Origin of the sequence: Sporocytophaga myxococcoides (assembly GCF_000775915.1) — a bacterium.
GTDB lineage: Bacteria > Bacteroidota > Bacteroidia > Cytophagales > Cytophagaceae > Sporocytophaga > Sporocytophaga myxococcoides_A.
In genome coordinates, this window is record NZ_BBLT01000008.1 from 1 (window position 1) to 115,343 (window position 115,343).

General features: G+C 35.7%; 87 protein-coding genes (1 of these 87 running past the window's edge). 41 read left to right on the forward strand and 46 right to left on the reverse strand.

Features of this window, described 5'->3' with window-relative positions; translation table 11 throughout:
- Positions 1–349: 349 nt before the first annotated feature.
- Both MYP_RS17500 and MYP_RS17505 read left to right on the forward strand, forming a co-directional pair.
- On the forward strand, positions 350–895 hold the full coding sequence (locus MYP_RS17500) for an REP-associated tyrosine transposase (RefSeq protein WP_045466307.1): 546 nt from the start codon (positions 350–352) through the stop codon (positions 893–895).
- Between the two features lie 142 nt (positions 896–1,037).
- Positions 1,038–1,325, forward strand: a complete 288-nt coding sequence (locus MYP_RS17505) for a hypothetical protein (protein WP_045466309.1) — start codon at positions 1,038–1,040, stop codon at positions 1,323–1,325.
- A 152-nt stretch (positions 1,326–1,477) separates the two neighbouring features.
- On the opposite strand, the gene MYP_RS17510 is transcribed toward MYP_RS17505, so the two are convergent.
- Positions 1,478–1,777, reverse strand: a complete 300-nt coding sequence (locus MYP_RS17510; protein ID WP_156140708.1) for a hypothetical protein — start codon at positions 1,775–1,777, stop codon at positions 1,478–1,480.
- 310 nt (positions 1,778–2,087) lie between these two features.
- Here MYP_RS17510 and MYP_RS17515 point away from each other — a divergent pair, with 310 nt between their 5' ends.
- Together MYP_RS17515 and MYP_RS17520 are read left to right on the forward strand one after the other, a co-directional pair.
- Positions 2,088–2,462, forward strand: a complete 375-nt coding sequence (locus tag MYP_RS17515; RefSeq protein WP_197060117.1) for a hypothetical protein — start codon at positions 2,088–2,090, stop codon at positions 2,460–2,462.
- Positions 2,463–2,922: 460 nt separating this feature from the next.
- Positions 2,923–4,500 carry a LamG-like jellyroll fold domain-containing protein gene (locus MYP_RS17520; protein WP_045466315.1) on the forward strand — a complete coding sequence of 526 codons (1,578 nt, stop codon included), beginning with the start codon at positions 2,923–2,925 and terminating at the stop codon, positions 4,498–4,500.
- Positions 4,501–5,057: 557 nt separating this feature from the next.
- Here MYP_RS17520 and MYP_RS25330 read toward each other — a convergent pair.
- A complete protein-coding gene (locus tag MYP_RS25330) occupies positions 5,058–5,630 on the reverse strand; it encodes a hypothetical protein (protein WP_052430313.1) in 573 nt (190 codons plus the stop codon).
- A gap of 404 nt (positions 5,631–6,034) precedes the next feature.
- Here MYP_RS25330 and MYP_RS17530 point away from each other — a divergent pair, with 404 nt between their 5' ends.
- Entirely contained in the window at positions 6,035–6,274 is a 240-nt protein-coding gene (locus tag MYP_RS17530) for a T9SS type A sorting domain-containing protein (protein ID WP_045466317.1), read from the forward strand.
- Positions 6,275–6,323: 49 nt separating this feature from the next.
- Here MYP_RS17530 and MYP_RS17535 read toward each other — a convergent pair whose 3' ends face one another.
- The 4 genes from MYP_RS17535 to MYP_RS17550 form a co-directional block, all read right to left on the reverse strand.
- Complete coding sequence (locus tag MYP_RS17535) at positions 6,324–6,929, reverse strand: short chain dehydrogenase (RefSeq protein ID WP_081990573.1); 606 nt, start codon at positions 6,927–6,929, stop codon at positions 6,324–6,326.
- Between the two features lie 13 nt (positions 6,930–6,942).
- Positions 6,943–7,857 carry an NAD(P)/FAD-dependent oxidoreductase gene (locus MYP_RS17540; RefSeq protein ID WP_045466320.1) on the reverse strand — a complete coding sequence of 305 codons (915 nt, stop codon included), beginning with the start codon at positions 7,855–7,857 and terminating at the stop codon, positions 6,943–6,945.
- 127 nt (positions 7,858–7,984) lie between these two features.
- Positions 7,985–8,185, reverse strand: a complete 201-nt coding sequence (locus MYP_RS17545) for a hypothetical protein (RefSeq protein WP_197060118.1) — start codon at positions 8,183–8,185, stop codon at positions 7,985–7,987.
- A gap of 98 nt (positions 8,186–8,283) precedes the next feature.
- Positions 8,284–9,147 carry an AraC family transcriptional regulator gene (locus MYP_RS17550; protein ID WP_045466325.1) on the reverse strand — a complete coding sequence of 288 codons (864 nt, stop codon included), beginning with the start codon at positions 9,145–9,147 and terminating at the stop codon, positions 8,284–8,286.
- A gap of 233 nt (positions 9,148–9,380) precedes the next feature.
- On the opposite strand from MYP_RS17550, the gene MYP_RS17555 reads away from it, so the two are divergent.
- Complete coding sequence (locus MYP_RS17555) at positions 9,381–10,415, forward strand: endonuclease/exonuclease/phosphatase family protein (RefSeq protein WP_045466327.1); 1,035 nt, start codon at positions 9,381–9,383, stop codon at positions 10,413–10,415.
- A 50-nt stretch (positions 10,416–10,465) separates the two neighbouring features.
- Here MYP_RS17555 and MYP_RS17560 read toward each other — a convergent pair whose 3' ends face one another.
- Positions 10,466–10,837 (reverse strand): hypothetical protein, encoded by a 372-nt coding sequence (locus MYP_RS17560; protein WP_045466330.1) that lies wholly within the window; start codon positions 10,835–10,837, stop codon positions 10,466–10,468.
- A 376-nt stretch (positions 10,838–11,213) separates the two neighbouring features.
- Here MYP_RS17560 and MYP_RS25335 point away from each other — a divergent pair, with 376 nt between their 5' ends.
- Positions 11,214–13,991, forward strand: a complete 2,778-nt coding sequence (locus tag MYP_RS25335; protein WP_197060119.1) for a glycoside hydrolase family 43 protein — start codon at positions 11,214–11,216, stop codon at positions 13,989–13,991.
- Between the two features lie 267 nt (positions 13,992–14,258).
- On the opposite strand, the gene MYP_RS17570 is transcribed toward MYP_RS25335, so the two are convergent.
- On the reverse strand, positions 14,259–16,727 hold the full coding sequence (locus MYP_RS17570; protein WP_045466333.1) for a TonB-dependent receptor plug domain-containing protein: 2,469 nt from the start codon (positions 16,725–16,727) through the stop codon (positions 14,259–14,261).
- 157 nt (positions 16,728–16,884) lie between these two features.
- On the opposite strand from MYP_RS17570, the gene MYP_RS17575 reads away from it, so the two are divergent.
- The 4 genes from MYP_RS17575 to MYP_RS17590 all read left to right on the forward strand — a co-directional run bounded on the left by MYP_RS17575 (position 16,885) and on the right by MYP_RS17590 (position 22,650).
- Positions 16,885–17,622 carry a LytR/AlgR family response regulator transcription factor gene (locus MYP_RS17575; protein WP_045466336.1) on the forward strand — a complete coding sequence of 246 codons (738 nt, stop codon included), beginning with the start codon at positions 16,885–16,887 and terminating at the stop codon, positions 17,620–17,622.
- Positions 17,622–19,934, forward strand: coding sequence for a tetratricopeptide repeat-containing sensor histidine kinase (locus tag MYP_RS25340; protein WP_052430315.1), 2,313 nt, complete (start codon positions 17,622–17,624; stop codon positions 19,932–19,934). The genes MYP_RS17575 and MYP_RS25340 overlap by 1 nt, the downstream gene beginning before the upstream one ends.
- A 383-nt stretch (positions 19,935–20,317) precedes the next feature.
- Positions 20,318–20,971, forward strand: coding sequence for a class I SAM-dependent methyltransferase (locus MYP_RS17585; RefSeq protein ID WP_045466339.1), 654 nt, complete (start codon positions 20,318–20,320; stop codon positions 20,969–20,971).
- A gap of 479 nt (positions 20,972–21,450) precedes the next feature.
- Positions 21,451–22,650, forward strand: coding sequence for a glycosyltransferase family 4 protein (locus tag MYP_RS17590; RefSeq protein WP_045466342.1), 1,200 nt, complete (start codon positions 21,451–21,453; stop codon positions 22,648–22,650).
- Between the two features lie 320 nt (positions 22,651–22,970).
- Here the strand turns inward: MYP_RS17590 and MYP_RS17595 are convergent, their stop codons facing one another.
- From MYP_RS17595 to MYP_RS17615, 5 genes are all read right to left on the reverse strand, one after another.
- Positions 22,971–24,320 (reverse strand): TolC family protein, encoded by a 1,350-nt coding sequence (locus tag MYP_RS17595; RefSeq protein WP_081990575.1) that lies wholly within the window; start codon positions 24,318–24,320, stop codon positions 22,971–22,973.
- 3 nt (positions 24,321–24,323) lie between these two features.
- The gene (locus MYP_RS17600; protein WP_045466348.1) at positions 24,324–24,998 is read right to left on the reverse strand and encodes a DUF4956 domain-containing protein; all 675 of its coding nucleotides are present in this window, start codon (positions 24,996–24,998) and stop codon (positions 24,324–24,326) included.
- A 3-nt stretch (positions 24,999–25,001) separates the two neighbouring features.
- Positions 25,002–25,784: a polyphosphate polymerase domain-containing protein gene (locus MYP_RS17605; protein ID WP_045466350.1), complete on the reverse strand. Its 783-nt coding sequence runs from the start codon at positions 25,782–25,784 to the stop codon at positions 25,002–25,004.
- A complete protein-coding gene (locus MYP_RS17610; protein ID WP_045466353.1) occupies positions 25,781–26,854 on the reverse strand; it encodes an HlyD family secretion protein in 1,074 nt (357 codons plus the stop codon). The genes MYP_RS17605 and MYP_RS17610 overlap by 4 nt, the downstream gene beginning before the upstream one ends.
- Before the next feature lie 260 nt (positions 26,855–27,114).
- A complete protein-coding gene (locus tag MYP_RS17615; RefSeq protein ID WP_045466356.1) occupies positions 27,115–28,071 on the reverse strand; it encodes a hypothetical protein in 957 nt (318 codons plus the stop codon).
- Positions 28,072–28,269: 198 nt separating this feature from the next.
- Here MYP_RS17615 and MYP_RS17620 point away from each other — a divergent pair, with 198 nt between their 5' ends.
- Both MYP_RS17620 and MYP_RS17625 read left to right on the forward strand, forming a co-directional pair.
- Positions 28,270–28,815, forward strand: coding sequence for a hypothetical protein (locus tag MYP_RS17620; RefSeq protein ID WP_045466359.1), 546 nt, complete (start codon positions 28,270–28,272; stop codon positions 28,813–28,815).
- A 28-nt stretch (positions 28,816–28,843) separates the two neighbouring features.
- Entirely contained in the window at positions 28,844–30,451 is a 1,608-nt protein-coding gene (locus MYP_RS17625; protein ID WP_045466362.1) for a lamin tail domain-containing protein, read from the forward strand.
- A 382-nt stretch (positions 30,452–30,833) separates the two neighbouring features.
- Here the strand turns inward: MYP_RS17625 and MYP_RS17630 are convergent, their stop codons facing one another.
- From MYP_RS17630 to rlmD, 3 genes are read right to left on the reverse strand one after another with little or no spacing between them, the layout of a single operon-like run.
- On the reverse strand, positions 30,834–31,979 hold the full coding sequence (locus MYP_RS17630) for an acyltransferase family protein (RefSeq protein WP_045466365.1): 1,146 nt from the start codon (positions 31,977–31,979) through the stop codon (positions 30,834–30,836).
- Positions 31,979–32,347, reverse strand: coding sequence for a hypothetical protein (locus MYP_RS17635; RefSeq protein ID WP_045466368.1), 369 nt, complete (start codon positions 32,345–32,347; stop codon positions 31,979–31,981). Before MYP_RS17635 ends, MYP_RS17630 begins: the two co-directional genes overlap by 1 nt.
- A gap of 5 nt (positions 32,348–32,352) precedes the next feature.
- On the reverse strand, positions 32,353–33,759 hold the full coding sequence (gene rlmD / locus MYP_RS17640; RefSeq protein WP_045466371.1) for a 23S rRNA (uracil(1939)-C(5))-methyltransferase RlmD: 1,407 nt from the start codon (positions 33,757–33,759) through the stop codon (positions 32,353–32,355).
- A gap of 185 nt (positions 33,760–33,944) precedes the next feature.
- Here rlmD and MYP_RS25345 point away from each other — a divergent pair, with 185 nt between their 5' ends.
- Positions 33,945–35,723 (forward strand): gliding motility-associated C-terminal domain-containing protein, encoded by a 1,779-nt coding sequence (locus MYP_RS25345; RefSeq protein WP_052430316.1) that lies wholly within the window; start codon positions 33,945–33,947, stop codon positions 35,721–35,723.
- An 8-nt stretch (positions 35,724–35,731) separates the two neighbouring features.
- Here MYP_RS25345 and MYP_RS25350 read toward each other — a convergent pair whose 3' ends face one another.
- A complete protein-coding gene (locus MYP_RS25350; protein WP_052430317.1) occupies positions 35,732–37,945 on the reverse strand; it encodes a response regulator in 2,214 nt (737 codons plus the stop codon).
- Between the two features lie 175 nt (positions 37,946–38,120).
- Between MYP_RS25350 and MYP_RS17655 the strand changes: the two genes are divergently transcribed.
- From MYP_RS17655 to MYP_RS17675, 5 genes are all read left to right on the forward strand, one after another.
- Positions 38,121–38,729: a TetR/AcrR family transcriptional regulator gene (locus tag MYP_RS17655; protein WP_197060120.1), complete on the forward strand. Its 609-nt coding sequence runs from the start codon at positions 38,121–38,123 to the stop codon at positions 38,727–38,729.
- A gap of 11 nt (positions 38,730–38,740) precedes the next feature.
- Entirely contained in the window at positions 38,741–40,111 is a 1,371-nt protein-coding gene (locus MYP_RS17660; RefSeq protein WP_045466376.1) for a TolC family protein, read from the forward strand.
- A gap of 37 nt (positions 40,112–40,148) precedes the next feature.
- The gene (locus MYP_RS17665) at positions 40,149–41,261 is read left to right on the forward strand and encodes an efflux RND transporter periplasmic adaptor subunit (RefSeq protein WP_045466826.1); all 1,113 of its coding nucleotides are present in this window, start codon (positions 40,149–40,151) and stop codon (positions 41,259–41,261) included.
- A gap of 115 nt (positions 41,262–41,376) precedes the next feature.
- Positions 41,377–44,799 carry an efflux RND transporter permease subunit gene (locus MYP_RS17670; RefSeq protein WP_045466830.1) on the forward strand — a complete coding sequence of 1,141 codons (3,423 nt, stop codon included), beginning with the start codon at positions 41,377–41,379 and terminating at the stop codon, positions 44,797–44,799.
- A 10-nt stretch (positions 44,800–44,809) separates the two neighbouring features.
- Positions 44,810–46,069, forward strand: a complete 1,260-nt coding sequence (locus MYP_RS17675) for a metallophosphoesterase (RefSeq protein WP_045466379.1) — start codon at positions 44,810–44,812, stop codon at positions 46,067–46,069.
- On the opposite strand, the gene MYP_RS17680 is transcribed toward MYP_RS17675, so the two are convergent.
- Positions 46,066–46,455 carry a hypothetical protein gene (locus tag MYP_RS17680; RefSeq protein ID WP_045466833.1) on the reverse strand — a complete coding sequence of 130 codons (390 nt, stop codon included), beginning with the start codon at positions 46,453–46,455 and terminating at the stop codon, positions 46,066–46,068. The two genes, MYP_RS17675 and MYP_RS17680, sit on opposite strands and share 4 nt — an antisense overlap.
- A 79-nt stretch (positions 46,456–46,534) precedes the next feature.
- Here MYP_RS17680 and MYP_RS17685 point away from each other — a divergent pair, with 79 nt between their 5' ends.
- Positions 46,535–46,984, forward strand: a complete 450-nt coding sequence (locus MYP_RS17685) for a pyridoxamine 5'-phosphate oxidase family protein (protein ID WP_045466382.1) — start codon at positions 46,535–46,537, stop codon at positions 46,982–46,984.
- 176 nt (positions 46,985–47,160) lie between these two features.
- Here the strand turns inward: MYP_RS17685 and MYP_RS25355 are convergent, their stop codons facing one another.
- Positions 47,161–49,101, reverse strand: a complete 1,941-nt coding sequence (locus MYP_RS25355) for a leucine-rich repeat domain-containing protein (protein WP_052430320.1) — start codon at positions 49,099–49,101, stop codon at positions 47,161–47,163.
- Positions 49,102–49,452: 351 nt separating this feature from the next.
- The gene (locus MYP_RS17700; RefSeq protein ID WP_045466385.1) at positions 49,453–50,511 is read right to left on the reverse strand and encodes a PA0069 family radical SAM protein; all 1,059 of its coding nucleotides are present in this window, start codon (positions 50,509–50,511) and stop codon (positions 49,453–49,455) included.
- Between the two features lie 408 nt (positions 50,512–50,919).
- Here MYP_RS17700 and MYP_RS17710 point away from each other — a divergent pair, with 408 nt between their 5' ends.
- Together MYP_RS17710 and MYP_RS17715 are read left to right on the forward strand one after the other, a co-directional pair.
- Positions 50,920–51,357: a hypothetical protein gene (locus MYP_RS17710; RefSeq protein WP_156140710.1), complete on the forward strand. Its 438-nt coding sequence runs from the start codon at positions 50,920–50,922 to the stop codon at positions 51,355–51,357.
- Positions 51,358–51,425: 68 nt separating this feature from the next.
- The gene (locus MYP_RS17715) at positions 51,426–51,722 is read left to right on the forward strand and encodes a hypothetical protein (protein WP_045466393.1); all 297 of its coding nucleotides are present in this window, start codon (positions 51,426–51,428) and stop codon (positions 51,720–51,722) included.
- A gap of 145 nt (positions 51,723–51,867) precedes the next feature.
- Here the strand turns inward: MYP_RS17715 and MYP_RS17720 are convergent, their stop codons facing one another.
- The 3 genes from MYP_RS17720 to MYP_RS17730 are packed head-to-tail and all read right to left on the reverse strand — an operon-like array spanning position 51,868 to position 55,379.
- Complete coding sequence (locus MYP_RS17720; protein ID WP_045466396.1) at positions 51,868–52,479, reverse strand: J domain-containing protein; 612 nt, start codon at positions 52,477–52,479, stop codon at positions 51,868–51,870.
- A gap of 48 nt (positions 52,480–52,527) precedes the next feature.
- Entirely contained in the window at positions 52,528–54,543 is a 2,016-nt protein-coding gene (locus MYP_RS17725; protein WP_045466399.1) for a ComEA family DNA-binding protein, read from the reverse strand.
- 26 nt (positions 54,544–54,569) lie between these two features.
- Positions 54,570–55,379 carry a hypothetical protein gene (locus MYP_RS17730; RefSeq protein WP_052430321.1) on the reverse strand — a complete coding sequence of 270 codons (810 nt, stop codon included), beginning with the start codon at positions 55,377–55,379 and terminating at the stop codon, positions 54,570–54,572.
- A gap of 357 nt (positions 55,380–55,736) precedes the next feature.
- On the opposite strand from MYP_RS17730, the gene MYP_RS17735 reads away from it, so the two are divergent.
- Together MYP_RS17735 and MYP_RS17740 are read left to right on the forward strand one after the other, a co-directional pair.
- Positions 55,737–57,752 (forward strand): toxin-antitoxin system YwqK family antitoxin, encoded by a 2,016-nt coding sequence (locus MYP_RS17735; protein ID WP_197060121.1) that lies wholly within the window; start codon positions 55,737–55,739, stop codon positions 57,750–57,752.
- Position 57,753: 1 nt separating this feature from the next.
- On the forward strand, positions 57,754–58,353 hold the full coding sequence (locus MYP_RS17740) for a toxin-antitoxin system YwqK family antitoxin (protein WP_045466844.1): 600 nt from the start codon (positions 57,754–57,756) through the stop codon (positions 58,351–58,353).
- A 586-nt stretch (positions 58,354–58,939) separates the two neighbouring features.
- Here the strand turns inward: MYP_RS17740 and MYP_RS17750 are convergent.
- A complete protein-coding gene (locus MYP_RS17750; RefSeq protein WP_156140712.1) occupies positions 58,940–59,584 on the reverse strand; it encodes a class I SAM-dependent methyltransferase in 645 nt (214 codons plus the stop codon).
- Positions 59,585–59,955: 371 nt separating this feature from the next.
- Between MYP_RS17750 and MYP_RS17755 the strand changes: the two genes are divergently transcribed.
- Positions 59,956–60,345: a GtrA family protein gene (locus MYP_RS17755; protein WP_045466408.1), complete on the forward strand. Its 390-nt coding sequence runs from the start codon at positions 59,956–59,958 to the stop codon at positions 60,343–60,345.
- An 88-nt stretch (positions 60,346–60,433) separates the two neighbouring features.
- On the opposite strand, the gene MYP_RS17760 is transcribed toward MYP_RS17755, so the two are convergent.
- The 5 genes from MYP_RS17760 to MYP_RS17780 all read right to left on the reverse strand — a co-directional run bounded on the left by MYP_RS17760 (position 60,434) and on the right by MYP_RS17780 (position 69,001).
- The gene (locus tag MYP_RS17760; RefSeq protein ID WP_156140713.1) at positions 60,434–62,227 is read right to left on the reverse strand and encodes a MutS-related protein; all 1,794 of its coding nucleotides are present in this window, start codon (positions 62,225–62,227) and stop codon (positions 60,434–60,436) included.
- Positions 62,228–62,255: 28 nt separating this feature from the next.
- A complete protein-coding gene (locus tag MYP_RS17765; RefSeq protein ID WP_197060122.1) occupies positions 62,256–62,735 on the reverse strand; it encodes an NUDIX hydrolase in 480 nt (159 codons plus the stop codon).
- Positions 62,736–62,877: 142 nt separating this feature from the next.
- Positions 62,878–64,215 carry a dihydrolipoamide acetyltransferase family protein gene (locus tag MYP_RS17770; RefSeq protein ID WP_045466417.1) on the reverse strand — a complete coding sequence of 446 codons (1,338 nt, stop codon included), beginning with the start codon at positions 64,213–64,215 and terminating at the stop codon, positions 62,878–62,880.
- A 99-nt stretch (positions 64,216–64,314) separates the two neighbouring features.
- Positions 64,315–65,574, reverse strand: coding sequence for a competence/damage-inducible protein A (locus MYP_RS17775; RefSeq protein ID WP_045466420.1), 1,260 nt, complete (start codon positions 65,572–65,574; stop codon positions 64,315–64,317).
- A gap of 67 nt (positions 65,575–65,641) precedes the next feature.
- Complete coding sequence (locus tag MYP_RS17780; RefSeq protein WP_081990581.1) at positions 65,642–69,001, reverse strand: S8 family serine peptidase; 3,360 nt, start codon at positions 68,999–69,001, stop codon at positions 65,642–65,644.
- Positions 69,002–69,330: 329 nt separating this feature from the next.
- On the opposite strand from MYP_RS17780, the gene MYP_RS17785 reads away from it, so the two are divergent.
- Positions 69,331–71,118, forward strand: coding sequence for a glycoside hydrolase family 15 protein (locus MYP_RS17785; RefSeq protein ID WP_045466421.1), 1,788 nt, complete (start codon positions 69,331–69,333; stop codon positions 71,116–71,118).
- Between the two features lie 104 nt (positions 71,119–71,222).
- Here MYP_RS17785 and MYP_RS17790 read toward each other — a convergent pair whose 3' ends face one another.
- Positions 71,223–73,457 (reverse strand): bifunctional alpha,alpha-trehalose-phosphate synthase (UDP-forming)/trehalose-phosphatase, encoded by a 2,235-nt coding sequence (locus tag MYP_RS17790; protein ID WP_045466423.1) that lies wholly within the window; start codon positions 73,455–73,457, stop codon positions 71,223–71,225.
- Positions 73,458–73,626: 169 nt separating this feature from the next.
- Here MYP_RS17790 and MYP_RS17795 point away from each other — a divergent pair, with 169 nt between their 5' ends.
- The 5 genes from MYP_RS17795 to MYP_RS17815 all read left to right on the forward strand — a co-directional run bounded on the left by MYP_RS17795 (position 73,627) and on the right by MYP_RS17815 (position 79,734).
- Positions 73,627–76,179, forward strand: coding sequence for a carbohydrate binding domain-containing protein (locus tag MYP_RS17795; RefSeq protein WP_045466425.1), 2,553 nt, complete (start codon positions 73,627–73,629; stop codon positions 76,177–76,179).
- Positions 76,180–76,197: 18 nt separating this feature from the next.
- On the forward strand, positions 76,198–76,638 hold the full coding sequence (locus tag MYP_RS17800; protein WP_045466428.1) for a hypothetical protein: 441 nt from the start codon (positions 76,198–76,200) through the stop codon (positions 76,636–76,638).
- A gap of 41 nt (positions 76,639–76,679) precedes the next feature.
- A complete protein-coding gene (locus MYP_RS17805) occupies positions 76,680–77,198 on the forward strand; it encodes a hypothetical protein (protein ID WP_045466431.1) in 519 nt (172 codons plus the stop codon).
- A 307-nt stretch (positions 77,199–77,505) separates the two neighbouring features.
- On the forward strand, positions 77,506–79,074 hold the full coding sequence (locus MYP_RS17810; RefSeq protein WP_045466433.1) for a bifunctional GNAT family N-acetyltransferase/carbon-nitrogen hydrolase family protein: 1,569 nt from the start codon (positions 77,506–77,508) through the stop codon (positions 79,072–79,074).
- 231 nt (positions 79,075–79,305) lie between these two features.
- Positions 79,306–79,734: a TerB family tellurite resistance protein gene (locus tag MYP_RS17815; protein ID WP_045466435.1), complete on the forward strand. Its 429-nt coding sequence runs from the start codon at positions 79,306–79,308 to the stop codon at positions 79,732–79,734.
- A 76-nt stretch (positions 79,735–79,810) separates the two neighbouring features.
- Here the strand turns inward: MYP_RS17815 and MYP_RS17820 are convergent, their stop codons facing one another.
- The 5 genes from MYP_RS17820 to MYP_RS17840 all read right to left on the reverse strand — a co-directional run bounded on the left by MYP_RS17820 (position 79,811) and on the right by MYP_RS17840 (position 84,537).
- Positions 79,811–80,533 carry a DUF4197 domain-containing protein gene (locus MYP_RS17820; RefSeq protein ID WP_045466437.1) on the reverse strand — a complete coding sequence of 241 codons (723 nt, stop codon included), beginning with the start codon at positions 80,531–80,533 and terminating at the stop codon, positions 79,811–79,813.
- A 124-nt stretch (positions 80,534–80,657) separates the two neighbouring features.
- Positions 80,658–81,218, reverse strand: coding sequence for a DUF4199 domain-containing protein (locus tag MYP_RS17825; protein ID WP_045466439.1), 561 nt, complete (start codon positions 81,216–81,218; stop codon positions 80,658–80,660).
- 25 nt (positions 81,219–81,243) lie between these two features.
- Entirely contained in the window at positions 81,244–82,566 is a 1,323-nt protein-coding gene (locus tag MYP_RS17830; RefSeq protein WP_045466441.1) for a peptidoglycan DD-metalloendopeptidase family protein, read from the reverse strand.
- Between the two features lie 314 nt (positions 82,567–82,880).
- Positions 82,881–84,083: a trans-sulfuration enzyme family protein gene (locus MYP_RS17835; protein WP_045466443.1), complete on the reverse strand. Its 1,203-nt coding sequence runs from the start codon at positions 84,081–84,083 to the stop codon at positions 82,881–82,883.
- Between the two features lie 40 nt (positions 84,084–84,123).
- A complete protein-coding gene (locus MYP_RS17840) occupies positions 84,124–84,537 on the reverse strand; it encodes an OsmC family protein (RefSeq protein WP_045466445.1) in 414 nt (137 codons plus the stop codon).
- A 267-nt stretch (positions 84,538–84,804) separates the two neighbouring features.
- On the opposite strand from MYP_RS17840, the gene MYP_RS17845 reads away from it, so the two are divergent.
- From MYP_RS17845 to MYP_RS17865, 5 genes are read left to right on the forward strand one after another with little or no spacing between them, the layout of a single operon-like run.
- Positions 84,805–86,943, forward strand: coding sequence for a nitrite reductase (locus MYP_RS17845; RefSeq protein ID WP_045466447.1), 2,139 nt, complete (start codon positions 84,805–84,807; stop codon positions 86,941–86,943).
- An 8-nt stretch (positions 86,944–86,951) separates the two neighbouring features.
- A complete protein-coding gene (gene cobA / locus MYP_RS17850) occupies positions 86,952–87,776 on the forward strand; it encodes a uroporphyrinogen-III C-methyltransferase (RefSeq protein ID WP_081990582.1) in 825 nt (274 codons plus the stop codon).
- A 21-nt stretch (positions 87,777–87,797) separates the two neighbouring features.
- On the forward strand, positions 87,798–88,421 hold the full coding sequence (locus MYP_RS17855; protein ID WP_045466858.1) for a precorrin-2 dehydrogenase/sirohydrochlorin ferrochelatase family protein: 624 nt from the start codon (positions 87,798–87,800) through the stop codon (positions 88,419–88,421).
- A gap of 13 nt (positions 88,422–88,434) precedes the next feature.
- Positions 88,435–88,749, forward strand: coding sequence for a rhodanese-like domain-containing protein (locus MYP_RS17860; RefSeq protein ID WP_045466450.1), 315 nt, complete (start codon positions 88,435–88,437; stop codon positions 88,747–88,749).
- Positions 88,750–88,755: 6 nt separating this feature from the next.
- Complete coding sequence (locus tag MYP_RS17865) at positions 88,756–89,214, forward strand: DinB family protein (RefSeq protein ID WP_045466453.1); 459 nt, start codon at positions 88,756–88,758, stop codon at positions 89,212–89,214.
- A gap of 71 nt (positions 89,215–89,285) precedes the next feature.
- Here MYP_RS17865 and MYP_RS17870 read toward each other — a convergent pair whose 3' ends face one another.
- Positions 89,286–90,746: a DUF5723 family protein gene (locus MYP_RS17870; protein ID WP_045466456.1), complete on the reverse strand. Its 1,461-nt coding sequence runs from the start codon at positions 90,744–90,746 to the stop codon at positions 89,286–89,288.
- A 68-nt stretch (positions 90,747–90,814) separates the two neighbouring features.
- Positions 90,815–91,510, reverse strand: a complete 696-nt coding sequence (locus MYP_RS17875) for a TVP38/TMEM64 family protein (protein WP_045466459.1) — start codon at positions 91,508–91,510, stop codon at positions 90,815–90,817.
- A 135-nt stretch (positions 91,511–91,645) separates the two neighbouring features.
- Between MYP_RS17875 and MYP_RS17880 the strand changes: the two genes are divergently transcribed.
- The 3 genes from MYP_RS17880 (at position 91,646) to MYP_RS17890 (ending at position 95,237) form a co-directional block, all read left to right on the forward strand.
- On the forward strand, positions 91,646–92,785 hold the full coding sequence (locus MYP_RS17880) for a cystathionine gamma-synthase (RefSeq protein ID WP_045466462.1): 1,140 nt from the start codon (positions 91,646–91,648) through the stop codon (positions 92,783–92,785).
- Between the two features lie 106 nt (positions 92,786–92,891).
- On the forward strand, positions 92,892–93,599 hold the full coding sequence (locus MYP_RS17885; RefSeq protein ID WP_045466464.1) for a Bax inhibitor-1/YccA family protein: 708 nt from the start codon (positions 92,892–92,894) through the stop codon (positions 93,597–93,599).
- A 105-nt stretch (positions 93,600–93,704) separates the two neighbouring features.
- The gene (locus MYP_RS17890; protein WP_045466467.1) at positions 93,705–95,237 is read left to right on the forward strand and encodes an ATP-binding cassette domain-containing protein; all 1,533 of its coding nucleotides are present in this window, start codon (positions 93,705–93,707) and stop codon (positions 95,235–95,237) included.
- Between the two features lie 150 nt (positions 95,238–95,387).
- On the opposite strand, the gene MYP_RS17895 is transcribed toward MYP_RS17890, so the two are convergent.
- A complete protein-coding gene (locus tag MYP_RS17895; RefSeq protein ID WP_045466470.1) occupies positions 95,388–96,929 on the reverse strand; it encodes a hypothetical protein in 1,542 nt (513 codons plus the stop codon).
- A gap of 169 nt (positions 96,930–97,098) precedes the next feature.
- Between MYP_RS17895 and MYP_RS25360 the strand changes: the two genes are divergently transcribed.
- Positions 97,099–97,548: a GNAT family N-acetyltransferase gene (locus MYP_RS25360; protein WP_052430325.1), complete on the forward strand. Its 450-nt coding sequence runs from the start codon at positions 97,099–97,101 to the stop codon at positions 97,546–97,548.
- An 83-nt stretch (positions 97,549–97,631) separates the two neighbouring features.
- Here MYP_RS25360 and MYP_RS17905 read toward each other — a convergent pair whose 3' ends face one another.
- Genes MYP_RS17905 through MYP_RS17915 form a run of 3 tightly spaced genes read right to left on the reverse strand, consistent with a single transcriptional unit; the run spans position 97,632 to position 108,950 of the window.
- Positions 97,632–101,780 carry a T9SS type A sorting domain-containing protein gene (locus MYP_RS17905; protein ID WP_045466473.1) on the reverse strand — a complete coding sequence of 1,383 codons (4,149 nt, stop codon included), beginning with the start codon at positions 101,778–101,780 and terminating at the stop codon, positions 97,632–97,634.
- 44 nt (positions 101,781–101,824) lie between these two features.
- Entirely contained in the window at positions 101,825–102,772 is a 948-nt protein-coding gene (locus MYP_RS17910; RefSeq protein WP_197060123.1) for a PorP/SprF family type IX secretion system membrane protein, read from the reverse strand.
- Between the two features lie 55 nt (positions 102,773–102,827).
- On the reverse strand, positions 102,828–108,950 hold the full coding sequence (locus MYP_RS17915) for a T9SS C-terminal target domain-containing protein (RefSeq protein WP_045466479.1): 6,123 nt from the start codon (positions 108,948–108,950) through the stop codon (positions 102,828–102,830).
- 326 nt (positions 108,951–109,276) lie between these two features.
- Here MYP_RS17915 and MYP_RS17920 point away from each other — a divergent pair, with 326 nt between their 5' ends.
- Complete coding sequence (locus tag MYP_RS17920) at positions 109,277–110,086, forward strand: DUF6252 family protein (RefSeq protein ID WP_156140715.1); 810 nt, start codon at positions 109,277–109,279, stop codon at positions 110,084–110,086.
- 356 nt (positions 110,087–110,442) lie between these two features.
- On the opposite strand, the gene MYP_RS17925 is transcribed toward MYP_RS17920, so the two are convergent.
- From MYP_RS17925 to MYP_RS26625, 5 genes are all read right to left on the reverse strand, one after another.
- Positions 110,443–111,246, reverse strand: a complete 804-nt coding sequence (locus MYP_RS17925; protein ID WP_045466485.1) for a hypothetical protein — start codon at positions 111,244–111,246, stop codon at positions 110,443–110,445.
- Entirely contained in the window at positions 111,243–111,971 is a 729-nt protein-coding gene (locus MYP_RS17930; protein ID WP_045466488.1) for a hypothetical protein, read from the reverse strand. The genes MYP_RS17925 and MYP_RS17930 overlap by 4 nt, the downstream gene beginning before the upstream one ends.
- Complete coding sequence (locus MYP_RS17935; RefSeq protein ID WP_045466491.1) at positions 111,968–113,398, reverse strand: M48 family metallopeptidase; 1,431 nt, start codon at positions 113,396–113,398, stop codon at positions 111,968–111,970. Before MYP_RS17935 ends, MYP_RS17930 begins: the two co-directional genes overlap by 4 nt.
- A gap of 149 nt (positions 113,399–113,547) precedes the next feature.
- Positions 113,548–114,966 carry an NADP-dependent phosphogluconate dehydrogenase gene (gene gndA / locus MYP_RS17940; protein ID WP_231570068.1) on the reverse strand — a complete coding sequence of 473 codons (1,419 nt, stop codon included), beginning with the start codon at positions 114,964–114,966 and terminating at the stop codon, positions 113,548–113,550.
- Positions 114,963–115,343 carry the 3' portion of a gluconokinase gene (locus MYP_RS26625; protein ID WP_231570069.1) on the reverse strand. The gene runs 87 nt beyond the window's last position, so the window shows 381 of its 468 coding nt (coding positions 88–468); the start codon falls outside the window, past its right edge; it ends in the stop codon at positions 114,963–114,965. The genes gndA and MYP_RS26625 overlap by 4 nt, the downstream gene beginning before the upstream one ends.

The window sequence follows — 115,343 nt, forward strand, 5'->3', positions numbered from 1 at the left end:
CTATTTTTTACAGCTATGGCAGGAGACAGATATTTTATTTCTGATCAGTATGTTCCATATTATATTACTTGTACAGTAATAAAATGGATAGATTTATTTACCAGAAGAGATTAACGGGATGTTATTGTTGATTCGCTAAATCATTATTGCAAAGAAAAGAGCATTACAATTTACGCATGGGTGATTATGAGCAATCACATGCATCTTGTTGCTCAAGCATCGATTTTTTGAGATTGGCGATACAATCGCCAATTTCGGAAGTCCTCGTTCGGAAACGAGGACTATTGGGATAGCGATTGTATCGCTATTTGTTATTACTTTTGTAATTCACCAACTATTTTTTACAGCTATGGCAGGAGACAGATATTTTATTTCTGATCAATATGTTCCATATTATATTACTTGTACAGTAATAAAATGGATAGATTTATTTACCAGAAGAGATTACCGGGATGTTATTGTTGATTCGCTAAATCATTGTTGCAATGAAAAGAACATTACTATTTACGCATGGGTGATTATGAGCAATCATATACATCTGGTTGCTCAAGCATCACCATCAGGTGATATGTCTTCATTTCTCAGAGATTTTAAGAAATATACATCAAAGAAGTTTATTGAAACGATGGATTTTATCAATGAAAGCAGATCTGAGTGGTTGAAAGATAAGTTTTCATTTGAAGCCAGGAGAACCAGAAGAGCCGAGAAATATAAGATATGGAAGGATGGCAGTCATCCAATTGATTTGACCAACATTGATATGATGGAAAAGATCAATTATATACATAACAATCCTGTCAGAGCTGGCTTGGTAGAATACCCTGAGCATTATTTGTATAGCAGTGCGAGGGATTATGCAGGAAGGAAGGGATTAGTAAGGGTGACTGTTATTTGAGAAAGGGCGATTCAATCGCCGATCTCGGAAATCCTCGTTCGGAAACGAGGACTATTGGCTAGCCTCAAAACATTGTGGAGAGTTAGTTGTTTTGAAGCTAGTATTTAATTCAATTGAGTTTCATCATTAAAGGAGATCTAATATGTACGCAGTAATTCGTCACTATAGTTTCAAATCGGAAGATTCAGATAAGATTAATCAAATGATTCAAGAAGGATTTGTTCCTCTTATAAAAAAAGCAAATGGATTTATAAGCTATAATTGGTTGGATACCGGTACAGGGGATGGCGCATCTTTAAGTGTTTTTCAGGATAAAGCAGGAGCTGATGAATCTATCCTTTTGGCAGCTGACTTTGTAAGGAAAAACATGTCAGAACTTTTAAGTCAGAAACCAGAAGTGATTGAAGGACCTATCAAGGCTTATGGTTAAGTATAAACTAGTGCAAATTTTTAATATATATTAAGCTTTATCAGTTTGTATTTAAAAATCTCCGGCCTACATACTTTATTGCATGCAGGCCAGAGACCACTCTCAATTAATTCAAATCTTCATTCGCATCGCCAGATGCATTCACATTCAAATTACACTGCTTTCCTCATCTCATTATCTACATGTGTTAAAAAATCATACAGCAGATAAAAGTTCTCTGATGTGGCTTTGAGATCAGAGTCGTAGACGTCGTTTTCAGCATAATAGATGTACATAAAAAAGACATAGATCACTGTTTGCATCAATTCCTGCGGAGGAACTAGCGAAAGTAGTTCGTCGAGCTGATCGATGATGTGCTGGTTGAGAACAGTGTCTTCTTTCAGGACAATTGTCTGTTGGTTTTCCTGATTTTTCCCCATAGTTGTTTTGGCTGTTTTAGTGCTTCGTTCCAAAAGCGGTTAAGTTTAGACAAAAAAATATTGCGTGGAAACATTAGCTACATCTCCTAGGTACCGGCGAAGGAAACCCGAATAAAATAGCTAAGTCCACGCAATAGCGGAACACTAGCTATTCTTTTATTCTTAAATTTTTCGCCGGTTTTAGGAGAAAGAATAGGCTAACGCAATATTTTTATATGGAAAAGTCTTTAGTCGTGTGTCTGGTCGATAGTTTTTGGGTTTAGTTGAAGTTGCAAAGATAGGAAAAAAGCGGAAAGCTGAAAGTTTAAGGCGGAAAGTTTCAAAGTTAATGATTTATATCTCAATGGATAAGTATAAGTGTGTAGTCGTTAATGGATACCTGATAAAAGAGGAGGATATTTCTTGGCAGAAAGCAGTAGATGGATCCTATTCCGAGAGAAATATCCGTACAAGTATTTATAACATATATAATGGAAATGCTATCTATAAAATGGAGTATAAAAATGGTACTCTGATTTCTACCACTACGTATGAATTCTATTCTGATTTAATAAACCAGTCAGGAAGTGGTTGGGGGTATACGTTTTGGCCTGAATCTAATGGTAGGTTGAGTAAAAATTTGCTTAAAAAGGAAATTATTGATAATGGAAGCTTAGAGTACTTCTATGAACTTGATCAGTATGGAAATGTAATAAAACAAAAAAAACTCAACAAATAGTAGTCTGGCTATTACCTATCTTGATGAGATTATATTTGGTTGTGACTGAAAGATCTGATATAGTTAAAAGGTAGAAAATAGTTAAAAGCTTAAATTATCCCCTGGATGGCTGCCTCCCACATATCATTTTTAACTCTAGATTAGAAAACCTAGATATTTAACCACATTCAAGCTTATTTAATCTCATGATTCCCGTTCTTTAAAGGAGATATATTGTTGATTAATTATTTCAAGGGCTAGATATCTGAAAGCAAAAACAGTTGAGTCTTCTCTCTGCTATCGCTTTATATTCATTTAGACAGGTATGAAATAATTTGAAATAAATTATTTGGGAACGATTTTATAAATAGGAGTCTATTATTAAAAAGCTTGGATTACCATTCTTTAAAAAAAGGTTTAGCACTTTTAACGCATTTTTTACATTAAAAAGTTATTTATTTAATTTTTTTGAAAAAAGTCTATGAAAAAAATTTTACTGTTTGTTTTAGTTTTATTCAATTTTTCATTAGTTAAATCTGAGAACAAGTTAGTTGCCTACTATTCATTTTCAGGTGACCTTACTGATGCGTCAGGAAATAGTAACAATGGAACATCTCACGGAGCTACATTAACCACAGACAGATGTGGTAATGAAAACGGTGCTTATCATTTTGATGGTTCATCCTATATTTCTCTGCCTACTAAAGATTTTATTAATTCAAATTATACCTATGCCATGTGGGTGTCTTTTGAAAAACTTAAATCAGTAACGTCATTTATTAGCATTGGAGCAAAAGGCGGAGATCAATCAATACAGGTAAATCCATCAGGTGCAGGATGGTCCGGCGGTGGTTATAATTCAGATGGAACATTAACAGGGGCCATTCCGGGTAAATATCCTTCTGTTAACAGATGGTACCATGTGATATTGACAAGAGATAATTCCAGTATGAAATTATACATCGATGGCCAACTGGAAGCAACTGCATCTACCAGTAACAAAGCTCCTAGTTATGCAAAAGCTCCATACTATGCAGTTTTGGGAGCCAGGGGCTTAGAGGAGATACAATTTTTAACAGGAAAATTAGATGAAGTGAGGATTTACAATTATGCACTAAGTATGGATGAAATTGATGAGCTATATAATTCCTATACATGTAATAAGTTAGTTGCCTTTTATCCATTTACAGGCGATATCATTGATGTATCAGGAAATGGTAACAATGGAACATCTCACGGAGCTACATTAACCACAGACAGATGTGGTAATGAAAACAGTGCCTATCATTTTGATGGTTCATCCTACATTTCTCTGCCTACTAAAGATTTTATTAATTCAAATTACACCTATGCCATGTGGGTGTCTTTTGATCATCTTAATTCGGTTGAGACAGTTATTAGCATTGGAGCAAATGGTGGAGATCAGTCAATTCAGGTAAATTCTTCAGTTGCAGGATGGGCTGGCGGTGGATATAATTCAGATGGAACAGTGACAGGGGCCATTCCGGGTAAATATCCATCAGTTGACAGTTGGTATCATGTGATATTGACAAGAGATAATTCCAGTATGAAATTATACGTCAATGGTCAACTGGAAGCAACGGCTTCTACCAGTAACAAAGCTCCTAGTTATGCGAAAGCACCATATTATGCCGTTTTAGGAGCCAGAGGCTTAGAGGAGATACAATTTTTAAAAGGAAAATTAGATGAAGTGAGGGTTTACAATTACGCATTAAGTACGGATGAAATAGGTGAGTTATATAATTCTTATTCATGTGGTACGTCAGCAATTGATGATCAAAGCGTAGGAGAGCATTTACTTGAAGTATTTCCTAATCCTGCAGATGGTAAATTTTTTGTGAAGTATGATAGAAACAGGTTAGCAGTATCGAAGATTACAATTAATAGTGCAATTGGAGAAACTATATCTACAATTGAAGATGCTGAGACTACACAGAATTTTGAAATTCAATTAAATGGACAGCCTTCAGGAATCTATTTTGTTTCTTTTAAGACACTTGATGGTGCGATTTTTACCAAACGTGTACTATTAAAATAGCGTTACCGTAGAGTTAAATTAATATTGAAATCAAACAGCGTAGGACTTTGTTTTACGCTGTTTTTTATTAGATTAGGGTTGTTTTGCCAATAATGTATTATTCGTGACCGCTAAGTGGGAATAGTAAAATATCTTCAGTTTTCAGAGATTTTAAGAAATATAACTCAAAGAGAATTTTTACAACTATTGAATTATGAATAAGCACGATTCCCGGGTGCGTGACTCACAATGGCAAATATAATAATGTTAGTTAACTCTACAATCAGCTAAGTTATCTCTAAAGATCTGCGAAGGATCTAGGTACAAAATGATTTGCAATTTCAAATTGATAACTTTCCAGATTTTCAAATTTTCATCCTTTTTGGAAGCTCAGATGCAAGCCCAAGCCTGTCCCCCGACAGTCAGAAGGATATTCCTATGCCCATATTACCAATAGTAGTATAATTTATCCACGGATCGAGTCCTTCTAACTGCCAAGTTGGGAAAGTAAAATTGCCCTTTTTATTTTCTGATCAAAGATATGAGATCAGGGGGAGGAAAGACTGTTAATATATTTATTATTTATGTCCACCACCGGGGTTACCACTTCCCATATTGTGTCCACCACCCGGATTACCACCACCCGGATTACCTCCACCAGGATGTCCGCCAGCACCAGGATTAAAACTTCCACTAGGATGGCTACCTCCCGGATTGTTTCCACCACCAGGTTGACCAGCTCCTGGATTATTACTTCCGCTAGGATGACTACTTCCCATATTGTTGTTGCCGCTAGGATGTTGACCCCCCATATTCATATTATTACCTTTGCCTGGATTACCGTTTTCCATATTCTTATGATCTCCAGGTTGATTACTTCCCATATTGTTACGGTTCGCATCATTGTCAAAATCATGATCATGGTGATGCTCATGTCCACCATAATAATTATAATAAGGATATGAATAATTGTAAGGATAGGAATAATCGTAAGGGTATGAGTAATTATAAGGATATGAATAATCATAATTGTAATTGTAGGGATACCCAGTTCCTCTATAATCTGAATCAGTATAATCGCCACGATGACATCCACTCAGAATAAAGATGGATGCCAATACAGTCGTAAATAGTATTGACAGCTTTTTCATAATTTATTTCCTTTTTATCAAAACAAAAGAAAGGAAGGAAAGAGTTTTTAAAGGTATGGATGCTGTAAAATAAAAGCATTAAAATAATAAGCTCTGAAATAACACACTTCTTATTGAACCTTTTTTTATTCCAATGACCAATATTCCTTGTTAAAAGAAGCATTATTATAATAATTGAATCAAAGATTATTTGCGTGGAATTTCAGATGGAGGAAAGGGGTAAAGGAGGCAGTTTAGTATGGGTAATTTAATTGCCCTTCTCGGAAATCCTTTAATCAACCGATGATTATTGCTTAAAATTTACATTTTCAGGTAACCGTATACTGTCAAAGGGAAACATGACAAATAGGAGTGAAGCATTAAAACCCGATACCTCCTATATAAAAATTTACTAAACCTGAAAAATGAAAAGAATTTTCCCAAATCCGGTAAACGACGTCTTATTCTTACAATTTAACAAATCGACAGATGCAATCTCAGAAATTAAAATCACGAATGCTCTGCAAAAGGATGTGTATGATAGAAAAGATATTGAATCTCAGACATCGTTAGATTTATCAGGACTATCAGCAGGAATTTATTTTGTGCATGTGACAACTGATAAAGGAATAGATTATTTTCAGAAAATATTAATTTTAAAGTGATAAATATAATAGTCCTTGTATGCAGGCAAGGACTATTGATATTTAATATTTAATAAGGTATAATGATCTGGCCAGTATTTGCACCGAAAACACTTTTTCTAAAACCAAATTCTAATTGTTTCATAGTGACGGGAATATCACCTGGGAAATAGGGGAAATATTGTGGAGATGATTCAATTACAGTTGGACTTACTGCGTTAATCCTAATTCCATTTCCTAATTCGATCGCTGCAGCTCTTACAAATCCTTCAACAGCGCAATTAGCTGCTGAAGCATTTGCAAAGTTTAATTGAGGGTCGTGAGAGAGCGCACCAGTAATTAATGTAAAGGAACCTTTTGGGTTTATATAGTGCTGGCCAATTAGAACCAGATTAATTTGTCCCATCATTTTACCTTCAACGCCTTGTCTGAATTCTTTATCTGTAAGAGTATTCCAAGGCCCTACATAGGTTGGACCTGCAGTAGAAATGAGGGCGTCAAATGCACCGACTTTTTTATACATATTTTCTATTGAGACTGTAGAGGTTATATCTACCTGAATATCTCCACTTTTGTTCGCAGCAATTATTATATCGTGCTCTTTTTTTAAAGCTGCGGTGAGGTGTTTTCCCATTGTGCCAGTCCCACCAACAATTATGATCTTCAATTTTTTCATTGTTCTTTTTGTTTTACTTATTATGCGTTTCAAAATTCTTTTTAATTATCGCCTTACTAACAGCTATGCCAGCTGTTGTTCCTGTTCCTATGGCGTTAGCAATAGTTCTCATACGAGAGGAATTATCACCGCAAGCATATACATCTTTTACAGTAGTTTCCTGCGAGCTATTAGTTACTAAATATCCTTCTCTGTTTATTTCACAACCTAAGCTTATTGGAATGGAGCAGTGTTGCTCAAATTGTGCTTTGATATAAATTGCTTTTATTTCAGCATATGAACCGTCGGTAAATGAAATACATGTTACTAGCCCTTGGCTGTGAACTAGCTTCGATATTTTACGTTCATCTATTTTTATCATGTGTTTGTAAAGCAATTCGGTTTGATCAGGAGATAATTTTGATGGTCCATTGGTGTACAAGGTGAGGTCCTTGGTCCAGTTTGAAATTAGCTCTGTCAGGTCAAAAGCATTCTCATCATTTCCTATGATACCTGTTGTTTCATTTTTAACTTCATAGCCATGACAATAAGGACAATGTAAAACAGAAAGGCCCCAGCATTCTTCAATTCCATTAATCTCAGGTAGAATGTCTTTTATGCCTGTAGCAAAGATTAATTTGTTGGATGTGATAATTTTTCCTTTATCAGTCTCAATATTGAAACCGGTACCAATCTTTAATGCATTGACTATTTTAACTTTCAGGAATTCAACAGTCTCATATTTTTCGACCTGCAGCCTTGCATTGGATGATATTACAAAGGGAGGGCGGCCATCCTGAGTTAAGAAATTATGTGAGTAAGGTGTTTGTTCGTTGCAGGGATTTCCACTGTCAATGATCAATACATTCTTTAAAGCTCTCCCAAGAGCCATTGCGGCAGCTAGTCCTGAATAACTCCCGCCAATTATTATTACATCATAGTGGTTCATTTTATTTAGTCATTTAGTTCTACGAGATTAATTGAAGAGGCGAGGGGCGTTAAAAAACGCACTAACCTTCTTTATAATTGCTCGATTGTAAACTAAAACTTTTGTATAGAATTGGTGTCTTAAGATATTACTTAGTACTATTTCCTTTTAATCGATGGATACCCTTGTCTAGCAAAGGCAGTCCAGCAAAGACCATCCATGGTACCAGTGTAGTCGTTAAGATCAGAGTTCTTATGTATAAGGGGAAAGCGGAAATCTGTTCACCAAGCAGTAATAGAAAAATGGTGATTGATGGATAAATGACAGCCCATATTTTTAGAGCCATCATTAATTTTATTTTTGTTTTCATACTGAATTAGTTTATGACTACAAAGGTATACTATGCAGTCGTCAGCATGATAGGACAAAAATAAAGATAGATAGTACTTATTTGAAATTCTGGCGAAAAGCGTCTGGTGTGTATCCTGTTTGCTTCTTGAAAAAACGAATGAAGTAGGAAACATCTTCATAACCTATATGATCAGCGATTTCCTTTATCTGATTAGTTGTTGCTAGCAGATATCTTTTAGCTTCAAGTATGATTTGCTCATTAATGAGGATAGAAACAGATTTACCGACAGATGATTTAGTTATAAAGTTTAATTGATATAAAGAAAGATTCAGAAGTTCAGCATATTGAGAAGCGTTCTTTTTGGAGCAAATGTTTTCTTCCAATAGGCTCATTAATTCTTCAAACTTGTCTTGTATGTATAAATTTTCCGTTTTAGAAGCCCTCTTCTCATTTGCACTTTGTCTTAAATATTCAATAAAGAACAATTCAAGATAAATTTTTATGGCATCATTATAATCCTCTTGCTTTTTATTAAACTCAATGAAGATGCTGGACAAAATAGATTCTAATTTATCGAAATTGTTTTTCTTAATTTTGCAATAATTTTTACCTATTGCTTTTTTAAAACGTTGATCAGCTAATTTATTTGATGGCTGATAAAAAACCGGATCAAACTCCATTATATATCCTCTACTCTTTGACTTCATTGATAGTGTATGCACTTGACCAGGTCTCAGTATGAATATATCATGATTATGAAGTTGATGTTTTGTAAAGTCAATTTCATGAGAGCCTTCAGCTTTTTCAAGCAGCAAAATAAGGAAGAAATCGTGCTTATGCAGGTCGTGAACAATATCCCTTCCATTCAGTACATCTGTTATTTTTCGGATGCTAAATTGGCCCACTGCATTCAATTCAGAGTATTTGGACGATAACCTTCGGATAGGAATTTGTTTCATAGGAGTACTCAAAAGTACAAAATTAAATTTACCCCTAAACAAAGTTTTTAAAACTAAGTCATATTTTTATCGAATAAAATACTCATTGGAAATAGGATTCTTGTATTGGATTGATAGAAAGTTCTGTATATTATTTATATATAACATAAGGATTTACATTGAAACCTACGACTATTGGTCAGATTTTTTAGGCTATTTAATTTATATTAACACAAAAAAATACTTAACATAACATGAAAGTATCTATTGCATCTTTTAATGTGGAAAATCTGATTACTGCAGAAAAAAGTATATATAGCAATACATGGCCACAATATACAGCTGAGCAGTATCCAAAAAAAGTTGGTTGGATCAGAAATCAGTTACTTAATATGAATGCTGATATTATAGGGTTTCAGGAGATATTTGAAGAACAGGCTTTAAGAGATTGTTTGAAAGGCACTCATATGGAGAACTGGAATCTGTACATTGCAAACCCTACCGGTAAATTACCTGTCAATGCAGTCCTCAGTAGGTTTCCAATTGTGAAAGCTCAGGTAATTGAAGATATACCGTTTAAGTTTGAATTTTTTGACGACCGGCCTGTAACTCCTTTGTTGGAAAGCTCATCGATTTACATACCTATCACTCATTTTTCCAGAGGTGTATTAAAAGCTGAAATCAAGGTAAATGATTTGGTTTCTTTAATCGTATTTGTCCTTCATCTGAAATCCAAAAGGCCTATTTATCGTGAGGGGCGTATAGAAGATGCGGCTAATTATGCTGAAAAGGCAATAGGAAGTATTCGATCGCTGATTAGAAGGGGAATTGAAGCAGCGGGTGTAAGGCAGCTTGTATCAGATCAGATTGGACTGGATAATAACAAACCTTTGATCGTTCTCGGTGATTTAAATGATAGTGATACATCGGTAACCAATCAGGCAATTATAGGGGAGCCTCCTTTTAGAAACCTGAAGCCTGAAGAAAAAATAAAGTTATGGCAACAAGTTCTTCAAAATGTAATAGATGTGCAGGCAAGGAAAAGTATAGATAATTTTCATTATACTTATATCCATAATGGCCATAACGAAAGCCTTGATAATATATTTGTAAGTAATCATTTTGCAGATCTAAATTCCGCCAAAATAGGAAGGATTATCGATGTAAGAGCATATAACGATCATGTAATTGATACCACGGTTTCAATGGATAAAAAACCTTTTTATGTCTCTGATCACGGACAAATAGTAGTAAATATCCTTCTGTTCGACCGTATGAATTGGGATTGAAATTTACTAGTAAAAAAAATAAGCGGTAAATTGCTTACCGCTTACCGCTTTTAACGTATGTTGGAATCATTTTTAAAGACAGTAGTTAATTCATTGCGAAAGTTGGAAATGATTTCTTTTTCTTCAGTACTTATTCCCTGAAACGCAAAAGCTACCAATTCCAGAACATCTGCAAATTTTCCATATTCGGAAAACGGACCGTGATGTTTAAAAATATCAATAGCTTTAGAATAGGCTTCTTTTACAGTCTTTGACTTTTTGTCTTCATAGTTAAAAGACCAAATAATATCAGAAGCCCACTTATTATCTTTAAGGACATCTTCAAGCGCAACTCTTTCCTCATTTTGAATAGCACCGTCTGCTTTTGCCACTGCATAAATGAGCTCGCCAAAAGCTTCGTAAAGTTTATCGATTTCTGCCATTTTAGATTTTAAAAATATTATAGATAGAACAATAGTTAAATATACTATAATTGTCAGAATGATAAAAAGTTAAACTATTCCTAGTGATAAAAACCATTTTCTCCAAACCCTAAAATTAAATTATCCTGTTTTTAACAGGATCCTGATTTAACAATCCTTTTATAGCATTGTTCATTTCAGGAAATCTTTGTTTGCAATCCTAAGGTTTCTCAAAGAAATAGACTACGGAAGTACCAAAATATTTTTCTTCGTTAATTTCCTTATAACTCTTAATTTTTTTTTTTTTATTTAATGTTGTTACCTATAAGTACCTGAAATTGTATTACCTGTTAGTATAATTGACAAAAAGATGGTAAAAACATTCATTTATTTTATTATGGCAGTATGTTTTTCTTTGGCGAAGTTTGCCAATGCCGCTACAGTTCCTGTTCATGACCCTTCCGTGGTGATTGTATATAAAGATGCTAATGGTAATTCTTATCCTTCTAACTACGCAACGGGAAGTCGCACGAAGTATTACTATATTTTTGGAACCCAGGTTGGAGCAGCTTATTCGAGAGATATGATCAATTGGACAGCTTTTACGCCTTCTTTTTCTATCAATGGTACAACTACGAATAATTATTATCAGATCGTGAAGAGTGAAGCAGACTATGCCGAGCATACAACCTTGGATAAGGTTAAAGAAAATCTCTGGGCACCTGATGTTATTTATAATAAAGCCTTGGGTAAATGGACTATGTATTTCTCCTTGTCCGGGAACGAATTTAAATCCTCCATTATCTTATTTACTTCAAGTAAAATTGAGGGGCCTTATGAAAAAGTCGGTTCTGTCGTACATGGTGGATTTACCAATAGTACTACCAGCATCGGAAGGACGGACTATGCGAAGATGACAGGAACATCAACAGTTGATGATCGCTATCTTGATAATTCCGGAAAATGGGATAATACCTATGCAGTAAGTTGTATAGATCCTTCTGTATTATATGATGAAACTGGAAAGTTATGGCTGGTATATGGTTCCTGGTCAGGTGGGATTTTCCTTTTAAAACTCAATGAACAAACAGGACTTCGTGATTATTCCTATAATTATGGATTGGGAAACAGTCCTGTTTGGAATGGCAATCGCCTTCGCTTTGACCCCTACATGGGCGTGCATATTGCCGGAGGGTATTATGTTTCAGGAGAAGGTCCTTATATCCGTTATTTGAAGGATGCAAATGGTATCGGTTATTATTATATGTTCATATCTATGGGATTCTACTCTCCTGAAGGAGGTTATACCATGAGAGTTTTCCGATCGAGTACAATTGATGGACAATATACAGATGTGACCGGTGATAATGCTGTTTTTGACAGATATATTTTTAATTATGGAAATAATACGCAGTATGGAATGCCGATCATGCAGAATTATAAGTATAACTGGTGGAATATGGCTAGTGTATCTCAAGGACATAATTCTGTGTTAAGTGATGAGGATGGATCTGCTTATATAGTGTACCATACAAAATTTGATAATGGGACAATCTGGCACAATGTAGAAGTGCATCAGATTTTTTTTAATGAAAATGGATGGCCTTTAGCTGCTCCCTTTGAATATAGAGTTGGATTTGGCCTTACAAAATCGAAGCACAGCAAAGAAGAAATTACAGGCAGATATAGTGTGATCACTCATAATTCTGTGGATTATGCAAAACTCAAGAGCAACCTTGAAGAAGAAATGTATGTCAATGCCGATGGCACATTGACCGGTGCATATTCAGGCACGTGGACTTATAATTTTGCTTTTGGGAAGCATTATATTACCCTGACTACTAATGCAGGTACTTTTAAAGGAGTAGTATGCGAGCAACTTATGGATGGCTTGTCTGCCAGAACAGTTGCATTTACTGCTATGAACTCCAATAATGAAAGGTGTTTATGGGGTTATAAAAGAACTAATACAGCTACTATAGCTACAACTAATTATAGAGGGGAGTCTCTTATAGTCGGAGACAGGCAATATTCCCTGACCTGGGATGATTATAACAGATTTAACAAACAGTCAGTAAGTGGAGATTTTGAAATAGAGTATTTGTTTGATAATTATACCCAGGCTTCTGAAAACTGGCATAACTGGGCTATTGCAATAAAGACCAGTTCAGAGACCTGGCATTTAAGAGCTGATGCATGGTCTGTAGGAACGTTTACGGGTGCTACAGTCAATCATACATACACATGGGAGTGGTCACATTTTAAAGATGTTTATAAAAATAAGAAGGTAAGGCTGAAAGTCTCCAGGATTGGGACGAGCATCAATATATTTTCTTATGTAGATTCTGTACTGGTTTATTCATGTACTTCGGCTAACGCTCCTATGAACGAAGTAGATGTATACCTGGGAGGGGAAACTTGTTATTTGGATGTTAAAAAGATTTCTGTTGCTCAGTTGGGAGCCCGTGAAGTGGTTGGAACAACCAATGAAGATGGTACTTATACTGTCCCATTTAATTCAGTAAAAGGAAATACTACCAGCGTTTCAGGTGACTTTGAGCTGGTTTATATATTTAATAATTACCATAATCCTGTAAGCATCGACTATTGGGATAATTATATCCTTCGTGCTATTTCCGGTAGTAGCACCATGCTCATCCGTGCAGATGCTTATGCTATGGATGTCTTTGGAAGTTTAGCCTACAGTTATGACTGGAACTGGAATAATTTTGTCTCCATCATGACAGGTGGTCATGTAGAGTTACGAATCTCCAGAAGTGGTTCTACTATTCTTTATAAGGCTATTATTACATCAAGAGATGGAGACGTATATAATTATCAGGTAATCCAGACCGGAGCTCCTAGGACACCTATGTCATTTGGGTTTACAGGAGAAGAAAGCATGCAGGATTTTTTTGTAGTAGAAAAAATATCTTCAGAGGGTTCTGATATTGTCACAGGAAAGACAAAATCACAGAATATACTAAGCGCTACTAATGTTTACTCTTTTGAAAAAGTCCTTTATGTCAATGCTGCAGACTCAGGAGAATTGGAGATTTATAATGTAGAAGGAAAATCATTCGGGAGAATTAAATATAACAAAGGACTAAATCAGATCTATAGTTTGAGTGAAGGGTTTTATCTGATAGGAGGGATCAAGATTATAATATTTTAATTTGAAGAGGAGACACCTTTTGGGTTTATCATTGTAGTTTAATCCTAATTTCTAAAAATGAAACTTCAGAATTACTGTGGAAGAGTTCTTCCTTAATATGTCTTTGGAGGAGACAAAAAAAACTTGGTAATCTTCTTCGTCTTTATTTTGATAATCATCAATAACTAATTGATTAACTGATAATGAATTGTTCTTCATTAAAGTTACTTCTTGATTATTGTAGAATTGACTTTTACTGATGTTAAGTTTTAATGTCTTTTAAGTTTCTTAGAAAAAGAAAGTAACTTTTAGAGCGTAGGATTTGAAGTCATAACTGTAAAGGTCTGTCTGTATTTTTGGATCGGACATTTGCTGCCACCTGATAGAATGAATGTTGTTGGAAGATGCTTGAGGGGAAAGAATGTCGTAAATGAACAGTTGAAACATTGAATTTTTTAAAGCTAATTTAAACGCTATGTTCCATTTAACAATCATCCTTCTGTCAATATCAAGATAGGGGTAGGTACTGTTGTATTGGTAGTATTTGGAGTAATCCTTTAATACTCTGCTATCTTCTGGATTATAATGAATAATATCACTTCTGCCTCTGAGCCCCCAAAACAGCCTCCAGTCAGAATGAACAGAGAACCATCTGTTAAAGGAGAAGTCCACATATGCTTTGGATATATTGGATGCAAGGTTAAGGAAGTTTTTCCCATCTATTGATATTCCGTCTGATACAGGATTGATGGTAAATTGGGTTGTGGAATCCTTGCCTTGCTTGTTTTTTAATACAACTGGATAATAATAAGTTTGACCATCAATGATTTTGGTGTTGTATTCATTGTCTTTAAATACCAGTTTATCCATCTGCTTTCCTTCTTTAAGAACATCAGTATTCACTAGTCTGCTTATGACATGGTTAAGTCCTATTGAGAGTTTTCCGATATTATATTGTAATTCTATTTCACCGTTTGCAAAATGGTATCTTCCAATATTGATCACTCGGAAAGAAGCCTGGTTCCAGGCAAACAGATCTTTGATGGTATTGTAAGATACCGAAGCATGGATTCTTAAATTCTTTTTTTCATAAATACTTGATAGTTCCCATGAATAAGCTTTCTCTGGTTTCAGAGCTCTGAGTTCTCTGGTGCTTACAGGTTCGATAGGAGTAGAGTTTTCATTAGGCTTTACAGTAGGTACTTCGTAGTGTGGCTCCTGGTAAGGCTCTCCCTGGTCATTGAATATATTTCTGTTGGGTTCATAATTGTCGGCACTACCATTGTTTCCGGAAGATTGATAAGTTAGTCTGATATTGCTGTTCTGGTTAATCGTATAAACCATTCCCAATCTTGAATTAATAAATCCTCCTATGTTTACAGTGCGAGTATGAAGGTCGTATCGGATACCCATGTCCAGCATTATTCTAGGATCTGGGAAAAATACAGCTTCCGAGAAAATTGCCTGATTGAAATACATTACATTCGCAATAATTGGATGGTTTGCTTTCTCCTGCTGAGAATTTTTGCCCGCAAGGTCTTTTCCGAAAACGAATAATCTACTGTCTATACCTGTCGCTATCTGAAAAGATTTCCTGTTTATAATGTAAGTGCCGGTCAGATTAAATCTTCTTTCTCCGAATGCTTCAATTTCTTTTATTTCTTCATGAGCTACGCTGTTATATGCAGGAAGCTTTTGAACTGTGATTTTGCTGGAGACCAGATCCACGCCGCAGTTTAGCTTAATAGGATTTTTATTAAGCTTAAAATCTTTATTAATCTGAATAGTTATATTGCTCAGTTTATATTGTCTTCTGTTATTACCATTACCTTCTGTTTGTCCCCAAAAGCCAAGCGGGCTTACAAGTTTGCCGTCTACCATTCTGGGGGAAGCAGTGGAGTCTGGAACTCCGGCTATCTCAGGCCAAGGGTCAAGGACAAACATTCCTGCAGCATTGGTCACCTGATGAGTGACGCGAGCATACGCTCTCCAGTTTTTAATCTGATAGTCGGAGGAAAATATGAAGTTGCCTGGGGTGTCCCAGCTGCTGCCTGTTGCCGGTATTCCAGTGGTCGGGTGGTCAGCTCTCGTCTGGGGAGAAGGCCAGGACGGTCTTCCAAAAATATGTGGTGTTTCCATACCACTTCCCTGTGACCATTTAATTCCACCATAAAGTTGTATGGCACCACCGTTATTAAGTTTTTCTGAAACAGAAAAATTATCTGTTGTACCTCCGGTTTTGAGGCTCCAGGTTTCGATACCAGCTTCCAGTGATCTTTTATCCTGGATATATCTTTTGGTTACAAGGTTGATAACTCCACCAATAGAACCAGATCCATAAACAAGTCCGGAAGGTCCCCTAAGAACTTCAACTTTTTCAAGGTCGGATAGAAAACCAAGGTTAAGTTCTGAAAATGCTCCATCCCTTGATTCAGTATTCATCTTATGGCCATTTACCAGAAAGATAAATTTAGTATTTCTATCCGCCGCTACTCCACGCATTCCCCAGATGATGCCATTCCATTTGTTGTACATGTATTGAAAACCAGGGACATATATTTCCAGTAATTCAGATAAATGTCTTGCTCCTGAATTTTGAATCTGATCTGCTGTGATAACGGATATACTAACCGGAGAATGTTTGATATCAAGGTCTAGGAATGAACCTATTGATACTGTCGAGTCTATGAGTTCTTCAATTGAAATTACCTTTTTCTCAAAGCTTATATCCTGGGCCACCAGTGCGTAGCCGGCCAATAGAAACAAACTTAGAATAATACATTTTAATCGCATGGCTGTGACTATGCTGTTGGGAAATACAATATGAAGACGGTAATATAAAGATGTAAAAAAAATGTTATCTTGGTTATGTTTCTTACTTCTTTCTTACAAATTATAAATATAAGAGAATAATATGAATAAGTCAGCTATAATAATAGATGATGAACTTACCAGTGTCGAAGCATTAAGGGGATTGTTGAATAGGTATTGTCCTGATATTAATGTAGTTGATTTTGCCCATGGGGTAGTTTCCGGGCTTCAGGCCATTGAAAAAAATAATCCTGACCTTGTTTTTTTAGATGTGGAGATGAAGGATGGAGTTGGATTCGATATACTTCAGCAACTGCCGGTTGAGCCAAGGTTTCAGGTTATTTTTGTGACTGCATTTGATCATTATGCTATAAAAGCTTTCCGTTTTTGCGCATTGGATTACCTTTTAAAGCCTGTTGATCCAGATTTGTTGGTTCAGGCTGTAGATAAGGCAGTTAAGGTTTCTAATGAAGCAATGGCCAACAAAATTAAAATTCTTCAAAAGAACAAAAATGGAAATGAGAAAATTGTACTTCCTTCCAAAGATGAATTTTTTGTTGCAGAAGTAAATGAAATAATCCGATGTGAAGCAAATGGGAATTATACAATTTTTTATCTGAAGAACCACCAGCCGCAGCTGGTATCTAAAACACTTAAAGAATTTGACGAACTGTTATCAGGTTCTAAGTTTCTCAGGATCCATAAATCTCATCTGATTAACCTTGAATTTGTTGAAAGATATCTTCCGAAAGATAGTCAGGTAATTATGAAAGATGGAGCGAGAGTTGAAGTATCAAGACGACGCAAAGATGTATTTTTAAAATACTTATTTAATAACTGATGAGGTCTGTTTTCTTAAAATGTTATTGGGTATTTTGCTTTGCTATTGCTTGCAATGTGAGCTTTGCTCAAAACGTATTTGAAAAGCAATTACTTTTAGACGCTCAAAAAGATTTGCAGGAAAGGAAATTTGCTCTGGCCCTGGATAAAGCACGAATAGTATATGATAATGCTGTAGCCAAAGAAGATACCTTATTAAAAGGAGAAAGCAGCTTTGTTATCGGGAAAGTATTTCAAAAAAACGGTAGCTATCTCGTAGCTTTAGAATACCTTTTTACTTCTCTGAAAATTTTTGATAAAAATTCTCGCAGGAAATCAGAAGTGTTAAAAGCACTGGGAGATCTATATTATGATTGGGGTGGATATAAAAAAGGTCTTGAATATTACAAATTGGCAGACAGTACTTCTATTGATCCTGAGTTTAGAAAATATATAAAAGAAGCTGAAGGGGATATTTATGCGCACCTTAATCAGGCAGATCAGGCTTTAGTCGAATATGACCAAGCAATTACATTAAGTTCTTTCAAAGATATTATTTTTCTTCAAAAGATCTACAAGAAAAAAAGCGACATTTTTTTTAAGCGCCATGATTATGATAATGCGCTTTTAATGGAGTTTAAACAATTTGATCTTGTTACTAACGGCACTGATCAGCATAACAAGGCTACCATTCTTAATAATATCGGCTATCTTTTTAATTTCAAATCTGATTATGAAAAAGCTTTGGTTTATTTCAAACAATCCAAAAATACAAGTATTGAAACAGGAGATACAGATTCTCTTTATATAACATTAATAAATATTGGAGCTATCTATAATATTAAAAAGAACCTTGATTCTTCATTAATGGCATTGAATGAAGCATTGAAGCTTGTAAGTCTGGATAAAAATAAAGAAAAGGAAGCAACAGTAAGAAACTATCTCGCAGCAACACTGTTGGAGTTTAAAAAATATAGCGAGGCATCAGAAAATAATCGCATAGCCATTGATCTGATTAAAAGTAGTAACAATTTATCTCTTCTAGCTCAATGTTATTACATGAGGTCCAAAATCATGGAGCAGAAGGGTAAGACAAAAGAACAGAAGTATTATTATGATCAGTATAAAAAGCTCAATGATAGTTTAAATCTTATTTCAACTCTTTTTCAGCACAGGCAGGCTGAAGTGGATTCTCTGATAAGTACGAAAGAGTCAAAGATTCAACAGTTATTGCTCAATAAGGAAATTGACAATCTTGTTTTAAAACAATATAAGTTATTGTCTGAACAAAGAGAAAAGGATATTGTGCTGCTTGCTCAACAAAATAGTCTTCAGAAAATGGCACTTAAAAATGAGATGCTAAATAAAGAAAGAGTTAGCAGAATGTGGCTGCTGACACAGAAGGAATTGGAGAATGAAAGGAAAGCACATGAGATTTCGGAGCTTCAGAAGAGTAGGTCAGAACAGGATTTGCTAACGCAGAAGACCGCAGCTAAACTCAATAAACTTGCTAAAGAAAATTTGCAGAATGAACTGGATATAGAAAAGCAAAGAACTGAATTGAACAAGTCAGCTCAGGAACGTTTATGGATCATAGTCGGATTTTCGGGTGGACTAGCTCTGATTGTGCTTGCTTTCGGATACTACAGCCAGAGAAAGAATGCTAGGGAAAGTAAGCTGAAGTTTGCCAATCTCGAAATACAGCAACGCCTGCTACGTTCCCAGATGAATCCACATTTTCTGTTCAATTCTCTTAATTCTATTCAGGGATTTATCAATTCAAATGATAGTGATAAGGCCAACAGGTTTCTTGCCTGTTATGCCAGACTGATGAGAAGTATTCTTGAGAATACTTCAAAAGAAATGGTTAGTCTGCATAGTGAACTAGAAGCATTGAAGAGCTATATAGAACTTGAGCAGATGCGTTTGGGAAATTCATTTACATATCAGATAGAAGTGAAAGATATAGAGTCTGATATGGTAGGAATCCCTCCTATGTTGATTCAACCTTATGTTGAAAACTCTATAATGCATGGTTTGCGCCATAAGGCCAATGGGGGGGAATTAAAAATTTCAATTTTCCCATCTGAAGGTTCTCTGAATTGTTATATCTACGACAATGGTATTGGCAGAGAGGCTTCAAGAATAATAAATGAAAGCAGAAGTAAGGATTATAAATCCGTTGCAATGAATCTTACCCGTGACCGGCTGGAACTTCTCAATGCAAAAGATAATTCAAATATGGAGGTAGGAATAAAAGATGAGTTTAATTCCGATGGAAATCCTTCAGGTACTACTGTAATGCTCAAACTTCAACTTCTTGAGTATGTATAAATTTATTTTTTATGATAGTTTTTTGAGTCGTTTATATAGATGTTTAAACACCTTTGTTTGACTAAATAGGGCGTTGGTCGATGTTTTTGGCCGATAAAACGACCACTTGTAAACCTAAACGTACCGGTTATCATTAAAAACTTACCGTTCAATAGTTATCTCTCCTTGAACTGAAATTTCTGTCGATATTTGATAAACATCCTCCCTGATGTATTCGGACATATCTTTTCTGAATGCCCAAGCATTCAAAAAATCAAAAGTGTGAAATGAATTAAAGGTTTAACTCAGGTTAAGGATGATAAAAAAAGAATCCATTAAGTACTAGTGAAGCCTCAAGGCTTAGTACTTGATATTTTAACAGATCTTGATTAAAAATAAAATTCATGGATGCTTTCAGCCGAATAAAAAATACAATAGAGATACCGAAAGAGGACGAAGTTACATCAGTGGCAGATAGCCAAGGTGAGGTATTGTACAGACTAGTTAAGGAAAATGGTCTTAAGAGAACGCTTGAAGTCGGTTTTGCTTATGGAAAGTCAGGATCTTATATCATGTCGGCTTCACAAAGTCAGCATGTAGCTATTGATCCTTATCAGGAAAGATTCCAGAATATTGGTGTCAGGAATATAGAAAAACTTGGTTTGGGGCATAATCTTGAATTGCATCGTAACTTCTCTCATATCGTAATGCCTCAATTGTTGAATGAAAAAAGATCTTTTGATTTAATATTTATTGACGGAGATCACAGGTTTGATGGCATATTCGTTGACTTTTTTTATGCTGATCGTCTGCTGGATATGGGAGGCTTCATAGTTTTTCATGATACCTGGATGAGAAGTACCTGTATGGTGGAAAGCTTTGTGAAAAAGAACAGAACAGATTTTAAATACATAAGGGTTGAAGATGAAAATCTTGGTGTATTTCAAAGAGTAGGATGGGATAACAGAGACTGGATTCATTTTAAAGAATTTTATACTATGAAGTCATATACTAAGTTTCAAGTAATGGCTGATCTTATTGGTCAAAAGGATGTATAACCTTTTTTATTTTCTAATTATTGATTCAATACCTTTTGTTGCAGGATTGTTAATGATGAATAAATCTTTTCTTATTAAACAAAATACAATGGCAATGTTTACGGAAACGGGGCTTGAAGCTGTCATTAAAAATAATTCGAATAAAATAGAGAAGTAATCTCAGCATGTTCCAGTGCTAGATGTAATTCTCAAGGCAAGTTTTAGTTTAGTGTGAGGAAATGTTTGAGCTATCAGGGTGGAAGCACCTGAAATACCGCATCATATTTTGAGTATCTGCTCTGATACAGCTCATTCATAAGATTTTTAAAACGTTGATACCGCAAGTATAAAACTGTTCTTTTTATAATCAGATTGAATTTAATGTCCTTCTAGGATATTATTCCAAATAAGATTAGGTGAAGTTTGCTTAGAGTGTGTTTTGAATATATTCTAAGCAAAGTAAAGGAGCATAATTTTTAAATCCCTTATCAATAATATTTATGAAAATTTTATTTATAACCTTTGAATTTGGAGAACATGTTTTGGGAGGAGTAGGGAGAGTGGTTAACGGACTTACTTCCGAACTCAGGAAGACTTTGAATTTGGATGTGTTTCATCTCGGGTATAGTCCCAAATATTTATCGGTTTCTGCAAAGCATTATAGATGTAATGCCAACAGCGCTGCTAAACCTATTGCTAGTTATCCTGCCCAATATGTATCAAACTGTATTAAGCTAATAAAGGCTGAAAAGTATGATCTTATACACATCTTTAACTCTCATTGGATCATTGATAAGATTATATCTCGTGTAGTTCAGGAAGTACCAGAGCAGAAAATCGTCTACAGTATTCACGGTATTGCTAAATTTGAAAAGGGGATAAGAGTAAATCCGGTCTCTTCAATTAATTGTGAAGAAATGCTGCTGGAGAAGGCGCAAACGATTCATGTTCTGAATAGTTCATCTTATGTTAATCTTAATGCAGCTTATGGAAATATATTTTATGACAAGACAGTAAGCTTTATACCTAATGGAATCAGTGCTGGTGATTATGAGAAGGAAGATGCTGCCTTTAAAAAGAAAATAAAAGCTAAGGTAAGAGGTGCTGACCTTGTTGTGCTGTGCATTTCAAGATGGGTTCAGGGAAAAGGTATAGAATATTTTCTTGATGCAGCAAAGATATTGATGAAGAAGGGCCTTAATGTTAAGTTTATTCTTGCAGGAAGAAGAACCGTTAGCTGGGAATTGAAATGGGATAGCTACCTGAAAAAAATAGATGATAAAGCTAAAAAGTTAGGCGGCAATATAATAGTATTGGATTGGGTGAATGATGTTCAAAGAAATACATTGTTTAAAATTTGCAATGGTTTTGTAATGCCCAGTGAGTTGGAGTATTTGCCATATTCTGCTCTTGAACCTGTTGCTGCAGGTGTTCCTCTCATTTCCTCTGATCTTCCCTGTATAACCGAAATGTTCAGAGAACAGAAAAATTGCTTGTTTTTTCAATCCAGAAACAGTGATGATCTTGCACATAGAATCGAAGAATTAATAGAATGCAAAGAGTCTGTGAGGATTCACGCGAAAAAAGCTGCAGAAAAGCTTTTAAAGGAATATGACTGGAGCCTTATTGGAGAGCAGTATTTAAGTATGTACAATAGGGCAGTGGAGGAATCTAAAGTGGAATTACTTCAGGTTATCTGATTGTTATACTTAAATTAATTTAAAAGAAAGAATGCAGGACAATAAAAATAATTCTACATTCTTTGTAAGAACAATTCAGTCTATGATGATCTTTTCTATATATTCTTTATCTCCTCTTTTAATTTTAATCAATAAGTCCTTCTTTATTGATTAAATTCCATTATAATTTTTTCGTAATGAGAAGAACAATATTCAACCAATGAGGCGTGGTTTATTTTTTATAATGAACGAGTTATGCATATCTTTTATGCATTTGTTCCGACAAGAATGATATGAAAGATACTTTAATGTTATAGACAAGTCAATGATTAAAATTGCATCTATCGCTGACAATATCCTTTTCCTTCGTAAAACTCTAATGTTTTTCTTTTGAGATAAAAATCATATTCGGCAATCAGTTGTTCAAGTTGCGAGGTGACAAGCATATTGGCTGCATAATAGTATTCAATATAATTGATAATCCCTGATGAAAAAGATCTTGAAGCATAATTATACTGAGCCTGAAATGCCTTTGATTTTTTATCCAAGGCCTTAAAGTTATTGTGAGCTGTTACAAGATCAAGGTAGGCTCCCTGAATTCTTTGTTCTACTTCCAGGTTAACTTTATCTAACTCTTTTTTCTGTATATCAATATCTATTTTGGATAAAGCCAATGCATTAACCTTTAAAAATTTACTGAAAATAGGTACGGCCAGATTGAATGAAACATATTCAGTGAGGTTTTGCTTGAATTGTTTCTTTTGCTCAAGCTGTACAAGATTAGAGCTACGTGTTATAACTCCCCCGGATACAGAGAAGGTAAATAAACGAAGTGAATTGGTCGCCTGGCTTCTATATTGAAGGGCATTAAGCCGGTACTGTGCGCTTTTTATTTCGGGAAGAAAGATACAAGCTTTTTCTTTAATCTGGTCATAAGAGTCAATCTGCAAGGAATCAGGTATTGAATTTTTATCTTCATTTGCCAGGTAAAGATTCCCATTAGTATAGGCCATAAGCTGCTTTAAAGCAAGCTGACTACGTTCCATATTGCTGTTGGCAATGGTTATAGCTGCCTCTCTTTGTGCCAGTTCAGATTCTATTTCCTGAAGATTGATTTTTGATAACACCCCTTTATCAACCATTCCTTTTACCATTTCATGTTGAATCCGGGATTGATCTCTCTGGGTAGTGGTTATTTTTATTTGTTCCTGAGTAAACAGGACCTGGTAATATGCCGAAATTATAGCCAGAGTAATGTCATTACTTACTTTCTTATTATCAGAGAGGGTAGCGTTTAATAAGTCTCTGTTTTGCTTTAAGGTATAATAATTATAACCTCCGTTAAAAAGTGTTAGTTCTCCTTCAACAGATCCTGTATATATCTCACTACTTTGCGTTGTAAGTAAGTTGGTAGCAGGGTCAACAAATAGTCCCCAGTTGTATATATTTCTGCCTTTTCCTACTATTTCAGGAAGGTAGTTGTTTTTGGCAGATTTTAAATTAACTGCAGCTTTGTCACTTTGCAGCAAAGTTTGTTGTATGGTAAAATTATGCTTTAATGCATATTCAATACATTGATCGAGTGTCCATGTCTGGTTTTCGTTTTGAGCAATCGAAGGAAACATGGATATGAAATATAAAAGACATGTAGAGATAGATAATTGAATCCTGGTCTTTTTGCTCCTGTTCATCTGCTATTCCTCGTCAAAAAATAAGTTGGCATGTTTAACTTCTTCTACAGCCTTAATTTCTTTTATGAAATTTTGTCCGCTGTTTTCATCTTTTAACTTAATGTAATAGGAAACCTCAAGCATGTCTGAACGTTCTTCTCCCAATCCTTTTACATTCACTACTTTATATTTACGGCAGTACTTTTTAATTATTCCATTCAACTCTTTACCATCACTTTCCTGACCAACAGTTATAAGTTGTAGTAAATAATCTTTTTTTCTTGGAGCTGATAAGTTGAACTTTACAATCAGGACATAGATAGACCCTATTACTATCGTTCCTATAATAGCTACGGAAACAAAGTCTACTCCGCATGCAAGGCCAATTGCCAGAGAGAAAAATATAAACATGATGTCCATAGTATCCTTAATGGCTGTTCTGAAGCGAATAATAGACATAGCGCCAACAAGTCCAAAAGCTGCTGCTAGGTTATTTCCAATTACCATAATTACAATAGTTGTAATCATGGTAAGTAATATAATGGAGTTGACAAATGTGGAGGAATAACTGTAGCCTCTGTATGTTATCCTGTAAAATATGGAAATTATAACACCACAGAGGAGAGCTACTAATAATCTACCTATTACATCTTTTATTGTTAAAGCATAGAAAAAAATATCCTGTAATTCTTCATTCATAATTTATAATCTGTAAAATGGATTTCTTGATAATGATATTGGGGAGAACCTCATTGTGCCATAAGTAGTATGATGTATGTCCAAACCTGAAGAATATTTTGATATTGCTTCAAGCTGCAGACTGAATTCTTCTACTATAGATCTGGCCCATAGAGGCATAATGTTGTAGTACTTTATTTCAAGCACAAAGTAGCCGGGAGTGATTAACTTCAGTCTGTCTTCTGAATACAATTCATCAATAGTTGGATAAATGGATGTTCGTACATTTTTATCAAATGTAATTCTGACCTCATCGTTAAACTTGCCATGAAAAGCCTCTCTGTCATATACTACTAGGTTTACAGGTTTTAACGATTTGGAATAATAGTAAAATAGAAACTTATCCGCATCTTTTAAGGCTTTAGGGAGTTTAGGGCCATTAATGTAATCTTTTGTATTACCGGTGGTCAGAAGGGATTTAAGATCGCTGTATTTTAAGGTTGCTCTGTGCTTTCCAATTCTGTTGCTAAGCTTTCTTTTTATTTCAAGAAAAACAATGCTGTTTTCATTTTGATTATCATATCCTCTTATCCTGAATTTATTTCTAAATTCAAGCCCTTCTTTTTTTTCATAATAATATTCCATGAAAGGAGTATCATAGTAAATACTTCTAACAGTATACTGGCTAAGCCCGGATTCTCCAACTTTGGTATGAACATCCGGAAAAACAAATGGCATTAACCTTGTTCTTAATTCATCTAACCGGTCATTTGGCACAAAGTATTTCCTTTCGTAACGGAGTTTCATCTGTAGAATAAGCTTTGAAATAATAGTTTGGAATATTCGATGATAGTATGTTGGCCACAATGTAAGTTGGTCTGAGCAAATATTCCAGGGTACACCCCAGGACATTTTTTGTCGATTTTCGCAGTAACATAAATTGCTTGTTTGCCGCCTATAATTTGGATGGCATTGTCTATATGGCAAACAGTAGCTTCCATTTCACAGTCAGAATTGAATAGTTTGAGTACACATTTTTGGCCATTGGCAAGATTTTTAAATTCTTTAATTCTGACCGGAGTAACTATGATATAGGATGCTGTATCTACAATATTTGCAAGGACTTCCACTGATGACAGGCCCCCTTTTTTTCTTTGTATCAATCCTGCAAAAGGAGCTTTAATCTGTAAGGCTTCTTTTCTGGATTCAAGGCTTGCAATCTGTTTTGTAAGATTTTCAATCTTTTCAATGATGAATTTTATCTGTTCAGGTTTTTCTCCTGTGGATAGCGTTTTTAACTGAGCTTCAGCGAGTGTCAGATTGATTTTACTCAATTCGTATTCATTCTTTGCAATATCATACTGTTGAGGAGAGATTAGTGAATCTTTAAAGAGGTCCGCTTGTCTTGATATAAGCTTATCCTGAATGGAAAATCTTTCTTTTGCTAAAGTTAAGTTTGTTTCAGCTTCTTTAATAGTCTGAATTTTCTGCCCAGTAGAATATACTTTTAATAAAGCTTTTTCTACTTCTCTTTCTCCTTTTAGCTGATTGATCTGACGCATTAATTCAGTTGAATTCAGAATTCCGATGGTTTCTCCTCTTTCAACAAATTGCTTATTGTTAATTTCAGGATTTATATAAAAATCAAATACATCCCCTCTTTGAAATTCCTTACCTGCATAAGAACTGATAACACCCAGCTGATTATTTTTAATTGTTTCAGTGATTCTTCCGTCGTACGTTCGGCCCAGTACCCATTCATATGTTGGAAATACTTTTCCCGTTGCATAAACGATGTATGTGAATTTAAACGGACAATAAATAACTCCTAAGACAATTGCTAAAGCAATTCCAAAATATAAAAACTTCTTCTTCATTGACGGTACTAGTATTTACCAATACAATGGCTGAATCTCCATTATATTTAAATTTGATGTAAAGACTTTATTTCGCAGAATAACGCTGCTTCATGACCTTTTTTTGTCATTTTTTTAAAATTCATAATAGGTTATTATGGCATGATGGGGAAAGTCGTTTATTTTAAAAGGTTTCCAAAGCTCTTCTTGTAGGTATCAAGATATTAAAGATTCATAATAAAAACTGCCCATGAGTTTTTGATTTAGAATGAACTGTCTATTTATTGAATTTTACTAATGTCCAATAAATATATATTAGCAGATACTCCATTATTTTTCTCGTTTGAAATAAAGACATTTTTGTCGTTATAAAACGTTGCCCCCTCTACTTGTCCGATCTCATCTAATTTTCCGAGTGGTATTTTGGTTTTGGTTCCAGTGAAGAAATCAGTGTCTGTAAAATCTTTTAATAACCAGCAGAAGACTTGCTCTGTTTCTTTATTGTGACCTGTCAGGATTACTTTTGTTCCGTCTGAATTAATGTCAGCATCCGTTATTTTCCCTTGTACATCAAATATCCCTTTTAAACGTGCTGCATGTGTCCCTGGAATCGAAGGTATTTCGTATAGGCTTGTCTTTGTATTGGTATTGTTTTTAGTGAAGAGATAGATGTAACCGTTTCTGTAAAGTATGGCTTCAGCGTCAAAATCTGTGGAAGTGTTATTTCTAAAGTCTTTCTGTTCAGGGTAATAAAATTTAATTTCTTCTGCGGTAGATGTATTCTCAATGTTAACAGGTGAAGGAAAAGGAACCTTGTAAATAACAAGATCTTTTCTGTTGCCTTTATTATTTCCTATGTCTCCGATATAAAAATCTGTATTACTTGATGTAATTGCCTCAAAGTTGACGCTTTTGATGCCTGAAATTTTGATTGTTTCTTTAGGCTCACCTGTGACAAGATTTATACTATATATCATGTCTTCTCCTGGAGGATCAATGATAGTCCATAATTTTTTATCGACATACTTAAGGCCGGACAATTCCTCAAATTCCTTTTTTAGTTTCCTTACTGTTGAAATGTTCCCTGATGCTGATGAATAAGAACAGGTGCCATCATCTATTTTTGCTTCTGGGTCAAAGCTTGTAGAATGTGGGTCTGTACATCCTTTCTTAGAATTACAATTGGTGAGGAGTAAGAATATAACTAAAGTATAAAGAGAAATATTGAGGTAATTCATAATAATTTTTTTATCTCTATAAATAGCGAAATAATAAAAATGTAATAAATCTCAGGTGATTTATAATTATTTTTTAAATATAGCTTATTTTTTTAAATTGAAGCTTCATTTTTATAACAATTATTTGTCATAGGCTTAACTTTATAATAATAATTGAAACGAATAGTTTTATAAAAAATTTAATTCCCATATATAAATATGGCTTGTCGTTTTACTAATCTTCTGAAAAATAATCTTTTGATTTTGATTCTTTCTATTTCATTAATAGGCAGTGCTTTTGGACAGAAAGATTCCGTTGCAAATAGCAATAAATTTCCCGGAGGATACATTAAATTGGGCTTTAATTACCACCTTCAGTTACAGCATCTTGATGTGGCTCCTATAATTTTTTATAGAGTGAGTAAAAGAGTTGATGCGGGTGTTGGTCTGAATTATCTTTATTATTTGAAAAGTGACAATTCGGAAAGCAACAGTGCATATGGAACAAATATCTTTACAAGGGTTTATTTTCTGAAAAATTTTTTCCTCCACTTGGAGTATCTCTATAGTAATGTACCATATAGAAATGATCTTAACTTTGAATATCGCAGAGTTTATGTAACAAACTTCTTTTCAGGGGTAGGCTATAGGCAACCATTAACATCCAAGGTTGATAGTTATCTGTTTGCTTTGGTAGACCTTACTCATCGCGATGAATCCACATACAAAAATTTAGTAGTAGTAAAATTAGGTATATCATTTTAATGAATAATTGCCTTTAATACGTATTGATATGAAGAAGATAATTATACTTAAAGTTTTTTGTTTATTGTTTGCAATTAATGCTTTTGCTCAATCTGATCTTGTAATTACTGAAATCCTGTATAATCAACCTGGTAATGATACGCTGGAGTTTATTGAGCTATACAATAAAGGTAGCCAACCATTAAATCTGGCAGGATATAAAGTAACAAGTGGTTTTGATTATGTTTTTCCAGCCTATGTTCTACAACCTGGCAGTTATGTTGTTGTAGCGAGGTATGCAGATTTTTTTGAACAAACGTTTGGCTTGGTTCCTCTCCAGTGGGACAATGGTACATTGAGTAACAGTGGTGAAAAGATCGTTATTAAAACTCCTTCGGGAGCAATTGCAGATTCTGTAGAGTATGATAACAAGAAGCCATGGGATAATAAGGCTGATGGAGAGGGGTCTTCATTGGTTTTATGTGATGTCAATTCTGATAATGCGTTCGGATATAATTGGGATGCCTCTAATGATATAGGAGGGATCTTTGAAGACGGCTCTATCATTTATGCTTCACCAGGAGAAGGGAACTCTGTATGTAATGTATCACCGGATACCTATCCTCCTCTTATTAAAAGAGTTTATGCGCCTCAGAATAACATTGTTAAAGTTATTTTTAATGAATCCTTAGATATTTCTTCTGCACAGACTGTTTCCAATTATTCCGGGCTGAATGTCACATCCGCAACGCTCTCTGCTTCCAAAGATACAGTAACTCTTACTCTATCTGTAGCGCTTGAAATTGCAAGTGTAAATTCAATTACTATCACTGATGTTGCAGATGTATTAGGAAATAAATTTATTTCTCAATCCTTTAGTTTTATATTTAATAATACAAAAGCGCCTCTTGTTATAACTGAAATAATGTACAATAACCCCGGTACAGACACTCTTGAGTTTATAGAACTTTATAATAATGGTCCTGAAGCTGTAAATATTGGCGGTTATTATTTTTCAGATGGAATTGATTTCGTATTCCCTTCAATTGTTGTTGGATCAAAACAGTATATCGTGGTATGTGCAAATCAAACGTACTTCAATTCCTTTTTTGATTTAACTAATACTTATCAATGGACTTCAGGTAGTCTTAATAATAGTGGTGAAAGTATTACATTAAGAAATACAGCGGATGTTGTTATAGATCATGTCTTATATTCATTTAACGCTCCTTGGCCTGCAGAAGCAGATGGGAATGGTCCATCTTTAAAATTCTGTGATCCGGAGTTAGACAATAACTATGGGGCTAACTGGTCTTATTCTGACGTTTATGTGAAAGATTATCTCGGGCTTCCTATATATGCAACACCTGGGACAGATGATGAAGCTTGTGTTTTATCTTTGTTCGGGCAAAAGACATCTATACAGAAAATTAAAGTTTATCCGAATCCCTCAGCAGGAATTTTCAGGCTTGATCTGGAATCTGGCAGAAATTCCGTTGAAGTGTTGAATAGCTTTGGCCAGGTGGTTTATTCAAAGGAAACTAATTCTGTTAATGAAGAAATAAATTTATCTGATCAGAAGAAAGGTATATACTTTATCCGTTTGATAAACTTGGATATGGACGTATCTTCTTCTGCAAAGATTGTTATAGAATAGAATTCTTAGTACTTATATCTTGTTAAAAACTAAAAATCGGATGGAGATTCCTCTATCCGATTTTTTATTTAACATTTATTATTTAGTTCAACTATTCAAGCCAATAAACCTCATCTCTAAGTCATCTCCAGAAGGAGAAGGGAACAGTCAACCAAAAAATGAATTAATGGTGATATAACTAATAACATACGCATTAGAGGGACTTAGGCTTAGGGTATTTTCGTCAGCGGGACTTAAATAGCTAATCCTATTTATATATCAGGTAATGGTTATCAAGATGAAATTGTATTGTTTGATTTTTTTTATACTATCATAATACTAATTGCATCCATATTATAGATGTATTTTTTCTTTAGGGAGAAGAGGTACTAAATTTTCCTCATTATAAACTTGGTTGAGATTTTTTTATATACAATTTATCTCTCAGGTTCGTCATTGGCTTTTCAAAAAAGTGATATAAAAGAAGAGAAAGTATGATTGTATAAAGCCAATACAATGCTACATCTATATAATTTATGTAGGATGCTAATCCGAACTTTATCAACCATTCATTAGAATAGGGAATAATTCTGAATCTAACAAGTGATAAATTAACCATATAAAGCGAGTAAGAGATAATACTAATGTACGTGAGGAGTCTGAATATTATTCCTTTGCCCGTTTTTAGTTCTGATAAAAAGGGTAATAATGCAAGTGTGGCTATTGACCCTATTGTAAAAGAAATAATATTAGAATACCAACCATATGAAATGATGTAATTCGTAATGAATAGAAAGTATATCCTGTCTCCGAGAAGTAAAAGAATCCCTGATATCAGGAATGCTACTTTATGTTTAACCCATAAAGAGTGGTAATAGTTACTGATAAATGCTCCAAGGACACCGAAAACTATATTGTCAAGTCTTGTAAAAACTACTTTCCTGAACTCCACATCCCAGTCTTTGAATATTTGAATGTCAAGATAACTTTCTTTGTATATTCTTACCAGAACCGCTCCTATAATGAAAAATCCTATTGATACAAGCAGACTTAATTTATGTCTTGAGGGAAAGGTTTTATTTAAAAGATATAATGTAACAGGGAATAAGATGTAAAACCATTCTTCAACAGCAAGGCTCCAGGATTCAAGAAAGAAGCGTTGTTGAGGGTAGAAGAGGTTTTGACAAAAGAAAAAGAAGGAAGTGTATGTTCCTTCGAATACCGGAATAAGTATGTTGATTCCGACTAAAATAATTAATATAAAATAATAATTGGGTAAAGTTCTGAACCATCTTCTAATCCAGAAGGCATACAGGGCTTTCATTGAAAGACCTGTATGTAAAGTTTTGATAAGGATTTGACCTATCAGAAATCCGCTTAATACGAAAAACAATTTTACACCATCAAGATGAGGTGCTTTTATTGAAAAAGCCTCATATAGGAAATCGTTACCATGTTCTTCCAGTACAAATATTATGGCTATTGCTCTGAGTATATCAAGTCCGTATACCCTTGATGCGACACTCACATTTGTAAGGGAAGTCTGCATCAGTCTTCAGGATAAGGAATAAATACAAAATTTGTAAACTCCTCATCTACTACAAACAAGCAACAATATTCATCAGGGTTTTTATATGCAGCTTCAAACTCAGGGACCATATCTTCAGAGACCAGAGACCTCTGAACAAACTCATCAAGAAATGAAATATAGTAATTCCATTCCAGAGCCAGTTCTTTTCTTCCTATAAGCAATTTTCCAATAGCTATATCAGTCTTTGAAATAGGGAAGATCGGGTATTTGGAAATGTTTCTGACTCTTACCTGATAAGAAGCTTCTTTTATAGTATCTGCAACGAGTACAAAGTCTCTGGAAATTGTACCCAAATATCTACCGCTTAGTTCCGGATCGTTATTCATGATGATCAGTTAATTTTTTCCAACAATGCCACATTCTCCACATGGTGCGTCTGTGGAAACATATCTACCGGTCTTACTTTTTTCACTGCATATTTTTCATTCAATAATGCAAGATCCCTTGCTTGAGTTGCAGGGTTGCAGCTTACATAAACAATTCTTTGCGGAGCGAGCTCAAGCATTTTTTGTATTACATGTTCATGCATACCAGCCCTTGGCGGATCTGTAATGATAACATCCGGGGCGCCTTCTTTTTCAAGAAAAGAAGTAGTAAGGATATCTTTCACATCGCCTGCATAAAATGAAGTATTGTAAATATTATTGATGGAAGAATTTATTTTTGCATCTTCTATTGCCATTGGAACATATTCTATACCTGTTACCTTTTTCGCCTTGCCTGCCACAAAATTGGCTATAGTTCCGGTTCCTGTATACAGATCATAGACATTTTCATTTCCAGTTAATCCCGCAAAATCTCTTGTTACTTTGTACAGCTCATAAGCCTGTATTGAATTTGTCTGATAAAAAGATTTCGGACTTACCCTGAAATTAAGATTTTCCATTTGTTCGGTGATGTAAGGCTTACCATGGAACAAGTGGATATCAAGATCATTGAAAGTATCGTTGGATTTTTGATTTACCACATATTGCAGACTGGTTATCTCGGGGAATTTCAATTTTAGATGTTCCAGAAGTGATTCTACCTTATCCGTAAAATCTCTTACCTGAAGGATGACCATTAATTCTCCCAGACTTGAATTTCTGATAATCAGATTTCTGAGTATCCCGAAGTGTTCTCTTAAATTATAAAAAGGAATCTGATGTTCTACTGCAAATTTCCTTACTTCAAGTCTGATAGCATTTGAAGGGTCCTGTTGAAGATGGCACTTCTTTATGTCCAGGACTTTATCAAATCTTTCAGGCACATGAAAGCCAAGTCCGTTCATATCGTTAAGAGTGTCCTCTGAGCCGATTTCCTCATTGGTGAGCCACCTTTTATCAGAAAAAGAAAACTCAAGTTTGTTTCTGTAGTTATAAATTGATTTAGCCTGAATAATAGGCAGATATTCTTCAATATTTAATTTACCTATTCTTTCAAGATTATCTTTGACTTGTTTCTCTTTGTAAAGAGCTTGATTTTCATAGGTTATATGCTGCCATTTACAACCTCCGCAAGTACCAAAATGCTCGCAGACAGGTGTTGTTCTGGAAGAAGAAAATTCGTAAATATGTTCAGCCTTAGCGAAGGCAAATCTTTTTTTTGTTTTATAAATTCTTAGATCCGCTACATCGCCAGGAGCCAGAAACTCAGTGAAAATCACTTTTTCATTTACTCTTGCCACGCATTTTCCTTCGGCTGCCATTTCGCCAATTGTTACTTTTTCAAAGCGAAATTGTTTATCTTTTTTACTCATGGTATCCAAAATTAAACAATAATGAATTATCCTTTGTCTTTAGACGAGAAATATTAATTTTGAGTATGAAAAAGATCTTCTTTCTATTTTTTATTCTCTTCCTAAGTTCCCAACTATTTGCCAGCCACATTGTAGGAGGCGAATTTCAATTGCGTCATTATCGAGGTTACAATTATACGCTCAGTATGAGGCTTTATTTCGATAAACTTAATGCTGCGCCCGGGTTAATAGATGCAGACATTACAATAAAAACAAATATTTTCAGAAAGTCAGACAATGTACAGGTTGGTACACAGGAACTGGTTAGGGGTATTGACTATGAGAGGGTTAAGTATGCAACCGAAGAATGTGATTTTTTGGAGAGAGGGGTTCAAGAGACTTTAAACCTTAAATATAAAGCCAATATCTTTCTTGATCCTGCTATTTATGATGATCCAGGAGGGTATTATATTGTTTGGGAAAGATGTTGCAGAAATGGGGAAATTAAAAATATTGTGGACCCTGATAAAGCAGGTCAGGTTTTTTACCTTGAATTTCCACCGGTTAGAAGAGGCGGGAGGCCATTTGTAAATTCCTCTCCTGTTTTTGATGATATGGTAGCGGATTATTTTTGCAGAAACCAGATGAATACTTTTAATTTTGGAGGATATGATCTTGATGGGGATTCATTAGTATATACTCTGGTAACCCCGTTAAACGGCCATGCAAGTATTTATGGCGAAGTATCGCCAGATCCAAAACCTGCTCCCTATGATCCTATTATCTGGATGTCGGGATATAGTGCTTCCAATATGATTAAAGGAAACCCTGCATTAAAGGTAGATCAACGCACAGGGGTATTGTCTGTAAATCCGAGTGAAGCCAACAACAGACTGTTTGTTGTTTCCATGATTGTCGATGAATATAGAAACAATAGAAAGATAGGGCAGGTGAGACGGGATTACCAGTTCCTTGTGAAAAATTGCCCTGTAAATCTTGGCCCTAAGGTAGACATAGAGAAGCCTAAAGGGCCTGATACTGAGTTTAGAGGAGATACTTTTGTAGTGAAGCTAAATGAAATAAAAGCTTTTGAGCTTTTGTTGTCCGATTCAAGTACAACTGTTTTAAATCGTCCAGCTAATATTCATATTTCCAAAATAAGTACCAATCTACCTCCTTCAATTTTTACACCTCCTGGACCTCAGCAGTTAAGGCCTGGTGTAAATGATACTGTGAGGGCTCCGTTTGTTTTTAATCCCTGTGATAAATTGCTGATAGAGGAGGAGAAATTATTTGATCTTGATATTGTAGTAAGCGATGATGGATGCCCCCATCCACGAACAGATACACTTAAAATAAAGGTTTTAATTATACCTCCCCCTGAAAACCCTGCACCTATATTACAGTTTGATCCTGGAGGAAAGACAATAGACGTTTTCCCTGGCTCTTCAAATAGGATAAATGTAATTGGGCTTGATTCTGCTGATTTTATGTATTTATCAGCTACAGGAGTTGATTTTAATCTGGAAGATAAGGGAATGTTTTTTACCAATATAAATGGGAAGGATTCTATTGCCAATCCGCTTTTATGGATGCCAGACTGCGATGAGCTCAATCCAGGTGTATTTAATGTCGTCTTTAAGTTAAAGGATAGTAGTTGCGTCTATTCACATCAGGTTTATGATACATTAACATTAAGAGTAAAGGATAGTGAAACTCAGGTAGATAAGGTTGATCCTAAAAACCTGATCACGCCAAATGGAGATAATAGGAATGATACTTACACAATACCAGATTTATACGGTGGTAACTGCGAATATCACTTTAAGGGCATAGAAATATATAACAGGTGGGGAAGCAGGGTATTCAAATCTGAAGACCCTGGTTTTTCATGGGATCCTGCGGGGTACCCCGATGGAATTTATTATTATGTCGTTGATCTTAATAAAAAGAAAATCAAAGGCTGGCTTGAAGTAATGCGATGAAAGCTTTATCAGGGAAGCCTCTCCAGTTCCTGTTGAAGCTCCTTAAAAGATGATTGGCATACTGTATCTATGATACTCAGATGAGAAGAAACTTCAGATAGATTCTGTTGTTGCTTTACTGAAGTTTCAATAAACTCAACATTTTTGTTCAATTCATTAATGCCCATCATCTTAATGGTGGGCTTCATTTTGTGCATTACTTTTCTGAAGTTCTCCCAGTCCTGATTGTCATGAAAAGTCCTTAATTCACTTAAGAAATCAGGTGTTTGCTTAAGGAAGATCTCGATCATTTGTTTGATGAAGCTTGCATTATTATCAGATGCATTGATCAGATAAGTCAGGTCAGTGTGTTTTTGATTTGTAATCACTGGTTGAAGAGTTTTAATTGGAGTTGTGTCCTTAGTTATATTACCTGCATTTTCAGCTATTTTGGAGAAGAGACTGTCAGGGCTAAAAGGTTTTAATATATAATCGTTGATTCCATATACTTTTATCTTTTCCTGGACCTCAGACAACGCCATAGCTGTTAAAGCTATAATTGGGGTACTGCTTTTCGGCTCAGAAAATTCTTTTCTGATTATTTCACTTACTTTGTAGCCATCCATTCCCGGCATTTGTATGTCCATTAGGATAAGATCATATTCCTTGTTTTTCAACAGCTCCAGGGCTTGAGGGCCATCCTCTGCAATGTCTGCTTGTATGTTCTGTTTTTCAAGAAATTTAAGGACTACAAGCTGATTCATTTTATTATCTTCTACCACAAGAAGTCGGAGATTATCCAATCCTTGAAATTTATTTATGGAAGATTCCGGTGGCACCCTTATTTTAGTTTTCTGGGATCTGATGAATTTCAGATTAAAAATAAACTTTGAACCTTCATTAATTTTACTTTCAACACCTATGTTCCCACCTTGAAGTTCGATTAGCTTTTTTGTTATAGTAAGGCCTAATCCAGTACCTCCATATTTCCTTGATATGTCGAGATTTGCCTGAGTAAAGCTTTCAAAGATTAAAGAGAGTTTTTCCTCTGGTATTCCAATTCCTGTGTCTTTAATTGTAAATAATATCTGTATCTCCTTTGGGGAAGATTCTATTAAATCTGCTACTATATCTATGGTTCCTACTTCAGTAAATTTTACAGAATTTGAAATAAGGTTTAATAAAATTTGATTTAGTCGGAAAGGATCTCCTTTCAGGTAAAGGGGAATGTCGTTGCTTACATTTAATGTGATCAATACATTCTTTTCAGCCGCCTTGAAAGCAAATGTTTTCCTCAGGTCTTCTAATAAGTTACGAAGAGAAAAATCGGTCTGCTCAAAGAATATTTTTCCTGACTCTATTTTTGAAAGATCAAGGATGTCATTAACTATGGCTAGCAGATTATCCGAAGATGCCTTAAGAGCGTTTAGGTAATCTCGTTGTTCAGGATAGTGTTGACTTTGCAACAATAGATTAGTCATGCCAACCACTGTATTCATAGGAGTTCTAATCTCATGACTAATAACGGAAATAAACTGTTCTTTAGCCTTAGACGAAGCTTCCGCATGTTCCTTTTCTTTTTTTAAAATTTCAGACGTCTGTTTTTGTTGGGTAATATCAATACTATAACATAATAGTACCTTGCCAACATCAGGAAATGCTGCAGGAACTTTGCCTGTCAGGAATGATTTTGACTGTCCATTAATGATCATGGATTTTTCAGTCATCCTCGATTGGCCTGATCTCCATATTTCTTTTTCTTCCGCCTGAACCTTTGTTGCAGTTTCTTTATCCAAATAATCAATAGCAGTGAGTCCAAGAAAGCTTTTGTTTAATCCTGAATCTGACCTTTGAAAATATGGATTGATATAGATAATTTCTCCTGAGGGATTTTTCAGATAAATGTTAAGAGGTAGATTGTCTATGATTTCCTGAAGATTGATTCTTTCTTTTGAAGTCGTGCTCTTTGTCATTTCTTGGGGTAAAAGGCTGAATTGTCCTATCACCCTGTTTTCATTGTTCTTTTGGAAGGTAATAAGGTACTTTGAATATCCCCAAAGTTGAATGTCTTTGGAGGTATTCTCTTTCAGGCATAAGTCAAATAGCTGATGAAGAGGTTTTTTGATAATGCCTTCTTTGAAAAATAAAGCTAAGGAATCATCTCCGGCTTTATTCTTTTCAATGATTTTCCCATTTAGATCCAAAATAAAAATTGGTTCCTTAATACTATTCAAATCAAACATTTCAGTAGTATCTCCGCCCGTTAAAATATTCCTTTTTAATCAATTTTGACCAATTTAATATTCCTTTTGTATTCAAAATCAATTATAAAATAATTTTTTTAAAAAAAATAAACCACGGAAACTTTGGGTCTTTAAAAAGTTTCCATAGTTTTGTGGAGAAATAATGCCCATTGAAATGAAAGAACGAATAGTAAAAGGCGCAGAAGAGTTTTTTCTGAGTTACGGTGTGAAAATCATCACAATGGATGAGATTGCTAGGAACCTTGGAATTTCCAAAAAAACCATTTATCAATATTATAAAGATAAGAATGAGCTTGTTTGTGAGGTAATGAATAATCATCTGAAGGAAAGGGAGCAAAGCTATCTTCAGATTGCTGATTTAGCAGCCGATCCTATAGATGAGCTTATAAAATTATCAGAATATATAAGAGATTCATTTCGGAATATAAATTCAATTATACTTTTTGAGGTCGAAAGATATTTCCCAAAAGCTTATAAAAACTGGGTGGATCATAAGGAAAAATGCCTTAAGGGATATATTGTAGATATATTGAATAAAGGCAAGATTCAGGGACTTTTCAGACAGGATATCAATGTGGAAATGATAGCAAGGCTTAGGATAGAGGAGATTCAACTTGGATTTAACATTGCTGTTTTTCCTCCACTACAATTCCCGATTCAGGAACTGCAGATGCAGTTTATAGATTATTTCCTTCACGGAATCTGCACATTAAAAGGACATAAATTAATTAACCAATACAAAAAAATCCAGGAAGAAGATTGAAATACATTTATATGAAAACAAGGTATATTTTTCTACTTACTTTGCTCTGCAGCGTAACAAGAGTATTTGCGCAAACAGACAGCAGTTATACACTCAAACAATGTATAGATTATGCATTGGAACATCAGGCTACATATCTGAACACTACTCTGGATGCAGAGATAGCAAAGGCAAGGGTTGGAGAAATCCAGGCAATTGGTTTACCTCAAATCAACGGTACTGTATCGATGATTGAGAATTCGAAACTGCGTAATATGTTTTTTGCTAAATCGAATCCTTTTGCTTCATCCTTTGGAACAGCCGGCGGTGAGGTGAGTGGAGATGTTTTGGTTGCAAAAAACCTTTTCCAGTTGCCCAGCTCGGGAGATGCAGGTGCAACTATTAGTCAGCTGTTGTTTGACGGTTCTTATTTTGTTGGTTTAAAAGCAGCAAAAGCATATCAGAGCCTGGCTCAAAAGACCATCCAACAATCTAAAATCCAGACAGTGGATAATGTGACGAAGGCTTATTATCTGGTGTTGATTACTCAGGAAAGGATCAACAGACTGAATAGCAGCATTGCCACACTGGATTCAACTGTTCGTCAATCCAGGCAAATGTATGAAAATGGATTTATTGAGAAGATAGATCTGGATCGACTTGAAGTAAGTCTTAATAATTTACTTTCCGATAAATCGAAGTTTGATTCTGGTTTAGACATCAGTAAAATGCTTTTAAAGTTCCAAATGGGAATGCCTATTGAGGAGCCTATTCGTGCAGCAGATACACTTGCTTTAAATAGTTCCGAAAGTTTACTGCTAAAGGGAACTAAAGCTAATTACAATGAAAGAATCGAATATGCTTTATTGGAAAATCAGAAAATTTTGCAGAATCTGGATCTAAAAAATGTAAAAGCGGGTTACTATCCAAGTATTTCTGCTTTTGCTACAGGTGGCTATACCAGGCAAGATGTCAAGTTTGTAAATCTTTTTCAGTACAAATGGTATTCGTATGCTCTTTTAGGTGTAAATATGAATGTCCCTATTTTTGATGGCTTTGGAAGGCATTATAGGGGGCAACAAAAGAAGCTGGAATTGAGAAAGACAGAAAATGCTATACTTGCATTGAAAAATACAATAGATATGCAGGTTAGGCAGAGTGAAATTACTGTAAACAATGCGATCAGGACCCTTGAAGTGCAACAGAAAAATATGGATTTAGCAACTAATGTTGCTAGGGTAGTTAAAATCAAGTATGCTGAGGGGGTAGGAACAAACATTGAAGTTACAAATGCTGAGGATGCTCTCAGAGATGCGCAGACCAATTACTACAATGCATTATATGATTTGTTAGTAGCACAACTTGATTATAAAAAAGCTTTAGGAACATTAGCAACTGAATAATATGAAAAGACATATAAACACAAACATAACCAAAAGTATGAAAGCAGGATTTTTTTACATAAGCTTGGCAGTTGCAATGTTTGCCTGCAAGTCGGCAAACAATCTTGAGAAAAAAGAAGCTGAACTGGCTAATTATAAAAAACAATATGAGGAGTTGGAAACAAAGATAGCTTCTTTGGAAAAAGAAATTTCTCTAGCTGGTGGGAAAAAGAAAGTAGTGACTAAACCTGTTTATGTTTCAATAGATACTCTGGAACCAGGCATTTTCAGACACTATGTTGAGGTACAGGGCAAAGTTGATACAGATAAAAATATCACACTCGTTTCCAAAGCAAGCGGAACTATTGAAAAAATCTATGTACAGAAAGGCCAGTATGTAAAAGCTGGAACTCTTCTGGCTTCTATTGATGATGCTATAGTTCAAAAAGGAATTGAAGAAGTAAATACTCAGCTTGCTTTTGCTACCAATGTTTATGAAAAACAAAAGAGACTTTGGGATCAAAAGATAGGTTCTGAAATTCAGTATTTATCTGCTAAAAACAATAAGGAGTCCCTGGAGAAAAGAAAAGAATCTTTAATCGAACAACATCAATTGACTAAAATTAAATCTCCTATTGATGGAGTTGTCGATGAGATTTTCCCTAACCAGGGTGAAGTTACAGCTCCTGGGGCACCTGCTTTCAGAGTTATTAATTCAAGTGCATTCAAGATTTTAGCTGAAATACCTGAATCTTATGTATCTAAAATAAGAAAGGGTGATGAAGCAATTCTTACGTTCCCGGATGTGGAAGAAACTGCAAAAACTAAAGTAACTGTAGTAAGTGACGTTGTCAATGCAATAAACAGAAGTTTCCAGGTTGAACTGGATGCTAAAGGTGTTAAAAATCTTAAGGCTAATCTTATCGCTAATGTAAAGATTAAAGATTATGAGAAAACTGATGTGATCATTATTCCTATAAATGTGATTCAGCATTCAGATCAGGGTGACTATGTATTCATTGCAGACAAAGGTGTTGCTGTGAAAAAAATGATTACTACAGGTAAAACATACCGCAGCAGCGCTGAGGTTTTATCAGGCTTGAACAAAGGTGATAAACTTATTACTGTTGGTTATCAGGATATCGTAGATGGTCAGCCTGTAACATTTTAATAATATTAAATAAGATTATAAAGGAAAAGTTTTCTTTCCCTTTATAATCTCAAATCATTTTTAATAAGTCAGCTCAAAGCATTGCTTGAAGCGCTCAGTTAAAACAGACAAAAAGATGAAAGAATTTAAAGTCAGTAGCTGGTCGATAGACAATAAAACCAGTATATATGTATTGACCATCATCATCACCATTGCAGGTATTTTTACTTATCTCGCTTTGCCTAAGGAACAATTCCCTGAAATTGTTTTTCCCCAGATGTATGTCAGCACTCCTTATCCTGGAGCATCTCCAAAGGATATAGAAAATCTTATCACCAAACCTATCGAAAAAGAGGTAAAGGCTATTGCCGGTGTGAAAAAGGTTACAAGTAACTCCATTCAGGATTATTCAAGTGTTATAGTTGAATTTAAAACCGACGTTGATGTTACTAATGCGTTGCAAAAGGTGAAAGACGCTGTAGATAAGGCAAAAACAGAATTGCCTTCTGACAGACAGTTTGAACCTGAAGTAATTGAAATAGATGTTTCTCAGGTACCTATCATGAACGTTAACGTTTCTGGTGATATCGAACTTGACAAGCTGAAAAAGTATGCTGATGACCTTGAAGACAGAATCGAATCTATTAAAGGTATCAGAAGAGTGGATATTATCGGAGCGCTGGAAAGAGAAATTCAGATAAATGTTGATAAGATGAAAATGGAAGCTGCGAATGTTTCCATGAATGATATCAGAATGGCTGTGGCTTCTGAAAACGTTAACCTTTCAGGAGGGCTCTTGAAAATGGATGGTATGAAACGTACCATTACAATTAAAGGTGAATATGAAGACCCCAAAGATCTTAAAGATTTGGTGATAAGATCTTCATCGGGAGCTGTCATTTATCTTAAAGATGTGGCTGAGGTAGTAGATGGTTACGAAGAAAAAGAAAGCTATGCACGTCTGGATGGAAAAAATGTAATTACGCTTAATGTAATTAAGATGGGTGGGGAGAACCTAATAGAGGTTTCTGATCAGATTAACGATCTTATCAAAGAACTGAAGGAAAGTAAATATCCTAAATCAGTTAACATCACAGTTACTGGTGAACAGGCTGATCAGACAAGGGTAACACTACACGATCTTATTAATACCATTATCATCGGATTTATACTGGTAACAGTGATTCTGATGTTTTTCATGGGAACAACCAATGCTATTTTCGTGGCTATGTCTGTTCCTTTGTCAATGTTTATTGCCTTTATGGTAATGGATGGCGCAGGGTTTACTCTGAATATGATTGTGCTTTTTGGTTTTCTTCTTGCGCTTGGCATTGTTGTGGATGACGCTATTGTGGTTATCGAAAATACACACAGGGTATTTGATAATGGTAAAGTGCCTATTAAACAGGCAGCCAAACAAGCCGCAGGTGAGGTTTTCCTTCCTGTGTTTTCAGGTACAATGACCACATTGGCTCCATTCGTTCCATTGCTTTTCTGGCCTGGAGTTATCGGAGAATTTATGTATTACCTTCCGATCACTTTGATAGTAACCCTTCTGGCGTCTCTGCTTGTAGCTTATATCATCAACCCAGTGTTTGCAGTAGACTTTATGAAGCCGCATGAAGAAGCAAATGTTCATGGGCAAATTACTAAAGGGTTTAAGATAACTTCTGTCATTTTTATTGCACTAGCATCAATATTCTACCTTTCTGGTTTATTCGGAATAGGGAATTTGGTCGTTACATTCTACCTGTTATTCCTGCTGAATAAATTTGTTCTGACAAAAGTTATTAAAAACTTCCAGGAAAAAACATGGCCTGGGGTCCAGAATAAATATGAAAGACTATTAAGATGGGCATTAAATAAAAAGAACCCACAGTGGCTTCTACTTGGAACAATAGGAATGTTTTTCTTCTCAATAGTTGTGTTTTCTATAAGAACTCCTAAAGTAGTGTTCTTCCCAGAAAGTGAGCCTAATTTTATTTTCTCTTATATCTCTCTACCTGTGGGTACAGATCAGGCATACACTGATTCAATTACTAAGGTAGTTGAAAAAAGAGTGTTTAATGTAATAGGGGAAAATAATCCGATAGTAAAGTCAGTTATCTCCAACGTAGCTGTTGGTGCCGGAGATCCAAATCAGCCAGATCTTAGCGTTTCTCCACACAAAGGAAAGGTGACGGTGGCTTTCGTAAATTTTGCGGACAGAAATGGAGAATCGTCTCTGACTTATCTAGATAAAATAAGGGAAGCAGTAAAAGGTATTCCTGGTGCTGAAATTACAGTGGAGCAGGAGCAGGGCGGACCTCCGACCGGCAAGCCTATTAACATTGAAATGAGTGGTGATAATTATGAACTACTTATTTCGGAGTCTGAAAAGCTTATCAAGTATCTTGAAAATTCAGGGATCGAAGGGATAGAGAAGCTTAAATCTGATGTTCAGAAAAACAAACCAGAGATTGTTATTGAGGTAGACAGACAAAAAGCAAATGCTGAAGGTCTTTCTACAGGACAAATTGGTATGGAAATCAGAAATGCTGTGTTTGGAAGCGAAATTTCTAAATTCAGGGATTTCGAAGATGATTATCCGATTCAGTTGAGATACAACTACGCTCAGAGAAATGATATCGAAGGTTTGATGAACTCAAAAATAACCTACAGGGATATGAATATGGGTGGTATAGTACGTCAGGTTCCCTTATCTTCTGTAGCTAAAATAAGATTCACTGATACCTATGGTGGTATCAATAGGAAAAATGAAAAGAGACTTGTAACTGTGTATTCAAACATCCTTACAGGTTATAACGGTAATGAAGTGGTTGGTAAGATTACCAAATCTATCAAGGATTTTCCAAGAGCTGAAGGTATATCTATAGATATGACAGGTGAGCAGGAAGATCAGAAAGAAACCGGTGCATTCCTCGGATTTGCAGGTCTGGCAGCGATAGGTCTGATATTTCTCATATTGGTAACTCAGTTCAACTCAATATCTAAACCGGTTATCATTCTAAGTGAAATACTATTCTCTACAATCGGTGTATTCTTAGGGTTCTCCATATTTAAAATGGACATGTCTGTTGTAATGACCGGAGTAGGTATAGTGGCATTGGGTGGTATAGTAGTAAGAAATGGTATTCTTCTTGTTGAGTTTACCCACTATCTGGAAGAACAGGGTTATACTACTAAAGAAGCAGCTATCCTGGCTGGTAAAACAAGGATGACTCCTGTATTGCTTACGGCAACTGCCACCATGTTGGGATTGATTCCTCTTGCTGTAGGTCTTAATATTGACTTTGTTACTTTATTTACGGAGTTTAACCCCCATATTTTCTTTGGAGGTGACAGTGTAGCGTTCTGGGGACCACTTTCATGGACTATGATCTTCGGATTGATCTTTGCTACTTTCCTGACTCTGATTTTGGTGCCGGTGATGTATCTTCTTGTAGACAATTTAAAAGTCAGAATAGGATATACGAAAAAACACACTGATCACATTTATACAGGGGAAATAATTGATATCTCAGAAACTGAAGAGAACAAAGCATTATTAGATAAATAGTAACACACACATGCGTAACCGGAATCTTAGTTTTTTGTCCATTGTTTTAATAATCTTTCTGGTTATAGATGTATATGTATTTCAGGGTGTAAGAGTGTTGGTTCACTCTTACACTCCTTTAATCAGAAAGCTGATCTATGCACTTTACTGGGGTTTCACACTGTTTACTCTGGCGGGCTTAATGTATTTTGCTGCCAGTCCGGAAAAGTGGACTAGGCTGATGAAGGTTGTCTATTTCGGAAGTGTAGTAACTGTTTATTTTACAAAATTCATTTATTTTATTTTTCTGGTGCTTGATGATATTATTCGTCTTTTTAAATGGGTATTTCAGAAAGTATCTTTACTGGTTAATCATCAGCCTCTTGCTTCAGGCGCTGAAATCAATAGGTCCGAATTTTTATTAAAGGCAGGACTTGCAGTGGCTGCAGTACCTTTTTTCGGAATGGTTTATGGCATTGTATTCGGAGCACATGATTATAGAGTCAGGAAGGTTAAGGTTAAGTTAAAGAATCTTCCTTCTTCATTTGATGGACTTCGAATTGCTCACATCTCCGACATTCACGCTGGGAGCTTTTATAATAAGTCTGCCGTTAAAAGAGGGGTTAAATTGTTAAATGATCAAAAACCGGATTTGGTATTCTTTACCGGAGATCTTGTTAATGACAGAGCTACGGAAGTTGAAAGCTATATTGAAGTATTTAAGGAAATCAAAGCACCGATGGGAGTGTTTTCTGTGCTGGGCAATCATGATTATGGTGACTATGTCCCTTGGAAAAGCAGAGAGGAGAGGACTGAAAATCTTAATAGTATAATGAATGCTCACCAAAGAATGGGGTGGGACCTGTTGATGGATGAGCATAGAGTTTTGAAGAAAGGAAATGATGAGATCGCTCTTCTAGGCGTACAAAACTGGGGCAAAGGAGAGAACTGGCCCAAATATGGTAAACTGAATAAAGCCTATTCAGGAACAGAAAAGTATCCTGTAAAGCTTTTGCTTTCACATGATCCCAGTCATTGGAATGCCCAGGTAAGACCTGGATATCCCGATATTGATATTACTTTTAGCGGACATACACATGGTTTTCAGTTTGGCATTGAAGCAGCCGGCATAAAATGGAGTCCTGTTAAGTACAAATACAAACAATGGGCCGGTCTGTATGAAGAAGATAATCAATATATCTATGTAAACAGAGGATTCGGTTTTATTGGTTTTCCAGGAAGAATAGGAATGCCTCCGGAGATTACCCTTATAGAACTTTCCAAAGCTTAGAGATTCTCTGAAGTCTTTAAGAAATAAGCCATTTCTGCAAGCTGCATCATTACTTCTGTCTGATAGGATAAAAGCTGTTGGTCTTTTTTTTCAGGTTCGTTATTCGGAACCTCTGCGATCAGCGCTTCCTGGTAATGGTTAATTTTTTCCATACACCAATCCATAAAATCATCTGCTGAATGCATATTGGGGAACCTTTTTTTATCATGGAAAACATAATCGTATTCCCCCTTTTCAAAAACAGAAAACAAAGGTCCGGCAAGAAGATCACTTATTGGCTCTAACCTATGCCAAAGCTGATAGTATCTTTCCGTTTTCAAGTCTGGCCTGTGAAAAGCATCCCAGAATATTTCCCTGAAATGGTCCAGTACCTCTGACTTGTTCATCGCTTCATCCTTCATACAATAATAAACAAACAAACTTTTTTAGTTGTTACAAATATAATGGACCTGTAAAAGATTTGATATGGTGACCTGTAAAAAATATACTGAATTGCATGATATGATCAAGGATATCAAAATTGCAATGCTAACAACTGTTGAAAGTAACGGATGTCTTAGAAGTGTTCCTATGACCACCATGCAAACGGAGTGTGAAGGATTGGTTTGGTTCTTTACAAACTTTGACTCTCAAAAGGTTGAAGATATTCGGATTAATAGTTGTATCAACGTTACATATTCGGATATTCAGAAAAATGTCTTTGTTTCTGTAACAGGTAAAGCTGAAGTTGTCAAGGATCCGCTCAAAATGCAGGAGCTTTGGAAGCCTGTGTTAACAGCTTATTTTCCTGGAGGTTTAGAAGATCCGGATTTAGGTCTTTTAAAGGTTTCTATTGATGAAGCTGAATATTGGGACTCCAGAACAGGAAAAATGATTCAGGTTTGGGAAATGAGTAAAGATGCAGTTAAATCATAAATAGAAGATTAAAGAAATTTTGAATGAAGTTGGTTTATCTCATTCAAAATTTCTTTATCTGTTAAAGAAAAACATAAATGCTGAAGTGTAAAAGTTCTTAGTGTAGAGAGACTATCTATATTATAAAGTAGTTTCTTTGGTTTTTACAAAAAGGTGTTCTGCAATACTTTTGGAACTTAATCTTTAACAAATTTGAACATCTCCATGTCTATTACACAGAGATAAACTCCCTGAATAAGATTCTCAACATTTAAAACATCCCCTTCTCTTAGGTACTGTTTTATTACAATTGATCCAATACTATTATAAACTTCTAGATGGCCAGATTCATGAATATGAATATAACCAGGTTTATGATATGAAATTTTTCCTGGTGAAATAGGGGAGCCATTTAATATTCCTGTAACGATACAATCGGGTCTGTTGGGAGATGCGTTTATATATATCCCTGAAATATAAGGAATAGTTATAAAACAATTATTGTATGCAATAACAGATTGAATTTTCGAAGGTAGTTCTGGTAATGCTGTTAATCGATTTGAAGTACACTCCAAAGTTTGTATAGTCGGTGGTAGGGCAGGTAATTTGGTCAGTTCATTGTTATTGCAATAAAGATGAGTAAGCTTTGATGGAAGTTCCGGGAGACTTTGCAAAAGGTTGTTTTTGAGGTTAAGAATTTTAAGAAGTGGTGGCAAGGCAGGAAGTGTTACCAGTCTGTTGTTGCTACATCCAAAATCTGTAAGTCCATCTGGCAATGCAGGAAGATTTTCAATACTATTGTTGATACAACCTAGGGCAGTCAGCTTTGGTGGAAGAGAGGGAAGACTGGTTAGTTTGTTTTGCGAGCAATAAAATTGCAATAGATTTTCAGGAATTGCAGGCAAGCTTTCAAATTCATTATTACTAATGTCCAGTGATGCAAGATGGGGTGGTAGTTTTTTAGGTAAAGCTTTTAGCTTATTGGCCGTACAGTTTAGTCTGTATAAGTTTTCAAAATACTGAATTCCATCAAGATCCTGTATATTTTTAGACGATGCCTCAAGGAGTGTAACTTCTGTAATTTTACTGCATGTTGTATCCATTTTTTGGCTGGTATTGAAACATGATGGGTATTTAGATATAAGGAATGTCCTGAAGTTGGGATCAGGGATTGTAACATATTTAGCTAAAAATGCTTCGCAGTTTTCATTGTTTGGGGTGACTACAAATCTGGTTAAAAATTCGGGTCTGGGATTTTCTGGAATTGTTTCAAAACAATTGTGGTCAGCTTGCAGACTCGTAAGATTTGCAGGAAGCTTAGGTAGACCTGTAAGATGGTTGAAGGATATACTTAATATCTGAAGTCCATCTGGCAATGTAGGAAGAGTTCCCAGATTATTACTGTCACAGTATAGCTGATATAAATTGGAAGGAAGTGAAGGTAGGTTCTTTATTTGATTTTTGCTGCAAGACAATACCCCAAGGTTTTTTGTCAACGAAGGAAGTTCAGTCAGGTTATTTGAGTTACAAACTAAATATGTAAGGGATTCAGGCAAGGAATTTATTGATCTAATTTTGTTTTCTGAACAATACAGCCATTCAAGCCCCTTATAAAAATAAGGTAATTGTTCTAGCAGATTGTTATCGCATGAAAGTCTGACAAGAGTTGAAGGTGGTGATGGCAAAGTAGTAAGAAGGTTATTGTCGCAATAGAGCGATACCAGCGTGTATGGAAGATTTGGAAGACTTGAAAGTTTGTTAGAAGAACATGTGATGCTGTAGAGTCCTCCCGGCAAAGAAGGTAGCGAAATAAGCTGATTACTTGGACAGAACAATATACTTAAACCTTTTGGTAAAGGTGGTAGAGAGGAAAGTTTATTTCCTCCGCAATCGAGAAATGAAAGGTTTTTAAAATACTGAAGGCCAGAAAGATCTGAAATGTTTTTTTGAGACAGATACAAGGATGTTTCATTTACAATCTCTGTACAGGTTGTGTCGAGCAATTCATTTTTATCGAAACAGGAGGGATATTTGTTTTTTAAATGTTCTCTAAAATTAACATCCGGTATAGAAACATATTGACCAAAAGTGGTGACAGAAATTAATAAAAGTAGTAGTAGTATGTATTTTTTCTTCATTTTTGTTTTTTTTCAAATTAAAAAGAAAATATCAATTTTAGGCATTCTAATAATTGAAATTTAGATGGTTGTGTTTTTTGTACAACTATGCATACTGTGTAGTCTCAATCGCTCCTCCAATCGATCCTTGATTTCTTTAATTTTGATATCGAAAAAAAAGGTTTCCATTTAGGTATTAAAATAAAAAAAGCCGCTATCTTGGATAGATAGGGAGGCTTTTAAAATTTACAATGGTATTTTGAGCCATTAAATAACAGGAAATAAGTTTGTTTTAATATAAAAGTGCGACAACTCATTCAGGAAAATTCATTTTTGATTCCAATGGAGCAATTTGAGAGCCTCAATAGGAATTTAAAATAAACTTAACTGCCCCTTTTCAGGTCTTTTAAATACTGCAAGATTTAAAGGTTTCATCTTCCGACCCCCTAGATATTTTTGTGCAGACACATGAAAAAGGTCTGCAATCGCTTCGGCAATTGGTCCTTCTCCTTTCATTCTTGTGCCAAATCTGCTGTCATTCAGTGTTCCCCCATGACATTCCTTAATCTGATTTAAGACTTTTTCAGCGCGCTCAGGATAAGCCTGATGAATCCAATTTTCAAATATTTCTCCGATAGAACCATTAAGTCTGACCATTGTGTAAGCAGCAGAACTGGCGCCTCTTGCTGCAGCTTCCTTAATAATTTCAGGTATCTCCGCACTATTCAGAGAAGGGATAATAGGCGCCACCATTACATTTACAGGTATTCCGTTAGACGCCAGCGCTTCAACTGCTTTAAGCCTGTTGTGCGACGTGGCAGTTCTTGGTTCCAGTTGTTGCCTTAAAGATTCATCAAGTGATGTAATAGATATATTTACATGCACAAGATTATCGTCATTCAACTCTTTTAGCAGGTCTAGATCTCTGAGAATAAGACTGTTTTTGGTAATGATGCTCACAGGATGTTTATACTTAAGAAAAACCTCCAGTAATCTGCGCGTAATACCGGTTTTCCTTTCCACTGGCTGATAACAGTCTGTATTGCCTGCTAGCATGATAGGTTCAGGGGTATAATCCTTATGATCAAAAAACTTTTCAAGAAGTGTAGGAGCATTCATCTTCATGATGATCTTCCTTTCAAAATCAAGCCCTGCGCTCATACCATAATACTGATGGGTATTCCTGGCATAACAGTAAGTACAGCCATGCTCACACCCCTGATAAGGGTTCATGGAGTACATTCCTCTCAGGTCAGGGCTATCTATTTTATTTACTATTTTTTTTGGATGCTCCTTTAGAAAAGTAGTGGCTTTATTACTTAATAAAGGTTCATCCAATCCTTCAATATGTTCGGTAACGTAGGTATCTTTTAAATATGGATTTTTGGAGTTAATCTGAGCTCCTCTTCCCTTAATTGAATTTTCTGCCATAATTATTAGTAAAGATACTAAAATTATTAGCATTTATTCTTCAGGATATAATTTTTTGCTAAAATATTTCCGAATTCAGTGTTCTTATAGCTGATATCCTTTCTTTCCGCTCAAAAATTGGCGTTTAAATCTGTTTAATTTAGAGCTTTTTGGTTAAAAATTGGAGTTATGACCTGCTCTACTTTGGAGCATTAAGTTTAAAAATTAGAGTTTTGATATGAAATCTAGAAGCTTTATACTCAAAATCAGCTTTTTTCCCTGTTCACCTAGTTTGTTAGATTTGAAAAACCATTATGGCCTGAAAAACCAGCAACATCAGAAAAGTCAAAGGAAGGGTATATTGTATTTGAAAGATTAACCGCTGAAAAGATTCCAGAAAGCTCGTACTCCAATAATCTTTTTAGGGCATTGTCTGATTCTCTTGAATTGAATGCTGAATTTTTACCAAAGTTTTTTGAGCACATAAAATATGCAGGCTATAGAGGAGACCTGTATAATTTGGCGTCGACCTTGATAGATAACAGCAAAATTAGTCCGTCTTACTTTAAGTCTTATGAAAAGGTCATAATAGAATACTTTAAATCTGATTTGGCAAGTAATATTGACGATAATACAAATGAATATCTGTTTGAAGAAAACTTGATATCAGCATCTGAATTGATGAAGAACTTTCCTGAAAATAGCTCTTATGTAAGTTTATTAAAAGAGTTGTCAAAACAGAAAAGTTCTTATGTGGCGTTAGAAGCTGTGAGAATACTTTTAAGCATTGCAATTAAAGTTGATCCTTCAGTGATTGATAAGCTTGCATCTGATAAGTATTATAGAATCAGGCTTTACATATTCTGAAAGAGAAAGATCAGCTAAGCCTATTTCCTGCAAAATACCTAAAGCAAAGTTATTTTGCCGAAAGTGACATGGCAGCTGTTCTTTCGGATGATATGATTACTGATAATCTTGTACTTGTAAATAGTAAAGTGAAAAAGATAGAAGGAGTTGAAGGAAGATATTATTTATATAAGTATTCTGGTCTGACTGAAGAAGGAAAAGAAGAGTGGTATGTTGGGGTTAGCGGCCCGCACCCGGTGGATAAGACACAGGTTGTAATAGGAGGAGAGAGGACAAATTATTATTACCAAACATTTAAAAGCAAGTCTTTGTCGGAGCATTATAAAGCTTTATTGGAAGAAAATCATTACGATTTATATGACTAATAAAGGGGCGAAAGCCCTTTTTTTGTTTTTAGAACCTTGTTCCTAATCTACTGATAATTTAAAATGCGCCTCTTACGGATTGAGAGACGCCATGCATATCGTCTCTACTAAGGAATTTCACAACTTAAGCTTTCTACTTTAAACTCTAAAAATATCTCTTCGCCTCCTTATACCAATCTCCGGTACATTTAATGAAATAAACTCCGGCACAAATAAAAGGAGATAAAACGAATAGAAGAATGAAGTGAAGCTTAAATATCAGAAAAGTACAAAGGCCGATTACAAATAGCCCAATGAAGAAACAGAGTGCTGTAGCGAGGTAAATAAACAGAAGTGTGGGGTAATAAATAGCGGAATTACGGAATCTTTCTCGGTTTTTCAGAAATTCTTCATATTTCAGTTTTGCTTCTTTCTCAGTACGTTCCTTTTTTATTTTTGCCCATTGGCGGTATACTTCCAATGGGTCACTGTACTGAAAAGCATAAGTATGCCCATATGCATAGCTTTGTTGATAATTGGTATGTTGGTGATAATGAGTATGCTGATTAGTGTTTGTTCTTTGGTCGTAAATGAACCTTTTGTGTTGATCGGCAAGCGTTTCATATGCTTTATTCAGCAGTTGAAACTTTGTATGTGCATCGGGAGATTTGTTTATATCCGGGTGCCAGATTTTAGCTTTTTTTCTGTACGCCTTTCTTATGTCTTCCTGGCTTGCGCTTTGCGGAATTTCAAGAATTTCATAAAATGAAACGGCCATAAACTACCCTTTGGTTTTATTACGAATTTAATAAACTTTAGCAATTTTTCATCTCCAGGTATAACGTAACTGAATTTTTATTTCAGATTTGATGTTACCTTCTGTTTCTTCCGATCCGATGCCGGTCATGTCCATAAAAGGATAAATGTAATAACCATACTTAATCCAATAGCCAAAATGTTTTAATAACCTTCCATGCAAAACAAGGTATGCTCTGGAACCCTTACCGTAATAGGCTGGAAGTGCATATCCCGTTAATACATCTTTCTCAAAAACATATGTACGGTTATCATAGTTCTCTGCGTCCAATAAGGCATACCTCAGGCAAAGTTTTATACCCCTGATATGAAAGTTTATATCCTGAATAAGAAAATAACCATTAGTATTCAAATTGTTTTTTCGGGACTTTGTCTGAATGATTTTTGTTGTAAGAGTAATGACTTCGTTAGCCTTATAATCAAGCCCTATTGTGCGTGTCTCAGCAATGATTGGTTCAGTAGCATAAGTAATATTGGTTCTTGAACCATTTTGCTCTTGAATTGCTTTGCGTATTTGAATATAAGCAAGAGTTGTCTTTGATGGTTGATAGATGAAGCGTATGTTAAAGTCATTACCACGGCTAGGTTCATAAGTCCTGTATTTTAACCAAGGAAAAGTGTAGGTGTCAAAGTATGCAGTCAGGTTATACTTTTTGTGAGGGGAAATTTTGACCCCCCAATAAAATCCCGTTTCATTTTTGTTAGTGGTGTTTTCTCCAAATGCTCTGCCATAAAAGGAATAAAAGTCTTTGTCATATTTTCTCAATAGAAATAAAAAGTCAACCTTTTTGTGCAGACTTGTAAGTATTCCTCCTATCAATGCTTTTCCACCTCCCTGAGAGACAGCAGCTTCTGAGAATAAAGAAAAGTTGTAAAATCTGTAAGATGCATCTAAACTATAGCAAGTATTGTCCTGACCTTTAAAATCAAAGCTGTTATAGATGTTGGCTTTTCTTTCGAACGATTTGCTGAAATGAGAATTGATGAAGTTTAAACCGATATTCAGGTTTTGTATTTTATTTTGAAATGTTACAGTAAAACCTGCATCTCTTTGGCTAATAGCAGCTTTCTTGTCAATCTCATTTGCAGTTCTGTGGTATCCTGTTGAATATACTGTAGAAAAATATTCACTTGATAATGAGTCTGACACTTCAGTTGCAACAGAAGCATCTTTTTTCACTGAAGAATAAAATCCTGTAATCGTTATCCTTTTATAAACAAAACTCCCTGCGGTTCCTCTGAAAAATCCGCTCTCTGTCACGGATGTATTGGCCAGTATACCATTTCCCGCTCTTTTAATTCCTGATATGGCTTCTGCATTTTTACCAAGATAATATCCTGACCCGAATACAAGTCCTTGTCCTGCCTGCAGCTTGTAATCACCAACGATCAATGATTTCAGTTTTCCTTTGTTATATAAACCAATATGGAAAGAGGCAAAGTCGAAAAGGTAGTAGTTTTTATCCGGATCCCATTTGTATATTTCACCAGGATCTTTTTCTGCAATCAATCCAATGCTGAAATCTTTGGTTTTAGATGACTTTATCCTGATGTAGGTTTTGTATGGCTGTCCCAGATACTTTGTACTTTCTGATGCACTGGATGAGTATCCTTTTTTATTGTCAGGGCTTCTTTCGTATTTGATTATCAAATCTCCAGGATTGTTGAAAATTCTTGCAAATAAACCATTCCATGAATTGTCAGAAGAGACAACGGTGATAAAAGATAGTAGTTTTTTGATAGTTAAAGGATCCAGTTCCTCAATGACCTGCAATTCATAGATAGATTCATATCGGCCTGATATGGTTCTGTGTTTTAAAATTCCTTCAATCTGTTGCTCAGAGAGAAAATTTATTTTTTGTAAGTCTTCCCGTTCTGCTTTATTAAGATCTATAGGCTCCTGAAAAAGATCTAAAATATTGTTGAGTATGGCTTCTTGTTCATCTTCACTGGTAGCAGGAGTAAGCTCATTCAGCATTATATCCTGGATTTCATCCTGAGCAAAGGTGATAATGGGTATACTCATTAAAATGATTATGACTACAGATCGTATCATCGGAAAAAATAATTTAGATTCAGATGATGTGTAGATCCTGCTTTACTCATGGTTCCTGCGGCATAAGCTATTTCAAAATTGTATTTTCGGATTCCTGCTCCGAAAAACACTCTTGAAGGGAATGTATTAATACCTGTCCATATTCTGAATCCCTTCACTGGAGTATATTCCAGCCCTGCTTTCCAATTTATGGAATATCTGATCTCTTTTTCTGTTTCCGCTGAAAGCACGATTTTGGAAGAGGGCTTCCAAAGGATACCAAGCTTCATTATGGTGGGTAATCTTTCTTCAAGATCCTTCCTTACTTTCGCCTGGCTCATATTGTATATATATGCTCCAAAAGACAGCTCCTTGCTAAGCTCGGCCTGACCACCGAAGGAAATGAGAACTTTGTGGATATTCTTTTCTTCTGTTATCTGTAATTGAAATAAGTCCGCTTTTAATCCTAGACTTACATTCCTGATTTTATGAGCAAGACCTAGTCCAAGGAAACTTTCGTTATAATTTTCATCTCCATATCTTGAAATGTTTATTCCGGTCCAAAGTTGCCTGTATGGAATGGCAACGGCAGCATTGTACTTGTTCAGGGATTTTATTCCAAAATAACTGGCATAATATATTCCACAAGCAGGGGCTTGTAAACCGGCTAGTCCGGATATGTTGTTAACAACAGACCATAAATCTGTTCCTGTAACAGAAGTATTTCCCATGCCAACCGACCTTGAGCCTGCTGGAAATGGATATCCGGTTCCTGCAGCTTTATAACTTATAAAACCACAGAGAACTAATAAAATCAGGCGTCTCATTGGCTATAACCTGATTAGCTGACATTTAATGTTTAGTGGAATCCGAAAATTCCGAAAATAATACTGATGAAATAACATAGCTAAAAAGTTGGTTGAAGGTTTGAATTTAAAAGAAGTTTCTGAAAATTAAAATCCTTGAAAATGAGAATTATAGTTTTTTGAAAAAAGGAAGATATCCTTGGGAGCAATGAATTCGTTTACATATAAATTATTGGATTATTTACCGGATATATTTAATTTAAAAACCGGTTTTATTGTTACTCATATTTCTTACCCATGATTATTAAAGGAAAAGCATTTTCATTCATTTTCATTTTAGCCTTCTCGGTTTTTATTTCACAAAGTATTAAAGCCCAGATGACTAAAGAATTTTATGATGAAGAGAAAACAAAAATTAAAGGAGAAGGACTGCTGGAGAATGGGCAAAGACAGGGGATCTGGAAGTTTTATGATGAAAACGGTTTTCTGGAAGCTGAAATGGGGTATAGTCAGGGGCGAGAAGATGGTGCTGTAAAAAACTTTTATCCCGGTGGGAATCTTGCTCTTGAAGCGACTTACAGGACCGGAAAAGAACATGGTCCATGGAAAGAATATTATAATAATGGAAAATTAAAAGTTGACGGAAAATTTACTGATGGCAAACAGGACGGGGCATGGAAGGAGTATTATTCAAATGGTCAGCTCTCTGTGGATGGCGCTTATATCTTGGATAAAAAAGAAGGAACATGGAAGGAGTTTTATCCGGATGGTTTGATTAAAATTGACGGAGCTTTAAAGGATGGTAAAAGAACAGGCCCATGGAAAGAGTATTATGAAAACGGAAAGCCTTATTATGAATCCGTCTATAAGGATGATCTTGAAAATGCGATGACTAAAAAATATTATCCTTCCGGGATATTGCAAAGAGAAGGCGCCTTTATAGATGGCAAAGAGGAAGGGGAGTGGAAGGCTTATCATGAAAATGGTAAACTAGCCTCCAGGAGTTTTTATAAAGATGGAAAAGCTACAGGTACCTGGGAGGAATTTTTTGAAAGTGGACAAAAGAAATCTACCGGAACATATAAAGATGATTTGCAGGATGGAAATTGGAAGTACTACTATGATGGAGGTCAATTGAAAGTTCATGAGGTTTGGACAATGGGAAAATTAACGGATGTTCCTGGATATTATAATGAAAAGGGAATTGGGCTAAGTGCAGGTACATTTAAAGGCGGCAATGGGACGAGATTGTTTTATTATGCTTCAGGAAAACTCCTTGCTGAAATACCATACAAAAATGGACTTCAGGATGGAATTGCCAAATCTTACTATGAAGACGGAACCTTGAAAATGCAACTCACCTTCAAAGCAGGCCAAGAAGATGGTAAAATGACGGAGTACTATGAAAACGGAAAACTTTCAGCAGAGACTACCTGGAAAGACGGTAAAGAGGAGGGCCTTTATAAAGAGTTTGATGAAGATGGACTTCCTGTAGCATTGGGTTATTATAAGGCAGGATTGGAAGACAGTCTCTGGACTGAATTCCATGAAAATGGAAATATTCTTTCCCAAGGCTATTATATTAACGGGGAAAAAGAAGGTGACTGGATGGAGTTTTATGATACCGATACACTTGCAGCAGTAGGTGGATATGTGAATGGTAAACAGGAAGGCATATGGAAGGAATATTATAGCAATGGTAAAATTGCCAGTGAAGGGTCCTTTGAAGATGGCGTGAAATCAGGATTGTGGACGAGTTTTTTTGAATCAGGTAAAAAATCCATGGAAGGTTATTTTCTTAACGGATTGGAAGACGGATTATGGAAAACCTTTTATGAAAATGGTATCATTGAATCTCAGGGTGAATATTCGGCTGGACTTGAAACAGGACCGTGGAAAGAGTATTATGAGAATGGTAAACTGCAGTCTGAAGGCAACTATGTAGGAGGGCAGGAAGACGGAACCTGGAAAACCTATTGGAGTAATGGTCAGCTTAATGAAGAAAGTCAGTGGGCCAAAGGTAAGCTGGTGAACTCTGGTGATGTTTATTTCAGAGATGGTAAAGTCATTTTTAAAAGTGGTGTGAAAGGTGGTAATGGATATTCCAAAAGCTATCATGAAAACGGAAAGCTGTCTGCAGAAGGTGCCTTTAAAAATGGCTTACCGGAAGGCAAATGGAAATACTATCATACCAACGGAGTCTTAAAAGGAGAAGGAGAAATGAAGGCCGGACTTCGCTCCGGTACATGGAAGTTTTTTACGGATATCAGCAAACTCGAAGCAGAAGGAGCTTACAAATCAGATGAGCTTTCAGGGGTCTGGAGGTACTATGAACAGGGAAAGTTAAAAGATATTAGAAACTATGATGTGGAGGGAGAAGATGAAGATCTTTAAAATGATAGCAATACTACTTCTTGCAAGTGGGTTGTCGTATGCTCAGGAAGTTGTGGTGGAAAAGTATGATAACGGAAAGGTTAAAGCTGAAGGCACAGCAAAAGACGGAAAGAAAGTCGGTTCCTGGAAATTTTATTATAAGGACGGCACAATCATGGCTGAGGAGATCTATAACAATGGTGTGCTTGACGGTAAAGTAAAACGTTATGATTTTAAAGGAAGGCTGAACACACTGGAAAACTGGAAGGAGGGTCTGGAAGAAGATACAGCATACGAATATTATCCGTCAGGTAAGTTGTTCAGAAAAGGTCCTTATAAAGAGGGGTTGCAGGAAGGAGAGTGGTTAACCTATTATGAGAATGGAAAAGTAAAAGATAAGGGGATGTATTCCTTTGGTACCGCTACAGGCATCTGGTATTTTTATGATAAAGCAGGTAAGTTACTGCATGAAGCCTCCTACGATAAAGGCATAAAAGAAGGTCCTGCAAAGTTTTATAAAAATGGAAAAATTGAATCTTCTGGAAACTATGTCAATGGCGAAATGAAAGGAGAGTGGAAGATTTATAAAAATGGAAAGCCGGATATGATATATGAGTATTGAGCTTGTCCGGTTGTAGGTCTAACTGGGTTGTAAAGGTATGGTATCAAGCGCAGGAAAAAGAAGGGGAGTTTAATGGGAATTATGCTTTTAACTATATAACCTATTATTCAAGGATAGGGAAATTTTTAACTATTTATCCATTAGCACCAAAATATACTTATAATTCACCTTATACTTTTTTTGTAGATTGTGTAATCGATGTAGGAGGAGCAATGTTTTAATTACTTGTAAGTTTTGCCTAAATCATAATTCAAAATTAAAGCAAGATTAGGAGCCTGCAATACCTATAGTGATTGTAGATAATTTGACTGACTTTTAGATAGCTTAAATCAACTTGACCCAAACAAAATCTATGTTAGGGACTGTGTTATTGCACAATATGTAATAGCAATAGAATCAAGCTAGCTGTTTTTTCTGATACTAAAACCCGTACCATTTCCTGTTAGTAATATATTGAGCGGCTATATTTTGCATAATATGAAATTACGTATTTGTGAACATATTTTAGGTGTGTTACAAATATGGCAATTAGTAATAAAGCCAACTTTTTGTAATAGCAACTTTATCTTTTTTTTAGCAAAAAATATTATTTTTTCCTGGCTAACACAAATTCAGCAAAACCAAGTAAATCCCAAAATACACTACCCATTACATATCCGTATTTTATTTTATTATGAAATAACTTTATGGGTAGAAGAAGCATGTTTTGAAAATCGCGTCTTGTTCCTCCTTTAATAGGTGTGCAGGAAGCAGACATTAATGTGTTGTACAATTCAACTTTTGTGTAAATTCTGCAATGTGTATTGTCATCAAAAAAGTTAAGGGTTCCCCTCTTGCTTGGCAATGTAGTACTTTTTATACCGGGGTACTCAATATATATAAGTCCTCCAGGTTTAAGTTTAGGTACTAATGCTTTTATAACTTCCGTACCATTTGGCAAATGCTCTATTACATGCGCCATCATTATGGCATCATAATAATTATCAGGGATATTATGAAAATTTAGCAGGGTAAGATCCATCTCATAAAACTGATCCATTAATTTAAGATCAGTTTCACTGTTATTGTAATCCTTTTCTCTATCTACTCCATGATAGACACATTTAGGGAACCATTTTTTTGTATTTGCAGCAGAATGATTTCCTGCTCCAATATCTAAAAGTATAAACGACTGGTTCGTTGAAAAATATTTGTCTAAAAATCTAAACTTAGACGGTAGACCTAATCTCATGATATTTTTTTTAATGAAAAATTTATACAAAATTCTGTTTTTTCTAAGAAAAAAAACAATTTGTAAAAATATCAAAAAAAACTAACTCGTAAAATTAATATTCAACAACATTTCGAATGTCTCTCAAAACTTGTAAGTGTAATTGATTGAAAAATATATTTGAAGAGTTTTTAGTAAGCTAAACAATAAAAGAAAGAACCTTTAGTTATTACATAATATTAAACGTTAGTGAGTTGACTTTTAGTGGTTTGATGTTTTTTGCAGGTTTGATTACCTCTTTTTTATAATATTTCAGATTTTCTTCAGGTTTTAATGTTAAATTTGAGCTTTTAAAGGACTGTTACATTTGAACAATGTGCGAATCTTAATTTATGATAAGTACAAAGCTTAAGGATCAATTTATTCGGTTTGCAGTAGTAGGAGGTATTTGTACTGCAGTAAACTATGTTATTTTTATAGCGTTGATCAATTTTACTGAAATTCATTATTTGGTAGCCTCTACAATAGGATTTTTAACCGGACTTGTAACAGGTTTTTATATCAATAAAAACTGGACCTTCTCAAGGGATGATGAAGCGAATAAAAGTTATTTTATGAAATATTTGCTTTTATACTCGTTTTCATTGGCAGTGAATCTGTTTATTCTTGATTTTTTAGTGGAAAACTATCACGTCTCTGAAATTTTTGCTCAGGTTGTAGCTACTGGTACAACAGTTTTATCCAATTTTTTTGGGTCTAAAATGTTGGTTTTTAAAGCTTAGTTGGTTGAGAGAATCATTGCCGGACAGGTAGTCACAGAAATGATATTCAACTCAAGTATTCTTTTTGAAGGAGATATAATATTTCTCTTTATCTGATAATTCCCATCTTCTTCATAAGAAATGTAGCATTTTTATTGGTTGCTTTCCCTTGTCGCATTTTGTAATCAAAAGTTACATCATTGTTTTCGATTAAACTTTCAAAGCAGAAATTACAGATCTTATCCGGATATTTTAATTCAGTATCTCCCAGAGCTAGATCATGAGTTGCAATGATAGAAGCGCAATTCAGATCTTTTAATTCTTCAACCATCGCAATAGATCCTGTAAGCTTATCATCAGAATTTGTGCCCTTAAGCATTTCATCAATAAGAATCAATAACGGAGCACCCTTACGTGCTAAGTCAATGATAAGCTTAAGTCTTTTTAATTCAGCATGGAAGTAGGAAGTCTGCTCTTTTAAAGAATCTGAAGTTCGCATACTTGAATATATATCAAGTGTTGATGTTTCTCCGTGAATTGCGCAAACAGGACAACCGACCTGGGCTAGTAAAGCATTTAAACCTACAGCTCTTAAGAAAGTACTTTTGCCAGCCATATTCGCACCTGTCACTATCATTAGATTTTGTGAAGATCCCAGTTCAAAATCATTGGTAATTCTTTTAGATTCAGGAATAAGCGGATGTCCTAGCGATTTGAAATAAATTCTTGGTTTGCCTTCTGAAATGATTGGGAATATAAATTTCGTATTGTTAAAGGCAAAGCCTGCCAGACTGTTCAGGATATCAAGATACTCGCAGGTATTCAACCATTGACTTACTTGTTCATGGTGTTCTTTTTTCCATTTTTCCAATGCATGGATACAATGAAAATCGTAGAGGAAAAATGAATTCATTACAGGACCGAATAAACCATTGAGCCTGTAATCAAACATACCTGAAAGTTTTTTTAGACTGGTGAAAGCAATGTGTGCTTCTTCTGCTTTGGTTTTAAAAGATTTTAAAGTTGCATTGTCGAAATCTTCTTTGCGGATAAGTTCCAAGACTTTCTGGTATCCTGAAAGGTAATTATGCTTTTTACCTATAATCTGATGGTATGCATTGACCTTTTTAATAGTTATCCCATATATTGCCCAATGAAATGCAACAATGAGCATTATATAGGTCCAGAGACCGTCCACAAATATGGAGGAGATTATTAAAGCCAGACAGATGAAAGGGGTCGTTAAAGATGTTATTCTTATAAAACCTGTTATAATGTCTGATTTCAAATGAAGCCAATTCAACAATGCTTTTTGTGAACTTTCTTCATTGGTTATTTCACTGCCATGTGCATAAAAGTATTGCCTGAATTCAACTTTATCTTTTAAAACGCTAATTGCTTCCTGTCTTTCCAGAATAGATTGCTTGTTGCTGAGTGGTTCTAATAAAATTGAAGCAAGTCGGAATGAAGACTCAGGAAGGCAAGTCCTGTTTATGGATTGGAAAAAGGAAGCATCACCAAATAAATCAAGATCGTAGGAGTAGGGGTGGGAAGGATTAATATATTCATTTCCATTTTTGAAAAAGGAATGGTCTCCTTTAAGCCCATTCAACTCCCCTTGATTCAGGTCTATTAAGGTGGTATAGAATTTCTTTTTTATTTTCAGGTTAAGACTCTTTATTACAAACGCAATAAAAACAAAGAGTAAAGCCGCAGAGCCAAATACATTGAATGTATTTGCATCCTGGATCATAAAATAAAGACAAGCCAGAAATGCAATAGCCGAAAGTAATCGGAAGGTTCCGGTCAGACTTTGATCTTTTTCAATTTTGTTTTTTATTTCAATAAATGCCTTAAGCTGTTTTTCATAAACATCTTTAGGTATGGTATTCACTGGATTCACCTTTTGCGTATTTGATTCTGTTGAATGTTTATAAGAATCTTGTATAATCAAAGTTTTGCATAAATGCTTCTATCTTTTCTTTTGTAAGATAATCTTTAAGATGAATGAATTCCCTTGACATGGTTGGTGGGATATTATTCAGATCGAACCATTTAAGCTCTTCAAATTCATCAACTATTCCGATTTTATCTTCCAGAATTCCGCTATAGTGTTGGATCTGTATAAAGAAAATGTAATTATCTGAACTGCCTGTTGAATATTGTATATAAGGAGGATTAGTGGCTAGTTCCTGATATTTGCTTATAGTATCAGTTATTTGTTTTGTAGGAATTAATTCTTCCGATAATTCTCTTGCTGCTGCCTGAAATAGGGTTTCACCTTCTTCCACACCACCTCCTGGAATCCACCAGTATTCTTCGCCTTCTTTGCTTATTCTTCTTCCAAGCAATGCATATGGGGTGTCTTTTTCCGGGCAGGTGAAGAATAATAGTTTGGCTTTTTGTTTCATAAACATTGTTTACTTATTAAGCAATTTAAAGAAGGATAAATATAAAAATTTACATCGAAGAATTCATTTAATTGGATACCTAAAAAAATAATGCAGACCCATAGGAGTCTGCATTATTTGAATATCAATCAGATGTGTTGCTTTATGCAAAAGCTCTTCTGTTTATGTCAAACTGTTCAAGATAGTCTGCTACTCTTCTTACAAACATCCCTCCGAGGGAACCGTCAATTACTCTGTGATCGTAGGAGTGAGAGAGGAACATCATATGTCTGATACCTAATGTATCACCCTGAGGTGTTTCAATAACAGCAGGTTTTTTAATAACCGCACCAAGTGCAAGTATACCCGCCTGTGGCTGCATAATAATTGGTGTTCCCATCATATTTCCGAAAGAGCCTACATTTGATACTGTATAAGTTCCGCCTGAAAGATCGTCTGGAGTAAGTTTATTTGCTCTTGCTCTTTTTGCTAGGTCGTTTACTTTTTTGGTCAACCCAATGATATTAAGCTGATCAGCATTTTTGATTACAGGAACAATCAGGTTTCCACTAGGAAGGGCTACAGCCATGCCTATGTTAATGTCTTTCTTCACAATAATTTTATCACCGTCGACAGATACATTAACCATAGGATAATCTTTTAAAGCTTTGACTACAGCTTCAATAAAGATTGGAGTGAATGTAAGAGCAGTATTTTCTTTTTCCATAAATTCCTGCTTCACTCTGTTTCTCCAGTATACGATGTTGGTGACATCGGCTTCTACAAATGAGGTAACGTGAGGAGCAATTCTTTTAGACTCAACCATTCTGTCTGCTATCATTTTCCTCATGCGGTCCATTTCGATAATTTCAAAATTGCCGGATAATGATTGAGCGGGTTTTAACTGGTCCAGAGGAGCAGATTCTTTTTTCTGTTCATTCTTGTGAGCTTCTTGAAATTGTTGTTTCTCAGAGGACGCTACCGTAGAGGTTTTCCTAGTCTGGATATAATCAAGAATATCATTTTTAGTAACGCGCTCATCTTTGCCTGTACCTTTGATGGCTTCCAGTTCTGCCATGGTTACATTTTCCTGACGGGCAATGTTCATGACTAGTGGAGAGTAAAATCTCAAAGATTCTCCGTTGGAGATATGCGATTTAGCTGGTGTCTCATTTTTGACAACAGATGTTTGTGTCGTTAAATTTGATGTAGTCTCCTTGGGTGTTGCTTGCACAGCAGGGGCCGTGCTTTGGTCATCTCCTTCAGTAGCAATAATTGCAATTGGTTTTCCAACAGGAATTACTTCTCCATTTTGGGCAAGTATTTCTTTCAAAACTCCGGAAGCAGTTGCCGGAACTTCTGTATCTACCTTATCCGTTGCTACTTCAAGAACAGATTCATCCTGCTCGATTTTATCTCCCACATTTTTTAACCAACGGAGTATTGTCCCCTCCATGATGCTTTCGCCCATTTTGGGCATCACCATTTCTACTAATGCCATAAAAGCTGTTTACTATTAGCCTGTTAAGTTAAAATGACCTTCAGTTTTTTAGAATCAAACTTTCAAATCCGTTCAAAGTTAATATTTTTGAAGGTTTTCTCAATTCTTTTCCCGCAAAGTTTCCCTGATCAGGTTGAAAACGGCGTAGGTAGTCATTTTTATATTATTTTCTCTAATATTCCCCAATTGAAGTTTCTTGGTTTTGGTTTTATTTTTTATCCTTACCGCTATCCATATGGTTCCTACCGGCTTTTCTGCTGATCCTCCTCCGGGACCAGCTATTCCAGTGGTAGCCACGGCAATATCTGTTTTTAGTAGTTTTTGTACTCCATTAACCATCTCTATTACTGTAGCTTCGCTCACAGCGCCATATTCTGCAAGTGTTTCTTTTTTTACTCCCAGTACATTTATTTTAACTTCATTGTCATAAGAAACTATACCGCCTTTGAAATATTCTGAACTACCAGGTGCGGAGGTAATTGTTGCAGATACCATTCCTCCTGTACAACTTTCAGCGGATCCGATAGTCAGTTTATGTTTTATTAGTAATTTGCCCAATGCTTGCTCCTGATTGTCTTCTCCATATCCATATATATAGTCTTCAATGATTTCGCGAAGTCTTTCTTGTTCTTTCTCCAGAAAATTATCTGTTTCGGTTTCTTTTTCCTTATCTGTAATTGCTGTCAACCTGAGTCTTACTCCATCCAGAGAAGGCAGATAAGCAAGTTTAATGAAAGAAGGGAGACTCTCTTCCCATGATTTGATTTTATCAGCGAGAAAGGATTCTCCAATGCCAGAGGTGCGGATCATTTTGTGAATGATAACAGGAGGGTTGAAAAAAGCTCTGATTTTGGGTATCAGTTGTTCTGTGATCATAGCTTTCATCTCATATGGTACTCCTGGCATTGAAATAAGAACTTTTCCGTTTCTTTCAAACCACATTCCAGGGGCTGTACCATAATAGTTCCTGATAATAGTGCAGCTTGCAGGAAGATATGCCTGTTGTCTGTTTATTTCGGTAAGTTCCCTGCCTCGCCTTTCAAAAAATGCAGTAAGATCTTTTAGCGCTTCTTCATGAAGAATGAGCCTAGTGTTGAAGTATTGAGTTAAAACAGGTTTGGTGAGATCATCTGAGGTTGGTCCAAGTCCTCCTGTAATAATAATCAGGTCTGCCCGAAGCTCTGCTTCCTGAATGGCTTTGACCATCTCACTTCCTTCATCACCTACAGATGTTTTTCTAATTACCTTTATTCCTATGGAAGTAAGCTGCTCACTAATCCATTGAGAATTGGTGTCGGTAATTTGTCCATAGAGTATTTCATCACCTATGGTAAGTATTTCTGCCTGAATAGTTTTCATAATAAAAAAAACAAAAGCCTACCACTCTATTGGTGGGAGGCTAAATATCTTGAAATTGTCTCAGAATTTATAGCTTATTAAATTTTTTTGTCAAGATCATATTTCCTGAAACAATTTTTAAAAAGTAAACACCTGAAGTAAGGTTTCTTGTATTAACTTCTTTATTGCTAAACTGTGTATCCAGATATTCTGTATATACTTCTTCACCCAGTACATTTACTATTGAAATCGTGCAAGCACTGCTAAGTTGACTTAAATTTAACGTTAAATAATTCTCAACAGGATTAGGATAAATATTTACAAGTCCGTCATTTAAAGCATTTATAGATGTTGCTACTCTCACGGTTATTGTTTTAATAAGGGTATCATTGCATCCGTAACTATTTTCTGCAATCAGTTTTACATCAAAATTTCCAGGCGTATCGTAAGTATATGAAGCCAGTGATGCAGTGGAATTATTACCATTACCGAAATCCCATAGTCTGTTTACCGAATTTAAACTCTGATCTACAAAATAAACTCTGGAATTGATGTCTATTACAGTATCAGGTATTACAGAAAAGTCAGCCTGACTGCTTTCATGGAAGTTCAATGCTACTCTGGCAAGGTTGCTTTCAAATAGTGAATCAATACTGCTTATGAAAATAGTATCAGTCTTGGTAAGATTTTCAATATGAAATTCTTTACCAGTAAACAACAAATTGGGAGGTCCTGGAGATTTATAAAAATTAAAGGTGTTACCATTGGTAGGGCTTATTGTTATATCAGTCTGTTGACCTTTGCAAAACGAATAGTTGCTTTGTACAACAGGTAAAGGGCTCTTCTTAATTTCATAATATTTAGCTCTTGCTGCTCGTGAACTCATTTTAAGATCATATAAATCTTTGGCTGCAACATATGCAAATGCGATTGTTCTTGTTTCATTTGCTTTCATATTGTAAAGCGAAACACCTACTACCTGGGAAACATCATAGCCTGCTCCGCTCGCTCCAGCTTGTTTCCGACCTATACCTTTGGATAAAGTTGAAAACTTTTCCTGTGTGCTAAAACCATTAATATTGTCATTCGGATTAATTGTTCCCGCAACATTACCATTATCTATTGAAAAACAAATCGGATTGTCTTCTGTAAGTATTGATATACCACCATATAGGCCGTTCAGAAATGTATTGTAGCAATAGCCGATATTATCAGTATAGTCATAGTCTGCTCTATTGTAGTTATATTCATTAATATCCCAGTCTGTGAATAAACCTGTGTAAAGCGTATCTATGGTTTTATCCGAAGCATTCTGAATTTTATATTCAACTATTACATAGTTATCATCCGGATTATTTTTCCAGGCATAAGTTCTCTGTTTTACTTTTACTTTAGTGCCTGTGGACCTCATATCCTGGAATTCAGCATAAGTTTCTTCATTAGAATGTATAGGTTTAACAAAATTAATTGGTCTTGTCACTTCAAAGTCTTGATCAACATTATATGGTTCTGAACGTACACAATCAGAAACTGTATTTTTATCAGTTGCAATCATTAAACCCGTTTCATAAATCATTGAAGAGTTTTTATAAACCATACCTTTTCCCCTGGTATTATCCTTGTCACTATAGCAATGTCGGCCATTTCCAGCAACTGTAAAACTTATCTGATTTGTATCAATAACTCTGTAATCTGGGTTGATGAGTAAGGTAATATATTGGTAATCTATATAGTTAGTTGTAGGGTCTTGAAAGTCAAGGCGAAATTTAATCATAGCATTGTTGGGTGCATTTTCATCAATAGTAATAGAAAAAACATCATCAGTTTTCTCTATCATCTCAAGGGTATTTAAAGCCCCTATGCTTATTTTATTATCCTGGACATGAATATAAGGAGCATCGCATGATAAGGACACATCTAAATTAGCAGAAGATGGTTGAAGGTAATTAATGAATTTGAAGGAAAGAGTCGCTGTATCTCCACTATAGGTATAAGTTCCGAATTGACCTTTATATTTGTATCCGGCAATTCTTATTGCAGGTGAAACAGAATCGGTTAGGGCTCTGTACATATTTAATCTTCCTTTTCCCATCTTTCCTTTATATTCAAGGTTTTCGGGGAAGGTATCCATCACATCTGCTGTTACTCTTAAAAGTTCTGCTGCCTGAATGGCTGTCAGTTGGGGGTACTTGGATCTTACAATTGCAGCAGCCCCCGCAACCATTGGAGTTGAATAGGAGCTCCCTAAATCTCTTGTGTATGCATTGTCTCCATTGTTGGAAGCTATGGTTATATTTATCCCCTGAGCACATATATCTACATAGGTGCTGTAAGTTAATCTTCTTATTTCAATTAGTTTACCTGCAGAGGGGGAATATGCAGTATCACAAGCCGCTACACTCATCACATTGTCATAAGATGCCGGGTAGTAATCCTGTTCTTTATTAGTATTACCAGCAGCTGCAACGATCAAAACATCTTTTTCCAAGGCTGCATAATTGATAATGTCTTGATTGGTTTGAGAAAATGCACCACTACCTCCCCATGAGAGATTTGCTACCTTACAACCATGTCTGGCAGCATATACAAGGCCTTCGTATCCATAGGCTATAGCGCCTCCTGCATTTGTAGGAGATGCTTTTATAGGCATAAACTTACATTTAAACCCTGTCCCTATTCCTCCCTTTCCATTATCTCCAGTTGCAGAGGAAATAGAAGCTACAGATGTTCCATGAGGTGAACCGCTTGCTGTAGGATTATTATCATTATCTCCCAGATCCCATCCGGCAAAATTATCAATATAACCGTCATTGTCATTGTCGACTCCGTCGATAGGATCATTCCAGTTATATTTTATATTGTCCTTAAGGTCTTCATGAGTGGGCCTTACCCCTGTATCAATTATGCCTATCACAGTATTGGTATCACCCTTGTGTATATCCCATGCTTCATACGCTTTTATCCGGGAAAGATAAAAAAGACTTGTGTCGTTTTGATTAATATAAGGCTGAGCTTTTGGATCGTTGGGTAGATAGAGCATTTCTTCCACAAATACTGGTTCTGCATATTCAACATATCCCGTGCGCATGAGCAGGTCAATCATATCTTCTATGCTATAATCTGCAGAATAATGTATTCTATGAAGTCTTTCGATTCCGGAACTGAATTTTCGTTTGTGGTCAGGCTGTATATCAAGGTCGGAAAACAATGCTTTTACTTCTCGTATTCCGGCTTGTTTTAATATTTTTTTTAGTTCAGGTTCCAGATTAAGTTTCCCGGTTCTTATCGAATCATATATTCCAGGTTTTAGTTTAACATTAATTGTATTACGAAGAATTTTACGACCCTTTTTATCAGTGCTTATGCCCGGGATTTCTAATTGATTTTGGGCAGTTGTCTTCAAAAAGGATAAACAGAGGAGAATAAAAAGTAGACAATTCTTATACATAGGAGGTGATTTTATTTTCTATTAACGAGCGGGGAAAACCGCAGGTATAAATTTGATTTGAATTCCTGATATAATTAGTGTATCTAAAATACAATTTTAAATTTAAATAATTAAATTTTAGTTTATTGACAGGGTATTTTCAGTATATTGATCCTTCTACTGTGCCGAAAGTAAATAAATTTAATTTATATAATGGTTTTGTGTTTTTATTGTTTTGATTGTCAGTGGGTTTATTGTGTTTCTGGTGAGGAGGGATTAAATTGATTCAAACCATAAGCCAATTTTCAGGTTAGACAGATAAGATTTTTTATCAGAGTTAAAAAGAATATATGGGGAAAAGGCATACCTACGAAATGGGCATTATAGGCAATTGTGCGTTTATGGCTCATATTGATAAAACTGCAAATATTGTCTGGATGTGCTGGCCGCAGTTTGACAGTAGTTTTATTTTTGGAGGACTTTTGGATAAAGATAAAGGAGGCAGATTTTCTATTCTCCCACATGAAGAAAATTTTGTATCCAGTCAAAAGTATATTGAAAACACAAACGTCCTTGTGACGGATTTTGAGTGTTCTGAAGGCAGGTTTAGGGTCACAGATTTCGCTCCGAGATTTTATCAGTATGAAAGAAATTTTAAACCTTTAATGCTGGTGCGTAAAATTGAACCTTTGTCAGGTTCTCCAAGGGTAAAGGTTTCCTGCAAGCCAGTTGGTGAATATGGAGAGCTGGTTCCTGAAGCATACCAGGGAAGCAGTCATATAAGATTTATAGGGCTGTCTCAGCAAATCAGGTTAACGACAAATATAGCTCTTAATTTTATTGCTGATGAAAGTTCGTTTGTATTGAATGAAGCTAAATATTTAATTCTTACTTATGGGATACCTCTTGAAGCTCCTTTGGAGGAAACAGCAGAAGATTTTTTGTGGAAGACAGTAAAATACTGGCAAAACTGGGTGAAGAGTACAAGCATTGGAATTTTTTATCAGGAGCAAATTATCAGGTCTGCTTTATGTCTGAAAATTCACCAGTTTGAAGATACTGGCGCTATTATAGCTGCAGGGACGACCAGTTTACCCGAATATCCCGGAACTACCCGTAACTGGGACTACCGCTATTGCTGGTTGAGAGATACTTATTATATCCTAAATGCTTTCCACAACGTTGGTCACTTTGAAGAACTGGAAAGATATTTTCACTATATTGAAAATATCACAATCAATGAAACTGACCGATATCAGCCTCTATATTCAATTACAGGTAGAAAAGCATTGATTGAGAGGGAATTGCCTTTGCATGGATATGGAGAAAATAATAAACCTGTAAGGGTAGGAAATGATGCTTATACCCATATTCAGAATGATGTATACGGCCAGGTGCTCGTAGCTTTGCTGCCACTCTATGTAGATACCAGATTCTCAGAAGGAGGAAGGTATTATTCCCAACGACTTATCAACCATACGTTGAGAAAAATAGAAGACACCATGTATGAACCCGATGCCGGCCTTTGGGAGTTCCGGCATATTGCTCAGCAGCACTGTTATACATTTTTATTTCATTGGGCTGGAGCTTGTTCTGCTCTTAAAATCGGAAAATATTTCAAGAACGAAGAGATCATAAGAAAGGCAACAATTCTTAAAGAGCTTGCCATAAAGCAGATAGAAGCTTGTTACGATCCTGAAAGGGAAGTTTATACTCAGGCTGTAGGTGGCAAAAACCTTGATGCTTCCTGTTTACAGTTAATAACCATGAGATATTTGGATCCCAATTCCGACAGAGCAAGAAAGCATTTAATAGCGCTGGAAGAAGGTCTTAAAACAGATGAAGGATTATTCTTCAGATATAAACATGAAGATGATTTCGGAATGCCGGAATCTACCTTTTTAATCTGTGCATATTGGTATGTGGAAGCACTGGCAATGGTGGGGCGAACGGAGGATGCTATAAGAGAGTTTGAAAAGTTATTGAGATTTCAAAATCACTTGGGCTTACTTAGTGAAGATGTGGAAGCCAGCACAGGAAGTCAGTGGGGGAACTTCCCTCAGGCTTATAGCCATGTAGGCCAATTGAATGCTGCATTTAAGATTGCTAAGAAACTAGATTTGCCGACGTTTCTGTGAGTTAAAAGTAAAAAGTTGAAAGTGAAAAGTTAATGAAGAGGCGTAAGCCTCTTTACTTTTACCTTTACTTTTACTTTCAACTTTTAGCTTTTAACTTTCAACTTTTAACTTTCAGCTTTATTACTTAAAACTTTACGCCTTATCTGGTGCCCTTCCTGAGCAAGTGTAATAAGCAAACTCCTCATTTCAGAGCAATACTCAGGGCCACACTCATGAAGATTGAACCTCGCCGAAGTTGGTGTATTTCCTATTTTTAATGTATAAGCAGAATCAGGCATAGAATTGAATGTGTCCTCATCTGTCCAGTCATCTCCGGCGGCAAGAATAAAGTTGAAAGATTCATTGAGCCATCTTGAGGCTGCCTTACCTTTATTAATGCCGGCATTTTTAACTTCAACCACTTTGTTGCCTTCAAGCACTTTAATATTCATGTTTGTTGTAATGAATTGCAAGTGGCTAACCAATTCTCTTGATCTTAATTCTCCTAAAGCAGGATCTGCTTTTCTGTAATGCCATACAAGAGAATAACCTTTCGTCTCAATAAAGGAGCCGGGAGTTCTGGCTACAAACATTTCTAATATTGGAGAAATTTCAGCCTTCCATTCATCGGTAAGATAATCAATCATACTCCAGTAAGGGCGACCTTCTCTGAGCCATACTCCATGTTCAGCAATAAGATCTATGCTTAGTTTCCCAAACCAATCATCCAAAGTGTCTCTGTCTCTTCCACTTATGATTACAATTTTGTTTTTGGGATCAGAAGAAAGATCTTCAAGTATTCCATACAATTCTTTATCCGGTCTGGCTTGTTTAGGATTTTGTTTAAACGGAACAAGCGTACCATCATAGTCAAGAAAAAGAATTCTTTTCTCGGCCTTTTTATAATCCTCAATCAATTCAAGTTTAGATTGATTGCTTAATTGTTTTACAGACATTTCGTATTGTTTTTCTTTTACCACATCCAGACTTCTCATAAAGAGCTGTACCCAATTATGAATGTCATATCTTTTTACAACTGACTGCAGCTCATCCATTCTTCTTATTTGTTCCTCCTCAGGCATTATCAGTGCCTTATATATGGCATCAGCCATTTCAGGAAGATTATTCGGATTAATAATCAAAGCATCGGAAAGCTCCTTTGCTGCACCGGCCATTTCACTTAATATCAGAACCCCCGTCTGATCAATTTTGCTTGCTATAAATTCTTTGCAAACAAGGTTCATTCCATCTCTGAGTGGTGTAACCAGTGCAATGTCAGATAATCTGTACATAGCAGATAAGGACGTAAATGGAAATGACCTGTAGAAATACCTTATCGGGGTCCAGTCTATTTTACCGTGTTTACCATTGATTCTTCCGACAAGTTCATCTATTTCTACCTTAAGTTGTTTATAGAGGTCAACCTGATCACGACTTGGTACCACTATCATGAGCAATGTTACCTGGCCTTTATAGTCAGGATAATTTTCCAGAAAGAGATCAAAGGCCAGAAGTCTGTCAGGTATTCCCTTGGAATAGTCGAGTCTGTCAATGGAAACTATAGTTTTAGTGTTTCCTAGAAACTCACCATAAGAAGCAATTTCCTTAATGGTATTTTCTGATCTGGCAGCCATATCAAATTTACTATAGTCAATGCCCATTGGAAATGAATCAACCATACAGATTCTTTCCTCTACTCTTAATTCCCCCATCTTATTATCAAGTCCTACAAGCCTGTTTACAGAGCTGAGGAAATGTCGGACATCATCGTATGTATGAAACCCAATAAGATCAGATCCTAACATGCCTTCAAGAAGTTCTTTCCTCCAAGGTAGGTTTCTGAAAATCTCAAATGAAGGAAATGGTATATGCTGAAAAAAGCCAATACTAGCATTGGGCAATTTTTCTCTTATCATATTGGGCAAAAGCAAAAGCTGATAATCATGAATCCAGATAATATCATCATTATGAGCATACTTTAATGTCTCTTCACAAAATATCTGGTTCACAAATTTGTATGTTTCCCAATAACCTTCGTCAAATGAAGTATAAGAGGGAAAATAATGAAACAATGGCCACAAGGTTGTATTGCTGAAACCTTCATAAAACTTTTCAATCTCTTCCTTGGTTAGAAAGACCGGGGCCATGTTTTCATTTTTCAGATTTGATGTTATTTCTTCTTTTTCGTTTTCATTGGTAACATACAATCCTGGCCAGCCTAACCAAACATTATCTCCAGATTTATAAATTGATCCAAGTCCCGTAGCAAGTCCCCCTGCACTTGGAGTATATGACAATCCATCTTCCTTTTTCTGGATACTTACCGGAAGCCGGTTGGATATTATTATGGTCTTTCCCATCGCTCTTAAAAAATTAATTCCTCTGTTTATTATTCTTTAATTGATCCCATCACTCTCCTCTGTATATTATTAACCTTTATCTACTCACTTAGTTAAGTATTGCATTTTCTTAAAAATTGAATTCCTGTTTTTTAAGATTTATTGTTTATTTTTAGCAAAATCTAAGTCGATGAAAAGGTCTGTTTGTATCTTCATATGCCATGTTTTTATAGGTATATCGGTAGTCTTTAGTCAGGAAACTTCAGAAAATCTGCTTACCAACAGCAGTTTTGAGAATCAGACAAAAGGCTGGAATATGTGGGGAGGAGAAATTATTAATGAAGGAAGATTCGGCAATTATTCTTTAAAAGTGCATTTAGATAGTCCCAGATGGAGTGGAGCTGACCAGACTATATTGATTTCTGAAGGAGCTGCAACTGCAGATATTTCTGGCTGGATGAAGACAGAAAATGTGGTAAGAGGAAAAGAATCCTGGGAAATGGCAAGGATTTCGGTAGAATTTCTTGATGAAAATGGTGCTATGACAGGAGGATATCCGCCAGTAACAGGTCAGGCAGAGGGCACTACCAAGTGGACTCGTTATCAGCAAAGTTATAATATTCCTTCAGGGGCAAAAAAGGTCAAAGTTCAGGCGGTTCTGGGGAATTGCACTGGTACTGCTTATTTTGATGATATTCAGATTAGTCTTAAAGGAAGATCAGGTGAAGCACTTCAAAAAGAAAATCTTAGTGGCCCCACAGATGAAGGAGAATGGTATGAACTAATGCCGGCAACATCCAAAGCAGGCCATTATGCTGACTGGTCCTCTTTATTGGATGCACCGGCCGGAAAACATGGATTTATTAAAGTTCAAAATGGAAAACTTGCCTTCTCAGATGGAACTGCTGCCCGTTTCTGGGGAGTAAACCTTGTAGCCGGTTCCTGTTTTCCTGAGAGAGAAGTAGCAGATTCTCTTGCTATGAGACTATCCAAAATGGGATGTAACCTGGTCAGGCTTCATCATATGGATGCCCCTTGGTCAGTTCCCAATATTTTTGGTAATGTTGGAAACAGCAAGCAATTATCTAAGGAAAGTCTAAATAAGTTAGATTATCTTATTTATGTACTGAAAAAGAAAGGTATTTATATCTTCCTGGATCTTCTTGTTCATAGGGATTTTACAGAAGAGGATGGTGTTGTCAATAAACTTCCTGATTTAGGCGGAAAACAAGTCGCCTATTTCGATCCTAAAGTTATAGAACTTCAGAAAGAATATATCAGACAGCTTTTAAGTCATAAGAATGCATATACAAAGGTTTTGTACAGTGAAGAACCGGCAATCATTGCTTCTGAATTTATTAATGAATCATCTGTCTTCGTTCATTTCGGAGGTGATATCCTGACTCCACATTATAGAAAAGAACTTCAAGGGCAGTTTCTTTCAAAAGGAAATCAGGGGAAGCTTTCTGTTTTTGAGCTAGATTACAGCACAAACATTTCTCCGGTTCTTAAAGAAAAGGAAAAAGGAAATACAGTGGCCAGTATGCGTTTTCTATCCTCCGTTGAAAAAGATTATTACAATGAAATGTACCGGTTGATGAGGTCTATGGGAGTAAAGTACTTACTAGCTGGAAGTAATTTCCCTACACCAATTCTGGCTTATTCAAAGGATAATCAGGGGATGGATCTGATCATAACCAATGATTATTGGGATCATCCTCAGTTGTGGAAAATTAACAACAACTGGAATAGGATTTTGTATGCACCAGTTAATAACACCTCTTTATTGAAAAACCCTGATAAAGGATCTATTGCAGCAATTACAAAATATAAATGGTATAATAAACCAACTATAGTCACAGAATTTAATGCATGTTATCCTAATGAATTTACATTGGATGCACTTCCTTACATCTCAGCATATGGAAGTTTACAAGGGATTGATGGTATCATTCAGTTTGACTTTGATGCCACTCCAGTAGGAAAGGATCGCATAACCCCCTTTACGCTTTCCAAAATGCCTGATCATTTATCACAATGGGTAGTTGCGGCACCTATTTTCCTGAGAAATGATGTGAAAACAGCACAAGGAATCGTAATTGATGCTGTAAATGAAAAGATGATCTATGAGCTTCCCTCTTATTCTGATTTTATAGATAAAAATTATCATCTTCCTTATATCACAAGGGTTGCAAAATCAGATAGTGCAGTCAAAGGAAATGATCCTTCAGAATATACCGGATTTTATGATAAGACTAACAAAATATTCACAAGTGAAACTAAAGAACTTGTTCTGAATTACCAGAAAGGAATTCTTAAGATCAACTCTTCAAGAGTACAAGGGGTAGTAGGAAAGTTAAGTGAAGAAGCATTTGACTTACCTATGATAAAAGTAAAAATGAAAAATAAATGGGCAAGCGTAATGCTTGTGTCCAAAGATACTTTACCGCTTTCTGTATCAGAAAATTTCTACCTTATTGTTACAACACCATGTAAAATGAAAGGTCAGAAGTTTAATGAGACAAGGACGGCGCTTGAAGATGCAGGGAATGTTCCTGTATTGGCTCAGGTTGCGGATGGGGAAGTCATATTTAAAGGGTTGAAGAACTTGAAAATAACTCCTTTAGGTCCTGATGGGGAAAAAATGAAACAATTGCCTTTAACTTTATCCGGAGAAGATAGTTCTCTTGATTTAAAGAAAGCAAAAACTTTTGTTTTTGAGATAAAAGTAAAGAGAAACTAACTTTTTACAGAAAACCAGATGAATCAGAAGAAAATAAAAAATGTACTTGATAGTTTTCAGGAAGGAGTAATAGAAGAGATGAGCTTTTCAGGTTCAGATCTGAATATTAAACTGGAATGTAAATTCTTAGCTCAGGAAGTGAATAACACTTTTCAATATTTTTATTGCGTTCTGAAATCCTGTACAGGTTTGCATCTCAGGTACTGGGATGATGAGGATAAAATTGTTGAAGATCCTGCCTACCTGAGCAATCTTTTGTTAGAATTACTTGGTCTGGAGCCAGTGAATGATAAAGAATTAAAGGTGTATGTTAATTGTACTGCACTTGGTTTCGGAGGAAATTTATTCTTTTCAGCATCAGATATCATTGTTTTTGATGAGGACTTCAGACAGATGGATCCAGAGGAATTGTTATTTCTTTCTGATAGATACTGGACTAGTCTGATGGATATTGAATAGTTTAGGGTGTTGGTTCTGTAACCTAAATTAAAGGCTTGTTTATGAATAGGATATTTTTAAAACTACTACAACTTTTTATTATTACTTTTCTTTCATGTAAAGGGACCCAGAAGACCACTTCTGCTCATATCGAATGCAAACAATTGGCTTATGATATTCATCTGGGAGAAATAAACGGAGTAAAACCCGATTTATCTCAGAATGATATAAAAGAATGGTTTCCCTGTTATACTTCTGTTGTTGCTGATGGGAGTGACCACTCATGTGGGGGAGCAATAATTTATAATGGATTGGGTTTTACATATTATACATATTGGGATTTTGTTGAAGTGAATAAAACATTTAAAGGGGAAGTGGCAGGAAAAATATTTGAGAAAACCCGAAAGGAAATTCGCGAGGAATTGGGAAGCCCTGTCGATACAAAATATAAAGAAGAACGACCTGAGATAGATTTTTATCCCTCAACATATGGCTGCATCCGAATAGAATATTCCAATAACCGTCCGTTCAAAGTAGCTTCTCATTTTAATGACTGCGATCAGATTGAGCTTTGCGATTAAAAAAAGCTGAAAGCTTAAAGCCAAAAGATTAAAGTTAAAAAAAATCAAAATAAAAGAAGTCTTTTTAATCTAGCTGCGTGTGCAATAATATTTGCGATTAGGCTTAACTCAAACCTCTAAAGGTTTTTACATGGGACCTTCAATTTTCAGCTTTTCGCCTTCCGCCTTTCGCTTTAAACTTTCCGCTTTCCGCTTTCAACTTTTCCCTTTCAACTTTCCACTTATCACTTAATCCTTATAACTTTGATAAGTGGGAACTAAATTCCCATATTTCAGATTGATCAAAGGTATTTTATAGTCCCCGTTTATGTCCAAAGAAAAGGCAAAATCCTCAAGAGGAAAAAAAGAACAAATAGAGCAACACAGACTTCACCTTAGAAATATCACTTTAGATGATTTTGAGCAGATTAAGGAAATAATGGAGTTGGTATACTCCAACGCAGGTGGAGCATGGACAAAATCTGAGCTCAAGTCTATGCTGAAACACTTTCCGGAAGGGCAGATTGGTATAGAAGATAATGGAAAGCTTGTAGCGGCGGCATTTAGTCTTATTGTAGAATATGCTAAGTATGGTGATAATCATACTTATAAGCAGATTACTGGCAATGGAATGCTTACCACCCATGATCCGGATGGAGATACGCTTTATGGTATAGATGTCTTTGTTCATCCTGAATATCAAGGGTTGAGGTTGGGGAGAAGGCTTTATGATGCCAGAAAAGAGCTTTGCGAAAAATTGAATTTGCGCGCAATCATTGCGGGTGGACGTATTCCGGGATATAAGAAAATATCTAAAAAACTTAGTCCTAAAGAATATATAGATAAGGTGAAAAACAAAGAAATCGTTGATCCCATTCTGACCTTCCAGATGGCCAATGATTTCCACGTGCGTAAAGTAATGACCAATTATCTCCCGGATGACATTGATTCAAAATCCTATGCAACATTATTAGAGTGGATCAATGTGTATTATGAACCTACAGATAATAAACTTTTTGGTGGTCAGAAATCAATAGTGAGGGTAGGAGTGGTTCAATGGATGATGCGCCCGCTTAAGGATTTTAATGATCTGATGCAGAATATGGAGTTTTTTGTAGATACTGTATCAGGATATAAAGCTGATTTTGTAATATTTCCGGAGTTTTTTAATGCTCCGTTGATGGCTCAGGCCAATAAAGATAGTGCTGCAGATGCGGTAAGGGTTCTGGCTGGATATACAGAAGCTGTAAGAGACAAAATGGTAAGTTTTGCGCTTTCGTATAACATAAACATTATTGCTGGTAGTATGCCCCTCCTTGAGGAAGACGGATTGTACAATGTTTCCTATCTGTGTAAAAGAGACGGAACCTGGGATGTGCAATATAAACTACATGTAACTCCTGATGAGGCTAATTATTGGGGGATGAAAGGCGGAAATGAATTAAAAGTATTTGAAACAGATGCTGGAAAAGTCGGTATTTTGATTTGCTATGATGTGGAATTTCCTGAGCTTTCAAGAATACTTGCAGAAGAAGGTATAAACATTCTATTTGTTCCATTCTGGACAGATACAAAAAATTCTTTCCTGAGAGTAAGCCGTTGCGCTCAGGCCAGAGCAATAGAGAATGAATGTTATGTAGCCATTTCAGGAAGTGTTGGTAACCTTCCAGGTGTTGAAAATATGGATATTCAATACGCTCAATCTGCCGTTTTTTCTCCTTCAGATTTCTCATTTCCTCATGATGCAATCATAGCCGAAGCAACCACAAATTCGGAGACAACTCTTGTTGTTGATTTGGATACTGACCTTCTAAAAAAAATAAGAACTTCAGGAACTGTCCGGAATTTACAAAACAGAAGAAGCGATTTGTATAAGGTTTCCTGGTTAAAAAAATAATTTTGAAAAAAAAGCCTTAAAAAGTAACTCCCTGAGTTACTTTTTTTTATTTTTACCCGTATAGGAAAAGGTAAAATTATTCTTCGAAAGTTTTTATTTTAAATTACCTAACAAAATCATGCATTTATAGTCATTTTCTATAAGTTGTTTTTGTTGCATGAACGCCTTAAGGTATACTTTTTGGTAGAGTAATATTGAAAAATTAATTAATCTTAAAAACACGATAAAGCTATGTTCTCTCTATTTGAGTCAAAAAAAGATAAGAAATTTAAGAAGCACTTAAGAAACCTGGTATTTCTCGCGAAAGTTGATGGAAAGTTGAATGAAGTTGAAAGAGATTTGATTTTTAAAATAGGACTCAAATACGGATTGAAAGATTATTTTATTGCGGAGCTTATTGAAGAAGTACCAGATTTTGATTTTCGTCTTCCAGCAAGTGATTATGAAAGATTTGATCAGATTTATGATCTGGTGCAGTTAATGGTCAGCGATGGTGTAGTTGACGATCACGAGCTGGATTTTTGCGTGGATATGGCAGAAAGGTTAGGGTTTAGAAAAGCTGTTGTTGGGGTGCTTGTAAGAAAGATCTCACAAGGTGTTAGTAATGGTCAGAACAAAGAGCTGATAAGAAAAGAAGCTGAAGCTTTTTTAACCAATTAAGGTTTTTTGTTCTTGTTTATATAAAAGAGGGCTGATTTTTCTAAACCAGCCCTCTTTTGATTTTAGAGAGGAGGTTTTAGCTCCCAAATACTTTTTTTAGTATATCCGATACTCTGGCAGCAGGATCTTTCCTGATCTTAGTCTCTTCATCTGCGACAAGCACAAACAGGCCATTTAAAGCCTTATTGGTAGTGTATCTAGTAAGGTCAGTATCTACCTTTTTTACCAATGGAAGTTTATTATAAAGAGTCGTTATTTCTTCCCATTTTTTGGTTGCGGTAGTTTTGTCAAGTGCAGTTGTAATGTGTGGAGCAAATGCATTGTACAAAGAAGAAGAGGTTGTTTTTCTTAAATAACCTGTAGCAGCAGTATCTGGGCCGGTAAGAATATTTTTGGCGTCAGTAACAGTCATTTGCTTAATTGAGTTTGCGAAGATAGTTGCAGCTTCTTTTGAAGCATCTTCTGCAGCTCTGTTAAGTGTCACTTCAAATTCATCCACCTGTTTGCCATAGCCGAGCTTACGTAATTCTGTAGCTACTCTCTGACAATCCTCTGGAAAAGGGATCTTTACTTTGGGGTTTTTATAGAAACCATCTAGTTTATTAAGGCTTTGAGATGCATTAGCAGAGCCAAGTGTCAAAGCTTCTTTAAGCCCGTCTATAATTTCGGTCTCGGAAAGTGATTTGGTTGTGCTCCCCAATTTGGTAGGAATTTTGGTTCCTCCAATTTTGATCTGGCTAAAAGACAAAGTTGAGCTTGAAATTAGGATTATTGAAGCAAATATTTTTAAGGAGTTCATATGTTTGGGTAGGTTCTTTGGTTAATTTTTTTAGTTTTATGCCAAAAGCAATTACGCTATTATAAACGAATCAGTTTGAGAAAATTTTTATTGTTCAAAGAAACCTTAGCTCTTTTTGTTTCAATTATTTAATTTCTTCATTGTCAGTATCGACGATTGAGTCATTGTCAGACTTTTTTTGCCCTGGTTGTGAAAAATCGTGCGGGTTTTTATTCCTTAGAATTATAGCGACAACAAGGGAGATTATGAGTCCATAAAACAGAGTTCCTGTTACTGAAGCGAAAAATTGCTGTGAAGGAGAAAAGCTTTTTTTGATTTCTTCAATTTGTTTCTGAATTTCTTCCGGACTCGCTTTTCCTGTCATTAGATTTTTACTTTCCGAAATTAAAAATTCAAGGAAATTGGTGTTAATCCATTTAACATAAATAAAATTAAAAATTCCGGTTACAAGACCTGCGAAAAATGAGATAATTACTCCTGCCATAACTGCTTGGCTAAAAGATATTTTTCCCTGGTAGATGCATTCTCTGGCAGTTTTTATGCCTAAATAAATTCCGATACCAAGAATTATCCAACCTATTAAACCTAAGAAAGGTGCAATTCTGTATATGTATTCGTAATAAACAACAAGCCAAATGCCTGCTGCAGAGCCTGTAATCAGGCCGTATGAAACTCTTTTATCCATACGGCCAAATTAAGGTAAAAAAAGCTTATTTAGAAAACTGATTTTGTGATTTGTCTGATGTATTGGCTTGAGCTTCTTCTGTTACATTTATATCATCCAGACCAGCAAGCATTTCGTCCCTGAGTGCTTTGAACTGTTTCATATCTGATTTTTTAACGGGATCCCCTTTAATAGTCTTCACTTTTGTCCCATCTATTTGCTTTCCATTTTCCCAAAACCGGAAACAAACATGGGGGCCGCTTGCGAGCCCTGTGCTGCCAACATAACCAATAACCTGCCCCTGTTTTACCTTGGTTCCCGGTTTCATGCCTTTTGCTATTCTTGACATGTGAAGGTATTGAGTAGTATGAGTTTTATTGTGTTTTATCTTAACATAGTTTCCATTAAATACAGCAAACTTAGCTTCTGTAACTACTCCGTCAGCGACTGTCATTATAGGCGTTCCTGTGGGAGCTGCATAATCCGTTCCAAGGTGAGCCTTAAATACTTTTTGGACAGGGTGAAATCTTCTTTTAGAAAACTTGGAGCTAATCCGGAAGAATTTTAAAGGAGATTTTAAGAATCCCCCTTGCTGAAGACTATTTCCATCTTCATCATAAAAGGCATCTTTGCCATTCTTTCCGAAATTAAAAGCGTAATATTTTTTATTGTCATGCTCAAAGCATACTGAATGAATTCTCTTAACATTCAGAGGTTGTCCATCAAGTGTAACCTCGTCAAATATAATTTTAAAATTATCCCCTTGCTGTATTTTAAAAAAATCGACTTTTCTTGCGAAAATTTTTGAAAGCTCATATGCCAATACAGCGGGTGCATTGATCTGTTGAAGAGTTTCATAAAGGGAGCCAGTGATAGTACCACCAGTCCTTCTTTCTATTGTATCAGTGGGTTTCAGGTCTACAAGTACTTCCAATGGAGTTGTTTTGAATACAATAGTCTGGGTAGGATCTCCATAATAAATGAATCCTCTGGCTACTGAGTCTTTTTTAGATCTTAAAACATCATAAGATTTACCTGCTTGTATTTTACTTACTTTGAATTTGTTTTTTGATTCTGTTATAAGCTGGTTAATCACCTCTTTGGGTACATTATATTTTTGAAGGATTGAAGTGAAATTTTCATTCTTCTTTACCTTTTCTTCTATGATAGATAAAGAATCAATGTTCATTCCGTATTGGATAACCGGAGCCGGAGGAGGGAGTTGCTCTATTGTATCAATCCTTTGTTCTTCTTTCAGTGCTTCTATTTCGTTGTTCGATCTGTCTATCGTTAAAAAGAAAAATAATATCAGAGCCGACGTAATAATTAAGGTTGCAAGAATGAAAATTCTTAATTGCTTTTTGTGCATACTTTAATGATTTAATAAAAGAAGGAATAACCACTTAAACCTTCGCTTTCTGGAAAAAATTCCAGACTAATCAGAATAAAATCAGGCTTTTATTGCCTGGTGAATTTTTGGAAAGAAAATTTAATACGGCCGGGAATAGAAAAAAGTTTTAGAATTAAGTGTGGTATAAAAAAAACGAGGCTGTCTAAAAAGTAAATTTCCTAAAAAAATCATTGTATTATATTTAGAAAAACGGCCTTTTACTGGTTATTTATTGCACTAAAAAATAAGAGGCTGCCCTTTTTAGACAGCCTCGTCGAATTAAGATGGTGGAATTAATTATTGACTGCTACACTCACTTTGGATTTCTCAAGTGCCTGTTCTATATCTTTGATGATATCTTCTATGTTTTCAAGGCCGACAGAAACTCTGATTAATCCAGGTAGAATACCAACAGCCAGTCTGTCTTGTTCAGTAAGTTTGGAATGTGTGGTAGAGGCAGGGTGTGTTGTAATTGTTCTTGAATCACCAAGATTAGCGCTGTTTGTCGCCATAATACAGGCATTAAGAAAGTCTCTTCCTCTTTCCAATCCTCCTTTTATGATAAACGTAACTATACCGCCTCCGGCTTTCATTTGTTTTTTAGCAAGAGCGTATTGGGGATGGCTTTTTAAGAAAGGATATTTAACAGATTCTATTTCAGGATGATTTTCAAGATATTCAGCTAGCTTTAAAGCATTGTCACAGTGTCTGTCCATTCTTACAGCCAGTGTTTCAAGGCTTTTTGAAAAGATCCAGGCATTAAATGGTGATAAAGCCGGACCTGTATGTCTGCTGAAGAATCTTACTTCTTTGATTAATTCTTTGCTTCCAACAATGATTCCACCGATTGCTCTTCCTTGTCCGTCTATAAATTTTGTAGCGGAGTGGTTAACTATATGAGCCCCCCATTTAATTGGCTGCTGTAGATAAGGAGTAGCAAAACAATTGTCAACATTAAGAATGATGTTGTGTTTGTTAGCTAGTTTGCCCAACCACTCAAGATCTATCAGATCCAGTGCAGGATTGGAAGGGGTTTCCACCATAATCATTTTGGTGTTTTTTTGTATCAAGCCTTCCCAGGTATCAGGTTTGTCTATATCAGCAAATGTATGTGTGATTCCCCATCTGGTAAAGATGTTAGTAAGAATCTGAATGGTAGATCCGAAAACAGATCTTGAGACAAGAATATGATCACCTGATTTCAAAAAAGCGGCCATGCTGGTAAATACCGCAGACATTCCGGATGCAAGTGCAAAGCCATCTTCGGCGCCTTCCATCTTGCAGATTTTTTCAATAAATTCCGAGTTATTTGGATTGGAAAAACGTGTATAAATATTGCCCGGATATTCGTCTGCGAAGAGTGCACGTGCCTGCTCCGCGTCTTCAAATACAAAACTGGAGGTCATATAAATAGGGGCAGTATGCTCCCTGTTATAAGTTCTCTCCATCTGATTTCTAATCGCGTTGGTTTCAAAATGATCAAATTGCTGCTCCATTCAATTTAATATTATAGTGATTAATTAAGATTCTCAGACTCTAGACTACATCAAGAGACCAGGTAATTTTGGCCGTTTTTTCAAGGGTCTTTGCTACTGAACAGTATTTGTCCAGAGACAATACAATTGCTTTCTCAACTTTGGATGTGTCAACCGGCCCTTTTACAATAAATTTGATATGAATGTCCTGAAATAAAGAAGGGACTGCTTCAGGTTCTCTTTCTCCGTTGATTTCAATTTTAAAATCTGCAATTTCTACTCTTTGTTTTTTCAGAATCGATAAAACATCAATAGCACTGCAACCTCCTAATCCCATTAGGAGCAATTCCATTGGTCTTGCACCGAGGTTTTGCCCGCCAATGGCAGGAGAAGCGTCGATGTTTACATGGTTTCCCTGTTCGTTGGATGCTTCAAAATGATAAGCATCGTTACGTCTGTCTAGTTTAATAAGCATGCTTCAAAATTAAATTAAATCCTGATGTTTATCTTGTTATATGTTCAAAATTATAAATAAAATTTTTCATTTTATAATTATCGCCAAATAAAATTTTGAAATGAGCAGTTTGTTATATTTTTTTCAAAATTTTATTTTGTTGATGGGCTTTTTTAAAAAATTTTTGTTATTTTTGAATTGTACCTTCTTAGAGGGAACTTTTTAAGGAGGGAATTTCTTAAATTTAGAATACAAACCCTGCTCTTAGGAGCTTAACTAATTTTGTAAATGAGCACAGAATTAAAAGTAAACAAAGAATTACTAGACAAGATCAATCCTGAAGCTAAGGAGGATATTTTGGAATTGCAAACCAAAATTCAGGCTTTCAGAAATCTTGAATTGGATCATGATAAATTCAGAGCTTTCCGATTGGCAAGAGGTGTGTATGGCCAGCGTCAGGAAGGTGTACAGATGGTACGTATAAAACTTCCTTTTGGAAAGGTTTCGCCTTTACAGTTAGTTAGAATTGCTGATATATCGGATCGTTATGCAGCTCATAATTTGCATTTAACAACCCGTCAGGATATTCAGATTCACTTTGTAAAGCTGGAAAATGCACCCAAAGTGTGGGCTGAACTGGAGGAAGTTGGCGTAACTCTTAGAGAAGCATGCGGAAATACTGTTCGTAATATTACAGCTTCTTCTGAAGCAGGGATTGATCCGGAAGAGTTATTCGATGTTACTCCCTATGCTCATGCTGCTTTTAAGTTCTTCCTCAGAAATCCTGTTTGCCAGGAAATGGGAAGGAAATTTAAGATTTCCTTTTCAAGCAGCGAGAAAGATACTGCATTTGGTTTTATGCATGATCTTGGTTTTATACCAAGGGTAAAAACTGAAAACGGAAAAGAAGTCAGAGGATTTAAAGTATTCTTAGGAGGAGGGCTTGGTGCTCAGCCTTTCCTGGCTCACGTTGCTTATGAATTCTTACCGGAAGATCAGATGATTCCATTAATCGAAACGGTAATAAGGGTTTTTGACAGACATGGAGAAAGAAGTAAAAGGCATAAAGCTCGTTTAAAATATCTTGTAAACGGTATTGGCTTCGAAGCGTTCATGAAGCTTGTAGAAGGAGAGAAAAAGGCTATAAAATGCAAGTCATTTATTGTTGATAGAGATGCCGTAGAAACTAGTATTCCCGGACCTGAGAGAACTTATTCTACAACAGCTCCTTCAGATCCTCAGAAATACGAGAACTGGTTAAAGACCAATGTTTTCGAGCAAAAGCAAAAAGGATTTTATGGTGTAAATGTGAAGCAGTTCCTGGGCGATATGGCAACAGATACTGCAAGAGAATTTGCTGCCATAGTACAAAAATATGCTTCGGATGATATCAGAATTACGGTAAACCAAGGCTGGTTGTTGAAATATGTCAGAAAAGAAGCTTTAACAGGTTTGTTTAATGAGTTGGATAAGCTTGGTCTTGCAGATCCTGGTTTTGACAGCACTGTTGATATCACTGCATGTCCGGGAACAGATACATGTAACCTTGCTATCAGCAGCAGTACCGGAATTTCTGGAGAGCTTGAGAGAATGATGAAAGAGGAATTTCCTGATCTTATCTTTAATAAAAACATCAAAATTAAAATCAGTGGTTGTATGAACGCCTGCGGCCAGCATACCATTGCTAATATAGGTTTTCATGGGATGTCCATTAAAAATGGAAACTATGTATTGCCTGCAATGCAATTACTTCTGGGTGGTGGAGTAGAACCGGATGGATCTGGAAGTATTGCGGATAAAGTTGTTAAACTTCCTACAAAAAGATGTCCTGATGCAGTTAGATTAATTCTTGCAGATTACGATGAGTTTGCATTTGAAGGGGAGTATTTCAATGACTATTATAGAAGGCAAATAGCAGCTGACAAAACTTATTTCTATAAGAAGTTAAAGCCTCTTGCTGAATTGTCAACACTTTCAGAGCTTGATTACATTGACTGGGGGCATACCGAAAAATATGTGACTGAAGTTGGGGTTGGTGAATGCGCCGGGGTTATGCTTGACCTTGTTGGGACTCTGATAAATGAAACCGAAGATAAATTAAAGTGGGCTAAAAGAGCTTATGATAAAGATGCTTTTGCAGACAGTATTTATCAGTCTTATGCTACGTTTATCTGCGGAGCAAAAGCTTTGTTAACTTCGGAAAATATCAATTGCAATACACATATCGGTATAGTAAAAGATTTTGATACACACTTTATAGCTAAAGGACAATTGGAAGTAGATGGAGGTTCATTTGAGAAACTAGTTCTGAAGATGAGCGAACATGAGCCAACACAGGAGTTTGCTAAAGTTTACCTGGAAGAAGTAACAGATTTTCTAACAAAGGTAAGGGCATACAGAGCACAAAAGTTATTGGTAAACGGATAATCAATCTTATGAAGAGTGCAAGATTAACATTGGTTGGTGCTGGTCCCGGAGATCCGGAGCTGATAACGCTTAAGGGAATAAAAGCCCTTGCTGAAGCTGATGTTGTCTTGTATGACGCACTTATTCATCCTGAAATCCTTAATCATATTCCTGCAAATACACCTAAGGTATTTGTGGGAAAAAAGAAGGGTGTATGTCAGTTTCCTCAGGAAGATATAAACAAACTGATTGTTGAGCATGCTTTTAAATATGGCCATGTTGTAAGATTAAAAGGGGGAGATCCTTTTATTTTTGGTCGCGGTCATGAAGAGCTGGTCTATGCGCAGTCCTTTGATATTCCGACAACTGTAATTCCGGGTATATCAAGTTCAATTGCTGTGCCGGAGTTGCAGGGAATTCCTCTTACAAGACGGGGGGTTAATGATAGTTTCTGGGTGCTTACCGGAACTACCCGAAATCATGAACTGTCTTCTGATATTGAAATAGCAGCACGTTCAAATGCTACAGTTGTCATTCTGATGGGGATGACAAAACTAAAAGAAATTGTTTCTATATTTCAGGAACAAAATAAAGGCGAGATACCTGTGGCTGTCATTCAAAACGGAACTATGCCTGATGAGAAGATTGGTCTGGGTACGATTGATACAATCGTTGATGTAGTTGATGATTTAAAACTTTCTTCTCCCGCTGTAATTGTGATAGGCAAAGTAGTTGATCTGCATCCTGATTTTGTAAACGAATTTATTTATCAGGAAAAGGTAAGACTTAAAGATACCAAAGGGGCGATGAATACGGAAACAAAAGAGTTTTATAGAAAATTGTTTAACTGGTAAGCAAATTAAGATTTGGAAAATCTGAACCATAAAGAATTAAATGACAGGAAAGGGAATCAACTCTTTCCTGTTTTTTTTAAGCTGGAACATTTGAAGGTACTTGTGGTAGGTGGCGGTTTTGTAGGGTTGGAAAAAGCGTCTGCAATATATAAAAACTGTCAGAGTGCACAGGTTACCCTGGTTGCGCCTGAAATAAAGGATGAAATCCGGGCAATTGCACTTGAATATCCTTTACTTAAGTTAGAGCAAAGGGTGTATCACAAATCTGACCTCGAGGGAAAGGATCTTGTGATAGCTGCCACTTCAATAAGAGATCTTAATAAACAGGTACATGAAGATGCAAAAAACTTAAGAGTACTTTGTAATATTGCGGATACACCTGATCTGTGTGATTTTTATCTTAGCTCAGTAGTTCAGAAAGGCGATCTGAAGATAGCTGTATCAACCAATGGCAAATCTCCCACATTTGCTAAAAGGATGAGAGAATTACTGGAAGAGGTTCTGCCTGACAGCATAGATAAGATACTGGATAATCTGAACCAGATCAGAGAAAAATTAAGAGGGGATTTTGAATATAAAGTAAAGAAACTTGACGAGATTACGTCAGTTTTGAAAGAAAAGGATAAATTTGATCAGAATAAATAAAGTAACTTAAAAAATGAAAGAAATATCTGTAACTGAGCTAAAGGAGCTTATTGATAAAGGTGAAAATTTTCAACTGATTGATGTCCGTGAGCCTGGTGAGTTTCAGGCAGCGAATTTAGGGGGGGAGCTTATTCCATTGGCGACAGTGCCTAAGAATGTTGAAAAATTTTCTAAGGATAAAATGGTTGTTGTGCATTGCAGAAGTGGAAAAAGAAGTGGTGATGCCATTAGATTTTTAGAGACAAATTTCGGTTATACCAATCTCTATAACCTTACGGGTGGAATTCTAGCATATAAGACAGAGATAGATCCAAGTTTAAATCCTTGATGCCGAATGAGGGAAAAATTTTATCGCTTATATCAGTTCAATCACTGGGCTAATAAAAGGCTGGCAGAAGTATTAAAGATTGATTATTGTGAAGAAGGAGCAAGATTATTAAGTCATGTTGTTAATTCAGAATTGATCTGGTATGGGCGAATAAAAGATGAAACTCATCACCCTATAAAAATTTGGGAATTGCATGAGCCTTTTTTACTTAAGGTTTATGCAGTTGAAAGTTCTCTGAATTTTTTCCAGTTAATTGATACTTGCCAGGATGACGAATTTTTTAAAGTCGTAAAATACAAGAATTCAAAAGGTGAAGTCTTTGAAACCTGCCTTTCTGATATTTTATTTCATGTTGCCAATCATGGCTCTTATCACCGAGGACAGGTAAATAAAGCATTCAGAGAGGCTGGTAAAGAGCCAGTAAATGTGGATTATATTACTTTCTCAAGACTTGGGAAACTGTGAAGTTGAAAGTAAAAAGTTGAAAGTTTAAAGTAATCCAACTTTCAACTTTTTACTTTGAACTTATAACTTTATTATAGTCTAAACCTTAAGAACCCAAATGCAAATGACAAGTTTGGTCCTTTTTGTCTTAAATAAGTAACAATATCTCTTGTAGCGGCACCAAGCTCCCAGGTTCCGTTTTCACCTACAATTATAGTTAGTCCAAAAGGAACGTTTGCTCTGGAAATATAATTACCACCGGTGTTTATTCCGGTAGATAATCTAACCCATCTGATTGGCTTGATATCTCCACCAACTCCTATGTATGGTTTTTCAAAATTACCGGCTTCGTTGTTGGTAGGTACAATAAAATCAAAACCAACTTGAGCAATTTCAATCAGTTTAATACTTGCACCAAGCCTTAACAATGAAGGAAGTTTAGTTTTAATATTTTTTTGGCCTTCCCATTTCAACATACCAGATTTGGCAAGGATATTTGGTGCTTGAGAAAAGATATTGTAGTTGTTTGATCCTTCGGAAGAAATTGAAGCAAGCGTCGTGTCTTGTATAGTATAAACATTCCCAGTATAGTTGATAGAGCCAATATTGGTAAGAGCAGCGCCTATAGTTATTTTTTCATTAATGACAACATTTGCTCCAAAATCAAAACCGAATCCGTTTCCTATTGACTGATAATGGTTGTTATTTATAGCTGATGGATTGTTTTGAGAACCTACTCCAAAATCAATATTAAACGCAGGATTAAATGCTCCGGCCATAACTATCTTTCCGTCTTTTACCTGACAGTCAGTATAGTTGAAGCCTTGTACATATTTAACCCCAACTCCCGCTGTTATATACAATAAATCATTGCCAAATACCTTGCGACCGTAATTTAAATTGTATTCCCGGTACCAGTTGTTCTTTATTTTTGATCCGTCAAAAAGTGCTGAGAGTTTTAATTGGTTGCTTGCTATTCCTTCATTGATACCTATAGCTTCATATTGAGCATATTTGCTGGGATCATTAGCAACTATTTCACCATTATTCAGGACTAACTGGTCAAAATAGGCAGAGGTTTTGCCTCTGAACAACAAATCTGCAGTAATACCGCTAAATTGAGAATACCAACGCATTGATTCTTTTACCGAGAATGCAAGGCCACCTAATTTGTCACTTTGTATGGCAAATCCAAATGCCATTAAATCCACATTGGCAGCAACACCGTTTCCAGCAAATTGCTGTGCTGCTTTTATTTTATCCTGCTGATTAAAGATATCATCATAATTTGTAAGACTATTTCTAAAAGTTGCTTTGCTCAGAGCATTAGAATATGCGGATGCGGCGCCTTCCATTAATCCGATTGTTACATGCTTGGTTTCATATTCGGTATGTAATCCAAGATTGGCAGGATTTATTCCTATCGCCTGATAGTCCGTCACGAATGTGGTGGATACTCCGCGGCCTGTCGAGGTAAATGAACTATATTCCTGCTGAGCAAAAGATGGACTAAGTGAAAAAGCTAAAAAAAACAATGATAAAAGTTTTTTCATACAATAATTTAATTTATCCAAAATTAGATTTTAGTACAGATAATTTGTCTGCAAGAATCAGGGATTTATTACTTCAAAGCTTTGGTGATAGCTTTTTTTATGAAATAATAAAGGCCTATAAGCGAGGATATTATAAGAAGGAGCGTGATTGCCTTGCTCATACTTTCCTGTCCGGGAGCATTTATTGCCTGAATTAACTCTCCAGCCTTACTTCCTATGTAGCAGAATAATAGTGTACGGGGAAGCATTCCTGCGGTTCCGAAAATGAGGTATTTTCTGAAATTTGCGCCTAAAACTGACAACAGGAAATTCATTAATGCAAATGGAATTACCGGAGAAAGTCTGGAAAGAAAAATGATTTTTGACTCTTCATTTTTAAGGTTTGATTTAATTACTGCTGTCTTTTTAAAGCGCAGAAGAGTCTTCATGAAGTGACCGTTATCAAGTTTCTGAGCCAGAATATATCCCAGGACAGATGCAAATATGTAGGTTGGAATAACAATAAACACGGAGTTTATCCCTAAAAAATATCCGGAAACGGTTGCGATAAGTGTGGTATGGCACAATCCCGTTGCCATGCATAAGCCCAATATCAAAGAAAGCAGACTATATTCCGGGAAAGTAAAATTAGATATCTGTTCCTGATATTTTATCGCAAGGTAAATCAGATAAGAGTCTGAAATAAAGGGAGCAAGGATGAAGTAAAAAAGATAAAAGGCTGTTGTTCGATTGTCTTTGATAAGCCTACGAATTCCTTTTATCATTTCCCTCTTCTTTTTGTTATATTGCAATGTTAAGAAAATTCTATGCTTGAATGAAATGGAGTTTTAAAAACCTAAGAAGTTAATCATTATTAATGGGTATTATTAGAATCTTTCAGAAAGAAATAAAAAAGGAAAATGAAATTCGGAACTAAAGCAATTCATGCAGGCGTGGAGCCTGATCCTTCAACAGGAGCAATTATGACTCCTGTATATCAAACCTCTACTTATGTGCAGGCCTCCCCAGGAGACCATAAAGGGTATGAATATTCCAGAACCCATAACCCAACCAGAACCGCTTTGCAAAATAGCCTTGCGGCACTTGAAAACGGAGCATATGGATTGTGTTTTGCTTCAGGTATGGCTGCAATAGATACTATTTTGAAATTACTAAAGCCTGGAGATGAGGTGATTTCTACAAATGACTTATATGGTGGAACTTATAGAATATTTACCAAGGTGTTTGCTCATTATGGTATTAAATTTCATTTTATACCGATGGATAATGCGAAGGAAGTTGAAAAATATATCAACTCCAATACAAAGCTTATCTGGATGGAAACTCCTACCAATCCTTTACTGAATATTATTGATATAAAAGCTATTGCCAATCTTGGAAAGAAGCATACCGTTATAACCGTTGTAGATAATACCTTTGCGACGCCTTATCTCCAGCTGCCTCTGGATCTTGGTGTTGATATTGTTATGCATTCGGTAACGAAATATCTTTCAGGACATTCTGATGTTGTAATGGGGGCTATTATTCTGAATGATAAAGAGGTGGCTGCACGACTTGCTTTTCTTCAGAATGCATGTGGGGCTGTTCCCGGACCTCAGGATTGCTTCTTGGTGCTGAGAGGTATTAAAACATTGCACCTGCGTATGGAAAGACATTGTGACAATGCTGCAAAAATAGCACAATTTTTGTCAGAACATCCAAAAGTAGACAAGGTCTATTATCCAGGCTTAAGTACGCATCCGAATCATGCTATAGCTCAGGCGCAAATGAAGGCATTCGGTGGTATGCTTTCTTTTACACTTAAAGGTGACAAGATTGAGGACGCAAAAAGGTTTCTTGAAAGGGTTGAATTATTTTCTCTTGCGGAATCTTTAGGGGGAGTAGAATCGTTATGTGGTCATCCTGCAACTATGACCCATGCCAGTATTCCTAAGGAAGAAAGAGAAAAAGCCGGACTAAAAGACAGTCTGGTAAGGCTTAGCGTTGGGGTTGAAGATGTTGAAGATCTTATTGAAGATTTAAGAAGTGCCATTGGATAATTTAGAATGTCAGAAAAATACAACTTTACAGATACTTAAACGTTTGTATTGCAGAAATAGAAAAGAATTAAATACTTAACTTTTAACAATTTAAATTAGAAACACAATGGAAAAGGATAATTTGTATTACAGTCAGGGGAAAAGCGTATCGACGATGAGTCAGTCCTTTATGGCTAATGTCTTTATCTGGATGTCTGCAGGTCTTGTTATGACTGCTGCAATTTCATTTCTTTTTGCTAATAATGCTTCCTTACTGTCATTGCTGATAACTGATAGAGGTTGGTCAATTTTTGGCTATATCGTTTTGTTTGCCCCAATAGGGTTCGTTTTGCTAATGAATTTTGCATTTGAAAAATTGTCTTATGGATTGCTGGTATTATTATTTATGACATATTCAGCATTAATGGGAATGTCTTTGAGCGTAATCTTCCTGGTTTACACAGCAGGTTCTATTTATTCAATATTCTTTGTGGCAGCAGGTATGTTTGCTGTTACGGCCATTTATGGATATACAACAAAAACGGACTTGACAAGAATTGGTAACCTGCTCATGATGGCTCTTTTCGGAATTATTATTGCAAGTGTTATTAATATGTTCCTTCATAGCGACACACTTTCTTATATAATGAGCATCGTGAGCGTTGTGGTGTTCACTGGTCTTACTGCCTACAATGTTCAAAGCATGAAAGATATTTATAATGACGGTAGTGAAAAAGCTGGTAAGCTTGCTATTATTGGTGCGATGTCACTATATATCAATTTTATTAATCTTTTTCTTGCTCTATTAAGATTATTTGGAAACAGAAGAGACTAATCTTAAAAAACTACCTAAATAGGATGCAAAAGTCTGCTGTGAGGCAGACTTTTGCTTTTTATATTGCTATCAGTTAATTAATCTTCTTAGCTTTAAAATACTACTATGTCTCAACAGTTTCTGAAATTAGATCAACTATGTGTTGAAGTCAACGGAAGATTTATTCTGGAAGATATTACATTCAAGCTGGAAAAGGGAGCCTCATTGGCTATCATAGGTCCTTCCGGTAGTGGAAAGACAATATTGGGAAAAGTTCTTGCTAATAGAATTGCTCCTTCCTCCGGCACCATTAATTTCTCTTTCCCTTCAGATTTTAAAAGTGTTTTTATCTCACAGCAACATGATTTCAGGGATGCTTCAGAGAGAAGTTATTACCAGCAAAGATTTGATAGCAACTATGGGAAGGATTTTCCCCTGGTAGAAGAAGAACTGCTTAAAGCTGCAGGCGGGACTTCTCGGACTGAAATCGAGAGAATTGCTAAGCAATTGCGAATAGATCAACTCCTCAAAAGAACATTGATTGAATTGTCAAATGGTGAAGGTAAGCGTTTGCAGATTGCAAGAGCACTATTGCAAAAGCCAGAGCTGATTATATTTGATAGTCCTTTTGTCGGACTGGATACTGATTCAAGAAAAGTGTTGCATAGCATAATTAATGAAATGACGATCTTCGGGAATACTGTTGTAGTAATTACAACTCATGGTGAAATTCCAGATCGGATAAATCATGTGTTGAAACTAAAAGAAGGAAAGATAGAACAACTGCTTAGTCTTAAAGAATTTAAAGAATCTTATAAAGAAGAACAAGAAAGAATTGAGACGTTTATCCTTCATGATTCGGAACTTTATAATAATTTATACTGGGAGGAGCAGGAAGAGTTTAAGGTGGCAGTGCAAATGCATAATGTCAGTGTTAGTTATGGCGATAAGAGTATTCTGGAAAATATAAACTGGAAGGTTAATAAAGGGGAGTGTTGGGCTTTACTTGGTCATAACGGTTCCGGAAAATCTACCTTGCTTAGTCTTATAAATGGCGACAACCCTCAGGCTTATGGAAATGATATATGGCTCTTTGATAAGAAAAAAGGATCGGGAGAAAGTATCTGGGAGTTAAAAGCAAAAATTGGTTATATCTCTCCCGAACTTCATATCTTTTTTCAGCGCAATAAAAGTTTCACAGAAACTTTATTTGTCAATTCAGTAGCTCAAAGTCTTGCAGCTGAAGCTTCTTCAGGTGGAGTAACGGTTTTTGATTCTATTGCTTCAGGTTTTAATGATCAGGTCGGATCCACTGGGAAAATTTCATCCTGGCAAACCAAACAGGTTAATCTGTGGATAGAAATTTTAAAGTTATCATCCTACAGGAATATGAGATTGCCTCAATTGCCATTGGGTGTTCAGAGACTTGTTCTTTTAGGAAGAGCATTAGTGAAAAATCCTCAGCTTCTGATCTTAGATGAACCTTGCCAGGGACTTGATAGGACACAGGTTAAGCAGTTTGTTTCTGTTGTAAACGAAATCTGCACTACATTTAGCAAGACTCTTATTTATGTTTCTCACTACAAGGAAGATATTCCTGCATGTGTGAAAAACTATCTGGAATTGGAAAATGGTAAGATCAAACAAATGATTAACTAATTATCAGATATCCTAAATTGAGGGTAATAGCTTCCTGGATGGACCATCTTTTACGTCGGAACATACTAAATTAAGATACATTTGAATGAAGGAGTTCTTATTAGAAAGGCTTAAAGTTCCTAAGCTAAAATTTAAAGTTTTTAATGTAAACTATTTATAGAGTAACTTTTTACACTCTATTTTGTCAAAGGTTCTTACTTCCAGGATGTAAAGCGACTGGGCAATGCATGAAGGGAGTGAAAGACGATTAATTCCTGCTTCAACCTGTCTGTTTTCAGACCAGATAATCTTACCACTCAGATCAATTATTGAAAGGTGTAAAAAGTCTGAATAACTTAGTTCTATACTGAGTTGAGGGCCTGATTCGGAATAAGAGATATTTGTAAAACTTTCATTTTCAAAATTAAAGGAAGCAAATGCGTGAGTCAGATAAGTAGTTGTTCCATCTACATCTGCCTGATATAATTGAAACTCATAAAAACCATCCTGTTGTGGAATCCAATTGATCTCATAGTTGGAACCTGTGTTTTCTAAGGTTGATTTTACTCGTACTATTTCAAAGAATTCAGAGTCTCTATTGTAATTTTTAGCTTTGATTATAAATTCTTTATTGTCCTTTTCATTTGCAGTTTTCCAATGAAGATTAATGTTGCCAGCTTCTGAATTATAACTTGCAATGAAATTTAACAATGTAACTGGCAATGGTATACAGCTTCCAGGATACCATCTGATATCAAAAGGTCCATAATAAGCATTATCTCCATCCAGGATTAAGTAGTATCTGGTTCCTGGAGTTAGGTTGGTAAATTTGTAAGTATAATTGTTAGGATTATCAATTACTTTACAAGCAACATTAGAATAGGGGCCACCGCAATTGCCTGTTACCACACCAGTTTGAACTCTTGTAAAACTGCGGATATTTATGCTATCATTCGGACAAGAAGCTACCCATGAAAACCATGCAGAATTTTCAGTATAACCGCTGCTACATACAGAGGTTCCATTAATATCTCCATAAGAAGGAAGTTTTGCGCCATACTCTGCATTGGTTCCGGAAACAAATGCATCATTGACAGATGAATTTACAAGACTGATAGCACCAGGACAATCATCATTGGGAGCAGCAGGTTTGGTATGGACATTCCCGAATTTAATACTCCAACCAGTAATCTGATTTGTATTAATTGAAAAAATTTGTGCGATTCTGCCTAATAGCCTCCACTGGCCATTAGGACTTGTTCCGTCATTGACAGAATTTAAACTGGCCATTGGTAAGAATGTTGCAGAGGCAGTGGGTGTGGCATTCCAAAAGCGTATTTCAGGATTGGCAGGATTCATGTTAAATGTAAAGGTTCCTGAAATATTCCCGTCACCATTACGAATATTGCTAAGCTCAATGATACGACCATTGGGAGAAACAAGAAAAAGCTCCATTCTGGTGAATTGTTCTGTATTGAATGTTATTGTAACTTCTTCTAGTCCGAATGAAGTTCCGTCTATATCAGGTAAACCTGTTACATTTATTGGATTTGAAAGAAAGTTAGGTGTGGTGCCATTGGCGGCAATATTTACGGTTGAATTATTCGTAAATGTCTGGGCATAAACTATAGGAGAAAAGAAAAGGAGGAGCGCTATGTATTTTATGGCATTCACTGTTGATGTAGTGTTTAGTGAGGTTAATTCATAAAGCACACTAATTTAAAATAAAGAAATTGTAAAAAATAATTAAAAATTCTGTTTACTTTTTGATTGTGAGATTGTATCCGCCTTTCTCGTTAGAGAATAACTGAATGTTCTTTAGAAAAATATTAAATTCCCTGCGGATTAAATTATATCAAAGGGAATTTAAATTTAAGTTTTTATGAATATTAGTTACAGGGAATTTGAAGATGCAGACAGAATGAAGGTCGTGTCAATGATTCAGGATTTTTACAATGATGATCCTTCTGGAAAAAACAAAACTGAAGAACAAATAGATAAAACTTTTGAAGCTTTTAAAAAGCATCCGGATTACGGATCAATAAAGATCTTTCGTGATGGAAATAGAATTGTGGGTTATTGCATCATTGTTTACTTTTATAGCAATGAATACGGTGGATTGATCTTAAATATAGATGAGCTTTATGTTATTCCTGAATACAGAGGGAAAGGAATTTCATCAGATTTTGTCAGATATCTCAAGGAAAGAAAAGATATAGAATTTGTGGCAATGGAATTAGAGGTGCTGCCCTACAATGTCAGGGCGTTGAAATTGTATGAGAAGCTTGGTTTTATAAAATCAGACAGGTCATATCTTATGTTGAAAAAGTAAAAGTTAAAAGCTGAAAGTAAAAAAGAATGTATTAAATAAAAGGCCCCGCAGGATCTGCGGGGCTTTCATTTAATTTGGTTTGATTAATAAGCAATCACAAGCTTGGATCTGTAATTATTATTCTGTGCTTTTATGTCAACGATATAAATACCAGGAATAACTGAAGATGGAATCGAAATATTCATTTTATTAAAACCATTTTCAACACTTACTTTTCTTTCGAAAACCTTGATTCCATTTAAATCAGTGATTGTCAGGATGCCATTAGAATCCTTTGATTTTGAATTAAACTCTAAGTCAAATTTTCCAGAACTTACCGGGTTCGGGAGGATTATAAGTCCGGATTTATTTTCTACAGTAATTGGATTTATGGCACTTACAACTGGATCCTGAACTACTTTAATTTTATTACTACTTGTTTCTTTTCCAGTAGAGTCAATCAGTATCAAACGATAGTAAATATTTTTGCCTGAAAAAGAAGGGTCAGTGAAGCTGTACTCTGCACCTAAAGCCTGCGTTCCTCCTGCACTTACAAAACCAATGGAGTCAAATGAAATTCCATTGATGCTTCTTTCAACACTGAAATGCTTGGTCTTATACTCCTGGAATGTTTCCCAAGTGAGATTAACCTCGCTGGTAAGTTTATTTAATTCGCCTTTGAAGTTGTAAAGGTAGGTTTGAGCAACGGATGTATTTTTAATAACATTTACAAAAATTGAGTCGAATTGATTGTCATATTTAACTATAAATGAGGTAAGACCTTCTTTAGTCCCTTTAATAATTCCTTTATTATCCACTTCAATGATATCCGCATTCCTTTTCAAATAGGCAATATCATTTGAGTATGTTATATCTCTTGATATACCATCATTAAAATGAGCAATAACAGAATATCTTTCCTCAATGCCATTTTCCAGATTAATAAATTTATCAGGTCCAATGATGCTTATACTATCTGCTTTAAGCCCTATAGGTTTATTTAATGATAAAATGCTAGTGTCAACCGATATTAAAGTCTCGTTAGTGAATCCATATGCAGTGATAAGAAATTTACTCAACTCTTCTTTAGGTACTGGAAAAGTAAATGTTGTTCTGTAATTAATACTGTCAGCTATTTTATATTCACTGTAGGTTGATTTTGAATTGGCACCTTCATAATACATTAAAATGTGTTTAATATTCTTTCCATAGCTCACAGAATAGGTGACGGTGTCTCCCATTTGTCGGACCGGATTGCCTTGAATAGAATCTATATTAATATAAGAATCTTCAGGTCTATTGCCTTCTGAAACCTTTCTTGCCGATAATCTTCTTCCTCCACCGCTGTTCCCGGTCCCATTATCACCTGGTATATTAGGTAGAAACGTATATTTTAGAGGGGTAAAGCCATCCTTATAAAATCCATCTTTTGATAAAAGAGCCGTTTCTCCTGAGGTCTGGTAACGATATGCTGAAGGCTCTTTTAAAAGAGTTAGTGTTTTTTCAATGACATAGTCATCTTCAACAACGCTTGCACCTGCACTATTACTATGCGCGATGCTTCTGCCAGGGTGAAGTTCAGCCATATCTGTGTAATATGATCGGTTTAAACCACCTCTTTGACTGCTGACAGGTACAATCACATCATTGTATTCTCCATCAAAGAGGTGTTTAAGGAAAGAGTCAATTGTGAGACCAATGCCTGTTGTTGCTGTAAGGTAAAATGCAGGATTCCTTGTAAGAAGTGCAAGTCTAATCGCATTCAACCTTTTGTTGGAAGATAATCCTTTGTCATTGATGTTAACTAAAGACCATTCGAAACGATGGATGGTTTGTATGGCATGTTTGAATATAGTATCATTTAATCTGGTTTCTCCATTTAGAACGTCTGAAAATAAAGGATCGTTAACCCGAAGTTGCCATGCGCCATTGGCATCATCATTAAAGACGGTAACATTTCCATTTTCATCAGTGTACTCAAGACCTTCTAAACCCATTTTTTTTGCAATTGAATTCAGTTCAAAGGGAATCTCTATAATATCGGGACTAAATTGAGATGGCTTGATGTAAACAGGTATTACTCTTGGATCGCATACCCAGTTTGCTTGTTGTGATCCTGCATGAGGGGTGTTAAAAGTAATCAGTTTGTTTACATTGTCTCTGTAGGGAACACCTTGACTTTGGATATATAATCGTGTCATAATGCCGCCTCTGCTATGTCCCAGAACGTCAACTCTTCCGGCCGAAAGACCATTAGCGCTGCATTTGGAGAGTAATTTAATGATACCTTCAGGGATTTTGCCAGTTTGTTCTGGCGCCCAGAAACGAGGCTCCGGATGTATCGGATTTTCATGGAAAATTCTCAAAAGCTGAAACGGTTTATATTGTTTAGACTCAATCAGCTTGTTTTCCATTACTTTAAATGAGTGGATACTGCTCCAGATTCCATGAACCATCAGAACGGGAGGGAATACAATTCTCATGTTATGTCTGAAGTCGAAGCTACCTATAACCCCTCTTTTACTTATTGTAAATAAAAGGTCCTGGCCACTTTTTTCAGGATCAAATGCGTCTATGTAGGTTGGATGCCTGTAAATTAAGTCTACATAACTGGGATTATCTTCTGAATATATGTGTTTCGCCTTTAAATGGAAGCTTCCATATCTGTTGGTGTCTCTGTTTTCATAGTCTCCTCCGAATCCAAACTGATATTTTCCCGAATAGAATCCTTCAAAGTCATTAGTGTAGTATCTGAAAACTGTTGAGGTTGTACCATCGGCAGCTATCATAGGTAAGTCATTTTCATTGAACCTGATGTTTAGGTTATTTCTGCTGGCTAATGTTGCAATTGTTTCATAATTGCCTTCTTCATTAGGAATATCCTTGTCCGTCACATGGAAGACGATCATATCCGAAGGAAGAAATATTTCATTGATTCCATTGTCTGTGGCTGCATATATGTATCTGGATGAAGCCGCCACACCTTTGATATTGTTGGAAGATAAACCATTTATAGTTGTAATCAGAATATAGGAAGAGTCTTGTTTTAAATCACCCTCTCCTTTATATACAAGCAAGCCATCCTGAGTACCTATGAATACTCTTTGTCCTGCACTTGAAATCGCATGAGGAGCATCTGCATTGATTCTGATTCCATTAGGTAATAATCTGGAAGGAAGGTCTGTGCCACTAACCGTATCATAGTACAATAGCTTGTCAACGTATACCCATTCTGCAGTTGTATAAATGTAGTTTTTGTAAACAGCAAATCCTTTGTTTTGATTGAAGCCAATCCACGGATCTCCTGTTTTTTGCCAATGAATGGCAATTGCCCTTGGGCTTGCAAATGAATTTGTGAATGGTAGTTGAGGTGTATTGGAAGCATCTATATACCCCAGCAGAGTGCCGATAGAGCTGAATTTTGCAATTCCTGAATGTCTTGTTCCTCCTCCTGACTCTTCAACATCTATTTCATAAGTTCCGAATCCCATCCAGGTTTCTCTGTTTCCGCATCCGACAGATACACATTGGCGTGTTCCTGCAGTCTTATCTAATGGTGTATTGACTGTATAAGCAGGATAGGGCATGTGCTGCATTGAAAGATTATCAAAAACATTTGAATTTGGTGCTTTGTACCCTAAGCCACCAGGTGTTAAATAATATCCTGGTTTGTCCTGGTAATATGGGTAATGAGTTATAGGGTCATAAATTGTGACACCCGTGCTCGTTACTGTCAAATCATGATATCCATGTGCTGCCCAGATTCCTCCGTCTGGGTCAGTTGCTAATGCAATTGGGTTTCTGCTTGGAGTTCCATCAAATTTGACAGGAATAAGATTCATCTTTTTGGAGATATACTGGTTTCTCTCATTTCTGAGGATTTTAGGTGTGGTATTTCCATCATTGTATACATAGATACCACCTCCTACAGATGTGGTCCCGGATCCTTTTATTCCTGCCCAGACTCTTACCTGACCACCTTGGTTATTGGCTGTAATGGTCTGAATGGTATAGCTGGTTAATCCCTGAGAAGTGTATAGGCTTAATGGCCTTGGTGTTTCACCTATCGAGTCCCGGTTCAGTTTCCAGAGACCTGCATTTTTGGTCCCCGCCCAGACATTGCCAATCGGATCAAGCGTAATAGATGTAAATGCCTGTCCGATATTATATTGTCGGACCCTTGGGCTGTCGCCTTGTGCATAGCAAAGCTGAACCAGCAAGGTAAACAAAATAAGAGTACATGCTTTTTTCATGGTTTGTTTATTGTGTGTTTAATTTGTGTCAATTGAAATGTTAATTACCAGAAATTGTCAGGGCATGGGATCTGACGTTTTAATTTATAATTGTATTTCAGTATAATCTCATGACTCCCAGATGTGTAATGATTTATTTTGCTTATGGTATAATCATAAGAGTACCCAACTTCGAATACACCATTTTTTTTCGAATGAAACAGTAGTCCTGCAAGGAAAGAAAATGAATCTCTCACCCGGTAAGAACCACCTGTCCAGAATAAATCTCTGTATCTTATTTTTAGATTAAGATCTAAAGAAGGAGGAGTTCCAGTTCCCCCATACTTTAGCATGAATGATGGTATCAGATAAAAGTTATAGTTTGAATTCCTGTCAATTTCATAACCCAGTGGAATTTTATAGCCTGAAGTCAAATAATAATGATAAACCATATACCCAAAGTCATTGTAAAAATTCATTCTGTTCATAAACAGTTGATTCACTGATGCACCTATAAAAAATCTTGGATTGTAAAACCACAGACCAGAACTGGCATCTGGCATAGTCTTGTTATTAAATCTAAGTACTTCACCATCCTGATCAAACTTAAGCTTACTTTGGTCAAGATTGATTTGCAAGGCTCCCATAAAAAGTCCTAATGCAAGTCTGAAATCTTTAAATACAGGAATATTATAACTATAGGAGGCCAGTGCTGAAGTCTTGCTGATAGGTCCTGTGACGTCTTTGTATATAAAAATTCCTACAGAATGAAAAGGAAAAGCTTTGGTTTTAGAAGTAGGTTTCTTCCGGAGTTTTATAGGAAGATGGCCGCTAAAATAATAACTTTGTGGTCCACCATTAAAGTTAACCCATTGTTTTCTGTATCCCACAGCCATTTCAAGGTCTCCGCTTACACCTCCGACTGCAGGATTTAATACATACTGATTTACCATGTACTGGGTAAAATGTATTCTTTGCTGACCAGAACATATAGCAGGTATAGTTAAGATCAATAATAAAATAAACTGGTATTTAGCTTTAATATTCAAGTACAAATGTTTTTAGATTTTATTCCATTACTACTACCCATCCGCTTGCTGAGTAGTCGCTTTGGTCTTCACTTCCAAGAAATTCTACAACATAGTAATAAGTGCCGAAAGGAACCTTAGCTCCAGCGGAAGTGCCATCCCATGGTTGTTTATATCCCTCATGATTTTCAAATAAGATATTACCCCACCTGTTAAATACTTTTACTTTGGTTTTAGGGTATTTTGCTAATCCTCTCAGTATCCAATAGTCATTAAGCCCGTCTCCATTAGGAGAAAAAATATTGGGGATGTTTACAGGGATGTAGTTATTAATGCTGACTTCTGCTGTAGCTTCGCAACCTTTTCCTTTAGGACCATTGTAAACAGTGACTTCATAGGTGTTAACCATTTCCTGGTCTTGGGCAATGTAGTATGGTTTTTTAACAAAAGTATTATAGGTTAAAGGTGAGAAAGACCCATGGTCATAAAATCCCAGAAATTCAATCGGGGTCCAGGTAACATGATTGATGGTATCGTATTTAAGTGGATTGATTGAAAGAGGAAGTTGAACCATTTTTTCCGGATGGTAATCAATATTTAAAAATGTTTCAGCAAAAGAGATCTCAGGTTGTTCATATATTTTAATTGATACGGAATCAAAAGCAGGAGGGCAGTAAGGATTATAAACCTTTAAACGATAAGTGCCTGATGCATCAGGTGAGTTTATGTATACTGAAGATCCCGAAAGGTCTTCTATTGTGTTAGTCGAATGCCATTCATAGTAGGTGGTGTCCTTTGTAGTGTTCTTTTTATAATTAAGGATGACAGGAGCTCTATTGATACATATAGAGTCATAATTTTTGGCTATCTGGGCTATAGGATGGACATATGCTTTCTGATATACAAGATTGGAAGTGTCTGTTTCTGAATATAGACAATGATAATCTGATTTAATCTTAGCATAGACTTTAATGTCTGATACTATATTTGTTGTAAATGTATTTATGGAATCGTTGCCGCTTAATAACTGATTGTTCTCATCATAGAAACTGTATTTGGGTTGATCTCCCGAAGCTTGTCCGGCATTTGCCTTAAAAGTAACTGTAGTTCCTTCACATACGGGAGGCATCTGATCTAAGGTTACTTCAGGGTAATATGCCTGCACAGGCAATACTATGACTGTAGCCTGACTCACCGGACAAACTCCATTGGTAATTTCCCATGTCGCAATAATAGTATCCTTTATGTCTTCAAAATCTGTAATCAAAGATTCAGGCAAAGATTGGTCTATAACTGCATCGTCCGTATTTTTATTAATATTCCACTTTCCTGTTCCGATTGTTGGAGTATTTCCATTAAGTGTTTTATTGACCTGAACTATGCAATATGATAAAGTGTCTTCCTGTAATCCTCCAACTGCAGAGGTAGTGGGCAATAAGTCAACCTGAATGTTGAAATATCCAGTGTCACTTTTGCATCCTTTGTCTGAAATTTCCTGAATCTTTCCGGATATATTTTCTGTCCCTGCAGTCATAAATAATGTATCGTAGGCAGAAGGTGTGAATTCTAAATCATTTCCGCCCGAAAGTTCCCAGTAGTAATTACTGCCCAAAAGGCCTGTTGTGGAGAGGGTTCTTGTGAATCCCTGACAAATTGGGTCAAGCAGCGAAACAGGCTGTACTACAGGTGTTGTATCAGTAATAACAGTAATTTTTGCTCTTTCACTTTCACAAAGGAAGTTTTGCTGACTTACATAATAAATAACCAATGAAGCCTTTCTATCTGCCACAGGTTGTGAGATAGAATTTTGTGAGCTGTTATCCTGATACCAGCTTAAGGTATTGCCAACCTTGGGTGTAGCTTCTATCAGAGGCAATATTTCAATTGTCTGACAATATTCAATAGTGTCCGTAACTAATGGAGGTAAAGGAACTTCTATTACAGTAGCTGTTTTAGAGAGAGAATCAGAGCATCCATAGACACTGGTATATTTGTATTGAACCAAATAATCTCCTTCTTCAGATGGAGGTATGAATTTTCCTTCAGGTAATATGTTTGCTCCGGTAAAGATGCCACCCAAGGGGGTAGTGCCTGTAATTTCAATTGTATCTGAGCTTTCACATGTAAAGGGAATGTTATCAAAATCAACTTGTACAAAAGGATAGACTTCCAGTTTTACTCTTGCTCTTCCAATCTCAGTTCCGTCGATACTTGTAATTTTGGCATAAAAACTACTGTCATTGATAAGAATACTTGATTGAGACGCTCCAGTCTGTTTTACAAAAAGACTATCTTCAAACCAGGTGACAGATGAGCTGACAGAGCCTATGACTTTATTGTCAAGGTCATTAAGGTTAAAGGAATTATACTGGTTGGGTGTTCCTTGAATATTGGCGCATATTTTTATTGTCGTATCAGTAGGTGTAAGAGAGCATTTGCTTATAATTACTGTGTCAGTCTTTGTACAATACTTTTGAGTTACAGTTAAAATATATTGCCCCTCTCTATTAACTGAAGGCACTCCAATAGAGTCATGAGGTGAAAATAAAGCCTCTGATGGACCAGTCCATCTATACCTGGTATCAGCAGTAGTGGTAGTTCCATCCAGAGTTGCAGTACCGTTAATGCAGTCCAGTTTCTTATCACTTCCTGCAAATGCAGTAGGAACAATTCCCGAAGTTGTTACTTCTGCGGTGTCTGTAATAGCACAAAGATTATTTTTTAGTCTGAGGATATATTTTCCCGTAACATTAGTCTGAGTGTTCAGACTTGTATTATCAGGGATATAATTAGCTCCGGCAGGTCCTTCCCAATAGTAATTGCCAGATATATTCAGGGCAGAACTTCCGAATAACGTTGTGTGAGTGTCTCCGCATTCAATGTTTGCATCCGGACCTGCATTGATTTCATCTACATAAACAGAGTCTTCTGCTGAAAGGGTTATCTGGCATCCTTCAGGACTAAGAAGAATAACATTAGGAAGATATTTGCCAGGCAATTCATAAAAGTGGGTTACAGAATCTTTTTTTGATAATTCGGAAGTAGGTGAGAGGTCTCCGAAATCCCAGAAGTAATCCTTAATATTTTTACCTGTAATGTTTGAAGTATAAGGTTCTCCTTTGCAGATATAGTAATCGTCTATTTTTAAAGTTCCGTTAGGTCCTTTGATCTTAATCTGCTTACTTGTCGTATCCTTACATCCGTCTAGACCGGTTACGATTAGTTGAACAGTGTATATATCTGCATTTTTATAAAAATGGCTTACTTCAATTTTATCGGTTGAAGAAACTTCACCATCTCCGAAATCCCATTGATAGGTTTTACCATATGTAGAAGTACTTGTAAACGGAAGAGAGAAAGTACCAATGCATTTCGCTGTATCACTTCCTACTGCAAAGTCCGCAACGGGTTTAACCAGTTTTACATAATTGCTTTTGGTGATAGAATCTACACAACCACCATCATCTTTTACGATCAGCGTTATTGTGAATTTTCCGGTATCAGAAAAAACTGTATTTCCGCTATAACCTGTCGAAATCTTACCGTTACCGTATTTCCAGGTGTATTGATTGTAATTGGATACATATGCTGAAGAGTTATTAGTAAATGATATATTGAACTTTCCGCAACGTAATGTATCGTTAGTATAAAAACTCGCTCTGGGTACGAAAGATGTAACATTGCGCTCGTATTTATCTGTACATCCTAAGGAGTCAGTGATGGTGAGGCTTGTTTTATAGTTCCTATAGTAGCTTGTGTTATTGTATTGGTGGTTTACTAAAGTGTCTTCTGAAGATGTCAATGAGGTTCCATCTCCAAAATCCCATTTCCACTGGTTAATAGGGGTTAGGCCATTGGCTTTTGAGCTGTCAGAAAATGCCACTGAAAATTTGCCCTTGCAGAAACTTGCAGTATCAATTGTAAAATAGGCTTTAGGGCCCTTAACAACAATTGGCAGAGGATATTGGATAGAATCTTTGCATCCGAATTTATCTTCTATAATCAGCTTGGGATAAAAAATACCAGTATCTTTATAAACATAGCTTATATTGCCGTTGAGATAAGTGCCATAATTTTTATAGTTGAGGGTATTGTTTATGATTTTTCTGGCAGTGCTGTCTCTGAAATCCCAAGTGTATTTGCTGATATTGCTTGAATCAATTTCTGTCGTATTGAATTTGACAGTTAGTCCTTTACAGATATTCAATACATCTGGAATGAAATTAGCTTTTTCATCAACTACTGTTACTCTCTTTTTATGCTCAATAATGCTTCCGGTACCGTGATCCTGAAGTTTTGCCGTTACCATGAATTTTTTATTTCCAGTATAGTCAGGAAATGTATAAGTAATGGGGTTGGAGGAATTGTTAATAAAAGTCCCGTCAAAATCCCAGGAGATGACCGTTGCAGTGGAAGTTGTATCATTAAAGGTAAAGGTATACTTCTGATTGCAGTCAGAACTTCTATCAACTGAAATAGGACCACCGCCTCCACCGCCTCCTCCACCTCCACCATCATCATCACAAAATTCATTAACAGTTACAGTTTTTCCTGTTGATTCTGCAATACAACCCTGATTCGTAATAATTCTGACTTTCACAGTAAATGATCCCTGAACAGGATAAGTACCTGAATGCTGATCAACAGAAGCCGTATCGGTTTGGCCATTTCCAAAATCGTAAACATATTTTAAACCAGGATCATTAGATGTAGGTTTGGCCTTGATGTTGACAGTAAGAGGCATGCAACCTTCAGTGGGATTTACTGTAATATCTACAGATGGTTTTTGTATTCTTATGTAATTGTAATTTTTAGTGGTGCTACATCCAGCATCATTAGTTACTTTTAAACGCACTGTATAGGTTGAGAATGCATTGTAATTTTTGGTAACAGGAGAAAGATCAGTGGTTACAAGGGGGAGAGTGCCGTCTCCGAAGTTCCACTCGTAGGTGTTTCCATTTTTGCTGAGGTTTCTAAAAGTAACAAGGTGAGGTATCTGACAACCGTTTGGGATATCAGGTATGAGATCTGCCGTGGGAATAGGAAGTACTTCCACTTCTTTTGTTGCAGTATCACTATAGCATCCGGAATAGGTATTGAATGTAACATATTTGACTTTCCATTTACCTTCTTTGTTAAAGGTGTGGTAGCCTGTTTTGCTGTTATAAACTGAATTGTCGTCTTCAAAGAACCATTTACCTTCATTACTTATTCCTGTTGTATCAGCTTTCGGGTAAATATATGTGGATGTTCCAAGGCAGAATTTAGAAGCAATATCAAAGTCAGCAGCTGGCTTTCCTATAAATACATTTTTTACTCCACTGCTTTGTACAAATGTACTGCAGTTGCCCGGAGTATTTTGGGCAGTGAGTTTGATACTATATATTCCGGGCTTTATGTATTCATGGTTTATAAAAGGATCATTGGATTCTAATTTAGTTCCATCTCCGAAATCCCATGTGTAATTGAACCTTCCATCTATGGGAGATAAGTTTTCAAAGGTAGCGGTGTGAGGTGCGGTACAACTATAGTTGTTGGTAGAGAGGAAGGCAGGAGTTATTTTATCATAAATCGTAATGAACTTGTCTTTGGGTAATGAATTGGTGCAGCCAAAACTATTTGTTAAGATTAATGTAGGTGTGTAACTGCCCCCAGCAATATAGTCATGAGAGGGATTTGTGGCAGTAGTGAATATGTCTTTTTTCCCATCATTATAATTCCATTCCCATTTAGTAATAATACCATCTCCAGCGCTGCTTTTGTCAATGAAATTAATTTTCTGAGGAAGACATCCTTCCTGAACATCAGAAGTAAAGTCTACTTGAGGCTGGTGATATACTTTTATGTCTACTGCCTTAGTTAAAGTAAAACTTCCGTCTGAAACAGTAAGTATAGCTTCATATAAACCGGGCGTTAAAAAATTTTTAGTAATATTTTTCCCTGTTCCAACACCCAGACTAGCACCGGTAGTTTTATTTTTAAATTCCCATTGATAAGAAGAAATAGGCCCGGTTGAAGTTGATGCGTCGAACTGTACCGTTCTGCTTTTGCAGGAGTCCCCTGGTGTAAAAGTATTAAAATTTACCTGTATCTGACCAAATCCTTCATTGGATAAAATTGTCAGACAGATAATTGTTAAATATATTAATACAGATTTTTTCAATTTTGGGATAATTTAGATTAAGCTGATAATTAATCTGGAGGTACTAATTCTAGAATATAGTAAATGCAATTTAGTAAAATGCAGGAAGTCAAACAATTGCGAGATATAAAGTGTGGAAAAATAATTGAAACCTTGGGAAGCAAGATATAGTTTGATATGGAATATTCTTGTGTTTGTATTTTTAGTATCTTTAAAGTATGTTTTAAATTAACGAATGCTTAAAATCAATTAATAAAAGTTATATGTCACATAAGGTTATTTCATTTTTAGTTTATAGTTTCTTTTTTTTATTAGTATTCATTAGCTGTGCCAAGAAAGAAAATCCTATGCCAGTTAAAATTATTTCCAATGGAGTGCCTATTGCAGCCGATGGGAAAATTAGAATTGAAAATAAGGAAAACGATATTTCTGTTGAATTTTCAGGAAAAGCAGTATTTGAAAATGGTGGAATAACTATTACGAATACAACCACAAAAAATAATATATATATAACACTAAAAACAAATGCTCAAACCAAAGGTGGATATACACTTGGTTCATCTTATTCAAGTTTAGCAGAATATGTAATTGGTGGTTATGTATACACCACCAATCAATACAATAGTTCAGGGAAAATAACAATTACTGAAGTTGATCAGGTTAATAAGACTATATCAGGTACATATTCGTTTAGAGCAAACGATGGAAGTTATTATGAAGATGTTTATGGCTCGTTCAATAAATTACCATACACTGTTTCTGTATTTACTAATACTTTAACTGCAACTGTGGCCGAAGGGTCTGGAACTGGCGTAAGCTGGTCTCCAACAAGTATAGTGGTAACTGCTGATGCTAGTTTTATCAATATAAAAGCAAGCAAATCTGATAATTCAGGTATAGAGTTAAAGGTACTTAAAACTATAAGTCCAGGTTATAATATTTTAGGGGCTTCAAGTAGCTACAATAACACCGCTTATTATATCCGTAAGAATGGAGTGAAATATAACGTTTATTCTAATTATGGTTCAGTAAATATATCGACACATGACAAAACTAAAAGAATGATTTCCGGAACGTTTTATTTTGAAACCGAATACAGTATGTATTATACCGGATATAATAAAATTTCCAGTGGTACATTTTCTGTTATGTATTAAATATAAATTGTATTAAAGGGAAAAAGGGAGACTGTCAGATAAACAGTCTCCCTTTTTATTTATAGGTTTATTTGCATTAGTCTACATGTAAAGGAAATAAAATTGGTAATAGAATAAAAACCAGTACATGATTTATCATATTAGTTCAATCATATCAGGAGAAGGTAAAATGAAGTGAAACTAGGCTGCAGCGGGGATTGAGGTAATCATAATTTTCTTGCTATTAATAATATTAAGGGATTATTAAGTGAAGTAGAGGAGTGAATAGCAATGAAAAATGATTTGGAAGGCTGTATTTAAAGGAAGATAAAGATTGATAAAATCTTTATCTTCCTTTGTATTTTAAAGAACTTAAATTAAAATAATAAAATGCCTAACTGTAAGTAAAAATTTAAACCTACACTACCCTTGTAAACAGAATCTCCGGAGGATCTAAGCAGGCTTGCTACGGGATGGTCAGTATCGTCAAGGTCCAGAGGAGCTAATCTCAGCAAGTTTGGACCATAAGTTTTGGCAACTCCTGATAATACTTTCGGATCCCAGTTGTTGTCGTAGTTAAAGGATGTGTAGTTTAGCCCAAGTTTAAAACCCAATGTGACATATTTGTTTATAAAGCTCTGGTAGCCCAGTCCTCCTTCAAGACCCCAGGTTTTGATATTCTTTGCTTCATAAGTGTAATATAAATTATTATCTTTATTAGAAGAACTTGAAGTATTAATTTTGGAGGTTAAGCTTTCATAATAGTTTCCTTTCACATCTACATTCCCATTGGTGTATGTTCCATAATAGAAAAATCCTTTAGGTGCAGGAATAACACCTCCTTTGTATAACCTTGCTTCAATGGACCAGACTCTAGAATCGATGTCAGCCTTATCTTTAAGTTTATTTTGTGAATAATCACTATAATAATAGTAATCTTGAGAATGATATTCATCATAAAAATATATCTGATTATACTTGCCTGATGTAATTCTATACCCGCCGGTTAAGGTAAATCTTCGTGTAATCAATAATTCCGCCGAAGCAGAGAATAGAGGAGATCGAACTCCGTTTAAAAGATCTGTTTTGATCAGTACTCTTTTGCCCCCGAATCCTGTATTCTGACTAAAAGCAGGAGCGGCCAAAAGAATTAATAAGGTGATGTATATTATTTTTTTCATTTTAGATTTTTCTTTAATAAAGCGTAGCTGTCAAAAATAATAGGGCCAAGATATTTTTGAGTGAATTTATATGGCACCTGTTTAACCTCTCTGTATATGACTTCAGAAGTTTCTATGTTAACTACTATATGATAGAAGTAGTAGTATTTCCCATATTGAAGAGACTGATGATTACGTATAAATGCCCTTGTTCTGGAATTTTTGGGATCTGCATTTACTGCAAAAATACCTGCAATACCAAAATATGGCGATAAGTCCCCTGACAAATGAGCGAAGTCTGCAGGAAATCTGGGAGCGCCAATAAAGACTTTTTGTTGAATATAGCTGTCCTTAGTCCGGCGTCCTTTGTTTAAAGGGTTTTCCTGCAAAGATGTAACATTGTTAATAGCTTTTCTTAACTGAAGCAATTCTTCTGCATGATTTTTATAACTGTTTTTGACAGTTTGTTCATCCAGGACAACAACTTTCAGCCCCGCATGTTTTCCTGCTGCGAACATCTCCTTGCTTACATTTTTTTTCTGTTTTTCTGCAGTGAGAAATTGGTTCTCAACTTCCTCTCTTATATAAAAACTGGTAACATTAGGCTCAAGATAAAAGATACCTTTTTCTCTTAACTTTTCTTTTTCCCTAGGGAATGTTTCGCTTTTCTCAATTACTACAAATCCTTTCTGGCATGCAGAAAGGGATAGCAGTAAAAGAATTCCTATATAAATATGTTTTTTCATTGAATTTTAGCCTTTGCAGTGGTAATGAATTTTCCGGAAGGAAACTTTAAAAGATATTGGTTAAAAATTAATTTGCTTGGATCTTTTCCTAAATACATTTCGGATCCTAAACCATAATAGAAGAAGAAGTCATCTTTAGTTTGACAGGATTCCAGGTTTTTCTTTGTATAATTAAACATTAGTTTTTTAAGCTCATTGTGGGGTATTTTGGTTAAAAAAATGTTAAATAGGTCAAAGTTTTCTTTACATGCTCTTCCTGAATTTGAAATTACTTTATCTAAACAATTAATTTCTTTGTAAAAACTTAACCAGTATAGGTTTTTAACTATTGAGGTTTTCAGATAAAGATTGTCTGGATTTTTCTCGAGAGCATAAAGTGTAAGGTATAATCCTGTATTGTATTCAGCATCTTTCTCCATACCTTCTATGCATTCAAATAAAGCAATGTTTTTGATTTCTTTACTCTGATTTCCCATCAGGTTTATTACTTTATCCGTTCCTTTGAATTCAATTAGGTTAAGGATTTCTTTTGCTGCAGACACCCTTTTATTCATATCAGGGTGTGTACTATATAGGTCGTCATTTTCGGCACCAAAAAGGCTCTTGGATTTTTCTGAAGATTCTGAATTGTCCTCTTTAAACCATAATGTATCGGCTGTTAACAGATCTGAAAAAAGATATTTGTTTAGATTTTCCTGAAGTTTGTCGATTTTAAAGTAATTTTCATTTTCAATTATTTCCAGAATTTTCGGCAATTCTGAAGGGTCATATTCAGAATTCATCATGTACTGGATAGCTTTTGAATCTGCCTCAAATTCATCTTCCCTGGAATATTTTAAACTTCTGAAATTGTCCCTTTCGTCATTCTCGAAGTTTGTCTCCTGAGATTTGATGCTTTCCATTTTAGAAAGATTTTTTATGGCATGCTGCAGTTCCACATGTGCTGTTTCATGCGCTATAATGGCTGCGAGTTGCGCTTCATTTTCTACTCTTGCCAATAAACCTACATGTATCAATATTGTGCCATCGGGCATTGCATAGGCATTGGCGCTGGTATTTCTTGAAACGTAAATTTTTATTTTACTTAAAATGGAAGGGTTTTTTGCAAAAAGTTTTTCCGCAACCGAATTTACATATTTATGTAATTTGTTTTCAAAATAGATCTGACCGGATGAAAAGTATTGAGCTTTAGATTGATATAAGTTCAGGTAAAACTTATACGCTCTCTTTTTACTCAGCGTTTTTTCGTTTGAAACAAGGGTTTGGATTTTTTCTCGATAATTTTCAGAAAAACTTTCTGGATATTCAGATGAATATGCCAGTGGGGTGAAATCTTTTTCAGTTTGGGAGTAACCTGAGTTTAAAGCTGCCCCATAAGATAAAAAAGCCAGACTTAATATCTTAAGTCTTTTGATGGATAATAGCACGTTTTTAATTGTTTAAATTATTTATAAATCAAATATCTAAGTAACTTAAAAGTATTCTTTTTGAAAAGTGAAAAGCAAAGGTTTTCTTGCATGAAATTTATTTACGAAATATAGATATGTATGTTTTCTTCAAATATTGATTATTTTCTTTAATTATTCCACTGGGTATGAAAATATTTGTCATGGTTGTCAATTCTTTGGTAAGTGTGTGCTCCAAAATAATCTCTTTGGGCCTGAATTAAGTTAGCGCCAGAATTTAACGTTTTCAGCCCTAAATAATAATTGAGAGCAGAAGATAATACAGGCAGTGCTATATTATTAGTCAGCCCTTGTGATACTATATATGTAAAATCATTTTGTGCATCTTTTATTTCTTTTATAAAAGAAGGTGCAAGAATAATTGAATTTTCTGACAAAAAGATATTTGCTATCTGTTCCATTAATTCTGACCGGATGATACATCCATTGGTCCATAAGCGTGCAATTTCGGAAAGATTAAGATCCCATTGGTATTGAGCAGAAGCCTCTTTTAACAAATGGAATCCAGTCTCGTGATTTATTATTCTTGCGGCTTTATATGCATTTTTTATTTTATCAGAGTGTGGATCTCTCGAAATCGAGTTAGTTTCAGAATGGTTATTATAAGTTGCGCTGACTTGTTGCCTATAGGATTTAATTGAAGAAAGTGCTCTTGCCATTACAGCTTCTGAAACTGTTGAAAAAGGAACACCAAGATCCATGGCTGCTGTAGTTGACCAGCCTCCTGTTCCTTTTTGTGCAGCTTTATCAAGTATTTTATCCAGAAGCAATACGCCATCTTCTTTTTTTCTTAATATAGTAATTGTTATTTCGAGAAGGTAACTATTCAATCCTTCCTGTTGCCATTGAGTAAATAGATCTGCAATTTTTTCAGGAGGATAATGTGAGTAATAGCGAAGTAGAAAATAAACCTCAGTCAGAATCTGCATTTCTGCATATTCAATTCCATTATGAACCATCTTGACAAAATGGCCTGCCCCTTCATTACCTATATACGATATGCAAGGTGTTCCTTGTTTGTCCTTAGCTGCTATGAGTTCAAGGTAATGACTGATTTTCTCATAGGCATCTTTATTTCCACCTGGCATTATTGAAGGTCCTTTGCGAGCGCCTTCTTCTCCACCGGAAATGCCGGCCCCTATGAAGTAAATGCCAGCTTCATTAAGCTGTTTGGTTCTTTTGTTAGTGTCTTTATAAAATGAATTTCCTCCGTCAATTATGATATCATCTTTATCAAGCAAAGGTACCAGTTGAGTTAACTGTTGATCAACAGCAGAACCTGCTTGAATCATTAGTAAGATTTTTTTGGGATTTTCAAGTGAATTAACAAAGGCCTTAAGGTCATCATAACCACACATAGTGCCTTTGGTGCTTTGTTCTGTCACGAAATTAACGGCAATGTTCTCTTCCGAACCTGGCAAATGTCTATTGAATACAGATACGGTTATACCTTTTTCTGCCAGGTTAAGAGCAAGGCTTTTGCCCATAACGCCAAGTCCGATAACTCCAATTTGTGATAATGAATTCATGCTTTCAATTTCTTTAAAATTTCCTGAACGATCAATTCTGGAGTGGAGGATATATTCACGTGGATACCATATTGCGGCCTTTCCAGCAGGCCAAATTGAGAACTTAATAAGGTGGATGGCATATAATGTCCTTCTCTGCTATCTAATCGTTGCTTAATTATATCCATATTACCATCTAGAAATACCCATGTCACAGGTATTTGCGAGGATAATAATATTTGTCTGTAATACTCTTTTAAAGCAGAACAGGCTAAAACGGCACCACCGGTCAGTTCCCATTTTGTTAAGTTTTCAGAGAGACTAGTTAACCATGGTAATCGATCCTCATCAGTAAGCGGAATTCCGCTGGACATTTTTTTGATGTTGATCTCCGGGTG

Excerpts from the sequence above, each read along its gene's own strand:
- MYP_RS17500 (WP_045466307.1), top strand. The coding sequence starts at position 350 with ATGGCAGGAGACAGATATTTTATTTCTGATCAATATGTTCCATATTAT.
- MYP_RS17505 (WP_045466309.1), top strand. The coding sequence starts at position 1,038 with ATGTACGCAGTAATTCGTCACTATAGTTTCAAATCGGAAGATTCAGAT.
- MYP_RS17515 (WP_197060117.1), top strand. The coding sequence starts at position 2,088 with ATGGATAAGTATAAGTGTGTAGTCGTTAATGGATACCTGATAAAAGAG.
- MYP_RS17520 (WP_045466315.1), top strand. The coding sequence starts at position 2,923 with ATGAAAAAAATTTTACTGTTTGTTTTAGTTTTATTCAATTTTTCATTA.
- MYP_RS25330 (WP_052430313.1), bottom strand. The coding sequence starts at position 5,630 with ATGAAAAAGCTGTCAATACTATTTACGACTGTATTGGCATCCATCTTT.
- MYP_RS17530 (WP_045466317.1), top strand. The coding sequence starts at position 6,035 with ATGAAAAGAATTTTCCCAAATCCGGTAAACGACGTCTTATTCTTACAA.
- MYP_RS17535 (WP_081990573.1), bottom strand. The coding sequence starts at position 6,929 with ATGAAAAAATTGAAGATCATAATTGTTGGTGGGACTGGCACAATGGGA.
- MYP_RS17540 (WP_045466320.1), bottom strand. The coding sequence starts at position 7,857 with ATGAACCACTATGATGTAATAATAATTGGCGGGAGTTATTCAGGACTA.
- MYP_RS17545 (WP_197060118.1), bottom strand. The coding sequence starts at position 8,185 with ATGATGGCTCTAAAAATATGGGCTGTCATTTATCCATCAATCACCATT.
- MYP_RS17550 (WP_045466325.1), bottom strand. The coding sequence starts at position 9,147 with ATGAAACAAATTCCTATCCGAAGGTTATCGTCCAAATACTCTGAATTG.
- MYP_RS17555 (WP_045466327.1), top strand. The coding sequence starts at position 9,381 with ATGAAAGTATCTATTGCATCTTTTAATGTGGAAAATCTGATTACTGCA.
- MYP_RS17560 (WP_045466330.1), bottom strand. The coding sequence starts at position 10,837 with ATGGCAGAAATCGATAAACTTTACGAAGCTTTTGGCGAGCTCATTTAT.
- MYP_RS25335 (WP_197060119.1), top strand. The coding sequence starts at position 11,214 with ATGGCAGTATGTTTTTCTTTGGCGAAGTTTGCCAATGCCGCTACAGTT.
- MYP_RS17575 (WP_045466336.1), top strand. The coding sequence starts at position 16,885 with ATGAATAAGTCAGCTATAATAATAGATGATGAACTTACCAGTGTCGAA.
- MYP_RS25340 (WP_052430315.1), top strand. The coding sequence starts at position 17,622 with ATGAGGTCTGTTTTCTTAAAATGTTATTGGGTATTTTGCTTTGCTATT.
- MYP_RS17585 (WP_045466339.1), top strand. The coding sequence starts at position 20,318 with ATGGATGCTTTCAGCCGAATAAAAAATACAATAGAGATACCGAAAGAG.
- MYP_RS17590 (WP_045466342.1), top strand. The coding sequence starts at position 21,451 with ATGAAAATTTTATTTATAACCTTTGAATTTGGAGAACATGTTTTGGGA.
- MYP_RS17595 (WP_081990575.1), bottom strand. The coding sequence starts at position 24,320 with ATGAACAGGAGCAAAAAGACCAGGATTCAATTATCTATCTCTACATGT.
- MYP_RS17600 (WP_045466348.1), bottom strand. The coding sequence starts at position 24,998 with ATGAATGAAGAATTACAGGATATTTTTTTCTATGCTTTAACAATAAAA.
- MYP_RS17605 (WP_045466350.1), bottom strand. The coding sequence starts at position 25,784 with ATGAAACTCCGTTACGAAAGGAAATACTTTGTGCCAAATGACCGGTTA.
- MYP_RS17610 (WP_045466353.1), bottom strand. The coding sequence starts at position 26,854 with ATGAAGAAGAAGTTTTTATATTTTGGAATTGCTTTAGCAATTGTCTTA.
- MYP_RS17615 (WP_045466356.1), bottom strand. The coding sequence starts at position 28,071 with ATGAATTACCTCAATATTTCTCTTTATACTTTAGTTATATTCTTACTC.
- MYP_RS17620 (WP_045466359.1), top strand. The coding sequence starts at position 28,270 with ATGGCTTGTCGTTTTACTAATCTTCTGAAAAATAATCTTTTGATTTTG.
- MYP_RS17625 (WP_045466362.1), top strand. The coding sequence starts at position 28,844 with ATGAAGAAGATAATTATACTTAAAGTTTTTTGTTTATTGTTTGCAATT.
- MYP_RS17630 (WP_045466365.1), bottom strand. The coding sequence starts at position 31,979 with ATGCAGACTTCCCTTACAAATGTGAGTGTCGCATCAAGGGTATACGGA.
- MYP_RS17635 (WP_045466368.1), bottom strand. The coding sequence starts at position 32,347 with ATGAATAACGATCCGGAACTAAGCGGTAGATATTTGGGTACAATTTCC.
- rlmD (WP_045466371.1), bottom strand. The coding sequence starts at position 33,759 with ATGAGTAAAAAAGATAAACAATTTCGCTTTGAAAAAGTAACAATTGGC.
- MYP_RS25345 (WP_052430316.1), top strand. The coding sequence starts at position 33,945 with ATGAGGCTTTATTTCGATAAACTTAATGCTGCGCCCGGGTTAATAGAT.
- MYP_RS25350 (WP_052430317.1), bottom strand. The coding sequence starts at position 37,945 with ATGTTTGATTTGAATAGTATTAAGGAACCAATTTTTATTTTGGATCTA.
- MYP_RS17655 (WP_197060120.1), top strand. The coding sequence starts at position 38,121 with ATGAAAGAACGAATAGTAAAAGGCGCAGAAGAGTTTTTTCTGAGTTAC.
- MYP_RS17660 (WP_045466376.1), top strand. The coding sequence starts at position 38,741 with ATGAAAACAAGGTATATTTTTCTACTTACTTTGCTCTGCAGCGTAACA.
- MYP_RS17665 (WP_045466826.1), top strand. The coding sequence starts at position 40,149 with ATGAAAGCAGGATTTTTTTACATAAGCTTGGCAGTTGCAATGTTTGCC.
- MYP_RS17670 (WP_045466830.1), top strand. The coding sequence starts at position 41,377 with ATGAAAGAATTTAAAGTCAGTAGCTGGTCGATAGACAATAAAACCAGT.
- MYP_RS17675 (WP_045466379.1), top strand. The coding sequence starts at position 44,810 with ATGCGTAACCGGAATCTTAGTTTTTTGTCCATTGTTTTAATAATCTTT.
- MYP_RS17680 (WP_045466833.1), bottom strand. The coding sequence starts at position 46,455 with ATGAACAAGTCAGAGGTACTGGACCATTTCAGGGAAATATTCTGGGAT.
- MYP_RS17685 (WP_045466382.1), top strand. The coding sequence starts at position 46,535 with ATGGTGACCTGTAAAAAATATACTGAATTGCATGATATGATCAAGGAT.
- MYP_RS25355 (WP_052430320.1), bottom strand. The coding sequence starts at position 49,101 with ATGAAGAAAAAATACATACTACTACTACTTTTATTAATTTCTGTCACC.
- MYP_RS17700 (WP_045466385.1), bottom strand. The coding sequence starts at position 50,511 with ATGGCAGAAAATTCAATTAAGGGAAGAGGAGCTCAGATTAACTCCAAA.
- MYP_RS17715 (WP_045466393.1), top strand. The coding sequence starts at position 51,426 with ATGGCAGCTGTTCTTTCGGATGATATGATTACTGATAATCTTGTACTT.
- MYP_RS17720 (WP_045466396.1), bottom strand. The coding sequence starts at position 52,479 with ATGGCCGTTTCATTTTATGAAATTCTTGAAATTCCGCAAAGCGCAAGC.
- MYP_RS17725 (WP_045466399.1), bottom strand. The coding sequence starts at position 54,543 with ATGAGTATACCCATTATCACCTTTGCTCAGGATGAAATCCAGGATATA.
- MYP_RS17730 (WP_052430321.1), bottom strand. The coding sequence starts at position 55,379 with ATGAGACGCCTGATTTTATTAGTTCTCTGTGGTTTTATAAGTTATAAA.
- MYP_RS17735 (WP_197060121.1), top strand. The coding sequence starts at position 55,737 with ATGACTAAAGAATTTTATGATGAAGAGAAAACAAAAATTAAAGGAGAA.
- MYP_RS17740 (WP_045466844.1), top strand. The coding sequence starts at position 57,754 with ATGATAGCAATACTACTTCTTGCAAGTGGGTTGTCGTATGCTCAGGAA.
- MYP_RS17750 (WP_156140712.1), bottom strand. The coding sequence starts at position 59,584 with ATGAGATTAGGTCTACCGTCTAAGTTTAGATTTTTAGACAAATATTTT.
- MYP_RS17755 (WP_045466408.1), top strand. The coding sequence starts at position 59,956 with ATGATAAGTACAAAGCTTAAGGATCAATTTATTCGGTTTGCAGTAGTA.
- MYP_RS17765 (WP_197060122.1), bottom strand. The coding sequence starts at position 62,735 with ATGAAACAAAAAGCCAAACTATTATTCTTCACCTGCCCGGAAAAAGAC.
- MYP_RS17770 (WP_045466417.1), bottom strand. The coding sequence starts at position 64,215 with ATGGCATTAGTAGAAATGGTGATGCCCAAAATGGGCGAAAGCATCATG.
- MYP_RS17775 (WP_045466420.1), bottom strand. The coding sequence starts at position 65,574 with ATGAAAACTATTCAGGCAGAAATACTTACCATAGGTGATGAAATACTC.
- MYP_RS17780 (WP_081990581.1), bottom strand. The coding sequence starts at position 69,001 with ATGTATAAGAATTGTCTACTTTTTATTCTCCTCTGTTTATCCTTTTTG.
- MYP_RS17785 (WP_045466421.1), top strand. The coding sequence starts at position 69,331 with ATGGGGAAAAGGCATACCTACGAAATGGGCATTATAGGCAATTGTGCG.
- MYP_RS17790 (WP_045466423.1), bottom strand. The coding sequence starts at position 73,457 with ATGGGAAAGACCATAATAATATCCAACCGGCTTCCGGTAAGTATCCAG.
- MYP_RS17795 (WP_045466425.1), top strand. The coding sequence starts at position 73,627 with ATGAAAAGGTCTGTTTGTATCTTCATATGCCATGTTTTTATAGGTATA.
- MYP_RS17800 (WP_045466428.1), top strand. The coding sequence starts at position 76,198 with ATGAATCAGAAGAAAATAAAAAATGTACTTGATAGTTTTCAGGAAGGA.
- MYP_RS17805 (WP_045466431.1), top strand. The coding sequence starts at position 76,680 with ATGAATAGGATATTTTTAAAACTACTACAACTTTTTATTATTACTTTT.
- MYP_RS17810 (WP_045466433.1), top strand. The coding sequence starts at position 77,506 with ATGTCCAAAGAAAAGGCAAAATCCTCAAGAGGAAAAAAAGAACAAATA.
- MYP_RS17815 (WP_045466435.1), top strand. The coding sequence starts at position 79,306 with ATGTTCTCTCTATTTGAGTCAAAAAAAGATAAGAAATTTAAGAAGCAC.
- MYP_RS17820 (WP_045466437.1), bottom strand. The coding sequence starts at position 80,533 with ATGAACTCCTTAAAAATATTTGCTTCAATAATCCTAATTTCAAGCTCA.
- MYP_RS17825 (WP_045466439.1), bottom strand. The coding sequence starts at position 81,218 with ATGGATAAAAGAGTTTCATACGGCCTGATTACAGGCTCTGCAGCAGGC.
- MYP_RS17830 (WP_045466441.1), bottom strand. The coding sequence starts at position 82,566 with ATGCACAAAAAGCAATTAAGAATTTTCATTCTTGCAACCTTAATTATT.
- MYP_RS17835 (WP_045466443.1), bottom strand. The coding sequence starts at position 84,083 with ATGGAGCAGCAATTTGATCATTTTGAAACCAACGCGATTAGAAATCAG.
- MYP_RS17840 (WP_045466445.1), bottom strand. The coding sequence starts at position 84,537 with ATGCTTATTAAACTAGACAGACGTAACGATGCTTATCATTTTGAAGCA.
- MYP_RS17845 (WP_045466447.1), top strand. The coding sequence starts at position 84,805 with ATGAGCACAGAATTAAAAGTAAACAAAGAATTACTAGACAAGATCAAT.
- cobA (WP_081990582.1), top strand. The coding sequence starts at position 86,952 with ATGAAGAGTGCAAGATTAACATTGGTTGGTGCTGGTCCCGGAGATCCG.
- MYP_RS17860 (WP_045466450.1), top strand. The coding sequence starts at position 88,435 with ATGAAAGAAATATCTGTAACTGAGCTAAAGGAGCTTATTGATAAAGGT.
- MYP_RS17865 (WP_045466453.1), top strand. The coding sequence starts at position 88,756 with ATGAGGGAAAAATTTTATCGCTTATATCAGTTCAATCACTGGGCTAAT.
- MYP_RS17870 (WP_045466456.1), bottom strand. The coding sequence starts at position 90,746 with ATGAAAAAACTTTTATCATTGTTTTTTTTAGCTTTTTCACTTAGTCCA.
- MYP_RS17875 (WP_045466459.1), bottom strand. The coding sequence starts at position 91,510 with ATGATAAAAGGAATTCGTAGGCTTATCAAAGACAATCGAACAACAGCC.
- MYP_RS17880 (WP_045466462.1), top strand. The coding sequence starts at position 91,646 with ATGAAATTCGGAACTAAAGCAATTCATGCAGGCGTGGAGCCTGATCCT.
- MYP_RS17885 (WP_045466464.1), top strand. The coding sequence starts at position 92,892 with ATGGAAAAGGATAATTTGTATTACAGTCAGGGGAAAAGCGTATCGACG.
- MYP_RS17890 (WP_045466467.1), top strand. The coding sequence starts at position 93,705 with ATGTCTCAACAGTTTCTGAAATTAGATCAACTATGTGTTGAAGTCAAC.
- MYP_RS25360 (WP_052430325.1), top strand. The coding sequence starts at position 97,099 with ATGAATATTAGTTACAGGGAATTTGAAGATGCAGACAGAATGAAGGTC.
- MYP_RS17905 (WP_045466473.1), bottom strand. The coding sequence starts at position 101,780 with ATGAAAAAAGCATGTACTCTTATTTTGTTTACCTTGCTGGTTCAGCTT.
- MYP_RS17920 (WP_156140715.1), top strand. The coding sequence starts at position 109,277 with ATGCCAGTTAAAATTATTTCCAATGGAGTGCCTATTGCAGCCGATGGG.
- MYP_RS17925 (WP_045466485.1), bottom strand. The coding sequence starts at position 111,246 with ATGAAAAAAATAATATACATCACCTTATTAATTCTTTTGGCCGCTCCT.
- MYP_RS17930 (WP_045466488.1), bottom strand. The coding sequence starts at position 111,971 with ATGAAAAAACATATTTATATAGGAATTCTTTTACTGCTATCCCTTTCT.
- gndA (WP_231570068.1), bottom strand. The coding sequence starts at position 114,966 with ATGAATTCATTATCACAAATTGGAGTTATCGGACTTGGCGTTATGGGC.